Source organism: Pedobacter sp. B4-66 (assembly GCF_018492665.1).
Lineage (GTDB): Bacteria > Bacteroidota > Bacteroidia > Sphingobacteriales > Sphingobacteriaceae > Pedobacter.
Genome location: NZ_JAFVME010000006.1, coordinates 288,358 through 403,700 on the forward strand (window position 1 = coordinate 288,358; position 115,343 = coordinate 403,700).

Below are 115,343 nucleotides of genomic sequence, written 5' to 3' on the forward strand. Positions count from 1 at the left end.
AAAGCCACAGTCCACGAACAGAGAGTGCGATGAGCGCATCACACGGATCGGTGTCGACAAATTGATACCGATCAGGGTCGTTACGTGTATGCTCACGTGCCTCAGCCTCAGTATGCGTTTCCCAAAAGTTGGAATTTCCCTCCGTATAAAACTGAAATCGCAGCTGCTCTAGAGTTGTAACAATTGGTCCACTAAACAATACCATAAAGTTCACATTACGATTATTTTTAGCAGCCAAAGGAATTATCCAGCCGGCCTGACTAAACCCCATTAAGCCCAACGGCCCATGCTTGGCCGGCAGATGAGCTAACAGGGCATTAACCGCAGCGCTTGCATCTAAGCCTAATAAGTTGAGATTTAAAGAATCAATATTGTTTGTTCCAACTTCCGGGCCAGCATAAACCCCACCCGATTTTCCCACTCCACGTTTGTCATAGGTTAATACCGCTATGCCGTTTCTCGCCAAAAGTGAAGCCACACCCGCCATCCTTTTTTCCTGACCAGAGCCATGCACCAAGACTAGCGCTGCATAGGTGACCTTAGGTTTAAAGATTGTGCCTGCTAGAGTAACTCCCACACTCTTGAAGCTAACATCTTCCATTGTGAAGTCAGATCGATAAGTAGAATCAGGTGCAGTTTGTGCAAACGAGCTAACACTAAGGCACCAGAAAAGAAGAAGCAAATAGGGTTTCATTATTGTTAATTTAGGGTCTTATTCTTTGATTATTTAATAAATTAAACAATAGTACCCTAGCCAAAGCTTTGATTTAGATAAATGTGACGGAGTGGGCGAAAAATGTGACGAAAGACGTTCATTGAACGCAAAATTTTATACTATCTTAGTTAACCGAATATAAGCATGAAACCAAACTGTACTAACTCATCCTGTCCATTATGATAATAAACGGGCAAACTAGGATCATATTTTTTCGCATTACAATCATGGTGGCTATATTGTTTAGCCTAAATGTAGTGGACTCAAAATCCCAGGTCCAGCCATCCGCGAAAATTAATAAAATATTGAAGAATATATACGATCGTCCCACGCCGGAAAAATTTGCACTAGATGCTTACAAATTTGATGGTTATGGTAAAAAGATTAGTGTATTTGGTACAAACCATGGACTCAGGAATCCTGCGGATACGATGTTTACTCAGATAGAACTGGAATTCGACAGAATTTCACCACAAGTTGTTTTCGTGGAGGCTATAACATCTTATTTGCACCCAACAAGTGAAGAAAACATTTCGATGGGGGCTGATAGTGGCTTTCTCCGCTATCTGGCATATAAAAATGGAGTTGAAGCTTATGTATGGGACTTGGATTTGGGAGAAATGTATAATCTCTTACGCAGGGAATTTTCCAGAGAAGATCTTTATCTATTTTTCCATTGTCTGAAGCTGCGTAATTTGGTGTCATCGCTTAATTCTGCCCTAGATATTTTAATAAGTAGTAAATCAAGGGAGTTGTCGGTCATGGGAATACCTTTATCTCAGGAGGAATGGAATCCAGAACACTTCAAATCAATCTTTAAAAGGCGCTTTAATTTGGGGTATAGTACGAATCTTAGCCAGCAAGACTGGGCGCCAGTGGATAATTACTTCGAAAATGGTGCACTTGCCAAACTTAAGTCAAAACTTTTCCAGCTTAGAGATCAACGTTTGCTAAAGACCATTGGGGATTTTGCTAAAAACAATGATAGAATTTTCATACAAACAGGAGCTCAGCATAAGGAGGTGATGAAACAAGTTCTTCCACTGTACATGGAATCCTTCAATGAGTTTAAACCGAAAAAACAAATTACACAAATTGAATCCCTTGAAGAGGATTCTTTGGAGCACCCCTACTATCGCAAGATAAAGGTTGGAAATAAAGAACTATTACTATGGTCATCTTCAACCCCAGAGATCTCTCAGAATGATCAATTATCTAGAGACTTATTAGCTTTCAAGCCATCCATTATCCTTATTGAAGACTTTCCTGAACATTATGCTAAAAAACAGGAAAATATAAAATTAGCAGGCGAACCCGGCCTGATTAGATATCTAGGGGCTAAGAATGATCTGCCTGTATACAACTGGGCTACGCAGACAAGTAATAGCCTTTACTCGCTGTTGCCGAAATATAAACGAGAAGATGTCTGCTCGGCGGTAACATTTCATTATGTGTTAAAATATGAACAGATGTTCAAGAATTTTACAAACTATAATGATTTCTGGAATGTAATGAGTGCCAGGCTTCTATGCTCAAATACAATGTTTACTTATTATGAAGCATCCATAGGCCGTTTTAGTGAAAACGCTACAGGCTATGGAATAATTTCAGCAACAAAATCTCATCAAGTCGACATGGATTTTGAGAAGTTGAGGACAGCATTAAAAAGCCCGAACTTAATATCTATAAACAACGATCTTGAGCTCCTCAAGGCTAATGAACTGTTAAATAGCGTTACTAGAAGTCTGGAAGACAACGATCGTATTTTCGTACATGCACCCTATAAGTACATAAAATCACTGGAGAATTCAATTCCTTCTATTGTGAATTACCTTAAATTATAATTTCTCAGGAAAACCATCATTCAAGTAATAAAACAATCCAACAATCGCTTTATATTCCCTGAACTCCTGACTGTCGCGCTCTTCAATCAAACTGGTACTCTGAAAACGATAGCCCCTGATCTGGTCATTCGATTTAACCAAAATGACATAAGGGATTATAGTATGCGGCCTACGGGTTTGAGACTGGTCTGGCAAGATGAAAACATTGTGTTTTACTAACCCAAAAAATACGGAATCCAGCTTCTTGTGCTTTATCTCACTAATGTTGACAGGGAATACGGCATCAACCGGGTCATTGATGGCCCTATATTTTCGAGAATAATAGGTAGCAGTCAATTGGTTGTCTTTATAAATGAGACTTGTCATTGATCTCAAATTCGAATGCTTTCCACTGGCGTATAGCCTGATCTCAATATCGGCTTTTGAATGATTGAGATCAGGGACAGAAAGAGAGCTATCCAATCCCTTAAAAGAAATCAAATTTAAATTATCAGGCAAAGCCCATTTGGTGGTGGTTGGCTGGGCATAGGTTGTGAGATAATACATCCCCATCAAAAAACTTAAAAATAATCTCTTCATATATATTATTCACTTATTGGTGCAATTAACTCCGATTTTCTGGGAGTTTTAAAAACCTTAAGTTGTAAATTCTTGTCAAGCTATTGTTCACCACCAACGGGTCCATAAAAAAACACCCATGTACTAAAGTCGTCAGAAAAATTTTCAAATCTATGATGCTCACCGGCAGGAACAAACAAAAAGTCTCCTGGTTGAAATTTCCACTTTTTTCTCCATTAATAAAAGTCCCTGTTCCAGAAGCAACAACATAGATCTCGTCTCTATCATGAGGCTTTTGCATATCCACCTTTTCTGGCTTATAAAATTCCACCAAAAGTGTCCCATGTTTAAACACTTCCGTAAAAAGACCTCCTTTTGTTTTCAACAACTCAGTTGCATCTAGAATTGAAGATTCTCGTTTAGCCATTCCTGTTTAAGATTTAAGACAATTCTTTTCACCTAATATATGGCATTTCAAACAATTACAGTATTTTAAACCCTTAGTACAGGGCAAACGCATTAAAATAGTTGCTTAAACTAATAACTTCTTAATGCATTTAGGCTAAGCTGACTATCATTTGGAGAATATATAAAGGTTCAAAAAACGACAAATGCGACTTAAAACGACATAAAATCGAAATTGCGACACGGTCCATTTTTATTTTAACCACATTTCATCTATGAAAAAAGCAACAAAAACAATAGCAACTCTGTGCTGGCTGGTATGTGGCTTTGACCCAGCTAGTATTAGAAAACACCTGATATACGGGTATTGAAGGTCACTTAAAGGACTGTTATAGGACTATTAGTCCTATAACAGTCCTTTAAGTGACAATTGTCCGTCGACCTTTTGACTTAAACTGATTAGGGCAGCTGCAAGCAAGCTCGAAGAAATGGTGATAATACTAGCTGAAATTTTAATGTGTTTGCCCTGCATGGATAGTAGATGATTATGAATGTCTGCTCAAAAATCCCTATTTTGCTTTCTAAACGCAGATCAACATCATGATGACCAGTAAACATATTGAACGGGACGAACAAACAGGCACAAAGATATTTGACAATAGAACGTTAAAGGCCGACTACCGCAATCTCGAATCGATCATAAAAAAAGGAATGACAGTTTTGGATGTAGGATGTGGGACAGGTGCGATTTCCAAAGACATAGCGCAATTAATTGGTCAAACGGGGAAAGTAACCGGAATAGACAATACCTCCAAATTTATCGAAAGTGGCAAGTTAACCTATCACAACATAACAAACCTTGAATTAATCCATATTGACCTGTTTGACTTTCAGCCTATTGAAAAATTTGACCTGATTGTTGCTGCAAGAGTACTTCAATGGTTGTCTAATCCTAAACAGGCGTTATTAAAAATGAAGTCACTTTTAAAACCAGGAGGTCAAATTTCCATCCTGGATTATAATCACAACAACTTAAAATGGGTTCCAGAACCACCTGAAAGCATGCGTATTTTTTATAATGCTTTTTTGAAATGGAGATCAGATGCTGGAATGAACAATGGCATAGCAGATGACCTAACCACATTGTTAGAGGAAATAGGTTTGAATTCAATTGATAAAATCAATTCAGACGAGCATTATGAAAGAGGTCATCAAAACTTTATTTCTAAGGTTGGGATTTGGTCTCAGGTTGCGGCATCAAGGCAAATGGTCGATGATGGTTATTTAGATAATGAAATAAGGCTACAAGCGATTGAAGAATACAATGTATGGGTAGAAAATAGTGCTGTTTCCATGACAATGAAGTTAAATGAAGTAAGAGGAATTCTTTGATGTTTTTAAAAAACCTTTCACCCAAAAGTGACCTATTTAATTGGCGAAAATGGGATGGGTAAGTCAACCTTGTTAGAAGCAATAGCAGTTAATTTAGGATTTAATGCAGAAGGTGGTAGTAGAAATTTTAACTTCGACACACAGGCTACACACTCTAACTTACATAACTATTTAAAAATCTCTAAGGGTGTACAGAGGATGCGAGATGGTTTCTTTTTAAGGAGCGAGAGCCTTTATAACCTGGCATCTGAGATAGATTCGAGAGATTCAGAACCAGGGCTAGGGGGACGCATCATCAATTCTTATGGGGGCAAGTCTTTACATGAGCAATCTCATGGAGAGTCGTTCTGGGCACTATTCATGAATCGGTTTGGAGGCTCAGGGCTTTATATTTTAGATGAACCGGAGTCTGCATTGTCTATCACTCGCCAGATGGCGATGCTAGCGCAAATGGACAAATTAGTTAACAAACGTTCTCAATTCATTATCACCACACATTCACCGATTATATTAGCCTATCCCGACGCTATAATTTATCAGATGACACCCGAAGGAATTAATAAAGTGAAATATAAAGAGACCGATACTTATCAATTATACAAGGGATTTCTAGATAATCCTGAGCAAATGACATCGATCTTATTGGATGATCAGTAAATTTTAACTTCATCCTTAATTTATTTATATATTCTTGTATTGACAATTTCCTGCACACCTCTGTGTTCTCATGGGTATCCTGTAGGGCTTTTTTTACCTTGTCATGGAGTCTTTTTTACTTCGGTAAAGTAATCTTCTCCACTTTTATAAACCCTGAAAGTAAATGCAGAATTTTTAAGAATATAACTACTCTTATCAGAAGATTCTGTAACACTACAGTCAGGATATACTTTCAGAAGGTCATCTTTAATTAGAGTAACATTAATGAAAGATTCAATTCGATTTGTTCCATTATAAACATAAATAGCTTGTATTTTTTTGTCATTATCGAATAATGCGAAAACCTCGCCGTAAAGACCGTCAATTAGAGACAAACTAGGTTGTTTTTTATGGTATGAGGTTGACGCACTACCCTTAACTTCTGATATGCTCTTGATTGGAGTTACCATCTTTCCAAGCACATGAAGTGTATCCAGATAGGTATAACTGATTTTATCCCACCAAGTACCAATCTTTTTATCCTTTATAGCATAAACATTGAAGCTACCCTTTTGCAGAAAACCGTCCTCATATTGCAAGGTGTAGGCGAAGGAATTGATTCCTTCCTTAAGTGAGGTTGTATGGAAAAGATACGTATAGAACGTGCTAAGGCTTTCGGAAGTCAGTTCCAAGTTGGCTATTTTATCAATTTGATTATTTGCAGAGAATAATTCAATCCCAGTTACTTTGGCTTGTTTGGCCTCCCGATTGGCAGCGAACTTGATTTCGATAATCACGCTTGCCTTTTCCTCAACGGCGTAAACGGTTATCTGCTGTCTCAATTCTGTAGTTGCCCGATTATATTGATAAACCGAATCTGGCTTAGAATGCTTTTTGGAGCAAGAAGACAAAACGATAAAAAAAGAGAGAAGGTAAAGTAGATTTTTCATTTCAGTTAGGCTCTTTAGTTAGAATATGATATCCTTAGATTACGTCGCTTGTTCATTGATTTTTTGCCTTAAAAAAGCGTGTTAGCGTTTTTGATCCAATAAAGAATAAAGAGATCTAAAAGCCTTTTCCTCATCACTTCAGTAGTTACATACTATATTCGTTCATTACATACATATTTTGTTTCGACTAATATATAAGTTTGACGCAAACGAACAAGCTAGAAAAATAGATATCTCTCTTATTGCTCATACTTAAGCGCCTCCGCAGGATTGGCCTTAGCAGCCTTGTACGCCTGAAAACTGACCGTCAGAAAAGCAATCACAGCAGTGCCCACTATTGATATCAGTACAATGGATAAAGGTATGCTTGTCCGGAATTCAAAATTAGTGAGCCATTTGTTCATCAGGTAATAAGCCAATGGTACGCCAATGCAAGCCGCAAAAAATACCATTTTCAAGAATGAAACCGACAGCAATCTCATAATATTGCTCACTGAGGCGCCCAGTACACGACGCACACCAAATTCCTTCGTGCGCTGTTCCGCACTGTAAGCCACCAAACCATAAAGCCCCATACAGGAAATAAATATAGCGATGCCGCCAAACAGGTTGGCCAGTATGCCCAGGATCTTTTCAGACTGCATTTTTTGGGCGTACAGATTGTTTACAAACTTGATTTCGACCGGATAAGCCGGATTGAGCCTTTTTGCAACGGCTGAGATCAATTCCACATTCCGGCTCAAACTGTTGGCCGGGTTCAGGCGCATGTTGATCCTATAACCATTATACTTATTAAAATTGATAACCATCGGTTTCTCAGCCTCATATGGCGAATCCCAAATGATATCTTTAAATACCCCAATCACATGCAAATCATTACCATTCAATTTCACCCTTGTGCCCACCGGGTTTTGAAGGTTCATCACCTTCACCGCAGAGCTGCTCAGCAGAACCCCTGCTGTATCAGAGGCAAAGTCTTTAGAAAAATCACGCCCTGCAACCAGCTCCACACCGCTGGTCTTCACAAAATCATAATTGGTTTCCAAACGGTTAAAACGAATATCCTCGGCTCCTGGAGGCCTGTTGGGCCATTCGAAACCCGTAAACCAGTTACTCACGCCCGAGAGACTGCCAGCCGCCTGGTTAACGGCGGTGACGGCACCTGTTTTCAGAACTTCCGATTTGAATACCTCAAATTTGCCGGAGAGCTCGCCCTCCTGCGGCATTTCTGCCAGTAGATTTGCGCTGTAGCCAATAGGCCTGTTCTTAATGAAATCGATCTGTTTGTAGATCACTAGGGTAGCTATGATTAGCATAATGGCGAAGCAAAACTGCCCCACAACCAATACCTGTCTCAAATTCAAAGGGATTGCCTTTTCCCTTGCGGCCTTTCTTTTTAAAGTTTGAACAGGGTTGAAAGCAGAGAGGAACAGCGCAGGGTATAAGCCTGATAGTAACCCGGTTAGTACTACCATACCAGAAATAACCAGCCAATACCAGACATTACCATAGTCTATTACAAGCTCTATACCCAGCAAATTATTAAACATGGGCAAAGTCAGCTCTACAACGGTTATAGCCAGCAATACACTTCCAAAGGTCAGTACCATCGCTTCGGTAAGGAACTGCATTACCAGTGAAGCCCTTGTGGCTCCAATGGTTTTCTTTATGCCCACTTCCTTTGCCCTGCGCTCGGATTTGGCAGTAGCCATATTCATAAAATTGATGCAGGCGATCAATAAGATGCCAAAGGCCAAACCGATAAACAGATAAATTTTTTCTATGTCACCACCAACACTTTTTCCATTAACGAATTTACTGTAGAGGTGTATTTTAGCTAATGGAAATATGAAATTCTCCCCTTTGGTATCGGGACTTTGCTCGTTAAACAGACCTTTGATCTTGCTGTTGATCAAATCCACTTTTTGGGGGTCGCTTACCTTTACCACCACCGGCCAGCTGAAGCTGCCCCAATTCCAATTTCTAGCATTTTCATTGATCAATTCTAAAAAAGACCAGGGCAATACATAATCGAACTTAAGGGCAGTATTACTCGGAACGTCTTTGATCACCCCAGTGATTGTCAGATCCCTTTCGTTTTCATATTTGATGCTTTTGTTCAGCACATTGACACCACCAAACAACAGCTTTGCAGTCCGTTCTGTTACCACAACAGAATTGGGTACATCAAGCGCTGTAGCGGGATTACCGGCTATAAATTCGAAATTGAAGATCTTCAATAGCTCAGGATCTCCAAATAATACCACCTTTTTGAAGCTTGTTCTGCCATTGGCAATAAGCGTTTCCCCGCCTCCGGCCAGGCGTGCTACCGCATCAACCTCCGGCACACGATTTTTGATAGCGCTGTGGATGCCATTCCCTGGAGCACTATAGGTACTGGTAACCTTTCCTGATGCGTCCTGGAAATTGATCATTACCTGATAAACCTTGTCGGCATCTTTAAATCCCTTATTGTAATTCCATTCGTAGTTCACGTACAAGAGCAGTAAAAGGCAGGATGCCAGACCAATTGCCAAACCAACAATATTAATCACTGAAGAAGTCGTGTTTCTCCAGAGGTTTCGCAAAGCGATTTTTAAATTGAGTCTGAACATGGCGGCAAAGGTTTATTGGTTAAAGATAAGATTGAACTGCAATTCACCAAGTTAGTGCCAAGATCAGCAAATGCTTTAAATCACTGTTGCACCCTGCTTTCTTTCCAAATCTACGGCGGAAACCGTTCATTATTGAACAGCGGCCGTACGCTGCCGAACACCTACCCCCTATTTAGCCTTAAAGTCATTAAAAGTAACTCCATCATAACGATGAACTCCGTTCACCGTACCAAACCAAATACTTCCATCTTTTGCTTCTATAATACCGAAAATCATTGGTTCTCCAGACTTTACTTCAGTTACAATAGGCTTATTATCAGACAATGTCTTTCCATCATATCGTAAAAGTGACCAACCCTTGCCCGAAGTGCTTTCTGAACTAGTCCAAATATTACCTTTTCTATCTTCGTAGATATTCCCAACAAACTTCTGGGCAAAATTGGTAAATGTAATACCGTCATAGCGCCAAAGGCCATCATAACCTCCCAGCCAAATATTGCCTTTTTTATCTTTAATTATCGAACGAACATTCGCAAAAGATTTACCCTCTTTATTGGTTACAGTGGTAAATGTCTTTCCATCATAAACGGAAACATATCCCCTAGTACCGAACCAAAATTTTCCTGTTTTGTCCTCAATGATAGAATTAACATCATTATGCATCCAACTACCTTCTGGAATCGGATGTTGGTAAACTGATACATGGATAGAATCAGCACCAGTAGGAACTGGCCCTTCTTTCATTTTAAAATTTCGAAAGGATTTCCCATCGTAACGGCTTGCTCCAACTTCAGTACCGAACCAAACATTCCCGGTTTTATCTTCATAAATATTAGTGACGCGGTCGCTGGCAAGCCCATCCTTTGTTGTATAATTTTGAAAGGATTTCCCATTGTAGTAATAAACCCCTGAACCAACAGAAGCGAACCAAAAATTTCCTTTTTTATCTTCTAAAACAGAAAAAAAGCGAGCCTGCATTGCTTTACTTGTAATATTAGTAAACAATTTTCCATCGTATCTAATAATACCTTCAGTAGAAGCAAGCCAAATGTTCCCCTTTCTATCTTGCTTGATGGTACGAACCATTCTATTAGGCCCCTGAGAAGTGGACACGTCTTTGGTTTCAACTGCATCCTGAGCAACATTTTTTTGCTGAGCCTGTACCGGAAAATAGATTACTCCAGCCAGCATGATAATCAGGCTATACAAAACATTTCTTTTATTTTTCATATCTTTTCTAATTGGTTCAACGAAACTACTTTGATATTTTTCTTCGCAGAGAATTTGGATTGTAAATAAAAATGTAAACTTTGTAAATAAAAACTTGACACTATGCTTAATAGCCGAAATCTTCTGTCCGGAAAAGGTAAGTACCTCTTTGGATTCATGCTGCTTTTGTTTATTACTGTAATCTGCGCAGCTTCTAGTGTAACTGATGGTAACGACTTTGATATTGCCAGAAAGGAAGTTTTGCTCCGTCGGATCGGACATGAAATACTTTTACAGTCGGGAGACAGTACATCCAGGGTTCTTCCTGTAAAAAAGATCGCTGAAAATGAGTACCAAATCAGGTTTGAGAATGATCTAACTTTTCAACCCGAATCCCTGGTAAATACTACCAGGCGTTTGTTGGCTCAAGACCCCCTAGCAGGTGATTATATTGTTAACGTTCTAAACTCTGGCAACTCTAGTGTAGCTTATGGATACGCTATATCCAAAAATAAAAAAGATGATATTATGGCTTGTCTAGGCAGAGTGCAACCCAGAGCACATTACATGATCAACATTAAATTTAAGTCGACGGGCATAAATACAACAAAGAATAAATATCTATTGGGCAGCCTGCCATTTTTAGCATTTGTTGGTTTTATTTTTCTGAGATCTGTTAAGCCGCGAAGAGCTTTAACTCACGGTGAGAATACTGGCATGTACACTTTGGGCTCAGTGTTGTTCGATGCGAAGAACAGGAAGCTCACCATAAATGGAAAGGCAATAGATTTAACCGGAACGGAAACCCGAGTATTGCTCATTTTTGCATTGTCGCCCAACGAAACCATAGAGCGAAGCCGACTGCAAAAAGAGATATGGGAAGATGAAGGTGTTATTGTAGGGCGCAGTCTGGATATGTTCATATCAAAACTTAGAAAAAAACTAGAATTTGATCCGAATATAAAAATTGCAGTTATACGCGGAAAAGGATATAAGCTTGAAATTAGGGCTTAAGAAGAATCTTCCTGTTCCGAACTGGCCATATTAGAATTAAATTTATGCTATTCCATACCTTGTGAAACACTAATAAAACAGCGACAAAAAAACAGCGACATGAGGATGCATTAAAAACTAAAACAATTATATTTACTTATCAATCTCAACCCTATGAAAAAGCTTTATGTATTGCTTGTTTTAAGTCTGATTTCAGTTCATCTTTTTGCACAAACAAAAAACACGACAAAGCAAGACATTATCCAAAAACTAAACGGTGAAGAAATGAAAGGAAAGGTTGTCAGAATCACTGATAGCGATATTACCTTCATATACAACGGTGAAACAGCTGAATACATCATCAAAAAATCTGATATCGCTAAGATTGTGTACTCCAGTGGCAGAATAGAAGTCATCAGCCAACAGAACCTTCCAGCTCAGGAACGTCAAAAAGATGATGTGAGCATGTCAGCTACTCCTGTCGATCATCATAATAAAATAGCGATTCTGCCATTCACTTATCTGATGGACAATCAACCCGGAGCAGAGGTAATTGGTCTTAAAGCACAGGAGGACACTTATGGATTCCTCTCTCAGCATTCTGCAGGATATACAATTCTCGATCCAAGAACAACCAATGCTACTTTGGCCAAAGCAGGGATCACTAAAGACAAAATGATGAACTTTACCATGAAAGAAATCTGCGACATCCTTGGTGTTGAATATGTTGTTGATGGCGTGGTTACCCAAAACAAAGGTTACCAGACCAGTTCTTCAAGTGAAAATTCAAATACTAAAGTGAAACGTGATGGCGACAAAGATGTAAAAGGAGTTTCTTCTTATGGTTCAACTTCAAGCAATGCTGTTCAAAGATATGATGTAGCGGTAAGCCTGCATATCTATATGGACAATAACGCCAGCATTTATAACCAAACCCATAAAGCCTTTTTAAGCAATACCGATGGTTCATATAGTAGCCCTTTGGAGTATTTATTAAAAAGATGTCCTCTATACAGAAAATAATAGTCAATACGACTGTCAATTCAAATTTTGACCTGACAGTTAAAATTATTAGATCTTCCTATAGTTCGAATATTCAGAAATCGTCTCCATTGGTGCCAGCTGCCCTAAAAATTTCACGATCAGATTGAGATCCTCACCTTCAGTGAAGTAACGCTTTTCCTGCTCATTATAAGTATACTTAACCAATGAAGCCAATTGAGCCAGTAGAATTTGGTAAAACCAGTACTACTTTAACTTTTTGCAAACCATTTTCCTATCGGTATTCAAAAAAGACAACGAAATCACCTTGCCATCAGTATCCCTTTCAAAGCTAATTGTTAGCTGTTCTTTGCCATTATCAAGCACAAATATATCTTTCTCCTGTGCATACATCTCCTGCTTGATGTTAGTCGTGGACATTAATCTGCCATGATCTACTTTCAATCCGATCAACTGTCCTGGTCTGAGCTGATAGTCCCCCTCATAACCTGCTAAAGTTGCACTATCCAAATGAACCTTGTTCTCTGCCGGAAATTGGTATGGCTCCTCATACAAGATTGCCAGAATTTTCAGCGAGATCACATGCAAGTCTACATCCTCAATATTATTTAGCATCACAATGCATATGTCATCTGTTGGGACACGAGCAAATTCCGATTTAAAACCCCATAAGTCTCCGCTATGGTGGACCATCTTCCGCCTGAAAACAGAATCGATGAGCCAGCCGTACCCATAGTTTCCACGAATAGGTGTATATGCGCTTTAGCTAACAAACTATCATCCACAATTTCCCCATGCTGTAAGCCTACATGGAACTTATAAAGATCCCCCACTGTCGAATAGATCGACCCCGCAGCCCTTGGCCCTTCAAAACCAATCAGTTTTGCCTTATCAATGTTCCTATCTAACGGAAAGTCCCAGTACCCTGTCGCCTTATTCCTATCATTCAATTTGATAAAATCAAAAGCACTTTGATGCATTCTCAAAGGTGTAAACACATATTTACGTACCGCATCGTAATAACTCAAGCCTGTTACCTTCTCAATAATATATCCCAACAATATATATCCATCGTTGCTATATCTCCAGTCTGTTCCCGGCTTGAAGTTGAAGTTCCGTCTCTTTAAGGCTTCAATAAATATTTTCTCTTTAGTTCCCTCTATAACATTCGTGCTTGTATCTGAAATTCCTGAGGTATGCGACAACAAATGTCTGATCGTTACACTGTCACCTTTAGGAAAACCAGGATAAAACTTACTAAGGGAATCAGACAAGTGCAACTTTCCTAATTCCACCAACTTTAGCACCACCGCCGAAGTAAAGGGCTTAGTTACCGAAGCAATCTGGTAAATCGTATTTTGGTCATTCATCGTTCCTTTAAGGATATTCTTAAAGCCATAACCCCGCTCCAATAGTACCTTTCCCTGTTCCGCCACAAGAATAGTTCCGTTAAACTTACCCAGTTTATGATAAGTGGCAATGAGGTGCTCAATCTCCTTTTGTTTATCCTGCGCATTACCTGAAAACCCAACAACGAGCAATAAGAGCATCGAACAGATCGCCGTCCATTGATTTTTTTTATTCTCATAATCGAATTTCCTCAACAAGATTAGCAACTAAAACATATAAATCACTATACATCAGACATATATTTCATAAAAAAATTACATACTCCTACATGTTTTTTTTCTTAGCTGATTTGGCTAGTGGATTGAATGCAAGGCAGAGGTCTACCCAATATTTTAGTTTCTTTTGGTTGTTAATGGCGATATCCTCCACGTAAACATAGTCTTTCATTAGTCGGCCGTTGTTCATCATGTTCCGACAATTGCCATTTTCCAATTCCTCTGTTACTTTTTCTTTGCCTATACGACAGAGCAGCTCCTCTCCCGAAACGCAGACGCACATTTTATGATCTACCATGAAGCAGATTCCACTAAACATTTCTTTTTCTATTACATCCTCTCTGTCAATGAGTAGTTCTCTTACCCGATTGGCCAATTGCTCATTATAAGCCATATGGTATCTATTTATAGTGTTTTAGTCTAAATGTATTGAATATTGTTTGCGTCTATTTTGCGAAAAATTTATCTAAATTCGCCGCACTAACTGAAAATATAAAAAACTGAACAAAAAAGAATAAGGAATGGACAAAATCAATTTATTAATTATTGTTACCACAATCTCTTTATTCATTTCAGTATTTCTTGCATTTTTTCTGCTTACAGTTAAAACAAAACAGAAGACAAGTAATGTGCTATTTGCTGTTTTTCTATTAGTAACTGCAATAGATACTAGTCACCCCTTATTTAATTTGGTAGCTGATGGCCCTTCAAATCTGGGAATGCTAAGAAATACACTTTCTTTCTTTCAAATACCTGTTTTTTACCTGTATGTTTTATCTGTTTGTTATACTGATTTCAAGCTTAAGCCTAAATACCTACTTCATCTGCTTCCATTTTTAATTGCCAATTTAATTTTATTACCTCGTTTTTATAGCGTAGATACTGCTGCTAAAATTAATTTTATTATGAACCGGAAAGATATGTTTGAACTACAGTTCTTTCATATTCTTATTCATCTTCAAATAGTTATCTATTTTACTGCCGTTTTTATGCTATTGAGAAAAGCAAAAAAGCTATATCTTGAAAATTATGCAGGCACCAGTATTAACGCTTATAATTGGTTGTTTCAGTTTACCAGCGTACTAACTGTTTTATATTTAATTGTTATTCTAAAAAATGTCTTTAAATTTTCTGATTATCCGTACGTCTCTGAATGGATAAGAATTGGAATCCTGGTGCTTCAACCGTTTATTATTTGTTGGTATTTATATAAAGCATTAAATAATCCCGGTTTATTTAGAAATATTGATTCGAAATTAAAACTTGTTTCGGACCTTATTTTAGAAGAAAAAAATAATGACCAAGTAACTGTAGACGAAAAAGAATACAATCAAGAATTATTGAAACTGCAGCAGTATATGGTCGAAGAAAAACCATTTCTTAATCCCTCTTTAACAATTCAAGATGTTGCCAAGGGTATTAAAGTTCCTGTTCGCGACTTATCTCTTTTAATTAACCATAAGTTAGAACAGCATTTTTATGATTTCGTTAATGCCTATCGTATAGAACGCGCTATGGATATTTTAAAAGATGTTACAAAAAGTAAGGTTACTGTTTTAGAAATTCTATACGAGGTAGGTTTTAATTCAAAATCGTCATTTAATACGGCTTTTAAAAAGCATACTGGCAACACCCCTACCTCCTACCGTAAAGGACTGTAAAACAGAATCTTGTAATTACTCGTACTTCTCGTTTTAATTACCCGTACTCTTTTTTTGAAACAAATGAGTACGACTACTTTTACTCGGTCGCGTAGCGCCGCTTTCTTCCTCATGTTTGTATCGAAATAATTTTTAACATAAAATTCGGTACAATGAAAACTTCATTAAAACTTTTAGCAGCACTATTATTACTAAGCAACTTTTGTTTTGGACAAGACATCTCAAAAAAGATTGATTCAATAATAAAGGATAGTTATAAAAAAAATCCTGAGGTAGGTATTAGCGTTGGTTTTATCAAAAACGATGAAGAATACTTTACTGCATATGGTAATTTGAGTTCAGAAAGCCAGGTTGAAATCAATAAAAAATCCATATTCGAAATCGCATCCATCACCAAAATTTTAACTTCAAATTTAATTGCACAAGCGGTTATTGATAACAAAATAAAAACTGATGATTTTATCGACCGCTTTCTTCCTAAAGGGTATGTGTTGCATGAAAATCTTAAAAACAAAATAAAGATTTCGGACCTGGCCTCTCATCAATCTGGTTTGCCCGATATAGACTTTGCAAAGTTAATAGCACTAAATCCGCAGCAGCCTGTAAGCAGTGTAACCGAAGAAACATTGACTGGTTTGATTAATAATTGTACTGAACTAACAGATTATGGTAAGTATCGTTATTCTACAATTGGATATACTTTACTAGGTCAAATTTTAGAAGGATTGTATAACAGGAGTTACGATGAAATTATCAGAAACAAAATAATACAGCCGTTAAAAATGAAAAATACGCTAACCAAGGAATTCGATGTAAAGAACAGAACAGTTGGTCACAGTCCAAAAGGTGATATTCAGGAGTTCTTTAATTGGAATGTTACGGCTCCTGCCGGATTGATAAAATCTAATGCTGCAGATATGGTTACATATTTAAAAGCAGTTTTAAATAAAGAAACCGCAGTTGGTAAAGCGGCCATCATTACAGAAAAAATCTTCTATAAAGATCAAAAAAGAGAAATGGGATTAGGTACAAACATTGTAACGGACGATAAAAATACGATTTATATAAAAACAGGAGATTCTATGGGTCAATCTTCAATCATATGCTACAATAGGGCCAAAAATTGGGGCATGATTATACTTCTAAATCAAAGGAACTCAAAAATGAGACAGAACCTGCTGAATGAGATTTATGACACGGTATTTAAATAATTTATAACATAAAACACTAGACCATGAAAAGTACTTTTTACTTACTAATTCTTCTACTAACAGTTTCGAGTTGCCAAACACGTAATAGAGCTTTGTCGAAAAAAAGAGATTATAGCTTTATAACAGACAGCTTACATATTGAACAACAATTGGAGAAATACAAGCTCCCAGGATTTAGCCTTGTTGTTTTTGAAAATTATAAGATTGTATATTCGAACCAAGTTGGGGTGAAATCAATGAATTCAAAGGAAAAACTAGATGAAAACACTGCTTTTTCTACAGCATCAATTTCAAAACCAATAACTGCGCTGCTTTGCCATATACTTGAAGAGAAAGGTTTAATTAATTTAGATGATCCAATAGATAAGTACTTAAAACGTTGGCATTTGCCAAAAAGCAAGTTTACTGAAAACAATAGTCCTACCTGGAAACATTTTTTTAATCATACCTCTGGCACAAATCAAGGTGGATTTGCAGACTATTATGAACGAGATACCATTCCAACAATAAAACAAAGTCTTTTAGGACAGATACCTAGATATGATAAGGAAATTGAATTCCTGTTTACTCCTGGAACTAGTTTTGAATACAGCGGAGGTGGTTATGTAATTATCCAAATGGCTTTGGAGGATACTTTAAATAAGTCTATTGCTGAACTTGCACAAGAATATATTTTTGCTCCTCTTGGCTTGAAAAACACAGCAATGATACAGCCTAATGAAAAAGGTTTTCTAACGAATGTTGCTCTTGTTCATGATAAAGATGCAAAAGTTATTAAAACAGGCTTACCTATTACACCACAAGTTGGCCCATCAGGAATGTGGTCTACACCTTCGGATTTAGCTAAGCTGTCTATTGAGATACAAAATGCCTTACGTAATAAAAACAACAAAGTGATTTCTCATAGTATTGCCAAAAAAGTAACAGCAGTAACTGCTTTAAAAGATGCTGTGGCTGGCTGGGGATATGGATGGCAAAAATCTTTTGGGTACAACAACTATGATTGGTTTTCGTGCAATGGTTCAAACACAGGGGTTGGTGGTAGTGTTTTTGCTACTATGGTAGACGGGAATGGCTTTGTGTTTCTTGCCAATGGCGAAAAACCAAATCGGATTCCTGTAATTACCCAAACCCAACGGAAGATTTTGACAGTAATGGACTGGAATAAAGAAAAACCTAATGAAGAAATTCAGGAAATTCCTGCAAGTGTAAAGGAAAAACTAATAGGGACGTATGATGATTTCCTTTATGGACAGGGTATGAAAACCAAAATAGTAGAAAAGAATAACCGTCTTTATGTAGAATCTGAACTTTTGGAACACTTTAAAGGGAAAAATGATCAAGAGTTGGTGTACCTGAAAAATGGATCCTTTAAGCTTGTAGATTACCCTAACTTGTTAAAATTCGATTTCAGCAATGGAAAGGTAAATTCTGTTACCTTAACAAGAGATAAGCTGGAAACTAAAGTTTTGATAATTAATAAAGGAAAATAAGGGCTGCCATCCGACTTTTGGAAATATGAACGGTTTAGTGAGGTTTATTTCTTTTCGTCGGATGGCAAACAGTTCGCTGTTGCGGCTACTTTTTTCAATAATTCCTGGGCAGAAGATTCAACAGCTTCCTGAAGGTATATTTGAGGTCCGTTTATTACAATTAAATAATTGCTTTTGTCGGCAACCACATTGATTTTTAACGGCCTTGATTTAGCATGGCTACCAATCCCGGTATTAGAGACAGAGACGGTATGCTCGCCAGCAGGAATATTATGTAACGAATACCGTTTGTTCTTTAATTTACAGACTAGTTTATCGTCGATATAAACTTTATAGTTTATTAATGACCCAACGCTGTTTGTTGAACGGATAAAATAAACCTGTCCTGTATCCTGAGGTTTAAACGCGACAAATAAACAGCTAATGCCAATGGCAATGAATAGTGTAGTTAAAATTTTAAATTTCATAACAGGAATGGTTAAATTAAATTTCTTACTAAAGTTATTGTTAATAAAAATAACTTTATAGCTGATATGAAAAAAATAATACTCCTGGTTATATTAAATTTATCTGCACTGATTTTATTTGCACAAAAATCGGTAGTGTTTGAGTCCTTTAAAAAATATGGTATTGACCCTGCTATACTGGAAATCAATTCGGGTAACCGCCCGGAAAATTATACGTTTGATTACAAGTATACGGTCATAACAGGTGATAAAGAGACTGTTACCCTGGCTCAATTTGATCCATCTAAACCAGAAGAAGAACGCTGGCAGGTGATTTCTGTAAAAGGAAAAACACCAAGCCGCTCGGAAATCAAAACATTTCGGAAAAATCATAGTAAAACACCTGTAGCGGCAAAAACAGACGATAGCAGCTATAAGATTGAAAAAGTAACTGCAGACAGTTTAGTAATCAGTTACAAACAGATTCCAGAATCTATACCTGAGGAAGCAAAATTCATGAAAGACTGTAAGCTTTACATGACGGTAAACCTGAAAACCGGCAGATTGGAAAAATTACAATCTCTAAATGAAAAACCATTAAAGATTAAAATCTTCAATGCTGAAAAACTTGATTTAGTGGTAAAATACAAATATGACGAGAAGGAAAAACGTTACTTTACTGAAAGTGAAGACCTAAACTTAATGATCAAGTTTCTAGGACAGCTGACACCAATGGAAACCCTGTCGGAATATTCTAATTACAAGAAATATTAGGATAGATATTTCTTTTTCCAATATTTTACTACTTAATGCTATTAAGTAGCGTATGAAGGTAAGCAAATTGCTTTGGCGTGAGGTGTTGTTGTTCAGCTTTTTTTAGAATTCTTTTCTCTTTTTCAGCATGTTTTTTCATCCTCTCTATTGGTATGTAGACAGACATATATTCTTCCATACTTTGCTTTAATTTCCCATTCAGACAGGATTTCGGATTTGCTAGATAATAATCGGTGAAGCTAGCCATGTGACTATAAAACAGTTCTTCAACAATTGCAGTAAAGGACTGCATCGTTAAATCATCCGAATGGGCACATATTTTTTCTAATTCTTCCACACTGGAAACATCAAACTTGCCGTGCATAAGTAGCGCCGCAATACTATCCGCCTTTCCCTTAATACTTAATTTATTCGGATTCTTATAGTCATGCTTGTACAAGCTAAATTAAACAATATGGTAATGTTCCAATTAAGCCACTACTTATTTTTTTGTTTTGCCTGCTCTAAGAACTTCGCCGCACTTTTCTGATCATTTAACTCATCATAATATCTTGCCATTTCGATATACCCGTTTGCATCGTTAGGATATAGCCGAATGTGCATTTCCAGAAACATTTTAGCACGTTTGTAGTTTTTATCCAAAACCTTACTTCGCCAGGCCAACCCACTAATATCAGTCGTTGAGGGAAGTATTGTATAACCCATTTTCTCAGACAACATTTTATAATGATTCTCTAAAACTGTTGCTGAGCTGTCTGTCAGTATCTGAAAGCCCGGTCTTTTATAAAAACTAAACAAAGTTTTCAGTGCATCGTATGTAGCTATTAAGGGAACCGAATTATGATTTTCATTAGGGTAATATTTAAATGTGTTCTGAAGGCCTGTCTCCTTATGCTTATTCAAAAGCTCATCAAAGTGCACAACTGATTTCATAGCATTAGTATAACCCGTAGTATCATTAGCTATTTTACGGGAGTTTGAGATACCTACAGGATTACTATTTGCCATAGCAAGAAAAAAGATTCTATTTTTTAAAGAATTTGGCTTTAAGAAGTTTGGTGCATTTTTGTTAATATCAGAGTTTTTCCACCATATAGCGGGATCTAAAGCAATGTAAGAATTGAAAAGAGCAGGGTATTTTACAAGTATATTTGCCACAAGAAGCCCAGCCACTGAATGACCTAAAACTAATCTAAATGGTGCTACATTGTATTTTTCTTCTATGAAAGGTATAAGTTCCTTGCCGAGAAAAGATATAAATTTTTCACCACCACCATTCGGCTTATAATTACTTGATGAATCGGATGGTAAAGTGAAATCCCTACTTCTATCCGTGTTGGTTATTCCAACAATAATCATATCAGGAATTATGCTATTGTTAGCAAGAAACGACGAAACTCCCGTATAAAAATGGAAAAATGATTCACCATCTAATACATATGCAACAGGATACTTAAATGTAGGGTTAAAGTTGTCGGGTAGATAAACTGTTATTGTTCTTTCTTCCTTTAAAATTTTGCTGTACAGACTATCAACTTTTCCAATTTCAACGGCCTTCCTGATTTGAGATTTTGCTCCGCAAAAATTGATAAGTAATAAAACAAGTAAACAACATTTTTTCATTGGAAAGTTTAAGCTCAGTTATACGATTGAACAATATCAATTATAATTCAATATAACTCATTTAACAGTGAGTAAGGCGCGTAAGTACTGAATTATTAACAGACAGTTGAAACGCCCCCGTTAAATTACTACTATTGTGTTATAATTAACGCACTCAGATGTTTAAGATAAGAGCTAGTTTTATTATTGCCACTATAATGCTTAAGGCCACCATAAGTTTCGGCCAAGATACCATTCCGCCATTAGTGATTGATCAATCCGCCTTCACACTGTTCCCGGATACCCTTGCTCAAAAAAGACTTTTAAATTCATTGAACGGCTTTCTAGAGGTCAAAAACAATGGTTCTGCTAGCAACAAATATATTGACCCGGCCTATCTTAAGAAAAACATAGAACCATTTCAACATATTCAGGACATTGAAATGAACGGAGGTAAGTCATTTTTTAATCCTACGCTACTCTGCGTGATCCCTTTAGAGGATAAAAGTTTACTACTCAAACTTGCCTTCATGGGAGTAGGAGAGGTAGATAAGACACCTTTTCTCAGAGTCATCGCCAGCTTGATTGCAAAAAAGAACGATGATGGCTATTACTTTTATAATGCATTAGATCATTATACACGCTCCTGGAACAGGCTCACATCTGGCAGCATCAATTACATCTATCCTAATCGGATCGATCTTAATAAAGCCAGGGCAATGAACAAGTTCAACAGCGCTTTTGCAAAAAAACTAAATACCCCGGTACCGAAAATTACCTATTATAAGTTTGAGGATCCTGAGCAGATGTTTAAAACCATGGGTTATGACTTTATAGAAAACATGTATGCGTCGCGGGTGGGAGGACTAGCACAATACTGGAACAATACCGTATTTGCAGGCAACGATTCTGAATTATACGAACATGAAGTGGTACATTTCTATACTTACATCGTATTTCCTAAGGGTAAAAAAAACGTGCATGAAGGCTACGCTACTTACATTGGAGGCTCTGGTGGTAAATCTCTAGACCAACTCCTACCCTTGGATAAAAGCTATATTGATCAGCATCCTGAGCAGGAGATAACCGAATTGGCTACAGATTTTTATCCACACACTCCAGATGTGCAGTTGACCTATGTGCTTTCGGCTGTTGTTTGTCGGGATATAGAAACTAGATATGGCATGTCCGGAATCAAGAAATTATTTAACCCAGCGGAAGATGATGACTATTTTGCAAATCTGAAAAAAATCACTGGGGTTGACAAAAATGACTTTCCGCAATACATCAGAAAATTGCTGACACAAAAACCTTAAAACCATCGGCAGTTAGATTAGCTACAAATGTGTTAGTTGTAAGCTACTTTAGCCTTTATAGCTAAATCAGTTCCGAAAGGGCTAAATGTATCATAAGGTATCCAATTACGGCTTGTATCCATTGCCCATATGTTTAGATTTTTATTGGAAATGGGCAGTATACCAATTGCAGGTTTATAACTTATTATTTTTTCAGCATCGCGCTTGTAATTAAATACATAAGTATAATGTGCATTGTAGTAATCGCGCATCCATTCTACTGCAACAAAAAAAGTCTTGTTAGGTATGATAATATTGTATTTTTTTAAATCTATCCGGGCTTTTTTTGAGTCAGCTATTTTTATTTCAATAATGTCTGTACATAGATCTTTGCCTGGCTTTCCTGTCGCCGGATCAATATCATAAATACGTACCTTAAACTTAGTATATTCAATATCAAGATAATCATACATTTTATCATTATTTACGATATCATGGTTTGTATTTATATTAAATGACAAGCGGTTTAACTGAATAGCATCTAACCGAGAATTTGTTTTATCTATATCAAATCGTTGCGCCAGTTGAAGATAATTAAAGCCCTCACCATTTTGATGCAAGCCTGCAAAATAAACAACATCGCTATCTTCAAAATCATTTAGCAAAGTATCTTTTAAGAAAGTTGATTTAATATAATTGTTCTTAAGAATTGCTTTGCTTAAACGTAAAGTATCCAAGCCCTCAAGTGCTTTTAGTGACATCTTTAATTGATCATAATTTTGTACGCTAAAAATAATGGTATCGGTCATTAGTTTTAGATCGCCGGGTATCATAAAAACCCCGTCGTTTTCTGTGGTAATAGCTAATTTTGCACGCACTATAGACACTGAGACCGTTAATGGCTTGTTGGTTGCAGTATCGACTAAATGAAATGTATTACGCTTTTCCTGTTGAGCGCTTGACGCCAACCACATTATACAACTTATAAAAGTTAGAAAGATTTTCATACCCTTGTTAATAACGTATTGTCGCCGATATAGCCATTGTTTTGTTGGATTGACGGGATTTCCAGTTCCCTTTTTCATCTACAGACCATAATGGACTAAGTTTGTGAGGCATATATACTGATATGACAGGTTGATAAGCTATAGAATAAGCAGCTGCATCTTCGGTTACTTGTCTGCCCTTTTTGTTTAAACCTTTGGCTTTCTTTTCTGTCACTACGCTTATCATTTCATTAAACGGGATAAATAAATACTCAATAACGATGAAAAATTTAGAGGGTAATAGAACACTATCTTTACTGAAGTCGATAGTGATTAGATGAGAATTATCCTGAACCGTAACATCTTTGGTAATAATGGTTTCACCGGGACCACCAGTACTATTACTAAGCCCCTTTATATGTAAAATGAAGCGTGCAAATTTATTTGGTTTTACAAGGTAATTCCCAAAATATTTTCGCCCTAATTGCACGCTTAATAGTATGGCATTCTCAACTGGCGCCTCAAACAGTTTGGCCGAGAATTTGGAATTTCCGATCATTATGCCTCCTGTCACCTTACTCTCTTCTCGGATATCGGCAAACCAAAACTTTTCAAGTGTTATATTTTTGATTTTCCCTGCTTTAATGTTTACCTCATTAAGACTAGCAGAGGTAGATTCTAGCTCTATAAATAGGTAATCCTTAACATCTTTTACCGATAACTGATAGGTTTTATAACCTATAAAAGTAAAAAGGAGTACATCATCTTTAATTGCGTCCTTTGCAAGTAACTTAAAATATCCTCGATCATTAGTCTTCACACTAATATTCTCCTTTTGTAAAGTTACTGTTGTTGCAGGTAAGGGCAAATTGGTTGTTTTGTCTAACACCTGGCCTTCATATATTTTTTGTGCTTCAGCAAAATACGGCAGTACTATAAATATGGATACGGTAATTAGAAAAAGTAGAAACTGATAACTTTTTTTCATACGTGAGACGTTTTAGGATGATCATAGATCATCTTAAATATAATAAATATCAGCCGTATGACTAGACTTTACAATCTATTAAATTTGCAGTGCCCGCCATTTGCAAAACGTCCTGTCCGTAAGGAGTTTGAATAACCTGCACACCTTTACCGTTGATTGTCCAACCAGACAAACTTTGAAGCTCATTCTTACCCTGTCGTTTTAAAATGACTTATCACTATTTCCAATCCTTCCAAATATTTGTACCGTACAAAACGCCAATTAACTTACGCTCTTTTTTAAATTCATTAAAAGCCGATGGCTCATCTAAATTGAGTTTAGTTCCATCGCAATAATACTGGTGCTGGTTTGTAGAGCTAAATACTGAACCTTGTATTTCAATAACTTCACTACCATTGAGTCGATACAGTACAATACCATTCATATTAGCCCCCCCCGCTAATGATTTGAATTTAGCATTTAGCCAGGAAAGGTTTTGAATAGGGTTTTTAACCCCACATACCGTCAAATCTTTATTTTCATCAACTGCTGCCTTTTTCTTACAGGAAACGGCACTAACTATTAATAGTAAACAAATTAATCTAGTAAATTTTCTCATACCTCATTTATTGTTTATGTTAACTAACATTCTTGATTTTAGATATACTATCCCTAAGTTAATAATCATTAAAGGGAGATAGTTAATCCCGACAAAACAAAATACAACAACATACAGCATATTGAAGAATAAGGAACATATTAAAATCTGCTTTCTGTACCTTTCAAGTGAAAACACAACTAAAAAATCTATTGGATTGAATAAAAAAACATTGTAATTGTAGGCAAACTCCTGCCTTAATGAAAATACCATAAGAAAGATAATTACCGCTCCCAAAGAAGCTGTAAAAAGCAGTATATATTTGCTTCTGAAAACAATAATAACCAGTAAAAAAAGTGCGGTAATTATAAAATCAGTATATGTCACTTTTAAATTATTGGTTGATTGAAACTTTACTTCCCTAGAAATTACAAGTGCTGTGTTTTGTGAACTTTCACTCAAAACTCTTGAAGATTGTAATTCGCTAATTAACGAATCGGGTAAGTAAACTTTACTTACTGAGTTAAGGTGGTTTTCGCCCATCCTACCCAACAAACAGTTTACAGGAAGTCTGAGGAAGGAATTATATTTCAATATCTCATTTAGTGACTGTCTGTAAGTGGACTTTAAATTGACTTTATGCTGTATCAACCTTTTGCTTAAAGTTTGCTGTATTACTTCGAATATCTTTGTAGAACAGTTATTTTTTAAAAACTGATAACGATAATATTTTGATTTCGAATTATAGATAGTAGCGAGTTCTGCTTCAATATTTATAATTTCCTGGCTAGTTAGAGACAATTGATGTTCAGTAATTTCTCTACCTTCTTCAATATAGGAGCTTATAAATTGATTGTAATCTTGTACGGACAGTGAATAGTCTAAATTTCCTTTGATGTATTTAGAAATAAAATGTGGTGTGGATGGATCAAAGGTTCCAAAATTATAAACTACATCGCTTGTTCCATTTGAAATTCTAATACCTGTATGTCCAAAAACAGTATAAATATCACTACCAATACCGCAGTAAATAACACTAACCTTACGTTGAGCATGTAAGGCAAATGCACTGATTAAGAAAAGTGCTGTAAAAACTATAATCCGCATAGGTTTACTTATAGCTTCGATTTGTAGACGTCATATTTAAACAAGCTTGAAACGATTTAAAGATAGTAATTCATCACCTACATTGGGCAAGTCCGACAATAGTGGTTTCGACATGGATGTTGCTCAGCTTGCATCTGATGAATTAGATGCAATGCGGTAATGTTCTACAACCGGAAATGGATCATAAAAATGATGTAGCAGTGCTTTCCACTCCTGGTATTCGGAAGAAGCTCTAAAACCAACCGTATGGGCTTCCAGCGTTTCCCACTTTACCAGTAAAATGTATTGATGGTCATTCTCAATACACTTCTGCAACTCATGACTGATGTATCCCTGCATACTAGAGATAATAACTTGCGCTTGCTTGAAAGCGTTTTCGAAATCTAATTGTCTTCCCTCTATAATATTTAATATTGCTACTTCTAAAATCATGTGATGAAAGTAATGAATAAATCTGCAATGTTTATCAAATTGATTTATTCACAACAATTATTGGATTTTATTAATGGTATCAACGAAAATCTTCTGGCTTTTCAATTTTAGTGATTTTTAATAGCTTCAGAACCTGTTTCTCTAGCAAATTGAAGATGAGTCCACCCATTATAAAAAGAGAGGCCCAGAGTTTCCATAAGGGCAAGTCTTCTCCTAAAAATAATGCCGATCCAATAAAACCCACCACAGGAATTAGTAATGTAAATGGAACAATTACTGATGTTGGATATGAGTTAACAAGAAATCCCCAGGCGCCGTAGCCAACGTGAGTAGAGATATAAACAGTATAAATAATAGCCAAAATGGTTATCCAAGATACATTTTGCAATGAACTCATAATCAAAACAGGCCCCTCGACCAGTAGTGAAACTGCAACCATAAAAGGAAAGGCAATTAGATTACCCCAAACTACAAGAGACAGTGGCGAATTGGCATCGACTTTTTTTGTAAACATATTCCCCGTTGCCCATGAAAAAGCAGCAAGTAAGGTTAATATGAGCCCTATAAATGTTGTCCCCCCGTTAACGTGAGCAGCAACAATTCCAATTCCAATAAAAGAAATTAAGGAGCCAAAAATTTTCAATAGGCTTGGGCGATCTTGAAAGAATAAAAATGCAAGACCAATGGAAAAGAAGACCTGAACCTGTAGTACAAGTGAAGCTAAACCCGGAGATAAACCAAAATGAATGGCGCTAAACAAAAACCCAAACTGCATAGCAAATGTAAACAGACCATAACCAATAATATACTTTAGTGGAGCTTTAGGTTTTGGCAGAATGAAAATCCAGGGAATTGCTGAGAGTCCAAACCTGACAGCACATAGTAAAAAGGGTGGAAATTCTTTTAGCCCAACGTATATTGCAATAAAGTTAAGACCCCATACAAGAACAACGAGTAGTGCTAAAAGCAAGTGCTTTGGAGTTAAATTGACAGTGGTCATTTTCTATTTTGGTTTCAGTTGAACCGCAAAGCTCTGAACTAAATTTCGATAAAAACCAACATAGTTTTTGATTTTTCAATGGGTACAGATTTATAGTTTATGGCATATTTTGGCATTGAAATGAAATGTAACTTTGTAGCGAAACTAAAAGAGTTAATCAATGGAACATGAGTAAAAATAACATATTGATTTTGCTGTTGATTTTGGGCACTGCCTTTTGGGGTGTATCATTTCCTGTAACCAAGATGGCCATTGGCTATAGTTCGCCTTTTATCTTCTTATTTTATAGGTTTTTGGCTGCCACATTTTTTCTGTCGCTTGTATTTTCAAAAAAACTCAAACAGATCAACTGGGCTACGGCCAGAATAGGTGGAGAACTGGCCATTCCGCTGATGCTTGGGATTTACCTGCAAACAATGGGAATAAAATACACTTCTGCTTCTCAAACTGCTTTTCTTGCAGGTATGAGCGTAATTCTCATTCCCCTACTCAAAATAGCCATGTATAGGCACCTGGCTCCGGCCAAGATTTGGGTGGCCTGTTTTTTTGCTCTTACGGGGTTAGCCATTATATCAATCAAAAATGATTTTTCAGTAAATACAGGGGATTTGTATACAGTAGCCGGAGCTTTTGCATTTGCCTATTACCTAATCCGAGTTGAAAAGTACTCGCGCAACGTTGATATTGTGACCACTATAGTGCCTATGTTTGGGACTTGTACGTTGCTGACCTTTATCATGGCGCTGATGGGTAGCAGCAATGCGTGGTTACCCGACAATAATTCGTTTTGGATAGCGGTTGGTTTCTGCGCCCTGTTCTCCACTGCTTACATGTATAGTGTTTCGAATATCGCTCAACGATACCTCTCTGCCGAACGTGTATCTATTATCTATCTCTTCGAGCCAGTATTTGGAGCCATTGCCGCAGCCTATTTATTAAATGAAGAGCTTTCGTGGCGTTTATTACTGGGAGGTTGCTTGATATTTATTGGAATGTTGGTGTCTGAATTGAACTTTAAAAAGGTTGGGGTTCTGAGTAAATTATATCAATGAGATAATGTTATGGGTTTTTAGGTTTTGTAGGCAATTGCTGCGCTTGATGGTCCTGCTAAGGGAAGCAACGCAGTTGATTTAAAGCCGACAATATTTGCCCATCTGTTAAAATCGGCAAAGGTGTAATCAAAACCTGTTCCTGTTTCTATAAGCATATTTAAACTCATCATCATCCCAAAAACGTTTTGCTTTCTTTCGTCATCTATTATGCCCTCAATTGCTACAAATGCCCCATTGGCAGGGAGTGCATCATAGGCTTTTCTCATTAAGGATATTTTATTCTCTTCGTCCCAATCGTGCAGAATATTACCCATCACAACAATATCTGCATTGGGTACTGGCATTGTAAAGAAGTCGCCACTTGCGGTTGTTACACGGTCTGATAACCCGTATTGCTGTATGGTAGCATTCGCAATGGGTTGAACCGGAGGTAAATCGAAACTTGTACAGCGCATATGAGGATTATGTTTTGCAACCATAAGTGAAAGCAGACCTGCTGAACCGCCTACATCTATTAGGGTTTTGTATTTAGTGAAATCGAACTTTTGAGCGAAGGCTATAAAATTACCCATTTGGATACCGCTCATTGCACTGGTAAATTCTTTTAATTTTTCGGGGTCTTGATATAGCAAACCGAAAAAATCCTCACTCTTTTTTGCTTCATTTTGTGGAAGTCCGGTAAGTAAACCCTCGCCCAAGTTACCCCAAAATGAATATAAGCGATTATTCATCATTTCAAGGATCCCTCCAATATATGATTGCTTCTTTTTATCTAAAAATGTTTCTGTATCTAATGTGTTAGAATAAGTAGCGGTATCCAAGATACCTTCGCGATTTAAGAAACCGAATACAGTTAGGGCATCTAAAAAATCATACACATTTCTATCTGTGCATTTGAGGTTTAAAACGTTTTTAACATCTTTTGCTTTCATGGTTTTCTTTTCAGCAAGCGTAGTGAATAATTCGAAACTCACTGCCGTTAAAAGAATTTTTGAAGCCCAAAAGCCTGTGCCAATTTTCATGATATTTTCTGGCGATGGCTGGTTAGTTTGCTGTTCCATTTTTTTATTAATTATGAGTGTAATAAATTGGTAGTTTACATATAGAACACGTTAAACTTATGCCCATCTGGGTCAGCAAATACAAAACCATAATACCCCTCGCCAAACTCCTTAGGTTTTGAAACGATTTTTCCGCCAGCGCTTTCCACTTCATTCGCCCATTTATCTACCTCATCTTTGGTTTCGGCAGAAAGGGTAAACATGACTTCGTTAGCAAGATGAGCATCGGAAATTTCAATCTCCACATTTGCTTTCATGCTATCTGCTAAAAAGAAATGCATTACAAAGTTTTTCTCACCTACAAAAAAGCTTGTGAGGTCATTTGACCTACCATTGGATTTAAATCCAAGTTCTGTATAAAATTTCGTTGTTCGGTCTAAATCACTTACTGTTAAATTTGACCAGATCATTTTTGGATTCATACCTATATCCTTTGTTATAAACTCATTACTAAAGTTAGCGATAAATGGCGAAACACTTGGGGTGTAGAAACGACATTTAAACAGGTAATGTGCGACATATTTTTTGAGAAGATATTACTAAATTTGCACCCCTATAAAAAAATGCAAAGTATGTTTCAAAAATTATTTACCTCATCAATCCTTCTACTATTCTTTCTAAATTCCTTTTCTCAGGACAAAATAAATGTCATCCTGATTGGTACATTTCACTTTAATAATCCTGGAAATGATGCAGCAAAAACAAATAACAGAGATATGTTATCGAAAGAAAACCAGCTTGGTTTAGAACAAATAACAGACTTAATAGTAAAAAAATATAAACCTGACCAGATTTTTGTAGAGAGTAATTACAATAAAAAAAGAGAGCTCAATGATAATTACCAACTATACCTTAAAGATAAGTTTTCTACATTTACAGACACGATAAAAAATGCTCGTATGAGAAAATTTTATACCGAAGGAGAGACTTTTCAACTCGCTTTCCGTTTAGCTAAAAAAGCAAAAAATGAAGTAATCTATCCTATTGATACTTTAATTGAGTTGCGATTTGACTTACTGCAAAAATTAATAAAATCAGATGCAAAACTTAGCCAAATCTTTAAAGATAAAGTAGCTAACTTAAGCAAAAAAGCTAATTATACTTTGGCAAAAAAAGACTTAAAGGAGGTTTTTAAATATCTAAATACCGACAAAGATTTAAATGAGAATAAGGGGTTTTATATTTCCTTTGCTAATAGTTTAGGTATAAATGAAAACTATTTTGGGGCAAATTTAGTTTCGGATTGGTACAAAAGAAATTTAATAATGTATTCGAACGTTCAAAATCAGTTAATTTCAAATACTAAAAACATTGTTATTTTAGTTGGTACCGGGCACGCTGCCATGTTTAAAGATTTTATAAAAAATGATGAAAAGTTCAATTTAATTGAATTAAAAACCGTTTTATAAATCGATTTTAATTCAATTAAATTGGCACTATATAAGGAGGTAAAAATATCATTACCTCCTTAAATAACTATAACCTTCGACAAATCGACAACCCATAGGCCTTTAAGTCCGGCATAGGTTAGCTTATCCATTATAGCTCCGTCAAAGCAGACCGTTTTGAAGGCGCGATAAGATTTGTTTGTCACGGAAAAAGGCAAGCGGAATGACACGTTTTTAAGCGTTGCTCCTGTAAATGAAACATCATTAAGTGCAGATTTATCAAATTGAACTCCTATAAAGCTTTGCCCATTAAAATGCATTCCCCGCAGGTCGGAATATTTAAAATCTACACCATTAAAAACACAGTTCTCAAAGATTGTTTTTCTAAGGTCGACCATGGTAAGTTTCACGTCGGTTAATTTTACATCTGTAAATTTTGTTCCGGCTAGTGTGGATTTGTTAAAGTCGGTTCGTACAAGGATGGATTTACGGAAGCTCGCATCTGCAAGGTCGGTGATGGAAAAGGTACAGTCTGTGAGATTTGCATCATCAAAATTGGCTTGATGTGCATCACTAACCTCAAACAAACTACCAGTTAAATCTGCATTAGAAAAGTCGGCTCCGCTTAACGGGCTCGCTTTGAATTTTCCTTTGTGCAAAGTAACACCTGCAAAGTCGCTTTCTTCCAGATTGACTGCAGTGAGGTTTATCTGTACCTGGCGTTCCGTGGTACTGGATTGCTTGGCAGCCTCTTGTTCAATTCCATCGTTGGTGGATTGATAGTTCTCTGAAAAATAGTTTAGGTCGACCCCTAGAATTTCAGAGAGGCGGTTAAAGGTAACGATATCGGGGCTTGATTCTCCCCGCTCCCATTTCCCTACTGCTTGCGGACTGATAAATAGAAATTGAGCAAGCTGGGCTTGCGAAATGTTTGCTTTCTTTCGTGCTTGGGCAATCTTATTGCCGATCATTTTAGTATTTAACATAGATACATTATTTATTTTTTTGATACGACAAAGGTATCTGGGCCCATTTCCAGAATCAAAAAAATGCAAACACTTATAGTTGTATTTACGCTACTTATAGTTGTTATTAACAAATATAAGTAGCGTATGGAGTTAGTTGTTGTTTTTCTTTTTTGCAACTATGGAGTAAACCATTGGAATTTTGTTTCCCAAATGCTCTATTCTATACTTTTTAGATTCAAATTCGATTGTTTTGCTGAAACAGTTGTAAGGTGAATAGTCGAACTCGTTAAAGGATGCGACTTCTAGTTTGTTTTTTATCAAACTGGTTATTACTTCACTTAAATCATGATTCCACATTACATACTCTTGGGATATATCTGCAGTTTTATCTGCATATGTTCCGGTTTCGGATTCCACAATTGCACCTGAATTAAAATAGTTATATCCGATTTTTTCGAAATTATCGTCAAACATCCAAACTACGGGATGAAACTCTACAAACACAAATTGGCCATTTGGCTTTAGGTATTTAGAAACTATACTGGCCCATTTATCTAAGTCGGGCAACCAGCCAATTGTTCCATAGCTGGTAAAAACGAGATCAAATTGTTCGTCTAAATGATCTGGTAAATCGTAAATATTACAGCAAATAAATTTTGTGTCTGAATTTATTTCTTTTGCAATTTGTTTGGCCCTCTCAATTGCCTTGTCTGATAAATCTACACCTGTAACTTCAGCTCCAAGTCTGCTCAGGGAAATGGTATCTTGTCCGAAATGGCATTGTAAATGTAAAATTGATTTTCCTTTTACATCGCCAAGTAAGTTCAACTCAATGCTATTTAAGGAAGTTTTACCCTTCATAAAACCATCTAAATCGTAAAACTCCGATTTCAAATGCGTATCGGTTCTATTGTTCCAGGACTGTCTGTTTATTTCTAAATAATTTAGTTCTGCACTCATTTTCTTAGGTTCTTTGAGGTGTTTTAGAATAGCCTCTAAAATAAGACAACTAATATGCAGTTTTTGTAACTAATTAAGAAGACATACGGCCAATACTTAATTGTATCTTTTGTCTTTTGTGCCCATCTAAAACACTTATCCATCCTGTCGTTATTCTTTAAGAGTTAAAAAAGGTTAAACTTGGAGGCAAAGTATATTAGCAAATTCTCAATTCTGTAAATTGCTTCTATGAAAAAAATCAAACGCTCTCTTTTCACCATACTATTGTTATGCAGCGCCTTAGCTCAGGCACAAAACAAGTTTAACGGCGATTTTGAAGTACTAGATAGCAAAGGTTCTCTACAAGGTTGGAACTTGAGATTAAAAGCAACAGATGCATACATCGTAAAACTAGATAGCATCATTAAGCTGCAAGGAAAATATGCGGTTTCCATTACCGACAACAAGGGTGCTGATTATGGAGGGGTAAGCTTTCGCATCGACAAAAGATTTCGGGGAAGCCGCCTACTACTAGCTGGCTATTTAAAAACCAAAAATGTAACCAGTGGTTTTGCAGGTCTTTGGATGCGTACAGACGATATCAATGGAAAGCGTATTGGTTATGAATATTCGGAGAAGCCGCCTTTAACGGGTACAAACGACTGGAAACAGTTCGTGATACATCTGCCTTACGATGGCAGGGAAATAGTAACCATTAGTGCTGGTGTAGTAATGGCAGGTAAAGGAACGGTATGGGCAGATAGCTTGCGATTGTATCTTGATGAAAAACCAATAGACGAAGCAATAGAGTTACAAACTCCTGTTTACCAAGCACTAAAAGACACCCTATTAAACAAAAGTTCTGGAATAGATACTATCCCTTTAACACCATCGAGTCAAAAGTACCTAACCCTCCTGGGCGAATTATGGGGCTTTCTAAAATACCATCATCCGGCAATTGCCAATGGCGATTATAACTGGGATGCTGAACTATTCAGGGTATTACCTCAGGTTTTTAGCTGTACCAGCGACATGCAGGTATCGGAGCTGATGGAAAAATGGGTTGATAAATTGGGTAAAGTTGCGGCCTGTGCAGACTGTCAAACACAGCCAGAACTTAATACCGTGGCTGTTAAGCCCGATTATGGAAACTTATTTAAGAACAAGACATTTGGCAAATCGCTTACTGCAAAATTGAACTATATTTTAAAGAACTCAAACAATGCTACCAACTATTACGTAGGTGGCCTGATTGATGCAAGAACCAGTTCATTTTTGCATGAGACCAGTTACAGTGACAAAAAGTATCCTGATGCAGGTTTACGTTTATTAGCGCTTTATCGCTACTGGAGTATGATTCAATACTTTTGTCCGAATAGAGAGTTAACTACAGATAAATGGAGTACCATTCTCCCCGCTTTTATTCCTCAGGTAATTAACGCAAATAATGAGCATACCTACGTAAAAGCGATAGTTAAACTAATTGCAAGCATCCATGATTCTCATGCATTCATAGAAAGTGATGTTCGCGAACAAGAGCTAGGTGGATATAGATTACCTTTTGATGCAGAGTTTGTCGGAAATCAGTTAGTAGTAACTAGCTCGCTAAAAGAAGGAGTTGATGCTAGTAAAAATTTAACACGAGGTGATATCATTACGGCTATTAACGGAGTGAAAATAGAGTTGTTAATTAATAAATATTTGCCCCTTACACCTGCCTCTAACTACGCTACGGCATTGAGAGATATGACTAGCATATACCTAAGAAGAAGCGTTGACAGCACATTTAACTTACAAATCGTTAGAGCTAAAGCGCCTGTCAATGTGGTTCAACAAGGTTTGCAAATAGGTAAAGGCAATGAAATTTATCTACCATTCTATAAACCAGCATATAAATTAATTGACAGTGCAATTGGTTATATCTATTGCGGTGCTTATAAGAACACCATATTAGACTGTATAAAAACGCAATTTAAGCACACAAAGGGTATTATTGTCGACATGCGCGGTTATCCGATTGATGAAATGGATCCTACTTTTGTCGCTTATTTCAAATCAGCTCCAAGTGCTTTTGTGAAATTTACGGGCCGATCTATCAGCAATCCTGGTATGTTTACATTTCGTGAATCAAGTAAAACCGGAACCAAAACAACGGATTATTACCCTGGCAAGTTAATAGTACTTGTAAATGAGACTACGCAAAGCAATGCTGAATTCGTTACAATGGCCTTGCAAAGTGGACAAAACACTACTGTTATAGGCAGTTCATCTGCCGGTGCTGATGGCAACATTACTCCTATTTTCTTACCGGGAGGTATTACAACCTGGTTTTCGGGCTTAGGTGTATATTATCCGGATGGGACAAATGCACAGCGGGTTGGAGTAAAAATTGATAAAGTGGTAAAACCAACGGTTAATGGTATAAAATCTAGTAAAGATGAAGTTTTGGAAGAGGCTAAGAAATATATTAAAACAAAGTAAGATATCAATGTCAGGTCCTGAAAATGGTTAACCTATTTTTAGGACCTGAAATTGAGTTTTGTATACACTATTGCAAATATTACCTATTATAGCTATCTACGGCAGCTTCTAGCTTCTGTTTAGAAGAAAAAGTCTTTAGATAACCTCCTGTAATCAATCCTGCGCCTAAGGCTGATAAACTAAATCCTATTATGAAATTAGAATCTGAGTAGGCATTTTTACCATCACTCGCTAAAATAGCTACCCCGGCCAACATTGACGCAGCTCCAGCAATATAAAGCGATGTGGTTGTATTCACACTTCTTCGGTAAGCGCGAAGCATATCCATGCTCTGAGGATCGTCCGCTAAATCCCTTTTCAGATTGCTGCAATTTAACCTCTTCAAATCAGCATAGCCTTTATTGTAGTACATGTTGCTATTTATTGATGCCGCAGGAGCAGGCACGTAATGTGTTTCATAAGCATAGTTTGGATTGTAAATAAAAGGAGCATACGATAACGATCTTTCTTGAAAAACATTGATCCGACCTTCTATAATTCGCTCTGCAAACTCCTCTGCACGTATACCTCCTATTTTTCTGGTATTGGCAAAAAAACCATCTCTACTATTTAAAAATTTGACTTGTCCAATTGGAACATTTCTAGAGTCGACTCTAACTCTTAGAGTTCCTGAAAAATCGGGTCGGAACTTAATATTATTGGCGTAGATAATGGAATCAGAATAGAGGTACAAAAAGTCTCTGGATTCCCGCATTTGGGCACGAGCGCTCAGGCCATAGCAAGCCATTGCGATAATAAGTAATTTTTTCATATCGGTTAAATTTGTGTGTACCTAATACTACACAAAACTCGACCCAAAAATGAATTGTAAATAACAAAATACATTCTTCCTAAAAGCCCACCCTTTTTTCTTCCTGGGCTTCTTATAACTAACTATCAAATAGATTTAAATTAATCCGGGAGCTTTTTTCTGATTTATCACCTTCCAATCTTTATCCGACGGGTGGTTTTCATTTGGTATAAAAAAGTGCAGGAGCCGATGCTGGCTCAATGAGTAGTGGACCGTTGAGGTTTGTTTGAGCACAAGATTACAATTTCGGCTTTTACATGACGCTACATAAAGATAATCTAGCCGATGCCTATATATTTTATATGTTTGGAAATAAAAAGCAAATGCTTGATACAATGTTGGAAATAACTTCGAATAATGCGCTAAAGTTCAAATAACACTTAAAAGTTACTGGGGAAATATATCAATTGAGTATAAAGCGCTCTTCATGCTGAAATAGATTCGCGATGAAGAGCGCTTTAGTTAAACATTAAAGCTTACTCCCTTATCTCTGGTTCTACTAGCTTAATCAGTTTTTCAAGCGATTCCTGCCAACCCAGATAACACATTTCTACAGGTATTACAGCAGGTATACCTTCCTGTAATACTTTTAGTTCTGTGCCTACAGATGTTTTTTGAAACCAAATAGAAGTAATCATTACACCTGGTAGGTTTGGGTCGTCAAATTTATCGGTATACTTTAAAAACTCACCGGGCTTTACTTCTAGATATTCACCACCAAATGAATGACCATTGCCGGTTGTAAAATTGTGAAACGACATTTTAAATGTGCCTCTTACCTTTACATCCATACTATGTACAGTGCAAAGAAAACCATAAGGTGGCAACCATGAAGCAATAGCTGTCGCTTCGGTGAAGGCACGAAATATTTTTTCTGGCGATGCCTTAATAACTCTGTGCAATGAAACTTTATTCTCTGACATAACAATAATTTTTAGGATAGATTTATATTAATTTGCTTTATCAAATATGCAAGTAAAACAAGCTATTTAACAGGGGCATATACGACAATTTCACAACCAATTTGCGACAGGTTATTTAGGTTTTCATGGATTATAAGGTTTTCTTAATGAAACGAGAAATGTATATTGGTAGTAAATATGATAGATCCTTAAAGTTGTTCAAGCTGATGAAAGCGCTATATAACCAAACAATAATGAAAATTATTAATTATTTCTTTTTGAGTATGTTTCTTTTAACTCTTGGGTGTTCTAATCATCCAAAAATTGAGAGAATCGAATTAGATTCAAAACTTGAAAAAGTTGCAACCGAGGCACAAGAGGATACTTTAGAAATATCCAGATTCACTTTTTGTGAACTAATACAACGAAACGATTGGGATGAAGTAGCCATATTATCTCCTTACATAGTGGCAAAACAACTAGAAAATGGAGGAATTAAAGATTATAATCAAATCTTTGATGATCTGGAGACCATGAATGACAGCAAATGTTCATTTTTGTTTTTGCAAAAAAAGAGGGTTATTGCATATAGTATAATTAACAGAGGACCTATTAATTTCTCTAAGCCCCTTGTAAGCATATTTTACTTAAATAAAGTAGATTGTAGTAGATTGAAATTAAAAAAAATGGCGTCAGGGTTCGATTTACTTGTCGATAAATAGAGTTGGATTTAATATGTAGAAAATGAATAATACCAGAGTATATAAGATGTCTTTTGCAGGCGTTTATCCGCATTACATTTTAAAGGCAGAGAAAAAAGGACGTACAAAAGATGAGTTAGATGAAATCATATTTTGGCTAACAGGATACAATAAACAATCATTGCAACAGATCATCGACAACAAGATTGATTTTGAAACCTTTTTTGCTCAGGCACCTCAAATAAATCCAAATGCATCAAAAATTACTGGTGTAATCTGCGGTTACCGTGTTGAAGAAATTGAAGATCCCCTAATGCAAAAGATTCGCTATTTGGATAAGTTGGTTGATGAATTAGCAAAAGGAAAAACTATGGATAAGATCTTAAGGAAGTAAGTTATGCGCCATCGGTAATTTCATAGTAAGTTAAATATTGCTATTTCTGCTCTTGCCCCAAATCGCGCGGGTAATATGCTTGTTCCAATACCTTTAGAAACATAAAACCTGGAGTTGTTTTGGGTATACCAACCTTTAACATATTTACCACTTCCTGGTGGCAGAAATGGAGCATAACCAAATAAATTTATCTGGCCACCGTGTGTATGTCCCGAAAGGATAAAATCAACATCTGTATCAATTTGCGTTGAAATATAGTCATTGTATTGAGGACAATGATTCAGAACTATATGGTAGTCGCTTTTTTTATAGTCCTTTATTGCAGCATTATAATCAGCATTGCCCCCCACAAAATCATCCACGCCGGTTATCGATATAGACTTGTCGCCAAACAAATACTGTGTAGTTTGGTTAACGAGTAAAGTGCAATTATTCTCTGAATAAACCTTATTCAATTCGTTTAAATCAATATTCCCCCAGTATTCCCAATTCCCTAAAATGGCTACCTTTTTTATTTGTTTGTCTATTAGTTTTAAAAAGTCATTAAGTAGTGAAACATTTTGCGCTTTATCTATAGCGTCTCCTGTAATTAAAATCAGTTCAGGTTTTAATTTATTAAGCTTACTTGCGAGCCGTGATAATTGACTATTTATAGACTGAAGGTGTAAATCAGAGATTTGAACAACTTTGATATTCTTTGTTTCTTTGGTTGCTTTACCAATGTAAAACTCATTAGTTTCAATAAAGAATTTCTCAAACCAAAACATGTCTACCAAAACAGCCCCTAAAGTAACAAGCAACCCTGTTCTTATGAATTTCCTTCGTGTTACTTTCATGTGCTACTTCAGCTTTATTTTTCTTATAAAAGACTAGTAATAGCAATTTTAAGCCAAAATCATTTTCTTGTTATTCCTACTCCACTCGCTCCAGCTGCCCACGTACAATTTGGGAATCTCTAAACCTGCATAATCAAGAGCCAACAACGTATGACAAGCCGTTACACCAGAGCCACAATGTACAATCACATTTTCTGCTTTATAATCTGCTAACGCTTTAGAATATTTCTCCTTTAGTACTTCAGGAGCTAAGAAAGCACCGCTACCATCAAGATTTTCTGTAAAAGGGATATTTATAGCTCCCGGGATATGCCCTGCAATTAAATCGATAGGTTCGGTTAATCCTGCATAGCGATTGGCATCACGAACATCAATAACTGCATGATCATCACTGTTACCAGCAATCTCTACTTCATCCATTTCTGCAAGTGGCAACTGCCATTCAGTGATTTGATATGGAGTTGTTACTTTGACAACCGGAACCTCAGAACTTACAGCAAAACCCGCTTTAATTGCAGCAGTATAGCCGCCATTTAATACCTGAACCTTATCGTGCCCTATTGATTTTAACATCCACCATAATCTTGCTGCAGCATTAGACCCATTTTTATCATCGTAAACAATTACATGAGTATCTTTTGAAATTCCGTATCTACCTAAAACCTCGGCAAAATGCTCAAAATTAGGTAGTGGATGTCTGCCACCAACAGCAAAATCTTTAATATCGGCCAAATCAGTATTTAAATCCAGATAATAGGCACCATCTAAATGTTGCTCATCATATCTGGGTTTAGATCCGGCACTTACATCAAATAAAATGAAATCGTTTTTATTTAGTAAGATTAATTCCTCTGGTTGTATAATAGGTGATAATTTCATTGTCTTTTAAAATTCTAATATATCAAACGAAATATAATGTTTTTTTCAGTGATCCTATTCATAAATGGAATCAAAAAATAGTTACTGGTTGAGTGTAAATAGTAGCACGCTTTCCGCTACCTCCTACACCAACATTCCCTTAGGAAAAGTAATGGCAAAAATGGATCCCTGCTTAACCACAGAAACAACTTTAATTTCAATATTATGATACACGGCAATACTTTTCACAATGGAAAGTCCAAGTCCATAACCTACATTCTCTGATAAATTAGCTTTTCTAAAACGATCAAAAATAAAACCGATATCTTCTGGGGCAATACCAATTCCCGTATCTTTAATGATAATCATGTAATCGCCTTGCTTGTTAAAAGCATCGGTAATTACCACACTTCCTTGCTCAACGTTGTATTTAATTGCGTTGTTTATCAGGTTGTAAAACAATTGAAAAAGCAAATCATGGTTCACATTTTTCAGTATAACCTTATCCGTAACGTCAACTGTAAGCGAAAGATCCTTATCCTCTAACCGATGACTAATCTCTTCTTTTATATCCTCCAGTAAATCAGCAGGCTTAACAGAAGCCAATTTTACAAACTGATCATTCTCTATCCTCGAAATAAACAGTAGTGAGGATGAGATTTTCTTTAACCGATCTAACGTTTTCATCATCCCTACAATGCGCATAGCTACATCTTCAGTAATCTGATCATCAGCAAGCAGGTTTTCCATTTTGTTTTGGAGGATACTTATCGGAGTCATCAACTCGTGCGAAGCATTTGCGGTAAACTCACGCTCTTTCTCAAAGTCGATGTTGATCTGATCCATTAAACTAATCAGCGACTCATCAAGGTATTTAAAATCCTGAGTACTGGTTTTAACTGGTACACTTTCATCCTTAAAAGGGAACTTTCTGTTTATCAGTTTACTTTGTATAATCTTACCGAGAGGTCTTATCAGTATTCGGGTAAAAATAAGGTCAATAACAATAGTTAAAGCAATTAGGCCCATTAACACATATAAAGCTATGCGTTGCAAAGGTTTATTATATTGATTGATACTGCCTACAGTTTTCCCAATCTCGAGCAAGTAGTTTTTGTCTTTAATCTTAAAAGTATGGCTAAGCACCCTGTAATTCAAGGTATCCTGTTCTACTTTACGTATGGCTGTTTTTATGGTATCCAGTTGCAGCATGGTAGCAGCAGGTTGAAGAGAAATATACTCCTCTTTAAGCATAGTGTAACTACCAAAACTATCGTCGCCCTGCAAGTAATAGTCTATTCCATTTCTGTGTACATCTCTGATTACCTTTGCTTGCTGATCTCTTAAGGAATAATTGGTGTATTCTGAGGCAATACGAGCTACCAAAAAAGGCATAGAAAGTATAAACAACAGCACTACTGCCAGTTTAGACCCGGTGATGAAGTATATGAGCTTGGCAGATAATTTCACGTTTATTTCTTTATTCTATAACCCACACCACGAACTGTTTCGAGCCACTCAGTAGGTGCCCATATATTTAATTTTTTCCTGATGTTTTTTATATGAGCATCAATATAATTGGAATCATAGTCATCGTCAGCAAAGGTGCCCCAAATATGTTCGCTCAATTGCATTCTAGTTAAAACACGGTTTTTATGTAGAAAAAGATAACTCAACACATCAAACTCCTTACGCGACAGTTCTATTTGCTGCTCTTTGAAATGTATAAACCGTTTTTGAAGGTCGAGGCTAAACTCTCCAAGTGGAAGTGCCTCTTCCTTAACGTTAAATTTACGACGGGCAATGGCTTGCATTCTCGATTGAAGCTCTAACAACGAAAAAGGCTTGGCCAGATAATCATCCGCTCCAAGATCCAGTCCGGTTATTCTATCTTCCAGATTACCACGAGCTGTTAAAATAATATATGCAGCTTCGGGATTGTGCTTTTTTGCTTTTGGCAATAACGTTAATCCATCACCATCGGGTAAACCGAGATCGAGCAAAATAAAATCGTAACTGTTTATTTCAATTTTTTCTAAACCTTGTGCTACAGTATGTGCAAGATCGCACAGGTAAAATGCCTTCTTTAAAAAGGTCTCCATTTCGTAGGCAAGTGTTTTTTCATCTTCAACTATGAGTACTTTCATTTTTGCAATTGAAATTAAAACTGATAATAAAACCCAAGGTTAATAAAAGATTGTTGCCTTTTAGCTTCGGTAATGGCATGTGTACCTAAAACGGAAAACTGATAGCTAATCTCGGCCATGTAATTAGCTCGGTTATAACTTAAGGGTATTTTAAAACTGCATGACAAAAGCTCAAAATTTGTTGCTGGTAAAGTAGATGTTATTGTACTATTTCCATTACCGTTATCATTCCCCTTGCCGTTACCATTATTCTTTTTATTTTTCTTTTCGGTATAAGTTTTTAGAAAGTGTTGCGTACCCGCCACTATTTCTATTGAAGGTTCTATGGATAGCAGATCACTATTATCAAACACGGACCCCAATTCTATTACTTTTGAATTTGTTAAACCTGCAAACACATCACTTTCTTGCCCAAAAGCATAATCTACTGATAAAGAGCTCCTAAACCATGGCCAATGATAATCAGCTGTTACGTTCAGGTTATTCTCGTTAGATGCTTGTAATAGCGGAGAACTTTTTGGGTAGAAAGACCTGTTATACCCCATTCCAATAGTAAATCTTTCGTTAAAATCATGATCATAACCAATACCCAAATCTGTTTCGGAAATACCTGATCCAACGTTTAAAAGTTTATATGCACCTGCAGAAAAATATACCCCTACAGGCAACCTTAGCGTTCCATTAACCAGGACATATGGTAGCTTTTCGGCTGTTGTTTGGCCATAATAACTAACATTATTGCTGTACAAAGCGGCTGCAGTTACTGTTGTTTTTTTTGCTTCTCTAGGGTTGATGTCTTTTTGAGCCTTAACTTTTATACTTAGCAAGCAAATAATTACACTAAGGGATAGTAATCTCATACAGGCTAGTGTTTTTTAATTTTGGGGCGGCTCACTTTGATGGGTTTAACATCCGGCTTCCCCCTAGGCTTAACAACCTCTGGTTTTGGTTGCTTTCTTGATTTTGGCACTTCTTTAACATCTTGCTTTTGCCTATCCCCTCGGGAACGATCTGCTTGTTCTGACTTACCCTTTTTTTTCTGATAATACGATTTCAGAGATGAGGTTCCCAAAGTATTTGATACTGCAGGTGAAACAAGCAAACACATGGCTATTGTTACTGTTAATAAGCGTCTGACCATTGTTTGTAAATATATTGAAATGCTCATCATGTAAATATAAAGAAAGTTTACCTCTTTCGAGGCAAACTTTCGCCCCTCCTAAAACATATTCATGTTCATCTGCGTCACTCAATATCTATAACAAAGATTGTTAGTGAACATGAAATTAAGATGAAATTTGAAAAAATAAATTATTTCTTAAATTTCATGTTGATTTCATGTTCGGTATTGAACTTTGAGTTATTAATTGAAGATTTAAAACTCTATTCCTATGAAAAACAAAACAATTTACGCAACCCTGATGGTATTGATCATTGCAATAGCATCTTTTATAGGTTGTAAAAAGGACACTCAGGCTTCGGGTACTACTAAGGTAGAAATAAGGATGACTGATGCGCCCGGAGATTTTGACGCTATCAATTTAAATGTAAAACAGGTAATTCTGCTTTCGCATGGTAAACCTTACACCTTTGATGTTGATCACGGAATATTCAACATCCTTGATTTCCGCATTGGAACAAGTAACCCGGATATTTTAGTAGCATCTGGCGATATGCCTTCGGGTGAGATCACCGAAATCAGACTTGTATTATATGATAACAACACCATCGTTGTTAATGGTCAGGTTCAGGATTTAAAAACGCCTAGTGCACAAAGTTCTGGATGGAAAGTAAAGCTTACTGAAAATCCGATATTGGTACCTGGTGTTACTTATTCTCTGCTTCTCGATTTTGACGCTGCAAAATCTATTGTTGCCACAGGAAACGGCAAGTACATACTTAAACCCGTTGTTAGGGGAATTACTGCTGCAACATCTGGTTTAATTTCGGGTACCGTCCTACCACTTGGAAGTCACCCTGAAGTTCTTGTTATTGTCGGCACTGATACTGTTGGAACCGTAACCGATATGATTACAGGAAGGTTTACTGTTGGAGGGTTAGCCACAGGAAACTACACTGTAAAAATATTACCTGTAGACGGTTTTGCAGAAGCTACTATTCCTAATGTCGCTGTTACCGTTGGTCAAAATACCAGTATAGGTATCGTTACGCTACAGTAAATATTATTACCATTTTTTAACACACACAAAAAACATACAGTCATGAAAAAGCTAATATTTTTAACATTACTTGGGGCAATTGGGTTATTGCCTAACAAGTTAAAAGCGCAAGTTAGCCTTAGCGTAAACATCGGTTCTCAACCTGCATGGGGTCCTTCAGGTTACGACCGTGCAGATTATTATTATATGCCCGATATTGAAAGTTACTATTATGTACCTACCAGGCAGTTCATTTACCTAAGCAATGGAAACTGGACTTTCTCTGCAGGCCTGCCTCCAAGATATAGGGACTACGATTTGTACAATGGATATAAGGTAGTAATCAATTCGCCTAGACCATATGATCATTACAGAGACCATAGGGTTAGATATGCGAGATATAGGTCATATCATTCTCAACCAATCCGTTACAGCCGTCCAGTACGTTACGTAGAAAGAGATTATGACAGACACGACAGACACGACAAACATGATTACAAAAGATACAAAGAACGGGGCAACGGTCGCGGCAATGGTCATGGGCACGGTCATGGGCACGGAAAACATTAGAGTTCCATTTTTTAGTTCAAAGGCTTTAAACCGGATGGTTTAAAGCCTTTTTTGTTATCACATATGTGTCAACCATTATGTTGTACTCATTGCTTTCCTTACTATTGGCGCTACCTTAGTACCAAATATTTCAATTGATTTCATCATTTCCTCATGCGAAGGATCGCCTACATCCATGTGGCCAATAAATCTGGTAATGCCAAATAATTCATGCATATACAGAATCTTATCTACTACTGCATTGGCCTCTCCAATAAATAAAGCGCCTTCTTTAGAACGTCCTCCATTATACTGCTGCTTGGTATATGGTGCCCAGCCTCTTGTAGCACCTATCCTATCCATCTGTGCTGCATAATTCTCATAATAACCATCTGCATTTGCTTCATTGTCACTCAAAAATGCATGTGAATGGATACCAATCTGCATTTTGCTCACATCATGACCATGTTTTACATACTGCTCTTTATAGTATTCAATTAAAGGCTGAAACTGCTTAGGCATACCTCCTATAATAGCAACCACCAGTGGCAAACCTAATACTGCGGCACGCAACACAGACTGTGGGGTCCCCCCAACAGCAATCCAAATTGGTAATTTCCCATCATTACTTGCCCTTGGTAATACCATTTGGTTGATGAGCGGCGCACGAAGATCACCTTTCCAATTTACAACCTCATTGTTATTGATGTTAAGCAACAGATCCAGTTTTTCTTCAAACAACTTATCATAATTTTTAAGGTCGTAGCCAAACAAAGGAAAAGATTCTATAAAACTCCCCCTACCTACACCTATTTCAGCACGACCATTGGAAATCAGATCAATTGTTGAAAAATCCTGATATACTTTTACCGGCTCAGCAGAACTCAATACTGTTACCGTGCTGGTCAGTTTAATATTTTTGGTGATGCTTGCTGCTGCTGCCAGTACAATTTCCGGAGATGAAACAGCATAATCCGGACGATGGTGCTCGCCCAAACCAAAAACATCCAAACCTACCTCATCGGCCAGTTTAATCTGTTCCAGAATCTCGTGCAGTTTTAATTGCGCAGATCTTGGTTTCCCTGTTTTCTGATCAACCGACAAATCGCCGAACATACCTATACCTAATTCCATAATCTTATATTTTTATAAAGCAAAGTTACCATGCCCGATAAATATAAGTATTGACCTAGGATAAGTAATAACGAAAAATGTTTATCACCTCGACAAAACCTCATCAACCATACCAAATTCTTTGGCCTCAACCGCTGTCATCCAATAATCGCGACTAGCAGCTTCATTGATCCGATCATAGGCTTGCCCACTATGTTTGGCTATAATCTGGTAAAGTTCCTTTTGCACCTGAAGCACTTGTTTAATGGAGATATCCATATCAGTGGCAGTACCTTGCGTACCTCCTGAAGTTTGATGAATCATTACACGAGAATGCTGCAAAGCAGATCGCTTTCCGGCAGCACCCGCACAAAGCAATACTGAGCCCATAGAAAGAGCTATACCAGTACAAATAGTTGCTACATCCGGTGCTATGAATTGCATGGTATCGTAAATACCTAAACCAGCATAAACCGATCCGCCTGGTGAATTAACATACAACTGGATGTCCTTTTTAGCATCGGCCGATTGCAGAAAGAGCAACTGGGCCTGAATTACATTGGCATTCCTTTCATCAACAGCTTCTCCCAGAAAAATAATACGATCCATCATCAGACGTGAAAATACATCCATCTGAGCAACGTTTAATTGCCGCTCTTCTGTAATATAGGGCGTCATGGCAACCGGACCGGCCATAGCCGACGTTCTTGAGATATATTTATCTACATAAATACTGTTAATACGGTGATGCTTTACCGCATAGCTGCGAAATTCGTTGTTTTTCATGTTGAGTTATTTTTGGTAAAAAAAAGACATAGCAATACCCCTACCCGCATTGGGGCACATTAGCATTTAATTAAATTAAGTTGGTTTACTTACTAAAAAGACGCATAATCCTTTGCCTGAATGAAAGGTGCTCAGGCGAGGCAAACAACTTTTGGTGTACTTGACTGATTTCTTTACGTAACTGCTCCCTGCCGTAGGTTTCTACCAGCTGATACGTTTTTTGCTGCCAATGGATACTTTCCTGCAACTCTGGCTGGAGCAATAGCCGCGCCTGCATTAAAACCTTTTCTTCCCCACCAGGACTAGTCAAAAGAAAATCTTCAATCAGCAGCAGCTCATTCAAGGATGTCTTCATAGCTTAATGATTTTTCTTTTACAGTTTCCTTTATTTTTTCCAGGCATTTGAACTTCTGAACAGTTGCTGATCGTGGCCCTGAAAAGTCAAATCGTTCTGCAACTTTTTCCATATTCAGCTTTTCATAATAAAAAGCACTAAGCAACTCCATACATTTCTGACCTGCAGTTTGTAACAGCTTAAACAATCGAGAAGAAGATATTTCTTCCTGCTCAGCAACATCAATCAGACCAACCTCTTCATCAAAATCAGCATTTAACTGATCAATAGACAATTGTTTTGTGCTTTCTTTGTATCGTTTGTTCCAAAGGTAACGGGCAATACCAAACAGATAGGCCTTATCGCTGTGTTTCAGAGTCAGTTCCCGCGGCTGTGTCGATTTCTCATAATAAATAACCAGAGCATCCTGAAAAACATCCCTGGCATCATCAAATGAACCACCCATTCTAGAAACATGACTTGCCACAAGGGGAAAAGCTTTTTTATACAATGCTGTAAGCCATACTTCACGATCATTGCAGCGCACATCAGTATTTAATTTTGCATCCATAGTTACTATGTTTAATAGTATGTGGGCATTTTAAACCAAATATCACCAAAACCTGGCAATTATTTTTGTGTAGCCTTTAAAACACTTCCTTTCTATTAATTGAGCCTTAACCTCTGTTTTTGTTTCAGCAATTGCGTTTCCAATTTTTCGTAAGATACCTGCTGAACATTTACCTGATCATCAATAGCGATGGCTGCTGCTGTTGCTGCAGATTCGCCAAGGATCATAAAAACAGGCTCCATCCTTACCGAACCATAGGCAATATGAGAGCTGGAAACACAAACCGGCACCAATAAATTACTGCACTCTCCAATTTTAGGGACTATAGATCCGTATGATATGCTGTAAGGTTTGGGTGCATGCACACCTATGTCTCCTTCATTCTGCACAAACCCTCGGCTATTCACGTAGCGTTGTGTATTATGCGAATCCAAAGCATAAGAACCCATACCTATTGGTTTTGGCACTTCTTTTCGCCCCAGTGTCTCATTTTCCGTTAATACACAATCACTCACCATCCTTCGGGCTTCTCTTACATAAATTTGGTGAGGCCAGTTTCCATTATCTTTAAATTCATCTTTAGACAAGCCCCATGTTTGCAATCTTTTTTGCAGATCAGCAGGAACACGCGAATCTGTAATCATGAAATACATCAGTCCCTTTTGATAATCTTCATGTTGTTTGACAATCTCTTTGCGTTTCTGATAACTAGTTTCAGGATAATCGTAGTTCATACCAATAAAATCTGTACTAAATGGACCGTGATTATTTGTATCTGTTTTACGATTAGGTATGTCGTCAAATTTATCAAACAACTCTTTCCAACCACTTTGAAATACCCTTGCCAGCAACTCGTAATTTGCAGCATTATAATTGTCGGGTTTTGGAAACGTTATCCTATTTTCTTCCTTATTGGTGAGGCACATTCTAAAACAATAGGCTTGTAATTTATTATCACCCTCTCCTTTTACTCCCGGATTTTCTCCTGAAATACCTGCAAGCAGACCGCTGTTTTTATCTCCCGGAATTTTGTAAGGGTCTATATCTGTTTTAAAATGATGTCCATGTTGAAATACCTCTGTCTGAACGCCATTCCAGATTTCACCATACACACTATTTGCTTCGCGGCCAACATGATAACTTACCTTTGCACTAGCCATCAAATCGCCCTCGTAAGTAGCATCTATAAACATTTTACCTGTAAACTGCTTACCACTTAATGTAATGATGGATGTAATTTTACCATCTTTCATTTTTACCCCATCTTTGCGATTTAGCCATTCATTTCGGTAAATCTCAATGTTGTTTTCTTTGATATAATCTTCCATGATCTTTTCGGCAACATGAGGTTCAAATATCCACATAGTCCTATCTTTACCATCAATTGCAGGTGTTCCTTGCCCTTTATTACCATATTCTTCCTTTTTTTGCCACTTCCATGCTGTATCCTGTTGGTAATGAAGATAAACCCTATGGTAAAAATCACGCGATAAGCCTCCTATAACCTCCTTATTCCCTGTATCAGTAAAACCTAAACCACTTGATGACAGTCCGCCCAAATGAATATCAGGAGAAACCACAATCACAGTTTTACCCAGTTTTTTGGCGGCAACAGCAGCAGTAATGGCAGCTGATGTACCTCCATATATGATCAGATCAGCCTGATAAGGTTTGTTAGCTCCCGCCAACAAACCTGAAACAGAAAACAGAAGGATTAGAAAAAAACTTATTGTTTTACGCATTATACAATTGTTTTGAAAATTAAAATTTTACACCAACACCTACAGAGCCAGTAAGCATTCGGGTATCTAAATTACTTCCATTATCCGACACCGTACGACTAAAAACAGGAAGCAAGGTGTAGCTTAGCCTAAAATCCGCATAAAAATTAATCTTTCGGGGACTGTTATCACCAAGCTTAACCCCGGCAAGTAAACTATTGTTAAAATGTTTTACATTTTTCAATGGCAATATTTCATTCTTAGCCTCTCTTCCATTACCATCAACACCTTCATCGTAGTGTAATTTTGTCTTAGAATTAACTGCTATACCGGGAGCTAAACCTGCATAGGCGGCTAAAAAGATCCGAAACGAACTTGGCTTAAAGTTATAATTAATAACAATTGGTAATTCTACGTAATCAATATTGAAATTAAAATTGTTATAGGCTTGTTGCTCCTCGCCTTCTTCATCAATAATAGTTACGCTGTTGTTTTTTTCCTTATAAACCATCCCTCTTGAATTAAAGAGCAATTCGGTAGTGAGACTAATGCGTTCCGTTAGTCGTCCGTCGGCAGTTAGTCCGGCATTTATGGAACTTCTTACAAAGGAATTGAAATTACTGAAATCGCTTCGTTCTGCTGTGGATGTGGGCATTACTTTGCGTGTAAAGATAGAGGCGTTAATGCCGGTTTTGATTCCGAACCTTACCTTTTTTTCAAAATCAGGGCGTTCTTGGGCCTGAACATACAGCCCATAGAAGAGCAGTATGAAAAAACATAATTTAGATTTCATAGCGAGTTTTATTTGTGTGTACTCTAATTTATGAAATTTAATTGGTTACTCATCGTAACATTTTGAGCGAGAAATATTTACTATTGAAGCTCCTGAAGCTCTTCAGGTCGGATCTTGCGTTCTGGTCGGTAACCGATCAGCGCAAGGTTGATTTCATCCTGTTTATTAGGGTTTATTAAGCGCGAGCAATAAGAATCTCCGTTTTCGTAGCAAAAGCTTATAACTACACGTTCTTTAGGGTGATTTATCTCTGGTAAGGTACCTAAAACGGCATATAGATTATTAAGTACTTTGGTTACATCATCAGTTTCAGGTAAAACGAATAGAATTTCATCTCTTTTAGCATCGAAATAGGTAATTGAACGCCAACCGCGATCATGATAATGCGCTTTAAGATTTACTAAAAGTTCTGACTTATAAGGATGATTCATGTGAAAGTTTACTTACTTCGGCTAAGATAACAGTTTCGGCATAATACAATAGTTATTTCGTAGGTAAAATTACTGATAACGTGATCATTGTTATTAACACAGCCGTTGTTATTAACACAATCGTCGTTCTAAAATAAATTCAGAACGACGATCGGGATAACTTCAAACCCTACTTCACTAAAATAACATCATCAAAGTAAAACGCTTCATCTTGTTTCTCCGGCCCTTCTATCCAGAAGCCTAGTTGCTTCATTGGGCCTTTTTTCCAAAGCTCAAGTGTAGTCATTGGAATTTTAAAATAAGTCCACACATTAGCCGGCACAGCAATAGGCACACTTCTGTCTGAATTCCCATATCCTCCTGCCCTTGCATCACCCGTTACATAAAGTGTATAATCGACCGAAGCCCCTTTTACCCAGAACGACAAATAATTGTACTCTGGCATACTTGCTACCCCATTCCAGTTGGCAAAGCCATCTGCACTCCAATTACCTTTATTATACCCGGCTTTAAATGATTTAATCCCGCTTTTAGCAAAAGTTGAAGATATTGATGCCGGGCCCCATGATCCATTTTCGAAACCATTACCATAATCATCAGTAAAGATTTTATAAGCTTTATCCAAATTTACAAAAACCTGACTAGTAGTAATTGGTCCTGTAGAATTGGTAAGTACAAGTTTTGCACTATTTACCGTAGTTGCAGGCATTTTTATAACCAGTTCTTTTTTAGATTGAGTAACAATACTTGCCGCAGCAGCAGTTCCATCAATAGTTATGCTGGTTACATCTTGCAAATTATTACCCACTAAAGTAATCTCCGTACCCTCAACAAAATTGTAGTTCGAAGCCGTATTTACCAATGGTAAGGCTACCACATTAAAAGGCACTTTTAGCTGAGCACCAAGTCTGTTGGTTAATATGATGTTCTGAGTGCCACCATTTGCAGTATCCGGAACCCTAAATATCAGTGCCCTGTCGGTGTTCAGCGTAGGATTAAAAGGAGCAGGAACATTACCCTTTTCAAACACAACGCTGGTTATACCACCGAGACCGCTACCCGTTAAAGTAAGCACAGTGTTTCCACTTGCTTTCTCCGGATCAAGCTTGTCAGCAACAGGGTTCTTTGAGGCTTTACTTTCCGACTGTTCTTCTTTTGTACAGCCGGCCAAGATTAATACACCTGCCAGCAGGAATATTTTTAGATTTTTAATAGTCTTCATGTCTATTTATAATAAGCTACTGCAGGTTGAAGCAGCAATGGATTAATAACTGTTTCTGGTTGCGGTACCGGAAGGTACAGCTGTTTTGCCGAAGAAAGCGTAGCTTTAAAGCTGGTTAACTGCCCGTTGCCACCTACTGTACCACGCTCCTGTACGGCTATCATCTGTTGTGCTTTAGCAAATCCTTGTCTTTGGATATCAAACCAGTAATCGCCTTCAAATGCAAATTCTACTTTACGCTCATGCAAAATATCATCGAGCGTGATGCTCGTTAAACTTACTAAGCCTGCACGGTTATGTACCTGGTTAAATGCCTCTAAAGCAATAGCATCACTAGTCGATGTTCCACCTGCAAGTACAGCCTCGGCATAAATCAATAATACATCGGCATAGCGCAAAATATAAGTCGAAATGCTATTGTGACTATCAGAAGTTACAACTTCCGTGCTTCTGTTTGGCCCAACAACATATTTCTGAATATTAGAACGCGTACCAGTCTGGATTTTGAAATCGCTTGTTATACCCGTAGTATCGTATGTAAACCCATTAGGGAAGTTGTCATTAATCCAATCAGCTTTATGAAAACCTTGCTGCATTACCGACCAACCTTTTCTTAAATCACCTGTTGCATAACCTGTTGATGCATTCAACATATCGAATGACGGTACCACTGCCGAATAGCCATTTCCACCTGTAGGTTTTGGTTTTAGCAACGGTTGAGGCCCTACATAAAGCATATACCTGTTTCCACCGTTCCATCCCATAGAAGCCAACCACCTTAATGAAAACAACATTTCTTTGTTGTTTTTATTGGCTATATCTGATGAAGTAAACATTCCCTGAAAGTCAGGATTTAAGCCAATCCTTTGGGTCGACAAAGCATAATCCATAACCTCTTTAGCCTTTATTCTGGCATTTTCATAGTCCTTTAAGTAAAGGTAAATTTTGGCCATCATACCCTTTGCCGAGTATTTGTTAACACGACCATCTTGTGTAGCTATCTCCGGCAGGTTCTCTTCTGCGAACTTTAAGTCTTCAAGCGCAAACTTTAACACATCTTTTTGAAGATACCTTGGAGTAAGCGGTGCACCTTCTTTAGTTAATTCAACAGGGTTTTCTACAATTGGTGCGTCACCAAAAGCACGACCGATATAAAAATAAGCGAATCCGCGTATAAACTTAGCTTCAGCAATACCCACATCAAGATATGCAGGATCAGAAATCTGTGCTTTTTTCTCCATAAAAGCATGAATCAATACCGATGCTTGTCCAGCTGCCTTATAGCACGATTTCCAGGTGTCCATCACCAAACCATCAGTACTTTGGATGTTAAAATTATAAAATGAATTGTATTGCGCATTGCCCTGAACACCTGTTACAGTACCCCCAAGAACATCGCCTACAGATATAAACGCCTTGTCCGACCAGTCGTTCCATACTGAATTGTATAACAGACCGGTAGCCCCGTTTACTTCAGATGCTGTGGTATAATAATTTTCTGTTGTTGGCCCCGTTTCTGAGGGGTTATCCAGAAAGCTCTTTTTACAGGAAACCCCAACTAAAGCGGCTGCAAAAAGTATGATGATAATATTAGTTTTCATTACTTTAATTTTTAGAGGTTAGAATTCAATGTTAGTTCCAATTGTAAATGTTCTTGGAACCGGATAATGACCATTGTCAATATTCATGAACCTGATGCTGTTGTTAAGTGCACCCAGCTCCGGGTCGTAACCAGAGTAGTTGGTAAATGTGTATAGGTTCTGTACCGACACATAAAACCTTGCGTTGTTCACTTTTATCTTGTTAATTAAAGATTTAGGCAGGTTATAACCCAATGCTACATTTTGTATCCTCAGGTAAGATCCATCCTCAATATACCTGTCGGATATTCTGGAGTTGTTGTTATGCCATTGGTTGTACCTTGGTAAATCACCATTTGGATTGCTTGAGGTATATCTGTTTAAAACCGAAGTAAGCTGATTTGCATATGGCGAACTTAATGCCTCTGTTTGGCGACGACTATAATTAAAAATATCGCCACCCTGGCTACCATAAATAAATATAGATAGGTCTATTCCCTTATAGCTAAAGGTATTGGTAAAACCGTAAGTAAAATCAGGGTTAGGATTTCCAATTACGGTAACATCCTTATCATCAACCACCTTATCGCCATTAAGATCTTTAAATCTTACATCACCCAACCATAAGCTACCCGGTGCTCTGGCTAAACCATAATCGATTCCGTTATTCAGTTCCTCTTGCGATCTAAATAACCCATCTGTAACATAGCCATAAAACGCACCAAGCGGACGGCCTTGCTGAGATAATGTTACCAAAGATTTTGTTCCATACTCATCAAACATACCCGGTATGGTAGCATCGGGCTGATTCATTTTGTTTAAGATATTTTTATACCTGCTAAATATGATATTGGTTTTCCATGAGAAATTATCGTTTTGAATATTGTAAGATGTTAATCCGATATCAAAACCTGTATTTGTCATTCTACCTGCATTTGTAATTGGAGTTTTTATGTCATTCCAGGCAGTACCCAAGCCAGAATAAGCGCCCAACTGAGTAGGCAAAATCATATTAGACGTTATTTTCTTATACACATCTACACTAACCTCCAGTTTTTTATTCCATGTGCTAAGGTCTAAACCTCCATTGTAAGTATTAACCGACTGCCATGTAATTAGCGGATTGGCTACATTGGCAGGTAATCCACCCGGGCCAAAAGGGGCGGTACCAAAAAGAGTAATATTTGATGAGTACAAGTTTCCTCCTCCGGCATCCTGCCCTCCTACCTCACCATAGCCAAATCTAAATTTCAAGTAGTTTATGTATTTATTCTCTTTCAAGAAAGATTCATTACTTGCAGTCCACGAAGCAGAAACCGCAGGAAATGTTCCCCATTTATTACCTGCACCAAAATTTGATGAACCATCTCTTCTAATTGTTCCGCTGATAGAATAACGGTTATCATAAGTATAATTTAACCTTGCAAATACAGATTCCATACTCCATGTTGATGCATCGGCCTGTATATCCTGAGTATCGCCTCCATCACCTGCATTCAGGTTCGGAATATTCAGTTTCAAATTATCTCTTTTACCGCCGATCATATCATAAGTTGAACGCTGCGCCTCATGGCCTAACGTTGCTCCCAAACTATGCTTACCAAAGGTTTTGTTGTAATTAGCATAGTTTTTTAAAGCCCAGTAAAGAGAGTTCCGTCTTTGATCCCTTAATCTGGCGGGAGAAATGATTACACTTTTAGTAACCTCGTTGTAAACGTAAGGCTGAAATGCTTTATCAGCCGACAGGCTAAAATCGAAGTTACCTTCTGATCTGATAACAAGGCCATCTATAATATTCAGATCAGCATATAACGCACCAAAAGCTCTGGAAGTTTTATTGGTTACATCGCGCAGATTAGCCAAGGCCACCGGATTATTAGGGTTTCCGAATGTGCTTCCTCCAATTACATTGGTAGAGATGTAATTACCGTTAATATCTTTAACAGGCGTTGCAGGGCTATTGTAAAGCACTGTACTGGTTACCGCATCAAAACCATCCGACAATCCAATTTGCTGTTTTGTTCTGGATAAATTCGCTGTAATACCTGTTTTTAACCATTTGGTAGCCTGATGGTCAATATTTGCTCTTAAGGTTACTCTGTTAAATCCTGTTTTAATCAATGTACCTTCCTGATCAAGAAATCCACTTGAAAAATAGAATTGGGTTTTCTCTGATCCGCCTGAAAAAGCAAGCTGATGACTTTGCGTAAAACCTCTTCTATAAATTTCATCCTGCCAATCAGTTCCTTTACCCAATAGGGATGGATTCTTAAACTCGCCAATACTATCCATACCACTTCCCGGAACAGCCCTTACTTCCTGTACTAAAGAATTCATGTATTCTGCATTTTGACGCAAGTTCATTACCGAAAGTTTTTTAGGAATCTCGGCCATACCTACATAAGAATCGTAGGTAATTTTACCTTGGTTAGCTTTCCCCCTTTTGGTATTAATTAATACCACACCATTTGCACCTCTGGCTCCATAAATAGCCTGAGCAGAGGCATCCTTTAAAATGTCTATAGTTTCTATATCGGCAGGGTTTAACGTAGCCATAACACTTTGACCAACTTGTCCTGAGCCACCGCCCAGTACATTTTGTTCCAGCGAACTACTTTTACCGTCCATGGCAACTCCATCTATTACATATAAAGGTTCGTTGTTATCGCCTGTCGAAGTAAGCCCTCTAATCCTCACAGAAACACCTCCACCTGGTTGTCCACCATTGTTGTTGATGGTAACACCGGCTACTTTACCTTGTAATGCCTGATCTACGCCGGCTACAGGTAAGTTTTTAATGTCTTTCTGTGATACAGATGAAATAGCTGAGGTTACTTCCGATTTACGTAATGTACCGTAACCAATTACAACCACATCTGCTAAGGTTGATGTAGAAGATTTCAAATTAACGTTGAGGGTTGAATTTGAACCTACTGTAAATTCTTGCGTGGTCATACCCACATAAGAAAATACGAGTATGCTGGAATTGGATGTAACCATAATGGAGTACTTACCCTCATTATTGGTTAACGCGGTAACTTTGGTTCCCTTTACTATTATTGATGCACCGGGCAAGGTTGTTCCGCTATCATCAGAAACAACACCTGTAATTAATTTCCCTGTGTTACTTTGGGAGTAACTGGACTTAGTGATACCAGTTAGTGTAAAGACTATGAACAGAATATAAATCCATTCATTACAACTCGTTCTTGTCGTTTTCATTTTTGGTCGTCATATTTGGTTTAGTTGATCCACCCATAGGATGGGTTTCCATTTGTTAAAACTAGAGACAACTGAATCCTGTATTGCTAAAAAAGGGGGACTCAAATGTTAACCTTTAACAAAAAAGGCTATTATGCATTAATATCTTTGTTTTCAGTATATTTTGATGGCAGTACATCAAATTCTTCTTTAAAAGATTTAACGAAGTTCTTTGTAGTTTTAAAACCTACCTTATAACAGATCTGCGAAACAGTTAATTTGCCCTGTTCCAGTAACTGAGCTGCGCGTTTTAAACGATATGATTTGATAAACTCCAACGGAGTTTTACCTGTAAGCGCTACAATTCTTTTGTATAAGGTTACCCGGCTTACCAACATCAGGCTGCTCAGTATGTCTACAGAGAAATTACTGTTATCTATATTCTTCTCTATTTCCTGCAATACCTGCTGTAAAAACTGTTCATCCGGACTTTCCATTTCAACTGTCGCTGGCTGCACCTCTACCTGTTTCTGGTATAGCTTCCTGAAAGATTCTTGCTGAACAAGTATGTTACGGATTTTAGAGTTCAGGATTTCAAAGCTGAAAGGTTTGGTCATATAATCATTAGCCCCTGTTTCTAAGCCCATTAGTTCTTGTTCCTCTCCTGTTAGTGCAGTAAGCAGCACCACAGGTATTTGGGTTGTTCTGGAATCACCTTTAATCTTTTTACAAAGCTCTATACCTGACATTTCGGGCATAGATATATCGCTGACAATAATATTTGGATGATAAAACAGCGCCTTTTGCCAACCATCCTTACCGTTTCCGGCTTCTATTACATTAAAGTCTTCCTTTAAATTGTCTTTAAGGTAAAAGCGCAGATCAGCATCATCTTCTACAAGTAATACGGTAGCCTTTTTGGAAGAAATAGTAACATTTGCCTGCTGACCATTAAGTGCATCCTCATCAACAATTACATTATCTACAAAACTATCTGTAGTATTACTTTGGTTTCTAAGTTCTTCAAAAGGCAGTAAAATGGTAAAGCAACTGCCTACGTTTTCATCGCTTTCCAGAAATATCTCACCACCATGCAGTTTCACAAACTCTTTTGTGATGGCTAAACCTATCCCACTACCCTGATTGATGATAGATTCAGGAATGTCATTCTGGAAGAAACTTTCAAATATCTTATCCTGTTTTTCCTTGGGGATGCCTATTCCTGTATCGCGCACTTTAATCTCAACCATATACTGATCAACCATAATACAGTCTACAGAAACATTAACCTTTCCGTTATCCAATGTAAATTTAAAACTGTTAGACAGCAGGTTAAACAGAATACGTTCTATTTTATCATGATCAAAGTTTACATCCAGCTTTTCATAAGTAGCATTAAAGGTGAGCAGGATGTTTTTTTGTTCTGCAAGGTCTTTAAAAGAATAAGTAATGTCTCTAATAAACGAAATGATATCACCCGGTCTTTTTTGTAGCTTAATTTCTTTAAGCTCCATCTTTCTAAAATCGAGCAGCTGATTTACCAGATTCAGTAAGCGTTTAGCATTTTTCTGTATCAGAGCAACCTGTTCTTTAATCAGATTATCTGATGTGCCTTTCAATATTTTATCTATTGGCGCCAAAATTAACGACAAAGGTGTTCTAAATTCATGACTCACATTGGTTAAGAACTTGATTTTCATGGCATCAAGATCTCTGTACCTCATGGCTTCCAAACGCTCATTATCCAGCAAACGCTGAGATTCTATCTTCTCTTGTTCAATCAGCCTTTGAACCTCTAGTTTTTCCTGTTCCGCAGCAAACTGTTGTTTTAGTTTTTGAATACCACGATATCTTAAATAATACAAGGCACCCCCTATGGCTAAAAAATAAAGAATATAAGCCACTGTAGAAGTATACCAGGGGTTCAGGATTCTTATTTTTAAAGTTACCGGTACAGCATCAGCTATGTTTTCCGTACTTGATGCTCGTACCTTAAAAACATAGTCTCCCGGGTCGAGATTTGTATAGGTAGCCCTGCGTAAAGTATTATCAGCCGAAATCCATGTTTTATCAAAACCCTCCAACATATACTGGTGCTTCACCTTATGCGGTCCAATGTAGTTTAAGGATGCAAACTCGATGGTAAATACATTCTGATCGTGATCTAAAGTAATCTCTTTGGTATCAAAAATAGATTTCTTAAGGATTATCCTACCATCAAAAGCAGTGTTAGCTGTTACACTTTTATTAAACAATTGAAAGTCGGTAATAAAGAGCTTAAAGGTTTGATTATAAGATTTAATTAATGATGGTTGGAATATGTTAATCCCATCCGGCCCACCAAAAGCCAGCTCTCCGGTTTTTAGTTTTACCGAAGCTATCCTGTTAAATTCTTTCCCCTGCAAACCATCATTCTCGTCAAAGTTCTTAAAAACGAGATTAAGCTTATTCCCATATTTAACCGATATTTTTGATAAGCCATTAGAAGTACTAACCCAAAAATCGCCTTGATTATCTTCCTGAATATCCATGATATTATTATCAGGCAATCCATTTTCGATGGTATAATTAAAAAAGGTTTTGGTTTTTAGGTTATAGATGCTCAATCCATCTCTGGTTCCTATCCACAAATACCCTTTACTATCCTCAATAAAGCTATTGATATTATTATTGATCAAACTATTATCATCCTTCGGGTCGTTTATAATGCGGATAAACTTTGTACCACCTTTAGGCAATACATTCATCCCATAAGAAGTACCCGTCCATATGTTTTGATGAGAATCTTCTAAAACCTTAAACACATAATCCGAACTAATGAGGTTCAGATTCTGCGTATATCTTTTAAACTTCTTCGTAGTTCTATCGAATAAATTAAGCCCGCCGCCCATGGTTCCTATCCAAAACCTGTGCGAAGAATCTTCAAGAAAATCGGCTACTTTATTGTCGCTTAAACTTTCGGGATCAGAAGCATTGTATTTATAGTGTGTAAACTTGCCATTATCCAGATAATCAAAGCCCCCGGTGTAAGTTCCTATCCATAGTTTTTCAAAACGATCTATATAAATGGCAACAATGGCATCATGCGATAAGCTATTGTTGTCTGCAGGATCGTGCCTGTACGAAGTGAATTTATGGGTACTTCGGTTGTAATAAACCAGTCCTTTTCCATTGGTACCAATCCAGATATTTCCTGCTTTATCTTCAACCATCCGGTTCACATCACTATGTATTAAACTATTGGGATCGGAAGAGTGCTTAATGAGGTTAAACTTAATGATATTGGGGTGGTAAAAATTAATTCCCTTTCTAAAAGTACCTATCCAAACCATACCTAGGTCATCGTAATAAATACTCGAAATACTGTTCTGACTTAAGCTCTTACTATCATTCTCGTTATTAAGGATATACCTGATACTGAAGTTCTTCTTATCAATTAGATTAATCCCCCCATGATCCGTACCTATCCAAATGTTATCACTATTGTCCTGAATAATGCCTGTTACAATATCAGAGTTTAGCTTAACTACAGGCGAGTTTTTACTGATCTTATTCAGCTCATTTTTTACTGGATCAAAGTAATAAACCCCTGTAGAGGTTGATATATCGTAAATCCATATTAGCCCCTGTTTGTCTATAAAAATCTTATAGGTATCACTTTCCTTATTAGAGAATTTACTCGATAAATCTATTCTTTGAGCAACAACATCTGAGTTCTTTTTAAGCATCTCCAACTTTCCGTCAGAATGGATAAGCCATGCGTTTCCTTCTTTATCTTCTGCTAAGTCTATAATCGGGCTGGCCGACAAGCTGCTTTCTTTTCTAACTTTATGAGCAACGTACGTCGTTTTCTTTGATACCGTATCATACTTATACAATCCAGACGAGGGAGAGATAAACCAAAATCTTCCTGAATTACCTTTTTTCAGTGCTCTTATCGTCATTCCCGGAACACCGTATTTTGAAAGTTGGGGTTGTATATTGTGATCAAATAATTCGGTTACAGGATCATATAGATCCATACCGGCCCTTGTTTCTATAAAAAACTTACGATCTGGACCTTGAACAATAGATCGTACATCACTATCACTTATGGTCGACTTGTTTTTTGTTCTGTTCTTGTATACTTTAAAACTATACCCATCAAATCTGGCAAGGCCAGAAAGTGTACCTAACCACAGAAACCCCTTATCATCTTTATAAAAACAGTTAACATCGTTATGTGGAAGCCCATTATTAATATCCAGATGAGAAAACTGATACTGATTATACTGCGCAAAAGTAGACACACTTGCAAACAAGCATAGCCCTAATAATATCAGTATTTTCAGTTTTTTCCCCATTCGTGCCGATTGTCAATATACATTATTTATAAATCGCTTTAAGATCCTTTTCAAAAAGGGTGTACGGATCATCGTAAAACTTCTGAAAATCAGGAATATTAGGATGCCCCGGATAAGGTGCGTAAAAATGTGTGGCACTCTTGGTATCATTACGCCAAACCAGCACATAGCTCATCCTTATCTTATCGCTTTTCATCACCTTAAGCAACACGTCATTCCACCAGTTTGGATTACTTAACGATTCCAATCCGGTTTCTGTAAAAGCGGCCAGCTTACCGTTCTTTTGGGCATAAGCCGAAACTATACGAAGTTTATTTATAGCAGCATCCAGATTGTATTTACCATAACGCCCCATATCACCATAATTATCCGTTCCGAGCATATCTACCCATTCATTTCCAGGGAAACGCGCCAAATACTCTTGTTCAGAATTGAATTGGTTATCCGGAGAAAATGCATAAATAAAGTTGTGTACCCCTGCCGTATCACGCAAATAAGAAACAGTAAACTTCCATAAAGCTTTAAACTCATCAACTGTGCAATGCGATTTACCCCACCAAAACCAGTCGCCATCAAACTCATGATAAGGTCTAAAAATTACAGGAACAAGTTTACCATCAGCCGCTTTCAGGCTCTTTGCCCAATCAGCAACATCATTAAGTATCTTAACATACTTAGCGTGTTCCTTGCCTCCAGGAATAATATATTTTACAGCAGGCAATGAAACCGAATCTACCCAGTAAAAGCCACCTGGCGAAACAGGATTAGAAAAATGCCAGGCCACAGTAGTAACCCCACCCCTGTTATAAGTATCGATTACATTTTTGCGCAAATGTTCTTTTGTTTTCTCAATCTGTGCTTCCGGTAGCCCCGACATTTCCGACAAATCAATACCAATTACTGCCGGATGCGAACCTACAACAGACTTAACATCCGATCGATTGGCCTCGCCAGACCAACCATGACCATATTCTGTAGCGTGTTGATGCCCAAACAAAGTATGTTTTTCAGATAACTTATACAGGTTTTTAAAAAGCGCTTTGGTTTCCTTCGTTGCCAAAGGATCTATAAGGTTACGTTGTTGAGCTGTTGCTGCATTTACAAACAGCCCCGTAAGGGTAATTAACAAATACTTCAGGTTCATGAAATTGTAATTTACTGATTTTTTAAAGAAGGCATTTCGTCTAATGTGATTACATAGTTGCTGGCAAACATTTTTTTCCATAAATCTAAAGAATTGTTTGTCCCGGATCTTACAAAGTCCCCATACCAAGGCATAAACCACGACCACGCAGCAGCATCTTTAGTCAGATTATCTACATCTGGCATAGAACCACATTCGCTTATGGTAACCATCTTTTTATTACCATAAAGACTAGTTAATGCATTAAATTCTGCCAATTGCGAAGTGTGGTCGCCTTGCTTATAAATATCTCTGCCAACAATATCCACATACTCATCTCCAGGATACCAGGCATCATCATTGGGTTCTCTGGTCCAAACCCAAATCAGGTTATTTAGTTTATGGTAATTCACCATCCTATCATACATCAACTGGTAAAGTTTTTTGCATGGCGCCGCTCCTTTTGCACCCCACCAAAACCAGGTTCCAGCGGCTTCATGTAAAGGCCTCCATATCACTGGTACATTGTCCTTTTGTAGTTCTTTTAGCAAACCGGCAACGTAATCGATGTCGTTTAACATGGCTTTATATTCAGCCGATTGGGGATCATTAATCTTGGAAACATCAAAGGTTGTCTTGTTAGAATAAAATTCTTCAGTTGTTCTTAAGGGGTCTCTCCAATGCCAAACCATTACGGGGATACCATTTCTAAGCCAGTAAGATTTGGCATCTTTAATTGGTGTTTTATCATCGTACCAGGTGTAGCCACGATTGCAATGCATAAAATCAAGACCAATAATGGCAGGTTCTTTTCCCGTATTTGCTTTAAGCCAGTTGGTTTCGTCAAAGCTATTAAGCGTCATCACTCCTGAAAGGATTTTCTTGCCATAATTCTCACGAAGAAACTGGTAAAGTTTATTGGCTTCAGGGCTTGGATTAGGTGTAACAAGTTTAGCGTTGATATCAAACCGTTCAACCGCCACAGGTGGCTGTGATATATCTTCAACACTCCCAGCCTTTTTACAGGCGAATATTAAAAAGCAAAAAATGCAAGCGCCAAATGCTTTTTGCAGCACATTCAAATTCATGTTTACATTGGTTAGTTTACTATGAATTTGTAAAAGTATTGCGCTGAATATTCCTTAATGCTAAAAAATGGGGTTCCAAATGTTAAAGACAGAAACAAAAGATGCTTGTTTTAAGCAAACTGCTGCATTTGTTCTTCTTTTATGGTATTGATACTTGAAATTGCTTCTGCAGGTTTATGCTTCCATCTGCGATGACTCCATAGCCAATATGCAGGTTCGTTTTTAATGATCCCTTCAAGAAATTCAGTATGTAATCTGGTAATTTCATAATCCTGAGTATCTTTAGGGTTTAAACAAAGTGGCACACAATCTACTTCATAATGCCCCCTTTTGATCACACTAATTCTGAAATAGAAAATAGGCCGATTGGTTCTTTTGGCGATTTTCTCTATACCCAACTGAATGTAAGCTGGTTGGTTTAAGAAGGTCTGCCAATGGTGTAATTCATTTTTAGATGGTGACTGATCATTCCCAAAACTAAAAATACTTGGGATGTCTTTACTAGCTTGTATAGCCCTTAAGGTTTGACGCATAGGAATCAGTTTATTACCAAACTTGCTACGGATTCTTCTAAACCACTTATCAAAAATCAGATTACTTAATGGTTTATAAATCGGATAATGATCAGCGGTCGCGAAGTTTAATCCTATTCCCATGGTACCCCACTCCCAATTGCCATAATGGGCTGAACAAACCAGTACACTTTCTCCGTTTTTTAGATACTCGTTTACCTGCTCCTTGTTTTTAAAAACAAAGCGTTTATTTATTTCCTCTGCCGAAATATTGCTCATCTTGATCACTTCAAAAATCAATGCAGATAAGTATCTGTAGTACTTTTTCTCTATGCGGATAATTTCATCTAAGGTTTTCTCGGGAAAAACATTTACCAGATTCTCTCTAACAACCTTTCTACGGTAGCCAAAAACATAATAAATCAAGAGGTAAGCTGTGTCTGCCATGATGTACAGAATAGACAAAGGCAGTAGGGATAATACAGCTAAAAAAAACGTCCCTGTATGAGAAAGGCTCTTTTTAAACATACTACAATAGTTTTCTACAAAATTCAGGAGAGCTTAACACAAAATTAAAACCTTTTAAAAAAGGTTTTGCCATGAAAATGTTAGATTATTATTTTTGAAGGGTGGTGCGATAGGAGACTATATAGTGAACCCTATAAATACGACCTACTGATGCAATCCCCCATTTTTAAATAAATCGTATGCGGTTTGATAATTAGCCATTGCCTGGTTAATTACCGTTTTAGACAATTTATTAGGCACTTGTTCATTAGTCGATTTGCGATACAGAAAGGTTTCTGTTTTTTTCTGAGGCCCCAATATCACCAAGCTATCCTTCTTTAAATAAGCCAGTTTTTGATAGGTACCCAAAACGGCGCGAGGCTGATAGGTTGAATTTAAAACATTCTGTCCATACAGATTACTTTCGTAATTCCATCCCAAAAGACTAAACAGGGTTGGATAAAGGTCAATTTGTGAGCAAAGTTTATCTATCACCTTTTTGCCTTTTACAGGTAGGTTTAAAACGATACAAGGAATGTGATACTTGTCGATATCAATTTCATTCTTACCCGCACTAGCCGCACAATGATCGGCAACTATAATTACGACCGTATTATTGTACCAAGCTTTTTTTTCTATCTTTTTGAGGAATTCAGAAATGGCATAGTCAGTGTAACGAACAGCTCCTTCCCGATTACCTTGTTTTATACCAATTTTTCCTTCCGGGAAAGTAAATGGCCTATGATTAGAGGTAGTCATTACAAAGCTATAGAAGGGCTTTCCCGAATTAACATCGGCATCTGAACCTTGTATCACAGCATCAAACAAATCGCCGTCACAAATTCCCCAGGCATTTTCAAAATGAACCTGACTATCTTCAATGATTGTTCTTTTAGTTAAATAGGAGTCTCCAATTTTGATGTTTCTTCCCCTATCGGTAATATCAAACCCGTTGCTACCAAAATATTCATTCATGTTATCGAAATAGCCGTCTCCACCATAATAAAACGTTCGGGTGTACCCTTTCTTTTCGAAAATATGGCCAATTGTGGTAAGGTTTTCATTCCCTTGTCTTCGCACAATACTGCTTCCTGGAGTCGGAGGTATAGATAGCGTTAAAGCCTCCATTCCTCTTACTGTACGAGTTCCGGTTGCATACATATTGGTAAACATCAAGTTCTTATCTGCCAATGAATCCAATGCAGGTGTAAGGTTTTGTGTATTACCAAAATGCTTTAAAAAACTGGCGCTTAAGCTCTCTACAGTAATCATGATTACATTTGGCTTGTAAAGCTGTCCACCATTTTGTATGTTCCTTTTAATGGAGCCCCCACTGCTTAAAAATGTAGTTTGCTGATCTTTCAACTCATTCCTTATTAGGCTATAGGCTTTTTCTTCTGGAAGTAAAGAATAAAAATCGTTGTAGTTTAGCTCGTTATTTTTAAAAGCAGAGAAAATAGAATAAATACCTGCTTTTGAGAGCTCGTTTTCGTAACGGTTGGTACTTGATTCGGCAAAGGAGTTGCTCAATAAAAATCCGTACAATAAAGGAATAAGCACCAGAGTACCTGATATGATAATTCTTTTTTTAAATGGTATAGTAGATTGAAAAGCACCTAGAAAAACTCTTCTTTTTGCAAAGATCCATATAATGAGTAAAACCATCACCAATACGCCACCAATTAAAAGCGGCAATGGGTAGGATTCGTTGATGTTATTGACTACTTCGTAGGTATAAATGAGGTAATCGACTGCGATAAAATTGAATCTGCTCTCAAACTCCTGCCAGAAGGTGAGTTCTGCAAAAAATGAAAAGAAAGAAATAAGTAATGCCAGAAATAAGCCGGAATAGGTTATGATTTTGTTTACTACTGAATTAGACCATCTATCGGGTAGAAAGAGTAAGTACAAGCTATAAAAGGCCGTTAAAAAGAGACCGACGCCAATATCGTAAACAAAACCAAGCAGGTAAATTCTTATTACACCAAAAAAAGAGAAATCTGTTTTACCGATAGAATCTATGAATAAAATTGTTCGGATCAAAAAAGAGATAAAAACAAAAACGGTTAAAAAAGAAAATAAGACGCTGTACCTGCCCTTAAATAGTTTATTAAGCATACAAAATTATTTCAAAAGGCAAAGGTATTTGTCAATTCTGTATCAATTCTGTTTTAACGTTGAATTTCGTTAAGATAATCTAATTCACTCATTTGAGCCATTTTAGCCATAACACTCTCTACATTATAGTTCAATTTGTGATAAATAAGACTCTCTCCTTGTTCCTTGTGTGTAAGAAATCTGATCAGATCCTTAAAATGGATAATTCCAATTCGTTTTTCATTATAAAAAACGGGCATGGTATAGAGTTCCAGATTAAGCATTACTTCTATTACGTCGATTACCAATTGCTCAGAATGCAATCTTATTTGCTTAGTAGCCTGATGGCTATAAGAAGGTGCTTTTTCATTCTGAATAATGGTTCCCATGACTTGAATAATTTTGATATTATTATCAAAATTATTTTACAAAAATACCGTAAGTACCAGTAAATGAGAGCCAAGATAAGGTTTAAAAATACCGAATCAGGACATTTTTCATCACATTTAAAATTATTATATAGTGCTTCGTATTAGAGAATTACCGATATTTAATAGCAGATGAAAGAGGTTATATATCGCTTTGCTGTTGAAACTGACTGGGTAGAAGAACTGGCACGTAGTCATGGAGGATATATGCGTGGCAATTTCACCATTGCACCAGAAGATGTATTTACAGGCACGCATTATGTACTCCAAGTAAGTGAAAATGTTACTGTTATGTTAGTAGATGCAACTTATCATCAAGATGTATTGTATAAGCCTCAAAACTCCACAGCTGATTTTGCCGGCATATATTTTAACCTTACAGAAGGTGAATCTGTTCATATTATGGACAACGTTTCGAAATCTGTAGGACGATGGAATTATAATCTGGCAATTGTGGATGGTGAGTTCAATACCGATTATATGATAAAATCGGGAAGTAAATGTTACAGCATTTCCCTTTTTGTAAAAAAGAGTATTTTAAGAGAATATCTCTCCAAAACAGGTGTACTTAACGAGGTGGTTAATCGTGTTTTTGATGAGGAACAAAATACATTGATACATTATGCTCATATGAGCAGTGCCAGCTGGCACCTCATTAATGAATTTAGAAAAAACATACCAGGGAGTATATCTTTTAATTTGCTGCTCGGCGGACTGGTTTACAACCTTTTAGCTAACTGCCTTGAGGGCATCATGAAACGGGAAATTATGATTAGTAAAGTACTGCCTTCGGACCTTACAATGATATTAACCTCTCAATCGAATTTGATTAAAAAACAGGAGGGCGTTTTTCCGGGTATAGCCGCACTTGCAGCAGAGGCTAATATGTCGGAAACTAAGTACAAAAACCTGTATAAAAAAATTACAGGATATACGCCAAACGCCTTTTTCTTAAACAACAAGCTGGAACTGGCAAGAGATCTACTTTCAAGGGGGCAATATACGGTTGGAGAATTGGCAGAAAAATTGAGCTTTACTAGTGCTTCTCATCTATCAGAGCAATTTAAAAACTATTTTAAAATGTCACCTAAAGAATACACGGCCTCGTTGTAATGGAAGAAGGAAAAAAGATTTCCGGCATTGATGATAAAAATCAATTGGTTTTACCTAATGATATTGCTAAAGGTTGTTCGTATTTTATGGAGGTAATGCCCGGATTGATGTGTCTTATTGTAGATCATAGTTTACAAAGGAGCATTGAATTGACCAAAACTGTTAATGCCGAGGATTTTTATATTGCTTATTTTGACTTAAGTGATGAAATTGATATCCTTCAGACCAAGGGAGGAGCAAAAATAGATTATCAATCGAAACTGGGGATGGTTGTTGTTGATGGCAGTTTAAAAAGTAGCTACACCTCATCTCCTAAAATATATTCTTTCTGGTTAATTATATCTAGACCTCTGCTTAGAAAGTACCTATTTGGGAATATAGACAGTTCGGACAGTATTGTTTTTTCGAGCCATATTGATAGTCGTACGCGCTTATGTCTTCTTAAGCTTAAAATGAAAAACTATAATGATCCCTCATTTGAGTTATCTGTACGAGGAACTACATTACAGGTTTTAGGGTATCTGGTAGAACGCATCAATGAAATCGGGCCAATATTGGGGAAGCTTTCTGAATTAGACACTACACAGGTTATCAAAACTCAAGCCCATATGATGGAGCAACTTTTAGGGGCATTTCCCGGAATTGATTTTTTGGCTGCAGAGGCGGGTATGTCTATCTCAAAATACAAAAAGCTGTTTAAGAGGATCTTTAAAGAAAGTCCTAATAGTTATTTTCTTAGGGAAAAACTAAATCTTGCACAAGTGCTTTTAAAAAGTGGCAATTTCAAGTCTATTAATGAGGTTGCCAATGAACTTGGCCATGCAAAGCCCGGATATTTTGCTGCTGTCTATAAAAAACAATTTGGCCAATTACCGGGAGAAGTTTTCAATAAAAGCACTTCATAAAACTAAAAATCGGCTAACTTTGCGGGCATGACAGCAGAAGATTTTGAGGCAGCGTTTCACGGAATAGAATTACCTTCGGAAATTGAATTGGCACCCGGAGCGATAATAAGGGATGTTCCACTGTTTTTAGAAAAAGAGTTAACGATTTTGAGAACAAGTAATCATCCGAGAGTAACCGATCCGGTAGTTTACAGGCTAAACCTGGTACTTGAACTTATTAAAGCACAAACTCTATAATACAAGTCCTTTTAATTCAACAATAGAGTAGTCTCCATGGGTACTTGTTGCTTTTAAGATTTCTTCTTTTAGTTGTTTATTGTTGATCTCCTTTCCCGTTTTTGGTGGAACAAGGGTTTTCTTATCTATACTCGTATTGGTTACTTTGGTAGCAAACCAGGTTACGTTTTCGTGTGGTACAGCTACACCAAGTATCATACCTGGCAAGCCATTAGATGATTCCGTTCAATTCCGTTTTGCTTCGCGTCATATTCTTAAACCCAATAGTTATGAAAGGATGAAACCACACCAGCACCGTCAATTTCATTCCATTAAGCCGAAAAATTTTGGCCCTTTTTGGGCACTCCAAATCCGTCTGCTTTTGTACGGCTCTTGTTCGTACCTCGTTCGACCAGGGTCGAACGAGGTACGAACAAGAGCCGTTTCAGGATAGCCGCAGAGACGACTATATTTTTACCCGTATTATCGTTCTTTTTCGGATTCAAAACCTCCCTATAGGATTTAACACCGCTCAAAATTTTCATGCCTGCATTTTTCATAGTTTAATTATTAAAACAATTCTGGAGGGATTTTACCCCCCTTTCCTAATTGCTTAAACCAATGTAAAAAGGAAAAATCTGGTGGCGATTCGAATTGGTACAATTTCTCGTATTGCTACGCAATTACTCGCAATTAGACCATTTATGTCCGATTGAACGGTTTTGGTAGCTTTTCTCGTTTTGTGCCTTCGGGCGAACTACGGCCTTGTAGGTTCCGTGCGCACTATGCCCTTCACTATAACCTCGGGGTCTGCTGTAATAAAATGGCCTTGTCCTTCTTTTACAATAAGCTTTAATTTACCGCCAAGCTTCTTGTATTGTTGGTCTATCACCATAGTATGCTCTTTGAACCAGGGATCCTGGCTTCCTGAAACGATTAGCAAGGGTACTCCTGCCTTCCCTATTGGAATGAGGCCCTCGAATAGATTTTTCTTAGTCATTAAACTACGCATCACTGGATTTACAGCATATATGGCTGAAACTTTTTCAGGATTTTCCATTGTCCAGGCAATACATTCACCCGCGTTTACTCCTGATCCTTCTAACACTGGTTTCTTAGAAAATCCATGATCAGTTAACATTTTATAAATCTCATTCCACTGTTCCATTACGGCACCGGATTGTGTGGTAATTGGGGTAATAACAATATGATATCCTTTAGCCAGTAAAGCCTGATCTACAAGGGCATTCCTATCCATGCGATCGCTTCGAAAAACCCATGGCTTGCCTGGGGCCGGTTTATTTGGAACTATAATAACCATTGAAGATACACCATAACGACTCTTGCTTTTCACCTTGTACTGCTCATAGTAAGGCGTATAACCGGGACCTCTGGCGGTCATCCATGTATTTTCTTCTTTCAAATACAAGTAGCTGTTTTGGGGATTGTAGTAATATGACTTGGTGAAGCTATCATCTATAAAACCTGGCAACGGCGAAGGTTTCGAAGCACTTGCAACATTTGTGACAACCCAATCGACAATAGGAGTTGGATTTTGCAAGCTGTGTGGATGATGGGCTGTACCCTCTTTGACCAGAATAGTCATTCTGCCACCCATTTGTAAATAAATATTTTCAATTGGCAATGTGTTTTTTTCATACAGAAAATCTTCTGAGCCACAGATACTTAATAATGGAACATCATACCGTGCAAGTTCTGCTATTTTTGCCAGACTTTCAGGCATGATTGCAGCGTTATCTGCGTAAATGCATGATACTTGATCAGGGTGATTTACAGACCATGCATAGGCATTTATAGCACCTCTGCTCATTCCTCCAAAGGCCGGCTTTTTTGAGAATCCGTGTTCCTTGGTTAAAAAAGCATACCATGCATCCCACTGTCTTCCGGCATCGCAATTAATGTATCCAATAAAAAAACCCTTTTTTAATAGCTCAACTTCCGACTGAGGTTCGTGATCCCAATAAAATCCTCTCCATGACCATGGATTTCCTACGGCTGCAGTTTTCGGTACAACAACAAGGCACCGTACCTTTCCTTTTACTTCGGCATTAATGCCGAAACCCTCACCTTCAACAGCCTTAAATGGTGTTATTTCCAAACTAAGGGTATCCATTAGAAAATCATAGCGATCAAATCCTCTCCATGTAGTTTTATCGCCTGAAAAGCTCACTGTAGTCGATTGAGCATATACCGTATTAAAAATTGATGTAGTGATAAGCAATACAGCAACAAGTGCAATAATTTTTCGCATTCGTGGTTTTATTTGGTTATGGTTTGGCAATCAAATAAAATAAATCTGGTTAATTTTTACTTAATAAACTATTAATCAAAAAAATCTTTACCTATTCAAATGGGGATAAAAATTAGCATATATTTGAAAGTACCCATTATATGAAGAGACTTTTAGAAATTATATGCTTAATTATCTTTTTTGCGATGTATGGCTGTTCAGGCGAAAGCGTAGACCGGAATTACACCAAAACAATATACCGCGCTATAAGTAAAGGTGATACTGCTACTTTTAAAATAAATCTTACAGATAAAGAGTTCTTTGGACAGCTTGAAATAAATTACAATGGTCTCTATAAAGATTCTGGTGATGTAACCGGAATTGTAAAAGGAAACGAACTAAAAGGAACTTATCGCTTTCAGCATTATGGAGTTGAGGCATGGCACAAAACCCCAATAGCTTTATTAAAAAAGGATGGCAAGCTTATTATGGGTGAAGGCTCAATGGAAGTTTACATGAACATCCACTATTTCAAAAAAAACAAGCCAATTAATTATCAAAATGTAAAGTTTGTATTTGAAAAGATGCCTTAAATAATTAGCCGTGAATGGCCTCTTTATTACCGAAACTTTGGATAAGTTCACCTTCAAATTCAAGCCATTCTTTCCATCGTTTATCTACATCAATATCGATGGTATATTTACGGGCAAAGTTCAGGAAAACAGTATAATGTCCCGCTTCAGATACCATCAGCTCATGATAGAATTTTGCAAGTTCCTGATCTTTTATATTTTGCGACAATACCCTGAAGCGCTCACAACTGCGAGCTTCAATCATTGCCGCAAATAAAAGACGATCGATAAAAGCACAGTTCCTACTGCCATCTCTACGACTAAACTTAACTAACCGGCCCACATAATCGTCTTTACGTTCACGACCAAGGGTGTAACCGCGCTTCTCAATTATATCAACTACCATTTGAAAATGCTGCATTTCTTCGATAGCAATAGCTGTTAGCTCTTGCACCAAGTCCATGTGCTCGGAATTATTGGCAATTAGCGTAATGGCATTTGTTGCTGCTTTTTGTTCGCACCAGGCATGATCGGTTAAAATCTCTTCTAAATTTGATTCAGCAATATTTGCCCAACGCGGGTCTGTCAATAATTTTAATCCAAGCATGGTAATGAATATCTTATGTGGGCCAAAATTAGCAAAGATTTGCTTAGTCTTCGGTACGCTTTTCCAGATCTTTAATACTTACTGTAATCATTTTACCTATTGGCTTGTTGTTGAGGTAGGTTAACACCAGAATATGATCTGCTCCTTTAGGTATAGAAAGTGTGTCGGTATACTTTGGAGAGAAATTATCGGGGAAAGTGTTATCAAAGGTATAATAAATGTCTAGTTTTTTTATCTCGGTACTCAATGCAATGCGAAACGTTTTATTAACGGAGTCTTTTAAAGGGGTAATTGCGGCATCATACACGCTTCTTGCATAGTTGATATTTGCCACATCATACCTTTGAAGATGACTTTCCATTCTTGAAATAAAGTTGTTCCAGTTTTTAGATTCTTTTGGTGACCAAAATACTTCTGACAAAGCAAATGCGCGAGGCCAGGTCATGTATTCTGCGTGTCTATAGGTTGGTACAGATTCAGCCCATAAGTTTCCCTGGCCTCCCAAAACGAAAGATGGATCAGGTATTTCTGCAGGAATTGGATCAAAATTATAGCAGCTTGACAAGGTAAGCATCGAATAAGTTGGTGGCTCCGCAGCAGGGTCACCTTGATAAAGATCAAGGTAGCAATTATCGGCAGGGGTCATAATTACGTGGTGATTCATTTTTGCAGCTTCTATACCACCTTTCATTCCTCTCCAGCTCATTACAGTAGCTTCTGGTGCCAATCCACCTTCAAGAATCTCATCCCATCCCATCATTTTTTTACCTTTAGATTTAACAATGGTCTCCATACGTTTGATGAAATAACTTTGCAGTTCTTCAGGAGTTTTCAGGTTTTCATCTGCCATTCTTTTCTGGCATTTTTTACATGTTTTCCAGAAACCTTTGAAGCACTCATCTCCACCGATGTGGATATATTGACCAGGGAAAAGTGCGGCTACCTCGCCCAGTACTTTTTCCATAAATACGAAACTTTGCTCATTGCCTGGGCATAGAGCATTGTCATCTACTCCATAAAAAGTATTACCTACGTTTACTTTAAATGGTCCACCGGTACAAGATAGATCAGGATACGCAGCAAGCGCGGCAAGGCTATGTCCGGGAACATCTATTTCCGGTAGAACAGTTACAAAACGCTCTTTGGCATATTTAACAACTTCCTTAACATCATCCTGAGTATAATAACCTCCATAATCGGCAGCTTCATTTGCTCCTTGGGGATCGCGTTTCCACCATAAGCCCATTCTTGATGCACGCCAGGCTCCTACTTCTGTTAGTTTTGGTAGGCTTTTGATTTCTATCCTCCAGCCCTGATCGTCGGTTAAGTGCCAGTGAAATACGTTCATTTTGTATTTAGCAAGTTGGTCGATGTATTTCTTAACCACTTCTTTTGGGAAATAATGTCTGCTTACATCTAACATTAAACCTCTCCAGCCAAATCTTGGATAATCTGTTATTTTAACGCAGGGTATAGACCATACTTTGTTTTTAATGATTTCTGCACTTTCTATTTCTTTTGGCAGTAGCTGCATTACAGTTTGCATACCATAAAAAAGACCTACAGGCTTGTTTGCCATAACCGTAATTTTGGTTGGCTTAACATCTAGGGTATACCCCTCATCTCCTATCTGCTTATTGTATGCTTTGTTGATAACCAATTGGATTGTAGAAGTTCCACCAGCTGTATGACCTAGATTAAAGCCAGTTGGTGTTTCAATCATATCGGCAAACAATTCTGCAATTTCTTTATTTGCAGGGGCCGCAATAAGCTTGGTGGTTTTATTTAATTTGAAGCTACCAACAAGCTTTTCGAGCTTTACCGGTTCGGGTATAAGAGCAGGAATAGTTTCTACAGCAAACGATTTTTGAGAGAATAGTAAGCAGAGGGTTAGTGCAGCTATTCTGAAGGGGGTAAAATTCATGTGTTGGTGGTTTTTTAATTAGGTTTTTGATTATTTGGTTGAATTTTTAAGTATTTCTTTTGCTTTTTCGAGCAGTTCATCCCTGCCCTCAATAGTACCTTTTATAGTTGGTTTTAAAAATGATCAATTTTCACACCTACCCTTTGTGTTGGAGTGCCATCAGGATATTTTAGTAGTGATATCCAGTTTCTCAGCATCAATATTATAAGTTGGCTTTTGGGCACAAGAAAAAAGTGCACAACATAGGAAACAGAGCGCTAAATTTGCCTTCATAATTTATATAAGGTTTTGAAAACTAAGATAGATTATTTATACTAGATTTACTTTATTGATAGGCAAATTCGCATGAAAAGACTAGCAACTACTTTACTTCTGTTATTGAGCTTCTCCGTTGTTTTTGGACAAAGTTTGGAAGTTAAATATCATCAGTTGGTTTTAGATTTTATTGATTGTATCAAAAGTAAAAAGAAGGAGAAACTGGCTGATAAAGTTCAGTTTCCACTAATGCGTAAATATCCATTACCTGAAATAAAGAACAAGCAAGAGTTTTTAAAACGATATAATGAGGTTTTTGATGAACATTTGGTTAAACTAATAGTAAATTCTAAACCTAATATCGATTGGTCTGCAGTTGGTTGGCGTGGTATTATGCTTGGAAGTGGTGATTTATGGTTGAATTATGATGGTCGCCTATTGGCAGTAAATTACGAGTCGAAAGCCGAGAAAAAACAAAGGCTGCAATTAATTAAAATGGAAAAGAATAGTCTCCATCCGTCAATCAAGACATTTAAGGAGCCTATACAAATATTGGAAACGCCTCAATATAGAATCAGAATTGACGATATGGGAGCATATAATTATCGTTATACTTCGTGGCCCCTGAAAAGCAAAATGAGTGATAAACCTTCTTTAATAATAGAAAAAGGCATAATAATTCCTGAAGGTAGTGGAGGAAGTGTTCGTTTTGAGTTCAAAAATGGAGAGTTTACTTACGATTGTGCAATCTTAGTTGATCCAGAACCGGGAGGCGCTCCTGCCTTGCTTACAATTAGTAAGGGCGATAAAAAGATATTGTTTCAAAAGGCTAAAATTACAAGGTTACGTCTTCTAAAGTTATAAAATTTATAAGAACATATGGCGTGACTACTTATCCATAGTTTATAATAAAAATAATCCTATTTCAGGAAGATAAAACCAGCGGATAATTTCTATATTGGCGGCTTCAAAGAAACCTTCTGGAATAACTAATACCTAAATAAATTGATGCCTCTCCATAGAAGATGTCAGAGAAAATTTATTAAATAAATTATGATGAAAACATTTTGGAGTTCTAAACCTCAAAACACAGCTTTGTTTGCCTTAGCTTTTCCATTACTGATCTCCCAATTACCTGCCGGAGCAGTACAAAAAACAACCACCTTTCAACAGGTAGTACAACAGAACCAAAAAGTTATTAGCGCAAAAAAGATTAGCCCAACTGTAATTGAGGTACTATTCTCCAACAATCAAAAACTGACGTTAGACTTTTATGGTGACAATATTTTCAGGCTTTTCCAGGACAATTCGGGTGGAGTTATCAGAGATCCACAAGCTAAGCCAGAAGCAAAGATTTTGGTTGATAACCCTCGTAAATCGGTTGCAAAACTAAATCTGACTGACGAGAATAATCAAATCACAATATCAACAGATAAGATTGCCGTTCAGATAGACAAGAATACCACATTATTAAAGATTACTAATCTGGCTACTAAGGCTGTCATTTTAGAAGAAACAGCACCAATTCGTTTTGAAAAGGGAGAAGTAATGCTGTCTTTAAAAGAAAATCCTCAGGAGTATTTTTATGGTGGCGGTGTACAGAATGGACGTTTCTCACACAAGGGGAAAGCGATTTCTATCGAAAATCAGAATAGCTGGACCGATGGTGGTGTTGCATCTCCTACCCCTTATTACTGGTCGTCTAATGGTTATGGCTTCATGTGGTATACCTTCAAAAAAGGTAAATATGATTTTGGGGCTAAAGAAAAAGGTTTGGTTAAACTATCGCATGAAACAGACTATCTTGACGTCTTTTTTATGGCTGGAGACGGTGCTGCTGCACTTTTAAACAACTTTTATCAGTTGACAGGAAATCCTGTGCTATTACCGAAGTTTGGTTTTTACCAAGGACATTTAAATGCTTACAATAGGGATTTTTGGAAGGAAGATGAAAAAGGGATTTTGTTTGAAGATGGCAAACGCTATCAAGAAAGTCAGAAAGATAATGGAGGGATAAAAGAATCTCTTAATGGTGAGAAAAACAATTATCAGTTTTCCGCTCGCGCCGTTATCGACAGGTATAAAAGGAATGATATGCCGTTTGGTTGGATCCTACCTAATGATGGTTATGGCGCCGGATACGGACAAACAGAATCTTTAGATGGGAATGTTCAAAACCTAAAAAGCTTGGGTGATTACGCACATAAAAACGGGGTTGAAATTGGATTGTGGACTCAGTCGGATCTTCATCCTAAACCTGAGGTTAGTGCTTTACTACAAAGGGATATTATTAAAGAGGTAAAAGACGCAGGTGTACGCGTATTAAAAACTGACGTGGCATGGGTTGGTGAAGGATATTCATTTGGGCTTAATGGCGTTAGTGATGTAGCTCAAATCCAATCTAAATATGGCAACAACAGCAGACCTTTCATTATATCATTAGATGGTTGGGCTGGTACGCAACGCTATGCTGGTATCTGGTCAGGTGATCAAACTGGTGGTGTTTGGGAATACATTCGTTTTCATATCCCTACTTATTTAGGCTCAGGTTTATCGGGTCAGCCTAATATTACTTCTGATATGGACGGTATTTTTGGCGGTAAAAATACTGCAATCAATACCAGAGATTTCCAATGGAAAACCTTTACGCCGATGCAATTGAATATGGATGGCTGGGGTTCTAACGAAAAGTATCCGCAGGCACTTGGTGAACCGACTACATCTATTAACCGTAATTATTTAAAACTTAAATCGGAACTAACGCCTTATACTTATAGCATTGCCAGAGAAGCGGTAACAGGATTACCAATGATCAGAGCTATGTTCCTGGAGTTTCCAAATGCATATACGTATGGGATTGCGACTCAGTATCAATTCTTGTATGGGCCTAATTTCTTAGTGGCGCCAATTTATCAGGCAACAAAATCTGATGACAAGGGCAATGATATCCGCAATGGCATTTACTTACCGGAAGGAATTTGGATTGACTATTTTACGGGTGAAAAATATGCTGGAAATAGTATCCTGAACAATTTTGATGCTCCAATATGGAAACTGCCTTTATTTGTTAAAAATGGAGCAATTATTCCGTTAACAAATCCTAACAATAATGTAATGGGGATTAACAAAGGAATCCGCATCTATGAAGTTTATCCATCAGGTAAAAGCTCGTTTACAGAGTATGATGATGATGGAACTACTGAACAGTACAAATTAGGTAAAGGTGTTTCTAACTTAATTGAATCTGAAGTAGATAAAAAGAACCGTGCAATTGTAACTATCCATCCTACAACGGGTGATTTTAATGGTTTTGTAAAGGAAAAGGCAACTCAGTTTATCGTCAATGTAACTGAAAAGCCTAAAAAACTATCTGTTAAGGTTGGAAAAGATAAAGTTAAATTGACTGAGGTAAATTCGATGAACGACTTCCTGAGTAAAGAGAATGTGTTTTTCTATGATGCAACTCCGAACTTAAATAGGTTTTCTACCAAAGGAAGTGAATTTGAGAAAGTTGTGATTGCTAAAAACCCTCAGCTTCTGATAAAAATAAATGCTACTGACATTACAGCTAACACTGTAATTGCTACTATTGAAGATTTCAAATTTGAACCTGCAAATACGCAACGTGTTTCGTCGGGAAAATTAACTGCTCCGCTTAATGCAGTTGTTTCAGATAAAAACATTGAGGCTTATACATTGAAACCAACATGGGCAAAGGTAGACCATGCAGATTTCTATGAAATAGATTTCAATGGCATGCATTACACCACAATCAAAGACACTACTTTGTTGTTTGATGGATTGACAGCAGAAACACCATATTCATTTAAGCTACGTGCGGTAAATAAAGACGGCTATTCTGACTGGACAGAGTTTAAGGCAACTACTAAATCTAACCCGCTAGAATTTGCAATTCCAGGAATTGTTGCAGAGACAACTTGTGCAAATGAAGAAGGATCGGAAATAGATAAGTTGTTTGATTACGATGAAGGTAATATGTGGCATACGAAATGGAGCGCAAAAGCTGTTCCTTTTGATATGATTATGAACCTAAAAACAGTGAATCAGCTAGATAAATTCCAATATCTACCACGCACAGGAAGAGGAAATGGAATAATATTAAAAGGTAAAGTTTTTTATAGTAACAACAAAGAAAACTGGACACAGGCTGGTACTTTTGAATGGGCAAACAATGATCAGGTTAAAGTATTTAATTTTGATACCCATCCATCGGCCCGTTACATTAAAATCTCGGTTACAGAAGGTGTTGGTAATTTTGGTTCTGGTAGAGAATTGTATGTTTTCAAAGTTCCTGGAACGGAAAGTTATCTTCCTGGTGACATCAACAATGACCGTTTGGTTGATATGAACGATTTAACGTCTTATACTAACTATACCGGATTGAGAAAAGGTGATGCTGATTTTGAAGGTTACATCAGTAATGGTGATATCAACAAAAATAACTTGATTGATGCGTACGATATTTCACTTGTAGCTACCCAGCTTGATGGTGGAGTAAATGATAGTAAGATTGACAAAGTAGCTGGTAAGCTTGAAATAAGCACAGCAAAACAGAACTATAACAAGGATGAAATCGTTGAGGTTAAAGTGAAAGGTATAAACCTTAAGTCGGTGAACGCGTTTAGTTTTGCATTGCCTTACAATCCTCAGGATTATGAATTTGTAGGTGTACAAACATTGAACACAAAGCAAATGGAGAACCTGACTTATGACAGGCTACACTCAAATGGAACTAAAGCTTTGTATGCAACCTTTGTAAACTTAGGTAACAAAGAAGCTTCAACAGGCAATTCGGATCTGTTTGTATTGAAACTGAAAGCAAAACGCAAGGTTAAATTCGACCTTAAAGCTCTTGATGGAGTTTTGGTTGATAAGAACCTAAATACTGTTGGTTTTTAATACAATTTCATAAAACAACTTTTCGCAAAAGCCTTTAGATCATAGGTCTAAAGGCTTTTGTAGTTATCGCAACTTTTGCCTCCATTAATTGTTAATCTATTTAACGGGCAATCAAATTAATGGAGGCAATTAAAAATAAGTATACAAGGAAGCAAGAACTCATCCATGGATTGATTCATGGCGTTGGGGTTATATTTGGTGTTAGTGGTTTGCCTGTACTAATAGGAATTGCCACGGCCCACAATAATATATCTGCAATTGTTGGGGCCGGGATATACGGTTTTTGTTTCATGCTGCTATTCACTTGCTCTATGATCTACCATCTGGCGATAGAACCCGCAGTAAAAAGACTATTCGAAATCTTTGATCACATTAGCATTTACTTCCTGATTGCCGGAACCTACACCCCATTCTTACTGGTTTACATGAACAATAGCTTCGGGATTACACTACTTTCAGTGTTATGGAGCTTAACACTTTTGGGCATCCTCTTTAAAATATGGTTTACAGGAAAGTTCAATATGGTATCCACAATCATTTACCTGCTTATGGGCTGGATGATGTTAATCGGGGGAAATACGTTTTTTGCAGTACTTCCTCAATCAGTAATCATCATGCTGTTTATTGGTGCCGGTTTGTACTCAGCGGGAACTGCTTTCTATTTGTTTGGAAAACGATCTTATACCCATGCAATATGGCATACTTTGGTACTGGCAGCAGCCATTTGTCATTATGTAGCGGTACTGCTTTCTATGTAAATATTAGCTTTTAAAAAATTCACCAAAGTGCCAAAGGATTCCGGAGGGGTCATGTAAAAAGCACTCCTTACCCCAATAATCTGTACGGATAGGTGTGAGTTTTGCATCTCTATATTTAGCTGTTAGGTTCAAGGCCAAAAGCTCTTGCCAGTACCGATCTACATCATCAACCTCTAAAAAGATCATGGTGTTATCTACCCAATCCTTCACATAAGCATCCTGCAGGTAAAACGCCATACCTTCTGTTGTAAAAACAGACATATCAGGTGTAATTACATTTTCGTGAAACCCAAGATCTCTGTAAAAACTCCTTGAAAGCTCAAAATCTTTGGCTCCAATAAACGGTCTGATGGATCTTACTTTATGTTCCATAGGATTAGCCTTTTTATTACTTTCTATCTAGTACGTCCTTGATTTTGTTCGCATTTTCCATTAACTCGGTGAGATAAGCCCAGTTCTCTTTTTCAATGCAGGATTTAAATTTCCTAAGTTGGGTAATATGTTCGTTTAATACATCAAGCACATTTTCCTTGTTTTGCTTAAAGATCGGCATCCACATGGCAGGGCTACTTTTGGCTAGTCTTACTGTACTTTCGAAACCAGCACTGGCCAATTCGAATATCGCATTTTCTTCCTTCTCCTTTTCAAGAACCGTGTTGGCTAAAGCAAAAGAGGTGATATGAGAAATATGACTGACATAGGCTACGTGTACATCGTGATCCTTTCCATTCATATACACATTATACATACCAAGCAAAGTATATACCTTTTCTACTGTTTCAAGTGCATCTTTATCACTATCTGCGGCATCACATATTACGTTTGCCCGACCATCAAAAGAATCTAATGTTGCAGCTTCGGGTCCGCTAAATTCTGTACCCCACATTGGGTGAGTAGCTATATATCTACCTCTATTAACATGCCCCTTAACTGCATTAAGCAAAGACATTTTGGTAGATCCCGTATCAAATACAATCTGATGCTTTACCTGATCTAATATCTCAGGTAATAATGCAGCACAAACACTTACCGGAGCACTAAGTATAACAAGATCACTGCCTGCTATTGCACTAGCCAGATCGGTTATTTCATCAACAATACCAAGTTCTAGTGCTTTCTGTGCATGTACTTCCTGATTGTCTACTCCCAGTACTTTTGAGGCAAAGCCTTTTTGCTTTAACACCAAAGCCATGGAACCACCAATAAGTCCGAGGCCCACTACTGCTATTTTCATTATCTAAACTTGATTATAGTGTATCTTCAATTATATTATTTACTAATGCGGGCTATAGCCTCTTCAAATCTGGAAAGGTCGCCACAAAGACTGATTCTAATGTATCGATTACCTTGGTTTCCAAATATGCCTCCCGGAGTAAGAAAAACGTTTGCTTCATAAAGGATTTCATCGCTAAGTGCATAAGCATCCGCATAATGGTCCGGGATTTTTGCCCATACAAATAAACCTACTTGTGTAAGCTCATAACTGCAACCTAAAATATCGAGTATCTCATATACTTTACCTCTTCTTTCCGAATATATGCTATTGATATGATTATACCAATCTTGACCCAGGCTTAAAGCTTTTGCAGCAGCCAATTGTAATGGCATAAACATACCGCTATCCATATTACTCTTAAACCTCAATACCTCTTCAATTCGCTCCTTAGCCCCACAAAGCATACCAATACGCCAGCCAGCCATATTGTGTGATTTGCTTAAAGAGTTTAACTCTAGTGCTACGTCTTTAGCTCCCGGTATCGACAAAAGACTTGCAGGATTATCATTTAGGATGAAACTATAAGGGTTATCGTTTACTAACAGGATACTGTTTTCCTTTGCAAAACGGACTAAGTTTTCGAACAATTTAATATCTACCTGCTGACCCGTAGGCATGTGCGGGTAGTTTACAAACATTAGTTTGACTTTGCTTAGATCCGTTGCCGCCAAAGCTTCAAGGTCAGGGTACCAGTTATTTTCTTCTGTTAATAGGTAACTTACAGATTTACCACCTGCCAGTTTAACGGCACTACCATAGGTAGGATATCCTGGGTTAGGTATTAATGCTTCGTCGCCCTCATTCAAATAGGTCATACAGATGTGCATGATACCTTCCTTTGAACCCAATAGCGGCAATACTTCGGTATCCGGGTTAAGAGTTACCTGATACCTTTGCTGGTACCAATCTGCAAAAGCTTGCCGCAATGCAGGGATGCCTTTATATCCTTGATAACCGTGTACTCCGGGCTTAGCAGCTTCTTCCTGCAATGTTTTAATCACATCTGGATGAGGCGGAAGATCGGGGCTGCCGATACCTAAGTTAATGATGTTTTTACCTTCTTTATTAAGAGATTCTATTTCCCTCAGTTTTTGGGAGAAGTAGTATTCACTAACCCCCTCCATTCTTTTTGCAATCATTAATGTTTTATTGGAGTGCTAATTTATGAGAATTATAGAATAAATTGAATTTTTAGTGCTTTAAAGTACTGTATTTGTTGCTATATTCAATTGGAGATACACCTGTAATTCTCTTAAATAGAGAACGGAATGCCTTTGAGTCTGTATAACCAGTTTCAAACATTACTTCATTCACTGACTTTTTACTAAGCTCAAAGTTCCTTTTTGCGGCTTCTATCTTTACTCTTTGTAAATATTCAACAATTGTATTTGAAGTGGCTTTTTTAAACCTTAGCTCTAAACTTCTTCTGCCAATACAATATAATTGCGCCAGTTCATCGACAGTTATTTTTTCTTGAAAATGCTCTTCAATATATTTCTGGACACTTTTCACTTTTTCATCGCTATGTTGCTTCTGTCCACTAAAAATTATAAATGCTGATTGGCTTTTATAGCTAATGTCTATTTGAAAAACCTTGGAACAATGTACCGCTACTTCACGACCGGTATATTTCTCGATAAGGTACAATATTAGATTCATATACGAATAACCTCCCCCGCTGGAATAAAGACCTCGTTCATCAACAATTACCTTATCTGTTTCAATCATTACTTTGGGAAACATCTTCTTAAAATCTTCAGCGACCATCCAATTCGTGGCGCATTTTCTCTGATCTAGTAAGCCAGTAGAAGCTAACAAAAATGCCCCAATACATAAACTTGCTATCTCCGAACCATGATGATTGTGCTGTCCCTGTATCCATTTCAGAAATTCTTTATTCTTGTCAATAGTAGTTTGCAAATCAGTTTGAAAACAGGGTGGAATTATAATTAAATCTGTTTTCTTCACTGCATCAATATGGTCATTTGGTTTAACACTAAACAATCCGCCTTTAGAAGTTATTTCCCTGGATATACCAACAAAATTCAGATGAAAATAAGGTTGCCTACCAAGACTTACCAAAAAATCATTTGCTTCAGTAAAAAGATCACATGTGCCATCAACAATACCAATATGTACGCCTATAGGAACCAAAACTGAGATGTGCTTCATAGTATCAAAAATACCTTTAAAAAACTTCGCAATCAACCCCTGATAATTACGAATACGCACCCGAAGATTTACATTCAGCCTCTCTAATTTTGGATAGACAGGTGTTTTACATATTAAATCAAAAAAAATGAGAAAGTTAATTGTATCGATGATGGTTTCTATAGATGGCTTTATAGAGGGGCCAAATAAAGAATTGGATTATTTTACTGATGATGATAGGTTGATGGATTATTTCGACGATATCATAGACGAAGTTGAGCTATTTATATACGGCAGAAAGTCTTATGAATTAATGATTCAATACTGGCCTAAAGCAGAAGGCCGCTTTGCTGAAAAGATGAACAAAAAACGTAAACTGATTTTTTCGAGGTCATTAAAACAGGTAACATGGAATTCTGAATTAATTAGTGGTGATACTTCGGGTATTATAAATGAGCTTAAGAATAAACCAGGTAAAGATCTTGTTCTTTTCGCTGGTGCGGACATCCTTTCAACATTTATAAAACTGAATTTAGTAGATGAATTTAGGCTAATTACTTATCCTGTGGTTCTTGGTAAGGGCACTCCTCTATTTAAAGATGTCAGTGGACCTTTTCTTCTAAAGAAATTAAGAACAGAAAATTTTGATAACGGTTGCGTTTTAAATGTCTATTTACCTCAATAAACAAAAAAACAGGTACTGGATATACCGGCACCTGTTTTTAAAAACCAACTAGAGTTATACTAGAATATACCTATATAATGGTTTCCTGTTTTGTTAATTAATTTGGCTCCTTTAGTTAAGGCACCTGTTCTACTGTTCATAATAAAGATGTTACCATCTTTACCAACAGGAGTAACTGCTACAAAAACCTCATCTCCATTCACTACAAATCCTTGATATTGACCAAAACTTAAATCCACATCATCAGGAATAGCAACTTTTGTTGCTGTTTTTGCATTCAAATCTATACGAGCAATATACCCACCTTTGTCTGCTATACTATAAACTACATAGCCAATTCCTTTTCCTGCATATCTCCAGGCATCTACATAGGTTCCGGTTACACCCAATGCAGCATCCAGGCTAAATACATAAGAGTTGTCGTATTCATTGTTCTGGTTGATCTTTAGGATATGTGAACCATTAAGACCATTTTGAGTCGCTTGATAGATATTTCCATCCTCACTTAAGAAAGCATTGAAACTACGGTACCCATTGGTGTTACCTTGACTAACAGTAGAAGATATCAATTTAGGGTTTTTCAAAGAAGGATAATCAACTACTAAAGATTTCGAAGATATTTTAACTTTACCAGTGTTGTCAGATTGTCCTGTTGCAGGATCGTATTTACTTCTTGAAGCACCGATGATCAGTTTATCTCCGGCCTTGTTTAACACCGGCCCATCTAAACGACCAATGTAAAATCCTTTAGCTTCTTCTTCAGCTGAAAGTGGAATTTCATACTGCTCATAGGTTTTAATACCTGCAGCCTGTAAATTTAAAGATAAAACAGTCGAAGTTCCTCTAGCATATTTATAAGTTTTGCCATCTGCTTCAGTAGTAATTTTAACACCGGAAACATTAACCGCAACACCTGTTTGATCATTATCAAAAAGCTTAACCCATCTTGGAGAGGCAGTTGCATAATTTGCGATATTTACCTTGTCACTCAATTCAGTATAGCTACTACCGCCATTTACCTTATATTTTGAAAACTCACCTCCATTTGGACCTGTGTAGGCAATATTAAAAAGTACGCTACCATCAATAGATGACTGTAAACGAGCAGTACGTTGCGATCTTACAGGAAAACCATTTGTATAAACATCGATAGATTTATCAGGATTTTTTGCATCATTTACACTTACAGAATACACCATGGTACCACCGTTACCATCACCTGCAGTTGTTCCCATTAAAGCACCAGAAACTGTAACCCAACGATCAGCATCGCCCAGATTTTCTTCCGGTGCAGGGTTTTCTTTATCTTTTGAACAACTTGTTATAGTCATCGCTGTTGCGACCGCTCCAAACATCAGGAGTTTTAAAAATTGTCTTTTCATCTTGATTATAAATTGATTTTAAAAGTTATTAATGGTATAGTTTAATTTTAAGTAAAAGGCTCTTCCCGGTCTTTGAGAGGCGAAATTATCATAAGCTTCTTTGTTGAATATGTTTTTTGCATCAAAGCTGACAACCACCTTTTTGTTCGGGAACAGATAGCTGGCTCCTACATCCTGAATAAATTGGTTAGGTGTGCGATAATAATTATCACGTGTTGGCATCCAGGTGGTTTCAAATGGATTCACAAAGCCAAAATTGTAGTACAGATTCAGTGTAGATTTTTTCTGTAGTACATTGTCCATTCTATATTGGGCGTTCCCGTTTACGGTAAAAAAAGGCTCATTAGGAATTTGCTTATTGTGATATGGTGAGACTTCATCTTTAATAAGGGTGTTGAATTTTGAGGTATTCAACATCACATTCAGATTGCGGTATACATAGTTAAGCTCAGCTTCAAAACCTATAGATCTTGTTCCGGGAAGATTGACACTTTCTGAAGTAGGCATCACAGTTACTGGCCTGTCGTTAGACCTGATCACAATTTTATCCTGCGTATTCCTAAGAAACCCTGATACAGACAAAGAAACTTTATGCTCTCCAAGACCATATGATCCAGCTCTGAATCCTAGGTTAAAGTTGTTACTGGTTTCTGGTTTGATATTAGGATTAGGCAATAGATTTGAACTTTGATTGCCAAATACTTCACCTTCTCCTGGCATTCTTAAAGCTCTTTCGGCCGATGCGATCAGAACCAGGTTAGATTTTAGCGCATAAGAGCCCGCAAATCCATAACCTGTAGAATTCCTATTACTTTTAGTGATCTTTTCTATCCTGGTAGTTTGTCCGTTTACAGTTTGTGCCTGAGGCTCTACTCTCTCTATGTTCTGTTGGTAATATTTGACAAACACATTAGTTTTTAACCGATTCTCCAGCGCATCCATTTCATAAGTAAATGTGCTTACATTGGTAGTTAAATCACTAGTGATGTCATACATCTGTTCCAGGATTGTTTTAAGCTGATCAGCATCTTGCCTATCCACAGTATAGAATCCATGATTAAATACCAACTTGTGGCCATCCGCAATATTGTAGCTCAAACCAGCCCTCAATGATCCAATTTGTCGGTTAATATCAGCCATACTAGCAGGCCCTTGCTGGGCTCCTTCTCTGGATTTGAATGGCTTACCATGGATATCAATAATTGGCTTACCATCCCAGTTGTACCTGTAGCTCACTGTATCCTGAAGATATTCCTTCCTGTCGCTATATACACCATTAAAGGTCAGTTTCAATCCCTTTAGCAAAAAGTCTTTTTTAACATAATCTAACCCAATGATATGGGCTTTGGATTCTGAAAATCTACCCATATATGGCACTGACATGTATTGACCGTGCTGTATTTCTTTGTAAGTATAAGAACCATTGTAGTTCAGCATGAAGTTATCAGCCCATTTTACATCAGTAAAACCAGCTTCTAAGCGTCCACCATAAGTTTTAAAACCATCGTTGAAGCGTTTGCCTCTGGTTTGCGACTCTACTCCGTTGGCATTTTGATTTTTAACCCATTTCCCCCATACCTCGTAATCATTATCGGAATAACCATAAAACCCTGATCCCCTTAAAGTAAGACCGGTTCTAGTATCGCGATACATTCCACTCAAGTCCGTCTGCTGGGTATTAAATGAACCATATGAGGCCGATGCAGTGAGGTTATTGCGTTGCGCTCCCTTTTTCAATACGACATTAATACCTCCACCCAGGTAATCGCCAGACAAGTGTGCCGGCAATACTCCTTTATATACTTCTATCCTTTCAATCATAGATGGCGGGATATTATTCAGGTTAAAAGAGGAACCATAAGTGGAAATCTCGATACCATCAATAAAGATTCCGATAGCTCTGCCCGACATGCCATTTAGGTTATAATCAGAATTAGAGCCAAAACCGCCTGTTTGTCGTACCCTAACTCCCACTGTCCTATTCAACAACTCGTTGGTTTGTAAATTTCGTAATGATGCTGCTTTAGTATCAACCACATTCACCGCAAAGCCCGAAGTTTCAATTTCTCTTTTCTTCGACTTTCCCTCTACCATTACTTGCTTTAGTTCTCTATCTGCTATCCCTTTCACATGAACATTCACTACAGTTGTTTCCTCATCAACCTTGATTGCTATGCTTTTAAGTTCCGTAATAACAGAGCTGATCATCAAAGTGTACTTACCATAAGTAACCGATGTTATTTCATACTTTCCTTGATCATCTGTTGCAGTTGTTCTCTTGAGCTCTTTTAGTGTAATTGCAGCACCGGCAACAGGTTTTCCGTGATGGTCAGTTACAATACCTGATATGTTTCCGGTTTGTGCAAATGCTATTGTTGTAAAGAACGATAGAAGAACAATTAATAGACAATGTCTCATGGTGTGTGTAACTTTTTTAATGTTTTCTTTAGAAGCAGTCTTAATAACAATAACTTCGCCGCAAAGATAGGCGCTGTATATGACGCAAACGGGAGTAGAATTAACGCTAAAGGGAGAATTTGGACAGAACACCAGAAATGAATTTTTGCCAACATTCCAAATGATTTTTGTGCTCAGGGGAAAGTTAGTATTTTCAAATATAGACGAGCACACAAGCTATGGACAGATTGAAAGTCAGCAACATAACCTATTCTGCATTCCTCCAAAAGCTAGTAGAATACTGGCCGATGCAAATGACGAAATCATTTGCATTAACTTCAGCACTTCTTTTCTAGACAGGTATTTACCTAACAACCATCTTGCTTATCAAAAATTAACCAGTGGTCTGATCACTGAAGAGATCTCAAGATTATCTCTGTTAAACATGTACATCACCCCGGAGATTAGTGCAATATTACAACGCCTTGAAAATTCACCATTTAAGGGTTTCTGTGATCAACTTTTGCTAGAGTCGAAAGTAATTGAATTGTTGGCATTACAAATCGCTCAGTTTGAACAGCCTCAAACAGCTGTACAGCCATTGCAATTAAAAGAAGAAGAATTGGAAAGAATGAATGAGGCAAGAGAAGTTTTGCTCAATCATACCGGAGAAAAGCTTTCCCTACGTACACTAGCCCATATGGTAGGTACTAACGAATTTAACCTTAAACGCAATTTTAAAATTGCATTCGGAGAAACGGTATTCGGCTACCTGAACCACTATAAAATGGAACAGGCTAAGACTATGCTGATCGAGAAAGATATTACCATCGCGGAGCTTTCTTTAAAAATGGGATATAAACACGCCACGCATTTCACAAGTGCCTTTAAAAAGTATTTTGGCTATTTGCCCAATAAAATAAAATCTTGTAAGCTATCTCTTTTGATCTTCTTTGAAGATTTGTCTGTAGTGCTTGAGAACTTTGGGCTCTTAATGGGGTAATTAGAATAAAGCCATCGTTATTCTTAGTCATCGTCATTCTGAGAGCCTAGCTTCAGAATAACGATGGGAGCTCCTACAACAGCACTCCGCTTAAAATAAAACCTACAATAATTGTTACCGTTATTGCAACCATACCCGGTAGCATAAAACTATGGTTCACTACAAACCTCCCAATTTTTGTACTTCCCGTTCGGTCAAAATCTATTGCAGCAACAAGAGTTGGGTAGCCCGGCAACAAGAAATCGCCATTTACAGCCGGAAACATGGCCAACAAATGAGGATTGGTGATTCCAAGCATAACACCCATTGGCATAAGCGTTCTGGTTGTTGCAGCCTGACTAAAAGTTAAAGCTCCCATCAGGAATAAAGCAATTGCAAAAGTCCACGGCTGATTTGTAACAATATCCCTAAAGGTATTCTCAATTACAGTTTCGTTGGCTAACATAAAAGTAGCACTCATCCACACCACACCAAGCACGGAAACTACAGCAGTAGCCATTGAAGTAAACAAACTCATCTTAGCTACTTTTGCGGCTGAGGTTTTAGTAATAAGCATGATACATGCCGAAGCAGAAAGCGTAACCATAATAATCAAAGTAGTCAGATTAATAGTTCCATCAGCATTTACGCTAAAACTCTTTCCACCTCCAACGTATGGAACATAGTTTGGAAATGCGCCAAAAAAGATGATGAGTAAGATTGCAACACCAAATATTGCTACAGCAGTTTTAGCTCCCGGTGCAGGTGTATAGCTTGATACACCATTCTCTACACTACCTGTGGTCATTGAACGTGCAAACTCAGGGTCTTTCATTTTCTCTATAAAAATCGGATCCTGATCTAGCTCCAATCCTTTTTTGCGTACCGCCAAAATACTTGCAAATATTCCGCAAATAGCAGCTGGGATACAAATCTTCATAATGTCTATTGAAGCAGAAGAATAGGCAAGAATAGTCACCAGTGAAGCCGTCGCTGCACTCATCGGACTTCCAGTAATGGCCAAATGGGACGCAATAACGGAAACAGACAGCGGCCTTTCCGGACGTATACGCTGCTTAGCCGAAACCTCCGCTATAATCGGCAAAAGGGAATACACAATATGTGCAGTCCCGGCAAATAAACACAAAAAGTAAGTTGTAAAAGGTGCAATAAAAGTAATGTGGCTTGGGTTTTTTCTAATGATACGTTCGGCAATGCTAACCAGATAATCTAAACCACCTGCTGCCTGTAAAGTAGCAGCGGTGGTTACGATAGCCAGAATAATTAGTAGTACGGGTATAGGTGGTTCTGCAGGTGTCATTTTAAACACCAGCACAAAAATCAGTAAACCTACCATTCCCATTACTCCCAGACCAATGCCTTTCATTCTGGATCCAATAAGGATCATGGCCAGCAAAATGCCTAATTGCACGAATATCATTGTGCAATGAATTTAGGGTGGATTAAATTCTCAATGGAATAAACTTCATCCCATTTGGCTTGGGTAATCAATTTTCTTTCGGTCACTACAATCTCGTAAACCGACTTACCTGTTTTAAGAGCCTCTTTGGCTATAGATGCGCATTCCTCATAACCCAAAATTGGATTTAACTGCGTTACTATTCCTATACTTTGCATCACCAGATTTTTGCTGTGCTCCACATTGGCAGTAATACCGACAACACATTTCTTCCTAAGCGTGTTGCAGGCTTTAGTTAAATATTGTAATGAAGTAAACAATGCCATACCAATTACCGGCTCCATTACATTAAGCTGTAACTGTCCGGCTTCGGCTGCCATAGTCACTGTTAGATCTGCACCAATCACGTAAAAGCAGGTCTGATTCATCAATTCAGGTATTACCGGATTTACTTTCCCAGGCATAATAGATGACCCCGGTTGCATCGCCGGAAGGTTAATTTCATTCAAACCGCAACGAGGGCCACTACTTAACAGCCTTAAATCATTACATATCTTGCTTAATTTTATTGCATTACGTTTTAACGTACCGCTCAATTGTACCAAAGCCCCCGTATCATAAGTTGCTTCAATCAGATCGGCCGAAAGTACTACAGGAACCTTGCTGATATCTGCCAGATATTTTACACACAACGCAGAATATCCCTCTGGGGCATTTACACCTGTGCCGATGGCTGTTGCTCCCATATTTACTTCTGTAATGAGCAGAGAGGCTTCTCTAATGCGCATTACATCTTCGCCTAAGGTGGTTGCAAAAGCATTAAACTCCTGGCCTAAGGTCATAGGTACCGCATCCTGAAGTTGAGTCCTTCCCATTTTTAAAACATCCTCAAACTCTTTTCCTTTATCATAAAAGGCCTTTTGCAATTTTTCGAGTGCCATAGAAAACGCTGCTATTTTAAGGTAAACTGCAATTCTAAATGCTGTAGGATATGCATCGTTGGTACTTTGCGAAAGGTTTACGTCATTATTTGGGTGTAAATGAATGTACTCCCCTTTTTTATGACCCAAATATTCGAGTCCTAAATTGGCAATAACCTCATTTGCATTCATATTGGTCGAAGTTCCTGCACCACCTTGTATTAAATCACTCACAAACTGATCTGTAAACTCACCATCTATCAATCTATCGCAAGCATAAGCAATGGCTTCAGCCTTTTTAGGATCTAAAATACCCAAATCTCTGTTGGCTAATGCAGCAGCCTTTTTAACATGACCAAAGGCCTTTATAAAAAGAGGTTCACTACCAATTGGGATACCGGTAATATCGAAATTTTCTTTAGCGCGCATGGTTTGAACGCCATAGTAACAGTCATTGCTAATTTCTTTTTCACCTAAGAAATCATGCTCAATTCGAAAAGATGCCATAATAATTTGGTTTAGATAGTATAAATGGTGTTAGTTTAAAATCTTTTAATAGCGTAAAAAATATTGCTGAAGTTCAGCGGTATTGTGCGTTTTCAACAAGCCCAGCATGATCAGTATCCGGGCTTTTTGTGGGTTTAAGTCATCCGTTACAATCGTTCCTAATTCTTTATCATCAACCTCACCATCCTCTACAACTCTTCCGGATACGCACCTGCTTGCCCTGCAAACTACAATTCCTGCAGCCACCGCTTTTTTAACTGAGCTGGTAAATGCTTTTGAAAAATTCCCATTACCCACTCCGGCAATAACAATACCTGCAGCCTTTTCTTTAATTAGAAGATCGAGATATGCCGGAGAGGCATCGGCATAAGTATAAACGATTTCTACTTTTGGAAAAACAGTATTGTCATCTACCTTGAACTGAGGCAAGGGAGAAACCTGGCGATCTGAACTTTTATAAAACTCAACCTTTCCATCAAATACCTGCCCAATAGCTCCACTATTAGGTGCACCAAACGCGTTTACTTTAGTGGTACTTAGTTTAGTAACATCTCTTGAATTAAAGATGGATTCATTAAAGGAAACCAAAACTCCCCTTCCCTTGCTTTTAGGATCTGCAGCAAGTGTAATTGCATCAAATAGATTTTTAGGCCCATCCGCACTAATCGCTGTTGATGCCCGCATAGCGCCCGTTAATACCACCGGGTTATCGTATGCCACTACCAAATCCAGAAAATAGGCAGTTTCTTCTTGTGTATCTGTACCATGGGTAATCACAATTCCATCAGCTTCTTTTTTGCTAAAAATCTCATTGATTCTTACTGCGAGTTTTTTCCAGATTTCCAAACTCATATCCTGACTACCTACAGCTGAAATCTGTTCGCCACTTACCTCTGCAACATTTTTTATGGATGGTATTGTGCCTATTAAATCGGCTACCGGAATTTTACCTGCTGTATAACCGGCACGATCTGCCGAAGCCCCCTGACCTGCAATAGTTCCGCCTGTGGCAAGAATTATAATTCTTGGTTTCTGGCCGTAAGCTACCTGTAGCAACAGCACCATCATTAAAAACATCAGTATTCTTTTCATCATCGTTTATTTTTAAGCGTTTAAAAATTATACAACATTCCGAAGTTTATACGTACAGCATCTTTCCCTTTGGTGGTGTTTTGATCGATTTTAAGTTCTTTATAACCTATTTGGGGTTCAAAACCAATCATCAGGTTATCCAATAAATTATAGGAGAGATTTAAAGTGAAGTGGTAATTGGTCATTTCGTTCCAAGTGTCAACAGTTCCCTCTCCGCCCGAAAAGTGGTTGTAAGAAGCAATTACCATGGTATGGAACTTGGCCGTCCAAAACCGCTGATAAGAAACAAAACCGGAATGGACATCTAACAGATTTAATATACCCTGTCCATTTTCATTAGCAAAGCCATCCAGACCGGATCCACCAACAGCTAAAAAATAATCTGAAATGCCTTTTCCAATATTCCATTGCGCCTGTAGGTTGTTTACGAGGCCAGATTTTTTATTAAAAAATATACTAGCCATACCTGTTAGGCCCCAACCATTTGCAGTTTTATACTTAAAATCAGTGGTAGTTGTCTGTATGTTTTTAGAATCGTAACCAATATTTCGGTATATCCCGGCAACTTTTAAAAAGCCCCCATTATCGTAATCATATCTTAAAGCACCTATCACGTCAGGAATCCTCCTGGGTGCATAATCGACACCAAAATCTACGTTAGTAGTATAATCAAATAGCCTTCTGGGTTCCATTTGCTCGATAGCAAGTTCATAACCAGTCCTACTTTTTTTGCTAAATTTATTTCTATAATTAAGTTGAATTCTTCTGCTCAACACCATTCCGGTAGGTCCATCCCAGTCAAGCAAACTAGCAGGCCATAAATCAGGATCACCAAAAGTAGACCAGTTTTGCCCCAATGTAAAGTGGGCATATTTAATCCAGGCATGGCGAAGTCTGAACAAGGAAGTACGATTGGGCCCTCCTTCAAAATCACCTTCCAGCATTGATTTTATCTCATTGCCATTACGAAGTTGTGTGGTTGATGAAAAACGAAGCTGGCTTTGCCTCATGTCTACCCAAAAGGCAGGTTTATTTCGGCCGTATACATCATTTTCATGAATCAGAAAGGAGCTGTTTCCGTGTAGATTTCCACTAATGTCATAAATACCGTTCAATTTTAAACGGCCAATCAGAAAAGAACTGATTTTAGGTTTTCCATTTAGAGAGTCTTTACTCTCGTATTTAATCAATTGTGCTTGTGTTTCACTAACAAAGAGAAAACAACCAATAAACAGCAGACCAAGTAGGTTATATGCATTAGTAGTTGTTTTCTTCATAAGCGCGTTAATATTATGAAAATCTGGTTAGTACAATGAAACTCTTGCACTTATATAACCATTTCACCCTTCATAATGTTTTTGGATTCTAAAAAAATAACTTTTGGCTTTAAATCGGGGTTGAAGAGGCGTTTTGCATCATACAAACCTAAAAAGTACCATACCATTTCCGTTCAAACCCCTATCTTTTTAAACAGGTTTAATTTAAAAACACTACTTTTGCTCCCAATGAGGAAACCAATTGAGTATAAATTAAACAGAATAAACCTTAGAGGCTACAGGCTTTTGAGTGCTTGCCTGTTGATTATGCTTGTGGTACTTTCGTCATGCGTGGTTAGAAAAGGTATCCAATATTTCCTTTCAAGCGACACTGTGTCAACCATGCAAAGTGGAAAAATGACTAAAATCGCTTGTCAAAAACTCTCTGATACCAAAAACGATCTACTATCATTTGCCAGTCAGCACAATTCTGGAAACGCATTATTTATGGCGCTTTACTGCCTGTTACCTGCTTTCCTTATTTCGCTGTTCACTGTCTTTAAAGATAATTTACGATTACCAGTTCCGTATTCGCTACTGCATTGGTCTCAACTTCCCCTGTTCCTGCAGAACAGACTTCTCTTAATATAGAATTATCGAATTGCGGTTTTACCGCCCATTTAGTACTGGATTAAATTCCGGTACCGGTTTACTATTGCCCAATTCTATAATTTAATTTTTAAAGAGAATGAAGTACACTCTTCAATTATCCTGTTTGGTGCTAATGGCATTTGCCACGCAAGTAAAAGCCCAGCAGAAAAATACATTAACACTTAAAGAAGCTTTTGCAGAAGCTGACAGAACTTATCCGGGTTTGGCCGAGCGCATTGCTGCTGTTGGTGAATATAAAATCCGTAAAAAGGAGGTTCAAAGCAAATCCATCCCTCAGGTACAACTGCAGGCACAAAACTCTTATGGAACTTTTCAGGGGAGTAGCGGGGCTTTTTTCCCGGTTCCCGGGGTTTTTAATGTTACAGGTAACAATTCGCCTTTAGGTAGTGAAGTTCAGACAACGGGGAACACTTTTGGATCGGCAGTTGTAGACTGGAAGGTTTTTGAATTTGGTAAACAGCGTAAAGCAATTGATGCAGCCGAATACCAGGCTCAGGGTGCTCAAAGTAGTTACGATGCCGCGCAATTGGCCTTACATGCTAAAGTTAGCAGGCTGTATCTTGATATTTATTACAGTAATGCCAATTTGAAATGGGCAGAAAAAAACGTAAAACGAGTTAACCAAATCCTTGATTTATCGGTTAGCTTATCATTAGCAGGACTAAAGCCCGGAGCTGATACCGCACTTGCCTCTTCTGCTTATTCGCAAGCTTTAGCGGTAAGGCACGAATGGCTTGGTAAATATGAAGCAAGTAAAGCCAGTTTTTATGAGGTTGTTCCATTACAGGATTGGTCTTTGCAAGAGCAAGTATTAGATAAGCACGAAAATACACCCACTGATAGCGTAAAAAAAGACCATCCTTACCTCCAGGTTATTGATAAGCAATTGCGCTACGAAAAAGCCAGGGAGCAGGTAGTCTCCCGTAAAATATTTCCATCGTTATCCATTCTGGGAGGAGTATCCACCAGAGGTAGCGGCATTGGAAAAAACGGAATTACAGATAATGGATTGGGCTCGGGATACCAGAATTTCGCCAACAACTACCTCGTAGGAATCGGGTTGAGCTGGAATATTAGCGGAGCTTATACCAGCTCCCTCGAAAAGAAACGATCGCAGAAAACCATTGAAGGGGTTCAGGCAAAATACAACCTTCAGAAGTTACAAATGAATACTTCTTTGCAGGCTTTATCATCAAGGATTAATCAGCAGGAGCAATTACTAAAAGAAAGTGGTAAGGCGTTTCAAAAGGCCTCAGATGCTTATGAGCTTTATTTATCCCGTTATGAGGGCGGACTGATCAATCTTATTGAACTGCTTCAAATCCAGTCATTACTACAGACTGCAGAGCGTGAAAACATTCAAGCCGGTCAGAATTACTGGAACCTGATTACCGCTCAGGCTGAAATTTCGGGCGACTTTTCTTATTTACTCAACCATTTTAATTAAGCACTATGAACATGATTAGGTTTGCCCTAAAAAAACCACTCACTATAATGGTAGCTATAATTGCTATCACTTATTTCTCTTTCACAGCAATACGAAATATAAATGTAGATATCTTCCCTAAGGTTGAACTTCCTGTAATTTATATAGCCATGCCCTATGGTGGCCTTACCCCTGCTTACATGGATGGCTTTATGGCCAATGAATTCCAAAAAGTACTGATTTTTGTTAGCGGAGTAAAAGATATTGACTTTAAAAGTGTCCAAGGTTTCACGCTAATGAAGCTCACGTTTTATCCGGGAACTGATATGGCTCAAGCCTCAGGAGAACTCTCAGCACAGGTTTCCAGAGCAATGGGCTTTCTGCCACCAGGAGCAGTTCCGCCTCAGGTAGTAAGGTTTGACGGTAGCTCAATGCCCATTGGTCAGTTAGTATTTGAAAGTTCCAAACGTTCGATTACTGAGCTTCAAACACTCGCACTGACTAAGATCAGGCCCATGTTTGTGACCATACCCGGGGTAACGGCACCTGCACCATTTGGTGGAAATGCACGTACCATGGTAGTAAAAGTAAACCCAGAATTGATGCAATCCTACGGTTTGTCGGCCCAGGAAGTAACCATGGCAATTGCTAAAAACAACTTCCCCTCTCCTGCCGGAAATATCCGAATTGGTGATCAAAACCTGATGAGCCCTTTAAACTCAATTGCCAAAGGGCCTGAGGAATTCCTGAATATTCCGGTAAAGCTTACAGCCGGCAACACCATTTTCATAAAAGACATCGCTTCAGTAGAAGACGCAGCAGATGTAACTGCGGGCTATGCCATCATTAACGGAAAAAGATCTGTTTATCTGCCTGTTATCAAAAAAGCAGATGCCTCTACTTTAAAAGTTGTAGAAAACCTAAAGGCCGCAATTCCCAAGTTAAAAGCTGCTATGCCCGAAGATGTGGACCTCAAATATGTATTTGATCAATCAGGATACATAGAACGCTCATTGGAAAATCTGATCCATGAAGGTGTACTTGGCGCAGTGCTTACCGGGATTATGGTTTTCCTGTTTCTGGGCGATTCACGAGGCGCGCTAATTGTTGTACTAACTATACCTATTGCCATACTTTCGGCCGTAATTATGCTGTATATGTTTGGCCAAACCATTAATGTGATGACGCTAAGCGGCCTGGCACTGGCCATAGGAATACTCGTAGACGAAGCCACGGTAACGATAGAAAACATTCATCAGCATTTTGAAATGGAAAAGCCCAAGCAACGGGCAATTCTGGATGCATTGTTGGAAATCTCTATTCCAAAAATCCTGATCTTGTTTTGTATCCTGGCGGTGCTAATACCTTCATTTATGATGACTGGCATACCTAAGGATATGTTTATGCCGCTTTCTATGGCGGTTGCTTTTGCCATGATTGCTTCATTTATAGCCTCACAAACCTTTGTACCTATTTTGGCCAACTGGCTAATGAAACCTGAACTACTGGTTCATCATAAGCCGAACAATGAAGTGAAAAAACTCACCAGATTTGAGAAGTTTAAACAGCGTTACCTTTCCGTTACCAAATATGGACAAGACAGAATTGCAGGTGTATTGGGAATCTATACACTGATAGTTTTAGTGCTGATCACCACAGGATCACTAATCATTGGAGCGGACATACTTCCGGCAAGTAATAGTGGCGATATCCAGTTAAGGATTGTGGCACCTGAAGGTAGTCGCTTAGAAAAATCAGAAGCCTACCTGAAAAAAGTTACCAGTATTATTCAGGAGCAATTGCCAGAAAATGCAATAAAAATCAGCTCTGCTTTTGTCGGATTACAACCGTCTTCATCAGCCATTAATCCTATCTTTTTATTTACAAGTGGCTCTCACGAATCTGTATTGCAGGTTTCTATAGATCAGCATATTTTTACCGGATCAATTGCTTCGCTAAAGGAATCTATCCGTAAAGAGATACAATTGAACATACCTGAACTTAAGATCAGTTTTGAGCCGATAGAATTGGTAGAAAAGATCATGAGTCAGGGAGCTATGACTCCCATTCAAATTAAGGTAGCTGCACCTCAGTTGAAGGGAGCAGAAAAGTTTGCCAAAAAAATTGAGGCGGAACTGTTAAAAATACCTTCACTAAGAGATATCAGGATAGCGGAACCTGTTAATTCACCAAGTATTCAAATCGATGTGAACCGTGAACTTGCAGCTCAGTTTGGTTTAACAATGGAAGACGTTGCCCGTACGCTTACTATAGCAACTTCCTCTACACGTTTTACCAATAAAAATTTATGGGTAGATCCAAAATCTGGATTGGTGTTTCAGGTACAGGTTCAGATACCTGAGGCTGATATGCAGTCACTTGATAAATTGAGATCATTACCACTAAAATCTGGGGCCTCGGGGCCAGTTCTGGAAGATGTAGCAACCTTATCAATGGTTAAACTTCCTGCCCAGGTTAACAGACAGGGGCCAAACAGATATGTCAGTGTACTTGCAAACACCCATCAGTCTGACCTTGGCGCGGCATCAAAGGCCGTAAAGGAGGCCATTAAAGCAGTTGGTGAGCCTCCAAGAGGTATTATTGTTTCTAGCGAAGGATTAATGCAATTGCTTGAAGATACACTTTCCGGACTTCAGACAGGGTTATTGGTAGCCATAGTGGTCATATTTTTAATGTTAACTGCTTATTACCAATCCTTCGCGGTATCAGGGTTGATCTTATCAGTAGTTCCGGCCGTAATAGGCGGCAGTTTAATTATGCTCATTATTTGTGGGAGCACGCTGAACTTACAGTCTTACATGGGTATTATCATGTCGGTTGGTGTTTCGGTTTCAAACGCTGTACTGATGATCAACCAGGCTGAAGTAAATCGTTTAAAGCATGGTCTTGCCTCCAAACAAGCAGCATTCCTTGCGGCTTCATCCAGACTTAGGCCAATCATCATGACTACGCTTGCCATGATTGCCGGAATGATCCCAATGTCGTTAGGCATGGGCGAAGGAGGTGAGCAGGTTGCTCCACTTGGTCAGGCGGTAATTGGCGGACTAATATTATCAACTTTAACTGCACTATTGGTATTGCCACATCTGTATACCCTGGTTATGAAAAACAAAAGCAGAAATAGCCCCTCACTAGATCCGGATGATCCTGAAAATGCTAATCTAAAAAATGTCTTAATCCCAACTACTGATCAATAATTGAATCATGAAACAAATCATTAATAAACAATACATTAAACTCTCTTACCTACTTCCTATTTTATTATTAATAGCTGCATGTGGGGGTGAAAAGCCTAAAGCTGAACAGCCAAAAACTAAGAAAACGGTATATGTAGAGGTAATTACTCCGGTTTTAGATCAACCGGAATACTCCTTGGAACTGCCGGGAGAACTTAAAGCTTTTGAGGAAGTTGTTTTATATCCAAAAGTAAAGGGTTTTGTTAAAAGCATTATGGTTGATAGGGGAAACAAGGTTAGTAAGGGCCAATTGCTGGCAATACTGGAAGCGCCGGAAATTACTCAGCAATACCTTGCAGCAAAATCAGATGAAAACAAATTCTATGAAGATTATTTGTATAGTCGGCAGTCCTATGATCGGCTTAAAAAAGCATCTGCTAAATCTGGTGCAGTAGCCGAAATTGAATTAGATAGGGCAAGAAGCAAATTCCGCAGCGATAGTGCGGCGTATGCTTCTGTAAAAGCAAAAACAGGTGTTTCTGCTCAATTGCAACAATACTTAAGAATTACTGCCCCTTTTGATGGCGTTATTACAGACAAAAAGGTTTCAGTTGGAGCTTTAGTAGGCGAAGGCTCACAAACGGCTCTGTTCTCTATAGCCCAAACCAAAAATCTAAGGTTAACTGTAGCCATTCCCGAAAAACACGGACACTCTATAAGTAAAGAAACAAAGGTTTCTTTCACGGTTGCAAATCATCCAGGCAAGGTATTTCAGTCAAAGTTATCTCGGAAAAGTGGAGTACTTGATCAACAATCCAGATCAATAACGGCTGAATTTGACGTTAACAACAGTTCCGGTGAACTTGGCGGTGGCGAGTATGCACAGGTAAAACTAAATATGCGCAGGTCTGCCCCTACCATCTGGTTGCCGGTTAGTAGCATCGCAAATGCACAATCAGGAACTTTTGTTATTAAGGTAGTAAACAATGTTGTTTCAAGAATACCTGTGTCGGTTGGTATCAGAAAAGGTGAAGTTCAGGAAGTTTTTGGAGAGTTAGAACCGGAAGATCAGATTGTAAAAACAGCCAGCGAAGAATTAACTGAAGGCTCGAAAATAGTTATTAAATAAGATATTATCCTATTTTTGCGCTTTAAGAATTTATTATGGACTCAAGCGAATTACGAATAGGCAATTATACATTAGACCACGGGCATCCGGAGCAAATACCTTATGGATCGGATATTGATTCGGCAGGTTTAATGGAGCCAATACGTTTATCGGAAGAATGGTTGGTAAAATTTGGCTTTGAGAAATTTGAGTTTGAATATGAAGAAGGTTTTGAAACCACTTATGTTCTGGAAAAGAAAAACGGACACCAATTTGTATTAAATGATGATCTGCAACCTATGGATGGTGAAATCGCGATGCTAGATTATAAGTTAGCGTATGTTCATCAACTTCAGAATCTTTTCTACTGCTTAACCGGAGCGGAATTAATAGTTAAATAAAAAGAACGACTCTTAACGAGTCGTTCTTTAATATTCAATAAGGATTTTTACTATCTCTATTATTTAGCTTTTCTGGATTTAGCTAATTGATCTACCCAATAAGCCGTACGTTTCAAATAATAATCAGGAGCCAAAGGAGAATAATCTAAATAATTAAATCCGGGATCCTTAAAAGGTACTGCAGGTTCAATCTGAGTACCCTCATGCCATTCATTAAAAGATGTGATACCTACATAGCTTGCTTTGCTACGTATAGCATCCCCAAACATATTATCATAATATTTACCATTATTTCGATCACGGATTGTCACTGCATTCCATGGGCGAACTCGGGTGTCAATATAACCAGGGCCAACACAAGGGATAAATATCTTGTCGTGTTTCGTCGCCCAATTCTGCATATAATTCCAATTTCCTGGAGATGAACCATAAGTAAAATTTGTAGCACCGAAATAAGTATAAAAACCATCGAAGCCTGATTTTTCAAAAAACTCTTCTTCTCCTTTCTTAACCCATAAACCAATCATAACTACATCTAATGGTGTATTTCTTATTGATATCTTCCCGTCAGGCTTTAATAAAGAGGTCCACTCCTCAAAACCGGTTAAATAGGAATCATAAATGAAAAACCAGGGTTTACCGTTATTTCTATAAAAAGCCGGATGCTTTCCATATAGTTTTAAGATTTCCTGAATGTCATCCCGTACAGATTTTGCACTTCTACCTCCATAAGGTTCCAAATGAAAGCTTACTTTAAGGCCCTTTTTATTGGCTTCATCTAAGATTAGTGGAATCGACTTTAATCCCAAATCCATATTTCTCCACCAGGTAAGCACAACCACTCCAATGCGGGCATCTGCCATCATTTTCATGTGCTTTGCTACAACCTGAGGGTCGTTACTGCTGTAGTTTTTTAATTGAGGAAAAAAGTTACTCGCCAAATTGTTTTTCCCGGGAATACTTCCCAGGTCCTTATCCTTAGCCGATTGTTTCATTACAGGATGAGCCCAATGCACCTCTTTACCATCCAATTTTTCATTCCCATACCAATTATAGTAGAAACAAAAAACTTTATTGTCCGGCTTCCCTACACTTGCCTTATTTGTTGTGTAAAAAAACACCAAACAGGTGATTAATAAACTCGTTTTTATAATAGATAAACCTTTCATAACAATATTTTAATTTCTAAAACTCCTAAATAGTAATTTTAACTGCCGACGCATAGTTATACCTTGCACCATTGCCATCAATTAAAGCCCCAACTCTAAAGTAATATTCTTTATTGGGTTTCAATTTACTTCCATTATTAGAATTCAAATCAATTTCTAATTTGTATTCCGTTTCATTAGCCACAATAGCATTGACATCCTGTTTTGATTCAACTAACTTAAATCTATCTCCAACAACATAGTCAACATGTGCGAATAGCCCCACTTGTCTTACCTTTTTATCCACAGTTGGTTTGATAGAAAAAGTGGCAACAATTTTATTTCCGATTCTTTCAATTTTCTTGTTTGTTATTCGAATATAAGGCTGTACAATAAAATCAAGTTTATTTTCTCTCTGCTTTAGCTCTTTTCTCTTAAGTGTATCCGGGAGAACAAAATTACTTTCGTTAAAATATAGATCATACTCCCCTGCAAACATAAGTTCGTTTCTATACGTACCATCTGTTTTCACAACCATATTTTGCTCTTCAGGATTCTTAAAACCACGTTCTACAAAAATAATTTTAGTACCACCAACAATATCCTGTTCTACAAGCTCACCTGTAACATTATCAATAAAGGAACCGTGTAGCGATACATTTGGCGCATCATAATTATCCAGCTCACATGAACTAAAAACCACTAAAGCGCATGCCAATAAACATATATTCTTAAATTTTCTCATCTTTCAAATTCGTTTAGAATTAATAATTAGGATTTTGAGTCAAAGAGTTTCCTTCTATTCCCGGGATAGGCCTGTAATATGCCTTCGTTTCAAACCATTTTGCTCCCCCAGGTTCAGGAATGGTATATCTTACAAAAATGTATTTGGCAGGAGTTTCCGTAAAATCTAACATAGGTACCAATGCGTGTCTTTGAAAATTGCCATTAAATATTTTATGAAATTCTCTTCTTCTCATTAAGTCCCAGATACGTGTATACTCTATTGCCATTTCCACACGTCTCTCTTGTTGCACATTCTTTGAGGTTAACTCTAAATCGTCTTTAAATCCGGCTCTATGTCTTGTTTTATTAAGCGCAGTTTTTGCATCAATAACATTTGGAGGGGTAGGTAATCCACTTTCCACAACTGCTTCAGCATAATTCAAAAGCACTTCAGCAAAACGCATATCCGGGAACTCGGTAGTCACCTGATTTTGAGTTTGATCATCTCCATCACTTAAATATTTTTTTAATAGAAAGCCTGTAATTGTACCGTTTGATCTGTTACCTACCCAACCTGAATAAAGTGATTCACTTCCATTTCCTTTACCATAATAGGTCTTCCCGTCAAAAGTATAAGGGTCATTAGCCAACCAGATTGATGAACCATCTGCTTTAACAATTCCTCCCTGGATGACAATATTGGTATTTTTCCAATTTGAGCCAGGCAAAATCACACTAGCCGACAACCTTGGATCCTTGCCTTTAAAAATATCAGTAGGAGTGGCATATTTGATAAAACTTGCTGCACTTCCATTTTGATAGCCGGAATAATCTTCGTTCTTATCTATTCTTGTTTTAATGTTTGCAGACGCTGCACCTGACCCAATTCCAGAACTACTAATGTATTCATAGGCATCCACAAGATCTAAAGTAATGTTCGCACGTCCGGCATATTCCTTACTCAATTGATTAGGTTGATGCCATGTTCCCATACTATGAGCCACACCAGGATAGGTATAGCCTTTAGAAAATATGATCTCCGGAGAAGCATTTTGTGCCTGATTAAAAACCATTCTATAGTTCTCTGCTGCCTCATCTAATGTTGACGGCTCTGGTTTATACAGATTAAATTTCCCTGATCGCATAATTTCAGCTGAAGCATTAATGCATTCCTGGTAAAAAAACTGAACATCCTGTGTCCCCATTCCACCAACAAACTTTTTACTAACGGCTTCACCTGTCAAGGCAGCTTCATCCCAAAACTTCCCAACCGATGCTGCATGAAGAGCTGCACGTGACTTTAATGCAAGCGCAACCCATTTTGTTGCTTTCTTACCATTATTATCCGGAAGTAAAAGCGCTGCAGAATCACATTGTGCCAAAACATACTTCCATGTTTCCACTTCTGTACTTCTCGGAAGCTTTAGCTTATCAATTTCGCCACGATACTCCTGCGAAGCTAAAACCAATGGAACCCCACCATACCTCTTTGCCAACTGATAATATGTGTAGGCCAAGAAAAAGTGGGCCTCACCTTTTAACTGATTATAACGTTTCTCATCAGTAAAATTCATTGTAGGAATCGCCGATTTCAGATCATTTACTTCTCTGATATACTTGTATCCCGCATCCCAATAATTAAGTTTATCGGTTTGTCCCAAGTGATCGCCCCATTCAGAGTGTATAACATCCTGAGTTGCATTCGCGCTTATCATTCCACCAGAATTTCCACCATAATTAAAGCCTGTTCGATAATCAAACCGAAAATCTTCGATAGGTAGTTTATTGTACAGTCCTGCCAAATATGCTTCAACACCTTCATTACTTGCAAAAAGTGCATTTCCAGAAAGCCTATCTTTAGGTTCTACATCCAAGAACTTAGTACATGCACCTAAGGAGAGCATAAATACCCCTCCTATTATAAATAATATATTATTCCTTTTCATAGTCAATCATTAAAAAGTTATGTTTACGCCTAAACTACCTGATACTGAAATCGGATAGTTAAATCCATTTCCATCTGAAATTTCCGGGTCAAATTGTTTTAAATAATCATTGCATAGGACTAATAAATTATACCCATTAGCGAATACTCTCAAGTTCTTTATTCCCTTAGATTGAAGACCTGGACCTGAAAAATTATAGCTCAACTCTACACTCTTAAGCCTCAGATATAAGGCACTAATCCTGTTTGCATCACTCTCAATTCGAGTAGAACCTGCATCATATGCATTCTTTCTAGTCGCTGGCCAATATCCTGGTATCCATTTACTGTTAGGATCGTATGGGTTTTCTAAATGCCATCGGTCGTAAAAAAATGCCGGAGAATTACTGTTATCAAAAGCCAGAACATTTCCTAAAATCTCATTATACCTCATTGAGTTCAACCCAGATCCTTGCCATAACATGGTTAAGCCAATCTTTTTGTAACTAAAGAAAGTGTTTAATCCAAAGTGTATTTTAGGTTGTCCACTCCAAAACAACGGAACCCTGTCATTACTGTTAATTAACCCATCTCCATTTACATCTTTGTGTATATAATCACCCGGTAATGTGGTTGAATTCGCGCGGTCTTCTGTTTCAATAGGAGCATTCCTTATTTCTTCGAAATTCTGGAATTGCCCGGTAACATCCCATCCCCAACCAATGTCCATCCACCTATTCTCCTGACCATTTCTATAGCGATCCATGCTGCTTCTAAATGGAGCTCTTTCCTGATAAAGGGTCTTTGATCTTGCAAAATTCATGGTAAGGTTTCCACCATATTTAAAGTCTCCAGTCTGATTACGGTGCCCGATCATCAACTCGAGCCCTTCTGTCCTATCACTGTTAAGATTTTCCTGCGGTAATGAAGCACCAAAGGTATTCGGCAAAGATTGCGCTCTGGTAGCCAAAAGTCCCGTTCTATCTCTACGATATACATCAAAAGAGAAATCCATTTTATTATCCCATAGCGAAAGATCAACCCCAATATCACTTGTTGTAGCCTTAAACCAGGTCAGGTTCTGATTCATCAACGAGGAAAGTGAATACCCATTGGTATATTGCCCATTTGAAAAAACATAACCGCCTGAGCTAACAAATCCGGGAATAAACTGGAACGGATTACCTGCATCCTGCCCTGTTTTTCCGTATGAAGCCCTTAGTTTCAAATTGGAAACAAATGACAAATTATCCTTTATAAAATTCTCTTCAGACATTCTCCAACCAAGGGAAACTACCGGGAAGAAACCCCAACGTTGTTTAGGTGCATAACGGTAAGAACCATCATATCTAAAAGCAAACTCAGCCAGATATTTTTCTTTAAAATCATAATTTAAACGACCGATATATGATAAATATGTTTTTTTCTGAGTCCAGCCTCCATTGGTTTGGCCAGTTTCTGCTGCTCTATCAATATTATCTATCGTATAAAACGAATACAATCGTCTGGCGCCCAAATACCGTTCATCCTCCTGTTTTGCTTCCATAACCATAACAGCACCCACATTATGAGCATCATTAAAACGTTTATTGTAAATAAGCTGACCTTGCAAGTCCATACGTCCGAAAATATTATTCTCTTCCTGTATAGAGGGCACCTGATTTTTATGTGCAGAATACTTACCCCCATTATCCGGAGAGTAAGAAAATGTTTCGACCGATTTTTGCACTTTTGTTGCCGTAAATACCTTTGCATCAAAAGCACCAAGTGCTTTAAATTTCAAACCAGTTATACCAGGAACCTGATAGGTTAGGCTTATTGATGATTGAAAGAATTTATTTCTCCATTCCCTGTATCCAAAATAATCTTTATCAGAAAAAGCAACAGGGTTATCATTAATCGGAAATGGTCTATTAAAATATTTTGGGTTATTATTCGCATAAACAGTCTCTGAAGGGATAACCCCAAAAGTTGCTTTTGAAAGGTAAAAGAAAGCATCATCCCAGGTACCAGGCTGATATCTCTTATCAACAAATCCTGAAAGATTCACATCCGCGGTTAAGTTTTTGGTTACCTGAGCTTTTATATTGCTTCTAAAAGAATATTTATCATAACCAATATCGCCACTTTTAAGTAAACCATTATCCGTTGTATAGCCGATACTTGTAAATGCAGAAAGCTTCTCATTACCTCCCTGCATTGTCAGGTTGTGCTGCTGTTGAAGAGTAGATTTTTTAAAAACCTCATGATACCAATCCACCATAGGCAAACTGGAACGTTGTAATAACTCTTCAGGAGTAGCATATAAAGGTGCTCTACCTGCATTTATTTCTGCCTCATTTCTGATTTCTTCATACTGGGCCACATTGAGCATCTGCGTACGTTCTGTAGGTGAAGAAACTCCAACCAATCCACTGTAGTTAATCTCCATTGGTCCTTTACGACCACTTTTTGTAGTAACTATAATTGCTCCATTACTAGAATTGATACCATAAATTGCAGCTGTTGCATCTTTTAAAACACTGATACTTTCTATATCCTCAGGGTTAATTTTCTGGAATTCCTTATCTCCATCTCTCACAACCCCATCAATTACAAAAAGAGGAGTACCAAAGCCCCTTACGTTTACCATGGTATTAAAATCACCGGGCATTCCGCTTTGCTGGCGTATTTGCAAACCCGGAACTTTCCCAGCCAAAGCCACAGCTAAAGAAGGGGTCTTGGTGGTCATAATGTCTTCCCCTTTAATGTTCGAAACTGCACCGGTTAAACTTAGTTTTTTCTGGGTACCATAACCTACTACAACTACCTCATCCAAGCCGGCTGTATCCATTTTCAATACAACATTTAATTCAGTTTGATTAGATAAGGTAAAGCTCTGAGTATGAAACCCAACGCTTGAAAATTCCAATACGATCTTTGCATCATCAGGGAGAGATAAGGTGTAGCGGCCATCTTTATCTGTAACCACTCCTATTTTACTACCCTTTATTACCACAGAAACACCCGGCAAAGGAGCGCCGGATTCATCTGTAACAATACCCTCTAAAGGTTTTACTTGTACTTCTTTAACGACTGGTGGTGCTTTTAAAGAAGGTACATTTTTTTCCTTAATGATGATCATTTTGTTTAGAATCGTGTACGTAATAGGCTGATCCTTAAAACAAAGCTCAAGTATATTCTCTAATGAGCCTTTACTTTTTACACTTACCTTCTTTCCTTTTTCAAGAAGGCTTTTTGTGTAAACAAAGGTATAACCGGTTTGCTGGTTAATTTTATTGAACACCGATTCAAGTGTAGCATTGGTTTCATTGATGTTTACGTCCTGTGAAAATCCCTTCGCACTAACGGAAACACAAACGGCTAATATAAAAACAGTTGTAATATTCATAAGCAAAAGCATCTTAAACAAGCTCTTTCGAAACTGACAATATTTGTCGCATGAGAATAAATCCATATATTTGGTTTTTGGTTTAAACAATTAATACTATACTATCTGATATTTTCTTTTTTGGAAGAACCAAATAAATTGACCGGAAATGTTGCGAGCATTTCCGGTTTTTTATTTTGATTCAGCTATTATTTTTCTACTCTATTTCATATCCCTGAGATTTTATTAATTAATTACGTTAATTTTTCTATCCTGAACTTCAAAACGAACTTTACCTGTTAGCTCTAAAGCCTTTAGTACATCTAAAAGCATGGTGTTTTTAGGGATTTTTGCATAGAATAAATCATTACTTGATTTATCCATTACAATTTCAACATCATACCACCTTGCTAACTGTCGGGTTACCGACTCAATATTATCTCCATTAAAATCGAAAAATCCATTTTTCCATGCCACCACATTATCTATATTAACATGATCAAGCACCTCTATATCGCCCATCTTTGTCAGCAAAGACTGTTGCCCGGGTTTAAGAACCACTTCCTTACCTCCATGATTTGAAAATACAACCGATCCCTCAACCAGGGTAGTTTTCAAAGCCTTTTCATCTTGATAGGCCATCACATTAAACTCAGTCCCCAAAACCTTAATTTCAGCATCATTTACGCTAACAATAAAAGGTTTTTTAGCATTCTTTGTAACCGAAAAGAATGCTTCTCCCTGGATCTCTACTCTTCTTTCATTTCCGGTAAAATCCGTTGGAAAGCGAATAGATGATGCAGCATTTAACCACACATTTGTACCGTCAGGAAGTTGAACCTGATAACTACCACTTCTTGGTGTAGTTATCATATTATACTGATTCTTTTTCTCTTTAGTTCCAGATGGGTTATACGTTATTTTCCCATCCTTCAATACAGTCTTTGACCCATCTCCTTTGGTCAATATGGCTTTATCTCCTCCTGGCAAGATATCCTTCGTTGAAGCATACCCCGTTTGCTTTACCTGATCTACATTTGCGATATCTCTGTTCGAAAAGTGGTAGATACTAAAGAAAAGCCCTCCAATAAACACAGCTGCAGCAGTAAATTTTTGCCATCTTAGTGTAACCACAAGACCATTGCTAACCGGTTTCTTTTTTTCAATTTTACTATGTATTTTATCTAAAACTCTTTTTGAATCGTCGAAACTTGGCGACTCAGCTCCCTCTATATCTGCTTCAAATTGTTTCTGCATTAAATGCTTTAGCTCTTCTGTATGTTCACTATTTCCCTCTAAGTAATCCAGGAGCCACAATCTTTCTGAGGATGACCACTTTTCCTTACTCAACAATTGAATTAGTATATCTTTTTTGCTATCCATAATATTAAAATCACCCTGACACCTTGATCCATTTATTGCATTATACCAACCAGAATGTATAGTAAATACAAGACATTGTTACAATCGGGGGGGCTATCCCGAAATAATTATCACTATTAATAGAATTGAAAAACATTATTAATGGAAGAATTGGTAAAGACAGACCAAGTAGAAAAAAGGAGTTGATGCCTGCGAGTGAAAATTCACATACTCCTTAACATTTGTCACCGCTCCAGATAAATATTCTTTCACTGTATGTTTAGAAATATTCAACTCTTTAGCGGTCTCCTCATATGTTTTGCCTTGTATTTTACAGAGATCAAATACTTTTCTTTTTTGAGGAGAAAGCTGGACAACAGCCTTTTCTATTAACTCCAATTGAACATCTCTATAGACAATTGCACTTTCACCTGAAAACTGCAGCTCCTCATTTAACTCTTCAAAAATCAATGATTCTTTCAAGGATTTCTTGAGGTAATTAATAGCTTTATTATAGCTTATAGTAAAGAGCCATCCGCCAATCTGATTATCCGGATCAACTGTAAGTCGTTTTTCCCAAAGTGTAATAAATACTTCTTGCAAAACATCCTCAGTAGCGTTCTTATCTTTAAGAAGCTTAAAGATATTTGCATACAGTTTCAATTGGTATTTCCAGTATAGTGCATTGAAAGCATCCATATCATCCACCTGAAGGCGAACAATTAAGTCTCGATCGTCAATAATTCTCAATTCTATTAATATTTAACTGTTACAACTAAAAACCATTAAATACATGAAGAATTACTCCATTGACTACGTAAAAACGCTAAACCTTTCACTGCGATATCCTCAGCCGAAGGCTCCGTATTTCTCCAGATAGAAGCGGCCTTTGCTATCACCTTAACCTCTGGTGTAAAGGATTCGATTACGATATCACCTTCATAGTTTATTTTCTTTAGGGCAGTCATTAACTTACCCCAATTGGTATGATCATTTCCCGGAGTACCTCTATCTATACCACAAGCATGAAAAAGCCCTAGCTTATCTCCTACTTTCATTATGGATGCATCAGGATGTTTCTCCTCAATGTTCATATGAAAACTATCCAAATGAATGAATAGTGAGGGGTTTCCAACTGCTGAAATTAAATTCATGGCCTGTTCGGCCGTATTAATAAAGTCGGTTTCATAGCGATTAATAGGCTCTATAGCTAATTTCACCCCAAAATCCTGAGCATGCTTGCTTAGCACTTTAAAATGATTTACAACAGTTTCCCATTGTGAACGATATGCATCTTCCTCCTCAAAAGCCGCCCGCCCCACTACCGAATATAATGGTCCACCCAGTACCGAAGCACCTAAGGCTGCTACTACCTCAATACAAGATTTAATGTATTCCATCGCTTCAGCCTGCTCCTCATTACTTCCACGAAGATCCCGACCAGGCCCCATGGCCGCACAAACAGATCCACAAACCAACCCACAATCTTCCAGTGCCCTTTTAACTAATTTAACATCTATTATTGAAGGATTGTCTAAAGCTATTTCTACAGTGTCAAAACCCCATGATTTAAAAAGAGGGAACAAGGCTATACTAGAATTAGTAAAGGCGCCAGTGAATAAAAAAGTATTAATACCAAATCTTACCATTATTTATAGAATTTATAGAACTGTTTATTTTCCTTTTGATTTCTGCTGAAAGTAATGCACCCCCTTCTTATTGGACACCACAACATCCTGAAGACCATCTCCGTTCACATCTTCCACAACAAAGCCAAGCCCAACCCCTGAGTTATCATCAATCTGATGCGCCTTCCAAAAAGGCGCTTTATTTGGCATATATTCATACCAGTATAAAACAGCAGGCTCCCTTGCTCCGGGGTCATTACCGTTATGAGCGAAGAATCGCTTTCCGGTAACAAGATCCGGACGACCATCCTTGTTCATATCTTTCAAAATCAAACTATGGGTTTGCGAAAACTTATTATCAATAACATGCTTGATCCAGCTTATTTCTCCAGAACTGCTTTTTTTCTGCTCATGCCACCAGATTCCGTAATTATGAGCTGATGAACTGATAACATCTTTTAAACCATCTCCATTCACATCCATCACGTACATTTGCGAACAATCCTCGCCAAAATTTGAAGCATGGAACAACCAGTTCTCACCACTCGGTGAAGCTGGCGCCTCCCACCAACCTTTGTTGATCAGTACATCGCGCCTGCCATCACCATTCAAATCCTCGGCACCCAATCCATGCGTAAACTGATGGGTACCCAGATCCTTATCAGAGCTAACTATAAATTTCTTCCAGGCTGTATCTCCTTTCTTTACCGGTGCCTGTAGCCAGATCACTTCCTTACCTTCTGAGTCATTGCCAATTAAATCCGGACGGCCATCACCATCCATATCTACAAAACGTGGGGTCTCATTACCAAATGAGTGGTAAATGGGGTGTTCTTTCCAATGACCTGCTGCATTTTTCGGATTTTCATGCCATACCACTGCCTTACCCGGAAAATCAACCCTGATGATATCCATCCAACCATCCAGGTTAACATCAAGGGCAAAGTTCAGAAATGCATTGCTATAACCTTTATCAAACTCGAAAGCTTGAGGTGCTGCCAATTCATGCTGTGTCCAGCGAGGTGCCTCAAACCAGTACGCACCGGCAATAATATCTTTTTTCCCATCCCTATTTATGTCTGCGACGGCAACACCCTCAGAAACAAACGTATTGTTGAGTATGTGCTTTTTAAAATTACCCCCCCCTTTTTTAGGGGGATTAACCTGTGCCATACCTCTAACCGCCATTACTGCGATTAGAGGGACAGACCATAAAAGCGTTGAAGTAATTTTCATTTTTAAAACTTTTTATGAACTTATTTTATACTTAATAAATACTCCATCAATGAACTAAACTCCTCTTCAGACAACACATGCCTGAACTGATCCGGCATTAATGTATATTGAGAAGGGGTATAAGATTTCATGTCCTTTTTCGAAATCTTGAACTCCTTGCCACCATTGTCAGCAAAAACGATCACTTCTCCTTCGGTACGTCTGTACAGGCCTGTTTCTTGTTTACCATTCTTCATTACAATGTTGTAGGTACGGAAAGACTCAGAGATGTTTCTGTTCGGATCCAAAATCTTTTCAGTCAACGCCCTTGGGCCCCAATTACCAATACCATCGAGTTGTGGACCGATCATTCCTCCTGTACCACTCACCTGATGGCAGATTGCACAATTGGTTTTAAACAGGGCACCTCCCTTTTCTTTACGCTTACCGGTATTCTCAAACTTAGCGATCCTATCTTCGATCAGTTTTTTCCGGGCAGTTCTTTCATTCTCCCCACTTGCCAATAATTTCTTGATTTGACTAAGCTGACTGGCATTTGCATTCTTTAAAAGCCCCTCCTTTATCTTAAACTCGGCAAGAAGATCAGCAGGTAACTGCTTGGCATTTACCGCATGTAACAAGTTTTCAATTCCTAATGACGAACCGGATAATACCGTAGCAGCTGCCAATTGTATTGGCCTTGTGCTCCCTGCTAAACCATCTTTCAGATACTGGAAAGCCTCTTTGCTTTGTAATTGGCCTAAGTAAACTGCCAGCTTTTCTCTTAAAAGCGCAGACTCGGATTTATTGATAAAAATAGCACCTAGCAAAGCTGCGTCTGAGGCAGATGGCATATTAGTTAATGCACCTGCAGCAGCCAAACGGGTATTAGGGTTGATCCAAGATGATTGAACCACTTTCCTTAAAGCGGGCTTAAGATTCTCTGATTTGTAATCTCCGGCAATCTCTGCAGCCTGTAAACGGTATTCATCTTTATCAGAAGGTGTATAACGAGGCATATCAACCACGGCAGGATTTAGTTTCCCGATGCCGATAGCACCGTTTTCCGAACTATCCACTACTTCAATATACCCCATCTGTCCTGCATATTTCTTTAGATCAAACGAAGTTGTTTTGATCAAATCCTTGAATTGTGCTTTATCTTTTTGGTTAACACGATATTCTCCTATTACTTTACCCCCATTTGCTAAGCGGATACGGATAGCGTTTTTAGATAATCCTATCTTTTCATCCATTCTGTCAACGTCATTATCAAATACATTCATACTAAGCTCATTAGGAAGCTTAAATGATGTAGTATACAAGGTAGCACGTGGTTTGTATCCGTTTTTCTCACTAAAATAAATTCTAAAAGCCGGAGCAACATCGGTTAAAAAGGCATCTTCCATTTTCCACGGGCTAAAATCCTCAGCTCTGTCTTCCTGAGGCTTACTCATCCAGACATCCTTAACCTGATCATTCAAGAATTTCCCTGCCAATTGGATTCCCCACGAACGCATTTTAGGCGTAACAGGAGTACCACTTTGCGCAATTCCTGCTTTTAGATTCTGGTATAAGGAAAGCTGTGTTTCCTGGTTGTCAGAGAATTTTCCGGTGATCAAGGTGATACTTTTATCCAACTCTGAAGCCGTACCATACCTTCCAACATACTCCAGGCTTTTCCGTAATTTATCAGTTGGAATTTCATGCGACAGGATATAGTTCAGCACAAACGAAGCAGCAGCTGGCGAAGGAACATCTTGCATAGCCGTTGCCAACACTGCAAGTTTATCTCCGGTCCAGGATTTTTTCACAATTTGACCTACAACTCCCTTACCTCTAAGATTGTTCCTCATTGCCAACAGCGCTGTATATTTTAAGTGAGAATCTCCCACAGGAGTTCTTTCATATAGATTCAGCAATGGCTCAACATAGTTGACATTTGGAAACTTGTTTAACACTTCTGCTGCAGTACGTTGTATAAATGGATCTTTATCTCCAAGTGCATTCAGTACTGTTCCCTCTTGTTCAGTGGTCAACCCTTTGCGCTCTGCAAGGATTCTAAGTGCATGTTGCTTAGCCAGAGGGTTACTATGATTCAACGCTTCTTTAAGCAATTGATCTGAAAGAGCTCCCAGACGGTGAAGAACCCACAAACCATGAATATAACCGGTAATAGACGATGAAGCATCCTTTACCCTTTCAAGTACAGGTTGTATTGCTTTTTCTTTTTGTACTTCCACTAAGCGGTCTGCCACCTTCATACGAATGCTTTGATGCGGGTGATCTAACCCCTTCACGAGTTCATTCAAACTTGCTTTAGCCCAGTTTGTAACGGGAACAGCTTTTTTTCGATCTTTACCTGTATAGGTGATCTTCCAGATACGTCCACTCAAACGGTCACGTCCCGGGTGGTCTAAAGAAACCTCATAGTGACCAATGATCTTGTTATAGAAATCGGCAACATACATAGATCCATCAGGTCCTGTTTTAACGTCTACCGGTCTAAACCATGGATCCTCACTGGTAAGAAACGGTTTTTCCTTTTTAGCGATTGGTGTTGCGCCCTGGTATGTAACCGTATTCCGGTCTATACGGCAGGTCACCACATCACCTGTAAAAAAGCTTTTCTGGTATTCTTCCGGAAACTGTTGATCTGTATAGTACACCAATCCCGCTAAAGCTGTCGACCCCAATTCATAGCTCATCATTTCAGGAGCATATCCAATTGCAGGATCCTTCTTTCCCCATTGAGGATAGTCGCCACCAGAGATTAACTGGAAAATCGGTTTACTATGGCAATCTACTGAATATAAATATCCACGCTCATCGTATGCAGAACCAAACGGATTAATACGGCCGTTTGTTGTTTTTTCTACCCGACTTCCATCAGGGCGGAACCTAAAGGTATTCCCCGATTCCATAG

At 37.8% G+C, this 115,343-nt stretch carries 100 protein-coding genes (2 of these 100 only partly in view); 31 read left to right on the forward strand and 69 right to left on the reverse strand.

From position 1 onward, the window contains the following. A protein-coding gene (locus J1905_RS12945) for an alpha/beta hydrolase family protein (RefSeq protein WP_214227697.1) crosses the window boundary here: on the reverse strand, positions 1 to 694 show its 5' portion. The gene continues 200 nt to the left of window position 1, outside the view; the window shows 694 of its 894 coding nt (coding positions 1-694); the start codon lies at positions 692 to 694; its stop codon lies beyond the left edge, outside the window. 326 nt (positions 695 to 1,020) lie between these two features. On the opposite strand from J1905_RS12945, the gene J1905_RS12950 reads away from it, so the two are divergent. Then, entirely contained in the window at positions 1,021 to 2,559 is a 1,539-nt protein-coding gene (locus tag J1905_RS12950) for a hypothetical protein (RefSeq protein WP_214227698.1), read from the forward strand. On the opposite strand, the gene J1905_RS12955 is transcribed toward J1905_RS12950, so the two are convergent. Further along, positions 2,554 to 3,138: a hypothetical protein gene (locus J1905_RS12955; protein ID WP_214227699.1), complete on the reverse strand. Its 585-nt coding sequence runs from the start codon at positions 3,136 to 3,138 to the stop codon at positions 2,554 to 2,556. The two genes, J1905_RS12950 and J1905_RS12955, sit on opposite strands and share 6 nt — an antisense overlap. 25 nt (positions 3,139 to 3,163) lie before the next feature. Continuing rightward, positions 3,164 to 3,544 carry a hypothetical protein gene (locus tag J1905_RS12960; protein WP_214227700.1) on the reverse strand — a complete coding sequence of 127 codons (381 nt, stop codon included), beginning with the start codon at positions 3,542 to 3,544 and terminating at the stop codon, positions 3,164 to 3,166. A gap of 578 nt (positions 3,545 to 4,122) precedes the next feature. Between J1905_RS12960 and J1905_RS12965 the strand changes: the two genes are divergently transcribed. Together J1905_RS12965 and J1905_RS23810 are read left to right on the forward strand one after the other, a co-directional pair. Continuing rightward, complete coding sequence (locus J1905_RS12965; RefSeq protein ID WP_250318091.1) at positions 4,123 to 4,914, forward strand: class I SAM-dependent methyltransferase; 792 nt, start codon at positions 4,123 to 4,125, stop codon at positions 4,912 to 4,914. Between the two features lie 27 nt (positions 4,915 to 4,941). After that, positions 4,942 to 5,571: an AAA family ATPase gene (locus J1905_RS23810; RefSeq protein WP_350027980.1), complete on the forward strand. Its 630-nt coding sequence runs from the start codon at positions 4,942 to 4,944 to the stop codon at positions 5,569 to 5,571. A gap of 101 nt (positions 5,572 to 5,672) precedes the next feature. On the opposite strand, the gene J1905_RS12975 is transcribed toward J1905_RS23810, so the two are convergent. The 3 genes from J1905_RS12975 to J1905_RS12985 form a co-directional block, all read right to left on the reverse strand. Further along, positions 5,673 to 6,500 (reverse strand): hypothetical protein, encoded by an 828-nt coding sequence (locus tag J1905_RS12975; protein ID WP_214227701.1) that lies wholly within the window; start codon positions 6,498 to 6,500, stop codon positions 5,673 to 5,675. Between the two features lie 239 nt (positions 6,501 to 6,739). Continuing rightward, entirely contained in the window at positions 6,740 to 9,115 is a 2,376-nt protein-coding gene (locus J1905_RS12980) for an ABC transporter permease (RefSeq protein ID WP_214227702.1), read from the reverse strand. 168 nt (positions 9,116 to 9,283) lie between these two features. After that, positions 9,284 to 10,345, reverse strand: a complete 1,062-nt coding sequence (locus tag J1905_RS12985) for a ligand-binding sensor domain-containing protein (RefSeq protein ID WP_214227703.1) — start codon at positions 10,343 to 10,345, stop codon at positions 9,284 to 9,286. Positions 10,346 to 10,447: 102 nt separating this feature from the next. On the opposite strand from J1905_RS12985, the gene J1905_RS12990 reads away from it, so the two are divergent. Together J1905_RS12990 and J1905_RS12995 are read left to right on the forward strand one after the other, a co-directional pair. Then, the gene (locus tag J1905_RS12990) at positions 10,448 to 11,338 is read left to right on the forward strand and encodes a winged helix-turn-helix domain-containing protein (protein WP_214227704.1); all 891 of its coding nucleotides are present in this window, start codon (positions 10,448 to 10,450) and stop codon (positions 11,336 to 11,338) included. 153 nt (positions 11,339 to 11,491) lie between these two features. Then, positions 11,492 to 12,340, forward strand: coding sequence for a hypothetical protein (locus J1905_RS12995; RefSeq protein ID WP_214227705.1), 849 nt, complete (start codon positions 11,492 to 11,494; stop codon positions 12,338 to 12,340). Between the two features lie 225 nt (positions 12,341 to 12,565). Here J1905_RS12995 and J1905_RS13000 read toward each other — a convergent pair whose 3' ends face one another. From J1905_RS13000 to J1905_RS13010, 3 genes are all read right to left on the reverse strand, one after another. Then, positions 12,566 to 12,934 carry a DUF3471 domain-containing protein gene (locus tag J1905_RS13000; RefSeq protein WP_214227706.1) on the reverse strand — a complete coding sequence of 123 codons (369 nt, stop codon included), beginning with the start codon at positions 12,932 to 12,934 and terminating at the stop codon, positions 12,566 to 12,568. Continuing rightward, on the reverse strand, positions 12,934 to 13,926 hold the full coding sequence (locus J1905_RS13005) for a serine hydrolase domain-containing protein (protein WP_214227707.1): 993 nt from the start codon (positions 13,924 to 13,926) through the stop codon (positions 12,934 to 12,936). Before J1905_RS13005 ends, J1905_RS13000 begins: the two co-directional genes overlap by 1 nt. A 67-nt stretch (positions 13,927 to 13,993) precedes the next feature. Further along, entirely contained in the window at positions 13,994 to 14,338 is a 345-nt protein-coding gene (locus J1905_RS13010; RefSeq protein ID WP_214227708.1) for a TfoX/Sxy family protein, read from the reverse strand. 127 nt (positions 14,339 to 14,465) lie between these two features. On the opposite strand from J1905_RS13010, the gene J1905_RS13015 reads away from it, so the two are divergent. The 3 genes from J1905_RS13015 (at position 14,466) to J1905_RS13025 (ending at position 18,309) form a co-directional block, all read left to right on the forward strand. Continuing rightward, positions 14,466 to 15,605 (forward strand): helix-turn-helix domain-containing protein, encoded by a 1,140-nt coding sequence (locus J1905_RS13015; protein ID WP_214227709.1) that lies wholly within the window; start codon positions 14,466 to 14,468, stop codon positions 15,603 to 15,605. Positions 15,606 to 15,757: 152 nt separating this feature from the next. Next, a complete protein-coding gene (locus tag J1905_RS13020; RefSeq protein ID WP_214227710.1) occupies positions 15,758 to 16,816 on the forward strand; it encodes a serine hydrolase domain-containing protein in 1,059 nt (352 codons plus the stop codon). 23 nt (positions 16,817 to 16,839) lie between these two features. After that, positions 16,840 to 18,309, forward strand: a complete 1,470-nt coding sequence (locus J1905_RS13025) for a serine hydrolase domain-containing protein (protein WP_214227712.1) — start codon at positions 16,840 to 16,842, stop codon at positions 18,307 to 18,309. A 44-nt stretch (positions 18,310 to 18,353) separates the two neighbouring features. Here the strand turns inward: J1905_RS13025 and J1905_RS13030 are convergent, their stop codons facing one another. Then, complete coding sequence (locus tag J1905_RS13030; protein ID WP_214227713.1) at positions 18,354 to 18,776, reverse strand: DUF2846 domain-containing protein; 423 nt, start codon at positions 18,774 to 18,776, stop codon at positions 18,354 to 18,356. 66 nt (positions 18,777 to 18,842) lie between these two features. Here J1905_RS13030 and J1905_RS13035 point away from each other — a divergent pair, with 66 nt between their 5' ends. After that, complete coding sequence (locus J1905_RS13035) at positions 18,843 to 19,529, forward strand: ubiquitin family protein (protein WP_214227714.1); 687 nt, start codon at positions 18,843 to 18,845, stop codon at positions 19,527 to 19,529. A gap of 28 nt (positions 19,530 to 19,557) precedes the next feature. Here J1905_RS13035 and J1905_RS13040 read toward each other — a convergent pair whose 3' ends face one another. Both J1905_RS13040 and J1905_RS13045 read right to left on the reverse strand, forming a co-directional pair. Next, a complete protein-coding gene (locus J1905_RS13040; RefSeq protein WP_214227715.1) occupies positions 19,558 to 19,893 on the reverse strand; it encodes a hypothetical protein in 336 nt (111 codons plus the stop codon). Between the two features lie 113 nt (positions 19,894 to 20,006). Beyond that, a complete protein-coding gene (locus J1905_RS13045) occupies positions 20,007 to 21,152 on the reverse strand; it encodes an alpha/beta hydrolase-fold protein (protein ID WP_214227716.1) in 1,146 nt (381 codons plus the stop codon). Between the two features lie 158 nt (positions 21,153 to 21,310). On the opposite strand from J1905_RS13045, the gene J1905_RS13050 reads away from it, so the two are divergent. After that, positions 21,311 to 22,447 carry a hypothetical protein gene (locus tag J1905_RS13050; protein WP_214227717.1) on the forward strand — a complete coding sequence of 379 codons (1,137 nt, stop codon included), beginning with the start codon at positions 21,311 to 21,313 and terminating at the stop codon, positions 22,445 to 22,447. A gap of 32 nt (positions 22,448 to 22,479) precedes the next feature. On the opposite strand, the gene J1905_RS13055 is transcribed toward J1905_RS13050, so the two are convergent. From J1905_RS13055 to J1905_RS13080, 6 genes are all read right to left on the reverse strand, one after another. Further along, positions 22,480 to 23,433 carry a hypothetical protein gene (locus tag J1905_RS13055; RefSeq protein ID WP_214227718.1) on the reverse strand — a complete coding sequence of 318 codons (954 nt, stop codon included), beginning with the start codon at positions 23,431 to 23,433 and terminating at the stop codon, positions 22,480 to 22,482. A 7-nt stretch (positions 23,434 to 23,440) separates the two neighbouring features. Next, entirely contained in the window at positions 23,441 to 24,400 is a 960-nt protein-coding gene (locus tag J1905_RS13060) for a carboxypeptidase-like regulatory domain-containing protein (RefSeq protein WP_214227720.1), read from the reverse strand. Between the two features lie 217 nt (positions 24,401 to 24,617). Further along, the gene (locus J1905_RS13065; RefSeq protein ID WP_173092061.1) at positions 24,618 to 24,998 is read right to left on the reverse strand and encodes a hypothetical protein; all 381 of its coding nucleotides are present in this window, start codon (positions 24,996 to 24,998) and stop codon (positions 24,618 to 24,620) included. Positions 24,999 to 25,001: 3 nt separating this feature from the next. After that, on the reverse strand, positions 25,002 to 26,084 hold the full coding sequence (locus tag J1905_RS13070; RefSeq protein WP_214227722.1) for a lipoprotein N-acyltransferase Lnb domain-containing protein: 1,083 nt from the start codon (positions 26,082 to 26,084) through the stop codon (positions 25,002 to 25,004). 123 nt (positions 26,085 to 26,207) lie between these two features. Further along, positions 26,208 to 26,516, reverse strand: a complete 309-nt coding sequence (locus tag J1905_RS13075) for an antibiotic biosynthesis monooxygenase family protein (protein ID WP_214227723.1) — start codon at positions 26,514 to 26,516, stop codon at positions 26,208 to 26,210. A gap of 79 nt (positions 26,517 to 26,595) precedes the next feature. After that, positions 26,596 to 27,516, reverse strand: a complete 921-nt coding sequence (locus J1905_RS13080; RefSeq protein ID WP_214227725.1) for an EamA family transporter — start codon at positions 27,514 to 27,516, stop codon at positions 26,596 to 26,598. A gap of 167 nt (positions 27,517 to 27,683) precedes the next feature. Here J1905_RS13080 and J1905_RS13085 point away from each other — a divergent pair, with 167 nt between their 5' ends. Further along, positions 27,684 to 28,568 carry a DMT family transporter gene (locus J1905_RS13085; RefSeq protein ID WP_214227727.1) on the forward strand — a complete coding sequence of 295 codons (885 nt, stop codon included), beginning with the start codon at positions 27,684 to 27,686 and terminating at the stop codon, positions 28,566 to 28,568. Between the two features lie 17 nt (positions 28,569 to 28,585). Here the strand turns inward: J1905_RS13085 and J1905_RS13090 are convergent, their stop codons facing one another. Both J1905_RS13090 and J1905_RS13095 read right to left on the reverse strand, forming a co-directional pair. Then, positions 28,586 to 29,629 (reverse strand): methyltransferase, encoded by a 1,044-nt coding sequence (locus J1905_RS13090; protein WP_214227729.1) that lies wholly within the window; start codon positions 29,627 to 29,629, stop codon positions 28,586 to 28,588. A 35-nt stretch (positions 29,630 to 29,664) separates the two neighbouring features. Beyond that, complete coding sequence (locus J1905_RS13095) at positions 29,665 to 30,051, reverse strand: VOC family protein (RefSeq protein WP_214227730.1); 387 nt, start codon at positions 30,049 to 30,051, stop codon at positions 29,665 to 29,667. 150 nt (positions 30,052 to 30,201) lie between these two features. On the opposite strand from J1905_RS13095, the gene J1905_RS13100 reads away from it, so the two are divergent. Further along, on the forward strand, positions 30,202 to 31,038 hold the full coding sequence (locus J1905_RS13100; RefSeq protein WP_214227731.1) for a DUF5694 domain-containing protein: 837 nt from the start codon (positions 30,202 to 30,204) through the stop codon (positions 31,036 to 31,038). A 59-nt stretch (positions 31,039 to 31,097) separates the two neighbouring features. On the opposite strand, the gene J1905_RS13105 is transcribed toward J1905_RS13100, so the two are convergent. Then, positions 31,098 to 32,003 (reverse strand): pentapeptide repeat-containing protein, encoded by a 906-nt coding sequence (locus J1905_RS13105; protein WP_214227732.1) that lies wholly within the window; start codon positions 32,001 to 32,003, stop codon positions 31,098 to 31,100. 132 nt (positions 32,004 to 32,135) lie between these two features. Continuing rightward, positions 32,136 to 32,945 (reverse strand): class I SAM-dependent methyltransferase, encoded by an 810-nt coding sequence (locus J1905_RS13110; RefSeq protein WP_214227733.1) that lies wholly within the window; start codon positions 32,943 to 32,945, stop codon positions 32,136 to 32,138. 228 nt (positions 32,946 to 33,173) lie between these two features. Between J1905_RS13110 and J1905_RS13115 the strand changes: the two genes are divergently transcribed. Then, positions 33,174 to 35,405, forward strand: a complete 2,232-nt coding sequence (locus J1905_RS13115) for a S41 family peptidase (RefSeq protein WP_214227734.1) — start codon at positions 33,174 to 33,176, stop codon at positions 35,403 to 35,405. Between the two features lie 79 nt (positions 35,406 to 35,484). Here J1905_RS13115 and J1905_RS13120 read toward each other — a convergent pair whose 3' ends face one another. After that, entirely contained in the window at positions 35,485 to 36,216 is a 732-nt protein-coding gene (locus tag J1905_RS13120) for a hypothetical protein (RefSeq protein ID WP_214227735.1), read from the reverse strand. Positions 36,217 to 36,731: 515 nt separating this feature from the next. Further along, a complete protein-coding gene (locus J1905_RS13125) occupies positions 36,732 to 37,178 on the reverse strand; it encodes an SRPBCC family protein (protein ID WP_214227736.1) in 447 nt (148 codons plus the stop codon). A 233-nt stretch (positions 37,179 to 37,411) separates the two neighbouring features. Here J1905_RS13125 and J1905_RS13130 point away from each other — a divergent pair, with 233 nt between their 5' ends. Together J1905_RS13130 and J1905_RS13135 are read left to right on the forward strand one after the other, a co-directional pair. Next, a complete protein-coding gene (locus J1905_RS13130; protein WP_214227737.1) occupies positions 37,412 to 37,879 on the forward strand; it encodes a hypothetical protein in 468 nt (155 codons plus the stop codon). A gap of 22 nt (positions 37,880 to 37,901) precedes the next feature. Then, positions 37,902 to 38,252: a DUF2200 domain-containing protein gene (locus J1905_RS13135; protein WP_214227738.1), complete on the forward strand. Its 351-nt coding sequence runs from the start codon at positions 37,902 to 37,904 to the stop codon at positions 38,250 to 38,252. Positions 38,253 to 38,272: 20 nt separating this feature from the next. On the opposite strand, the gene J1905_RS13140 is transcribed toward J1905_RS13135, so the two are convergent. From J1905_RS13140 to J1905_RS13165, 6 genes are all read right to left on the reverse strand, one after another. Beyond that, positions 38,273 to 39,088: a metallophosphoesterase gene (locus tag J1905_RS13140; protein WP_214227739.1), complete on the reverse strand. Its 816-nt coding sequence runs from the start codon at positions 39,086 to 39,088 to the stop codon at positions 38,273 to 38,275. Between the two features lie 48 nt (positions 39,089 to 39,136). Then, positions 39,137 to 39,967, reverse strand: a complete 831-nt coding sequence (locus J1905_RS13145) for a sulfurtransferase (RefSeq protein ID WP_214227740.1) — start codon at positions 39,965 to 39,967, stop codon at positions 39,137 to 39,139. Between the two features lie 123 nt (positions 39,968 to 40,090). After that, complete coding sequence (locus tag J1905_RS13150; protein WP_214227741.1) at positions 40,091 to 41,416, reverse strand: sensor histidine kinase; 1,326 nt, start codon at positions 41,414 to 41,416, stop codon at positions 40,091 to 40,093. A gap of 2 nt (positions 41,417 to 41,418) precedes the next feature. Further along, positions 41,419 to 42,093, reverse strand: coding sequence for a response regulator transcription factor (locus J1905_RS13155; RefSeq protein WP_214227742.1), 675 nt, complete (start codon positions 42,091 to 42,093; stop codon positions 41,419 to 41,421). A 14-nt stretch (positions 42,094 to 42,107) separates the two neighbouring features. Continuing rightward, a complete protein-coding gene (locus tag J1905_RS13160) occupies positions 42,108 to 42,953 on the reverse strand; it encodes a hypothetical protein (RefSeq protein WP_214227743.1) in 846 nt (281 codons plus the stop codon). Positions 42,954 to 42,958: 5 nt separating this feature from the next. Further along, positions 42,959 to 43,234, reverse strand: a complete 276-nt coding sequence (locus J1905_RS13165; protein WP_214227744.1) for a hypothetical protein — start codon at positions 43,232 to 43,234, stop codon at positions 42,959 to 42,961. Positions 43,235 to 43,484: 250 nt separating this feature from the next. On the opposite strand from J1905_RS13165, the gene J1905_RS13170 reads away from it, so the two are divergent. Together J1905_RS13170 and J1905_RS13175 are read left to right on the forward strand one after the other, a co-directional pair. Beyond that, positions 43,485 to 44,273 (forward strand): DUF4382 domain-containing protein, encoded by a 789-nt coding sequence (locus J1905_RS13170; protein WP_214227745.1) that lies wholly within the window; start codon positions 43,485 to 43,487, stop codon positions 44,271 to 44,273. 42 nt (positions 44,274 to 44,315) lie between these two features. Continuing rightward, on the forward strand, positions 44,316 to 44,822 hold the full coding sequence (locus J1905_RS13175) for a hypothetical protein (protein ID WP_214227746.1): 507 nt from the start codon (positions 44,316 to 44,318) through the stop codon (positions 44,820 to 44,822). A gap of 75 nt (positions 44,823 to 44,897) precedes the next feature. Here J1905_RS13175 and J1905_RS13180 read toward each other — a convergent pair whose 3' ends face one another. The 16 genes from J1905_RS13180 to J1905_RS13255 form a co-directional block, all read right to left on the reverse strand. Continuing rightward, positions 44,898 to 45,935 (reverse strand): Atu2307/SP_0267 family LLM class monooxygenase, encoded by a 1,038-nt coding sequence (locus tag J1905_RS13180; protein WP_214227747.1) that lies wholly within the window; start codon positions 45,933 to 45,935, stop codon positions 44,898 to 44,900. 84 nt (positions 45,936 to 46,019) lie between these two features. Further along, positions 46,020 to 46,700, reverse strand: a complete 681-nt coding sequence (locus tag J1905_RS13185) for an ATP-dependent Clp protease proteolytic subunit (protein ID WP_173092007.1) — start codon at positions 46,698 to 46,700, stop codon at positions 46,020 to 46,022. 85 nt (positions 46,701 to 46,785) lie between these two features. Next, a complete protein-coding gene (locus J1905_RS13190; RefSeq protein ID WP_173092005.1) occupies positions 46,786 to 47,055 on the reverse strand; it encodes a hypothetical protein in 270 nt (89 codons plus the stop codon). Continuing rightward, positions 47,036 to 47,605, reverse strand: coding sequence for an RNA polymerase sigma factor (locus tag J1905_RS13195; RefSeq protein ID WP_214227748.1), 570 nt, complete (start codon positions 47,603 to 47,605; stop codon positions 47,036 to 47,038). The genes J1905_RS13190 and J1905_RS13195 overlap by 20 nt, the downstream gene beginning before the upstream one ends. 95 nt (positions 47,606 to 47,700) lie before the next feature. Then, complete coding sequence (locus J1905_RS13200; protein ID WP_214227749.1) at positions 47,701 to 49,347, reverse strand: FAD-dependent oxidoreductase; 1,647 nt, start codon at positions 49,345 to 49,347, stop codon at positions 47,701 to 47,703. Positions 49,348 to 49,366: 19 nt separating this feature from the next. After that, complete coding sequence (locus J1905_RS13205) at positions 49,367 to 50,119, reverse strand: porin family protein (RefSeq protein ID WP_214227750.1); 753 nt, start codon at positions 50,117 to 50,119, stop codon at positions 49,367 to 49,369. A gap of 80 nt (positions 50,120 to 50,199) precedes the next feature. Next, positions 50,200 to 50,550, reverse strand: a complete 351-nt coding sequence (locus J1905_RS13210) for a hypothetical protein (RefSeq protein ID WP_214227751.1) — start codon at positions 50,548 to 50,550, stop codon at positions 50,200 to 50,202. Between the two features lie 169 nt (positions 50,551 to 50,719). After that, the gene (locus J1905_RS13215) at positions 50,720 to 51,772 is read right to left on the reverse strand and encodes an IPT/TIG domain-containing protein (RefSeq protein ID WP_214227752.1); all 1,053 of its coding nucleotides are present in this window, start codon (positions 51,770 to 51,772) and stop codon (positions 50,720 to 50,722) included. 2 nt (positions 51,773 to 51,774) lie between these two features. Next, a complete protein-coding gene (locus J1905_RS13220; protein WP_214227753.1) occupies positions 51,775 to 53,373 on the reverse strand; it encodes a RagB/SusD family nutrient uptake outer membrane protein in 1,599 nt (532 codons plus the stop codon). 18 nt (positions 53,374 to 53,391) lie between these two features. After that, positions 53,392 to 56,574 (reverse strand): SusC/RagA family TonB-linked outer membrane protein, encoded by a 3,183-nt coding sequence (locus J1905_RS13225; RefSeq protein ID WP_214227754.1) that lies wholly within the window; start codon positions 56,572 to 56,574, stop codon positions 53,392 to 53,394. A 131-nt stretch (positions 56,575 to 56,705) separates the two neighbouring features. Continuing rightward, positions 56,706 to 60,896, reverse strand: coding sequence for a hybrid sensor histidine kinase/response regulator transcription factor (locus J1905_RS13230; RefSeq protein ID WP_214227755.1), 4,191 nt, complete (start codon positions 60,894 to 60,896; stop codon positions 56,706 to 56,708). Between the two features lie 22 nt (positions 60,897 to 60,918). Further along, the gene (locus J1905_RS13235) at positions 60,919 to 62,040 is read right to left on the reverse strand and encodes a glycoside hydrolase family 26 protein (protein WP_214227756.1); all 1,122 of its coding nucleotides are present in this window, start codon (positions 62,038 to 62,040) and stop codon (positions 60,919 to 60,921) included. Positions 62,041 to 62,051: 11 nt separating this feature from the next. Next, complete coding sequence (locus tag J1905_RS13240; protein ID WP_214227757.1) at positions 62,052 to 63,107, reverse strand: glycosyl hydrolase; 1,056 nt, start codon at positions 63,105 to 63,107, stop codon at positions 62,052 to 62,054. A gap of 110 nt (positions 63,108 to 63,217) precedes the next feature. Next, complete coding sequence (locus J1905_RS13245; RefSeq protein ID WP_214227758.1) at positions 63,218 to 64,147, reverse strand: lysophospholipid acyltransferase family protein; 930 nt, start codon at positions 64,145 to 64,147, stop codon at positions 63,218 to 63,220. A 144-nt stretch (positions 64,148 to 64,291) separates the two neighbouring features. Further along, positions 64,292 to 66,244, reverse strand: coding sequence for an LTA synthase family protein (locus J1905_RS13250; protein WP_214227759.1), 1,953 nt, complete (start codon positions 66,242 to 66,244; stop codon positions 64,292 to 64,294). A gap of 53 nt (positions 66,245 to 66,297) precedes the next feature. Beyond that, a complete protein-coding gene (locus tag J1905_RS13255) occupies positions 66,298 to 66,612 on the reverse strand; it encodes a hypothetical protein (RefSeq protein WP_214227760.1) in 315 nt (104 codons plus the stop codon). A 171-nt stretch (positions 66,613 to 66,783) separates the two neighbouring features. Between J1905_RS13255 and J1905_RS13260 the strand changes: the two genes are divergently transcribed. The 3 genes from J1905_RS13260 to J1905_RS13270 are packed head-to-tail and all read left to right on the forward strand — an operon-like array spanning position 66,784 to position 68,906. Continuing rightward, on the forward strand, positions 66,784 to 67,764 hold the full coding sequence (locus tag J1905_RS13260; protein WP_214227761.1) for a helix-turn-helix domain-containing protein: 981 nt from the start codon (positions 66,784 to 66,786) through the stop codon (positions 67,762 to 67,764). Continuing rightward, positions 67,764 to 68,669, forward strand: coding sequence for an AraC family transcriptional regulator (locus J1905_RS13265; protein WP_214227762.1), 906 nt, complete (start codon positions 67,764 to 67,766; stop codon positions 68,667 to 68,669). Before J1905_RS13260 ends, J1905_RS13265 begins: the two co-directional genes overlap by 1 nt. 27 nt (positions 68,670 to 68,696) lie before the next feature. Then, positions 68,697 to 68,906: a DUF6965 family protein gene (locus J1905_RS13270; RefSeq protein WP_214227763.1), complete on the forward strand. Its 210-nt coding sequence runs from the start codon at positions 68,697 to 68,699 to the stop codon at positions 68,904 to 68,906. Here J1905_RS13270 and J1905_RS23610 read toward each other — a convergent pair. Then, complete coding sequence (locus tag J1905_RS23610) at positions 68,901 to 69,104, reverse strand: hypothetical protein (RefSeq protein WP_250318092.1); 204 nt, start codon at positions 69,102 to 69,104, stop codon at positions 68,901 to 68,903. The two genes, J1905_RS13270 and J1905_RS23610, sit on opposite strands and share 6 nt — an antisense overlap. 538 nt (positions 69,105 to 69,642) lie before the next feature. Further along, entirely contained in the window at positions 69,643 to 71,157 is a 1,515-nt protein-coding gene (locus J1905_RS13280) for an alpha/beta hydrolase (protein WP_214227764.1), read from the reverse strand. A 140-nt stretch (positions 71,158 to 71,297) separates the two neighbouring features. Here J1905_RS13280 and J1905_RS13285 point away from each other — a divergent pair, with 140 nt between their 5' ends. After that, on the forward strand, positions 71,298 to 71,729 hold the full coding sequence (locus J1905_RS13285) for a hypothetical protein (RefSeq protein ID WP_214227765.1): 432 nt from the start codon (positions 71,298 to 71,300) through the stop codon (positions 71,727 to 71,729). 4 nt (positions 71,730 to 71,733) lie between these two features. On the opposite strand, the gene J1905_RS13290 is transcribed toward J1905_RS13285, so the two are convergent. After that, entirely contained in the window at positions 71,734 to 72,315 is a 582-nt protein-coding gene (locus J1905_RS13290) for a MiaE family protein (protein WP_214227766.1), read from the reverse strand. A gap of 43 nt (positions 72,316 to 72,358) precedes the next feature. Beyond that, the gene (locus tag J1905_RS13295) at positions 72,359 to 74,239 is read right to left on the reverse strand and encodes a beta-N-acetylhexosaminidase (protein WP_214227767.1); all 1,881 of its coding nucleotides are present in this window, start codon (positions 74,237 to 74,239) and stop codon (positions 72,359 to 72,361) included. Positions 74,240 to 74,584: 345 nt separating this feature from the next. Here J1905_RS13295 and J1905_RS13300 point away from each other — a divergent pair, with 345 nt between their 5' ends. The 3 genes from J1905_RS13300 to trhA all read left to right on the forward strand — a co-directional run bounded on the left by J1905_RS13300 (position 74,585) and on the right by trhA (position 80,172). Beyond that, on the forward strand, positions 74,585 to 75,358 hold the full coding sequence (locus J1905_RS13300; RefSeq protein ID WP_214227768.1) for a hypothetical protein: 774 nt from the start codon (positions 74,585 to 74,587) through the stop codon (positions 75,356 to 75,358). A 189-nt stretch (positions 75,359 to 75,547) separates the two neighbouring features. Continuing rightward, positions 75,548 to 79,414, forward strand: a complete 3,867-nt coding sequence (locus J1905_RS13305) for a TIM-barrel domain-containing protein (protein ID WP_214227769.1) — start codon at positions 75,548 to 75,550, stop codon at positions 79,412 to 79,414. 119 nt (positions 79,415 to 79,533) lie between these two features. Further along, entirely contained in the window at positions 79,534 to 80,172 is a 639-nt protein-coding gene (trhA, locus tag J1905_RS13310; protein WP_214227770.1) for a PAQR family membrane homeostasis protein TrhA, read from the forward strand. Between the two features lie 3 nt (positions 80,173 to 80,175). Here the strand turns inward: trhA and J1905_RS13315 are convergent, their stop codons facing one another. From J1905_RS13315 to J1905_RS13330, 4 genes are read right to left on the reverse strand one after another with little or no spacing between them, the layout of a single operon-like run. Beyond that, positions 80,176 to 80,544, reverse strand: a complete 369-nt coding sequence (locus tag J1905_RS13315) for a VOC family protein (RefSeq protein WP_214227771.1) — start codon at positions 80,542 to 80,544, stop codon at positions 80,176 to 80,178. A gap of 16 nt (positions 80,545 to 80,560) precedes the next feature. Beyond that, positions 80,561 to 81,406, reverse strand: coding sequence for a prephenate dehydrogenase (locus J1905_RS13320; RefSeq protein ID WP_214227772.1), 846 nt, complete (start codon positions 81,404 to 81,406; stop codon positions 80,561 to 80,563). A 35-nt stretch (positions 81,407 to 81,441) separates the two neighbouring features. Next, a complete protein-coding gene (locus J1905_RS13325; protein WP_214227773.1) occupies positions 81,442 to 82,587 on the reverse strand; it encodes a pyridoxal phosphate-dependent aminotransferase in 1,146 nt (381 codons plus the stop codon). A gap of 52 nt (positions 82,588 to 82,639) precedes the next feature. Next, entirely contained in the window at positions 82,640 to 83,620 is a 981-nt protein-coding gene (locus J1905_RS13330) for a GlxA family transcriptional regulator (protein ID WP_214227774.1), read from the reverse strand. A gap of 127 nt (positions 83,621 to 83,747) precedes the next feature. On the opposite strand from J1905_RS13330, the gene J1905_RS13335 reads away from it, so the two are divergent. Beyond that, positions 83,748 to 84,284: a dihydrofolate reductase family protein gene (locus J1905_RS13335; RefSeq protein WP_214227775.1), complete on the forward strand. Its 537-nt coding sequence runs from the start codon at positions 83,748 to 83,750 to the stop codon at positions 84,282 to 84,284. 59 nt (positions 84,285 to 84,343) lie between these two features. Here the strand turns inward: J1905_RS13335 and J1905_RS13340 are convergent, their stop codons facing one another. Next, on the reverse strand, positions 84,344 to 85,666 hold the full coding sequence (locus J1905_RS13340; RefSeq protein ID WP_214227776.1) for a hypothetical protein: 1,323 nt from the start codon (positions 85,664 to 85,666) through the stop codon (positions 84,344 to 84,346). Positions 85,667 to 85,684: 18 nt separating this feature from the next. Next, positions 85,685 to 88,084, reverse strand: a complete 2,400-nt coding sequence (locus J1905_RS13345) for a TonB-dependent receptor (RefSeq protein ID WP_214227777.1) — start codon at positions 88,082 to 88,084, stop codon at positions 85,685 to 85,687. A 79-nt stretch (positions 88,085 to 88,163) separates the two neighbouring features. Between J1905_RS13345 and J1905_RS13350 the strand changes: the two genes are divergently transcribed. Then, positions 88,164 to 89,066, forward strand: a complete 903-nt coding sequence (locus J1905_RS13350; RefSeq protein ID WP_214227778.1) for a helix-turn-helix domain-containing protein — start codon at positions 88,164 to 88,166, stop codon at positions 89,064 to 89,066. Positions 89,067 to 89,139: 73 nt separating this feature from the next. On the opposite strand, the gene J1905_RS13355 is transcribed toward J1905_RS13350, so the two are convergent. Genes J1905_RS13355 through J1905_RS13370 form a run of 4 tightly spaced genes read right to left on the reverse strand, consistent with a single transcriptional unit; the run spans position 89,140 to position 94,261 of the window. Beyond that, on the reverse strand, positions 89,140 to 90,486 hold the full coding sequence (locus J1905_RS13355; protein ID WP_214227779.1) for an anaerobic C4-dicarboxylate transporter family protein: 1,347 nt from the start codon (positions 90,484 to 90,486) through the stop codon (positions 89,140 to 89,142). Further along, on the reverse strand, positions 90,483 to 91,892 hold the full coding sequence (gene aspA / locus J1905_RS13360; protein ID WP_173090805.1) for an aspartate ammonia-lyase: 1,410 nt from the start codon (positions 91,890 to 91,892) through the stop codon (positions 90,483 to 90,485). Before aspA ends, J1905_RS13355 begins: the two co-directional genes overlap by 4 nt. Before the next feature lie 45 nt (positions 91,893 to 91,937). Further along, positions 91,938 to 92,987 carry a type II asparaginase gene (locus J1905_RS13365; protein WP_250318093.1) on the reverse strand — a complete coding sequence of 350 codons (1,050 nt, stop codon included), beginning with the start codon at positions 92,985 to 92,987 and terminating at the stop codon, positions 91,938 to 91,940. Between the two features lie 17 nt (positions 92,988 to 93,004). Then, positions 93,005 to 94,261 carry a DcaP family trimeric outer membrane transporter gene (locus J1905_RS13370; protein WP_214227780.1) on the reverse strand — a complete coding sequence of 419 codons (1,257 nt, stop codon included), beginning with the start codon at positions 94,259 to 94,261 and terminating at the stop codon, positions 93,005 to 93,007. A 228-nt stretch (positions 94,262 to 94,489) separates the two neighbouring features. On the opposite strand from J1905_RS13370, the gene J1905_RS13375 reads away from it, so the two are divergent. From J1905_RS13375 to J1905_RS13395, 5 genes are all read left to right on the forward strand, one after another. Beyond that, the gene (locus J1905_RS13375) at positions 94,490 to 94,891 is read left to right on the forward strand and encodes a hypothetical protein (RefSeq protein WP_214227781.1); all 402 of its coding nucleotides are present in this window, start codon (positions 94,490 to 94,492) and stop codon (positions 94,889 to 94,891) included. Positions 94,892 to 94,988: 97 nt separating this feature from the next. Further along, a complete protein-coding gene (locus J1905_RS13380; protein ID WP_214227782.1) occupies positions 94,989 to 96,359 on the forward strand; it encodes a TolC family protein in 1,371 nt (456 codons plus the stop codon). Positions 96,360 to 96,370: 11 nt separating this feature from the next. Continuing rightward, positions 96,371 to 99,556 (forward strand): efflux RND transporter permease subunit, encoded by a 3,186-nt coding sequence (locus J1905_RS13385; RefSeq protein ID WP_284445111.1) that lies wholly within the window; start codon positions 96,371 to 96,373, stop codon positions 99,554 to 99,556. Between the two features lie 7 nt (positions 99,557 to 99,563). Next, positions 99,564 to 100,664, forward strand: a complete 1,101-nt coding sequence (locus tag J1905_RS13390; RefSeq protein WP_214227784.1) for an efflux RND transporter periplasmic adaptor subunit — start codon at positions 99,564 to 99,566, stop codon at positions 100,662 to 100,664. Positions 100,665 to 100,699: 35 nt separating this feature from the next. Next, a complete protein-coding gene (locus tag J1905_RS13395) occupies positions 100,700 to 101,044 on the forward strand; it encodes a hypothetical protein (protein WP_214227785.1) in 345 nt (114 codons plus the stop codon). A gap of 59 nt (positions 101,045 to 101,103) precedes the next feature. Here the strand turns inward: J1905_RS13395 and J1905_RS13400 are convergent, their stop codons facing one another. The 9 genes from J1905_RS13400 to J1905_RS13440 form a co-directional block, all read right to left on the reverse strand. Next, positions 101,104 to 102,213 carry a glycoside hydrolase family 71/99 protein gene (locus J1905_RS13400; protein WP_214227786.1) on the reverse strand — a complete coding sequence of 370 codons (1,110 nt, stop codon included), beginning with the start codon at positions 102,211 to 102,213 and terminating at the stop codon, positions 101,104 to 101,106. A 25-nt stretch (positions 102,214 to 102,238) separates the two neighbouring features. Next, positions 102,239 to 102,937 carry a DUF3823 domain-containing protein gene (locus J1905_RS13405; protein ID WP_214227787.1) on the reverse strand — a complete coding sequence of 233 codons (699 nt, stop codon included), beginning with the start codon at positions 102,935 to 102,937 and terminating at the stop codon, positions 102,239 to 102,241. A 19-nt stretch (positions 102,938 to 102,956) separates the two neighbouring features. Further along, the gene (locus tag J1905_RS13410) at positions 102,957 to 104,864 is read right to left on the reverse strand and encodes a RagB/SusD family nutrient uptake outer membrane protein (protein ID WP_214227788.1); all 1,908 of its coding nucleotides are present in this window, start codon (positions 104,862 to 104,864) and stop codon (positions 102,957 to 102,959) included. Positions 104,865 to 104,873: 9 nt separating this feature from the next. Continuing rightward, positions 104,874 to 108,233, reverse strand: a complete 3,360-nt coding sequence (locus J1905_RS13415; RefSeq protein WP_214227789.1) for a SusC/RagA family TonB-linked outer membrane protein — start codon at positions 108,231 to 108,233, stop codon at positions 104,874 to 104,876. Positions 108,234 to 108,458: 225 nt separating this feature from the next. Then, entirely contained in the window at positions 108,459 to 109,595 is a 1,137-nt protein-coding gene (locus J1905_RS13420; protein ID WP_214227790.1) for a FecR family protein, read from the reverse strand. 138 nt (positions 109,596 to 109,733) lie between these two features. Next, on the reverse strand, positions 109,734 to 110,324 hold the full coding sequence (locus tag J1905_RS13425; RefSeq protein WP_214227791.1) for an RNA polymerase sigma factor: 591 nt from the start codon (positions 110,322 to 110,324) through the stop codon (positions 109,734 to 109,736). 35 nt (positions 110,325 to 110,359) lie between these two features. Next, positions 110,360 to 111,223, reverse strand: coding sequence for a sugar phosphate isomerase/epimerase family protein (locus tag J1905_RS13430; RefSeq protein ID WP_214227792.1), 864 nt, complete (start codon positions 111,221 to 111,223; stop codon positions 110,360 to 110,362). Positions 111,224 to 111,247: 24 nt separating this feature from the next. After that, positions 111,248 to 112,438, reverse strand: coding sequence for an FG-GAP repeat domain-containing protein (locus tag J1905_RS13435; protein ID WP_214227793.1), 1,191 nt, complete (start codon positions 112,436 to 112,438; stop codon positions 111,248 to 111,250). A gap of 20 nt (positions 112,439 to 112,458) precedes the next feature. After that, positions 112,459 to 115,343, reverse strand: partial view of a PVC-type heme-binding CxxCH protein gene (locus J1905_RS13440; protein WP_214227794.1) — the 3' portion only. Its footprint extends 661 nt past the window's final position; the window shows 2,885 of its 3,546 coding nt (coding positions 662-3,546); the start codon falls outside the window, past its right edge; it ends in the stop codon at positions 112,459 to 112,461.

What these genes read in the sequence shown, in the direction of transcription:
- J1905_RS12955 (WP_214227699.1), bottom strand. Translation starts at nt 3,138, where the DNA reads ATGAAGAGATTATTTTTAAGTTTTTTGATGGGGATGTATTATCTCACA.
- J1905_RS12960 (WP_214227700.1), bottom strand. Translation starts at nt 3,544, where the DNA reads ATGGCTAAACGAGAATCTTCAATTCTAGATGCAACTGAGTTGTTGAAA.
- J1905_RS12965 (WP_250318091.1), top strand. Translation starts at nt 4,123, where the DNA reads ATGATGACCAGTAAACATATTGAACGGGACGAACAAACAGGCACAAAG.
- J1905_RS12975 (WP_214227701.1), bottom strand. Translation starts at nt 6,500, where the DNA reads ATGAAAAATCTACTTTACCTTCTCTCTTTTTTTATCGTTTTGTCTTCT.
- J1905_RS12980 (WP_214227702.1), bottom strand. Translation starts at nt 9,115, where the DNA reads ATGTTCAGACTCAATTTAAAAATCGCTTTGCGAAACCTCTGGAGAAAC.
- J1905_RS12985 (WP_214227703.1), bottom strand. Translation starts at nt 10,345, where the DNA reads ATGAAAAATAAAAGAAATGTTTTGTATAGCCTGATTATCATGCTGGCT.
- J1905_RS12990 (WP_214227704.1), top strand. Translation starts at nt 10,448, where the DNA reads ATGCTTAATAGCCGAAATCTTCTGTCCGGAAAAGGTAAGTACCTCTTT.
- J1905_RS12995 (WP_214227705.1), top strand. Translation starts at nt 11,492, where the DNA reads ATGAAAAAGCTTTATGTATTGCTTGTTTTAAGTCTGATTTCAGTTCAT.
- J1905_RS13000 (WP_214227706.1), bottom strand. Translation starts at nt 12,934, where the DNA reads ATGCTAAATAATATTGAGGATGTAGACTTGCATGTGATCTCGCTGAAA.
- J1905_RS13010 (WP_214227708.1), bottom strand. Translation starts at nt 14,338, where the DNA reads ATGGCTTATAATGAGCAATTGGCCAATCGGGTAAGAGAACTACTCATT.
- J1905_RS13015 (WP_214227709.1), top strand. Translation starts at nt 14,466, where the DNA reads ATGGACAAAATCAATTTATTAATTATTGTTACCACAATCTCTTTATTC.
- J1905_RS13020 (WP_214227710.1), top strand. Translation starts at nt 15,758, where the DNA reads ATGAAAACTTCATTAAAACTTTTAGCAGCACTATTATTACTAAGCAAC.
- J1905_RS13025 (WP_214227712.1), top strand. Translation starts at nt 16,840, where the DNA reads ATGAAAAGTACTTTTTACTTACTAATTCTTCTACTAACAGTTTCGAGT.
- J1905_RS13030 (WP_214227713.1), bottom strand. Translation starts at nt 18,776, where the DNA reads ATGAAATTTAAAATTTTAACTACACTATTCATTGCCATTGGCATTAGC.
- J1905_RS13035 (WP_214227714.1), top strand. Translation starts at nt 18,843, where the DNA reads ATGAAAAAAATAATACTCCTGGTTATATTAAATTTATCTGCACTGATT.
- J1905_RS13040 (WP_214227715.1), bottom strand. Translation starts at nt 19,893, where the DNA reads ATGCACGGCAAGTTTGATGTTTCCAGTGTGGAAGAATTAGAAAAAATA.
- J1905_RS13045 (WP_214227716.1), bottom strand. Translation starts at nt 21,152, where the DNA reads ATGAAAAAATGTTGTTTACTTGTTTTATTACTTATCAATTTTTGCGGA.
- J1905_RS13050 (WP_214227717.1), top strand. Translation starts at nt 21,311, where the DNA reads ATGTTTAAGATAAGAGCTAGTTTTATTATTGCCACTATAATGCTTAAG.
- J1905_RS13055 (WP_214227718.1), bottom strand. Translation starts at nt 23,433, where the DNA reads ATGAAAATCTTTCTAACTTTTATAAGTTGTATAATGTGGTTGGCGTCA.
- J1905_RS13060 (WP_214227720.1), bottom strand. Translation starts at nt 24,400, where the DNA reads ATGAAAAAAAGTTATCAGTTTCTACTTTTTCTAATTACCGTATCCATA.
- J1905_RS13065 (WP_173092061.1), bottom strand. Translation starts at nt 24,998, where the DNA reads ATGAGAAAATTTACTAGATTAATTTGTTTACTATTAATAGTTAGTGCC.
- J1905_RS13070 (WP_214227722.1), bottom strand. Translation starts at nt 26,084, where the DNA reads ATGCGGATTATAGTTTTTACAGCACTTTTCTTAATCAGTGCATTTGCC.
- J1905_RS13075 (WP_214227723.1), bottom strand. Translation starts at nt 26,516, where the DNA reads ATGATTTTAGAAGTAGCAATATTAAATATTATAGAGGGAAGACAATTA.
- J1905_RS13080 (WP_214227725.1), bottom strand. Translation starts at nt 27,516, where the DNA reads ATGACCACTGTCAATTTAACTCCAAAGCACTTGCTTTTAGCACTACTC.
- J1905_RS13085 (WP_214227727.1), top strand. Translation starts at nt 27,684, where the DNA reads ATGAGTAAAAATAACATATTGATTTTGCTGTTGATTTTGGGCACTGCC.
- J1905_RS13090 (WP_214227729.1), bottom strand. Translation starts at nt 29,629, where the DNA reads ATGGAACAGCAAACTAACCAGCCATCGCCAGAAAATATCATGAAAATT.
- J1905_RS13095 (WP_214227730.1), bottom strand. Translation starts at nt 30,051, where the DNA reads ATGAATCCAAAAATGATCTGGTCAAATTTAACAGTAAGTGATTTAGAC.
- J1905_RS13100 (WP_214227731.1), top strand. Translation starts at nt 30,202, where the DNA reads ATGTTTCAAAAATTATTTACCTCATCAATCCTTCTACTATTCTTTCTA.
- J1905_RS13105 (WP_214227732.1), bottom strand. Translation starts at nt 32,003, where the DNA reads ATGTTAAATACTAAAATGATCGGCAATAAGATTGCCCAAGCACGAAAG.
- J1905_RS13110 (WP_214227733.1), bottom strand. Translation starts at nt 32,945, where the DNA reads ATGAGTGCAGAACTAAATTATTTAGAAATAAACAGACAGTCCTGGAAC.
- J1905_RS13115 (WP_214227734.1), top strand. Translation starts at nt 33,174, where the DNA reads ATGAAAAAAATCAAACGCTCTCTTTTCACCATACTATTGTTATGCAGC.
- J1905_RS13120 (WP_214227735.1), bottom strand. Translation starts at nt 36,216, where the DNA reads ATGAAAAAATTACTTATTATCGCAATGGCTTGCTATGGCCTGAGCGCT.
- J1905_RS13125 (WP_214227736.1), bottom strand. Translation starts at nt 37,178, where the DNA reads ATGTCAGAGAATAAAGTTTCATTGCACAGAGTTATTAAGGCATCGCCA.
- J1905_RS13130 (WP_214227737.1), top strand. Translation starts at nt 37,412, where the DNA reads ATGAAAATTATTAATTATTTCTTTTTGAGTATGTTTCTTTTAACTCTT.
- J1905_RS13135 (WP_214227738.1), top strand. Translation starts at nt 37,902, where the DNA reads ATGAATAATACCAGAGTATATAAGATGTCTTTTGCAGGCGTTTATCCG.
- J1905_RS13140 (WP_214227739.1), bottom strand. Translation starts at nt 39,088, where the DNA reads ATGAAAGTAACACGAAGGAAATTCATAAGAACAGGGTTGCTTGTTACT.
- J1905_RS13145 (WP_214227740.1), bottom strand. Translation starts at nt 39,967, where the DNA reads ATGAAATTATCACCTATTATACAACCAGAGGAATTAATCTTACTAAAT.
- J1905_RS13155 (WP_214227742.1), bottom strand. Translation starts at nt 42,093, where the DNA reads ATGAAAGTACTCATAGTTGAAGATGAAAAAACACTTGCCTACGAAATG.
- J1905_RS13160 (WP_214227743.1), bottom strand. Translation starts at nt 42,953, where the DNA reads ATGAGATTACTATCCCTTAGTGTAATTATTTGCTTGCTAAGTATAAAA.
- J1905_RS13165 (WP_214227744.1), bottom strand. Translation starts at nt 43,234, where the DNA reads ATGGTCAGACGCTTATTAACAGTAACAATAGCCATGTGTTTGCTTGTT.
- J1905_RS13170 (WP_214227745.1), top strand. Translation starts at nt 43,485, where the DNA reads ATGAAAAACAAAACAATTTACGCAACCCTGATGGTATTGATCATTGCA.
- J1905_RS13175 (WP_214227746.1), top strand. Translation starts at nt 44,316, where the DNA reads ATGAAAAAGCTAATATTTTTAACATTACTTGGGGCAATTGGGTTATTG.
- J1905_RS13180 (WP_214227747.1), bottom strand. Translation starts at nt 45,935, where the DNA reads ATGGAATTAGGTATAGGTATGTTCGGCGATTTGTCGGTTGATCAGAAA.
- J1905_RS13185 (WP_173092007.1), bottom strand. Translation starts at nt 46,700, where the DNA reads ATGAAAAACAACGAATTTCGCAGCTATGCGGTAAAGCATCACCGTATT.
- J1905_RS13190 (WP_173092005.1), bottom strand. Translation starts at nt 47,055, where the DNA reads ATGAAGACATCCTTGAATGAGCTGCTGCTGATTGAAGATTTTCTTTTG.
- J1905_RS13195 (WP_214227748.1), bottom strand. Translation starts at nt 47,605, where the DNA reads ATGGATGCAAAATTAAATACTGATGTGCGCTGCAATGATCGTGAAGTA.
- J1905_RS13200 (WP_214227749.1), bottom strand. Translation starts at nt 49,347, where the DNA reads ATGCGTAAAACAATAAGTTTTTTTCTAATCCTTCTGTTTTCTGTTTCA.
- J1905_RS13205 (WP_214227750.1), bottom strand. Translation starts at nt 50,119, where the DNA reads ATGAAATCTAAATTATGTTTTTTCATACTGCTCTTCTATGGGCTGTAT.
- J1905_RS13210 (WP_214227751.1), bottom strand. Translation starts at nt 50,550, where the DNA reads ATGAATCATCCTTATAAGTCAGAACTTTTAGTAAATCTTAAAGCGCAT.
- J1905_RS13215 (WP_214227752.1), bottom strand. Translation starts at nt 51,772, where the DNA reads ATGAAGACTATTAAAAATCTAAAAATATTCCTGCTGGCAGGTGTATTA.
- J1905_RS13220 (WP_214227753.1), bottom strand. Translation starts at nt 53,373, where the DNA reads ATGAAAACTAATATTATCATCATACTTTTTGCAGCCGCTTTAGTTGGG.
- J1905_RS13225 (WP_214227754.1), bottom strand. Translation starts at nt 56,574, where the DNA reads ATGAAAACGACAAGAACGAGTTGTAATGAATGGATTTATATTCTGTTC.
- J1905_RS13230 (WP_214227755.1), bottom strand. Translation starts at nt 60,896, where the DNA reads ATGGGGAAAAAACTGAAAATACTGATATTATTAGGGCTATGCTTGTTT.
- J1905_RS13235 (WP_214227756.1), bottom strand. Translation starts at nt 62,040, where the DNA reads ATGAACCTGAAGTATTTGTTAATTACCCTTACGGGGCTGTTTGTAAAT.
- J1905_RS13240 (WP_214227757.1), bottom strand. Translation starts at nt 63,107, where the DNA reads ATGAATTTGAATGTGCTGCAAAAAGCATTTGGCGCTTGCATTTTTTGC.
- J1905_RS13245 (WP_214227758.1), bottom strand. Translation starts at nt 64,147, where the DNA reads ATGTTTAAAAAGAGCCTTTCTCATACAGGGACGTTTTTTTTAGCTGTA.
- J1905_RS13250 (WP_214227759.1), bottom strand. Translation starts at nt 66,244, where the DNA reads ATGCTTAATAAACTATTTAAGGGCAGGTACAGCGTCTTATTTTCTTTT.
- J1905_RS13255 (WP_214227760.1), bottom strand. Translation starts at nt 66,612, where the DNA reads ATGGGAACCATTATTCAGAATGAAAAAGCACCTTCTTATAGCCATCAG.
- J1905_RS13260 (WP_214227761.1), top strand. Translation starts at nt 66,784, where the DNA reads ATGAAAGAGGTTATATATCGCTTTGCTGTTGAAACTGACTGGGTAGAA.
- J1905_RS13265 (WP_214227762.1), top strand. Translation starts at nt 67,764, where the DNA reads ATGGAAGAAGGAAAAAAGATTTCCGGCATTGATGATAAAAATCAATTG.
- J1905_RS13270 (WP_214227763.1), top strand. Translation starts at nt 68,697, where the DNA reads ATGACAGCAGAAGATTTTGAGGCAGCGTTTCACGGAATAGAATTACCT.
- J1905_RS23610 (WP_250318092.1), bottom strand. Translation starts at nt 69,104, where the DNA reads ATGATACTTGGTGTAGCTGTACCACACGAAAACGTAACCTGGTTTGCT.
- J1905_RS13280 (WP_214227764.1), bottom strand. Translation starts at nt 71,157, where the DNA reads ATGCGAAAAATTATTGCACTTGTTGCTGTATTGCTTATCACTACATCA.
- J1905_RS13285 (WP_214227765.1), top strand. Translation starts at nt 71,298, where the DNA reads ATGAAGAGACTTTTAGAAATTATATGCTTAATTATCTTTTTTGCGATG.
- J1905_RS13290 (WP_214227766.1), bottom strand. Translation starts at nt 72,315, where the DNA reads ATGCTTGGATTAAAATTATTGACAGACCCGCGTTGGGCAAATATTGCT.
- J1905_RS13295 (WP_214227767.1), bottom strand. Translation starts at nt 74,239, where the DNA reads ATGAATTTTACCCCCTTCAGAATAGCTGCACTAACCCTCTGCTTACTA.
- J1905_RS13300 (WP_214227768.1), top strand. Translation starts at nt 74,585, where the DNA reads ATGAAAAGACTAGCAACTACTTTACTTCTGTTATTGAGCTTCTCCGTT.
- J1905_RS13305 (WP_214227769.1), top strand. Translation starts at nt 75,548, where the DNA reads ATGATGAAAACATTTTGGAGTTCTAAACCTCAAAACACAGCTTTGTTT.
- trhA (WP_214227770.1), top strand. Translation starts at nt 79,534, where the DNA reads ATGGAGGCAATTAAAAATAAGTATACAAGGAAGCAAGAACTCATCCAT.
- J1905_RS13315 (WP_214227771.1), bottom strand. Translation starts at nt 80,544, where the DNA reads ATGGAACATAAAGTAAGATCCATCAGACCGTTTATTGGAGCCAAAGAT.
- J1905_RS13320 (WP_214227772.1), bottom strand. Translation starts at nt 81,406, where the DNA reads ATGAAAATAGCAGTAGTGGGCCTCGGACTTATTGGTGGTTCCATGGCT.
- J1905_RS13325 (WP_214227773.1), bottom strand. Translation starts at nt 82,587, where the DNA reads ATGATTGCAAAAAGAATGGAGGGGGTTAGTGAATACTACTTCTCCCAA.
- J1905_RS13330 (WP_214227774.1), bottom strand. Translation starts at nt 83,620, where the DNA reads ATGAAGCACATCTCAGTTTTGGTTCCTATAGGCGTACATATTGGTATT.
- J1905_RS13335 (WP_214227775.1), top strand. Translation starts at nt 83,748, where the DNA reads ATGAGAAAGTTAATTGTATCGATGATGGTTTCTATAGATGGCTTTATA.
- J1905_RS13340 (WP_214227776.1), bottom strand. Translation starts at nt 85,666, where the DNA reads ATGAAAAGACAATTTTTAAAACTCCTGATGTTTGGAGCGGTCGCAACA.
- J1905_RS13345 (WP_214227777.1), bottom strand. Translation starts at nt 88,084, where the DNA reads ATGAGACATTGTCTATTAATTGTTCTTCTATCGTTCTTTACAACAATA.
- J1905_RS13350 (WP_214227778.1), top strand. Translation starts at nt 88,164, where the DNA reads ATGACGCAAACGGGAGTAGAATTAACGCTAAAGGGAGAATTTGGACAG.
- J1905_RS13355 (WP_214227779.1), bottom strand. Translation starts at nt 90,486, where the DNA reads ATGATATTCGTGCAATTAGGCATTTTGCTGGCCATGATCCTTATTGGA.
- aspA (WP_173090805.1), bottom strand. Translation starts at nt 91,892, where the DNA reads ATGGCATCTTTTCGAATTGAGCATGATTTCTTAGGTGAAAAAGAAATT.
- J1905_RS13365 (WP_250318093.1), bottom strand. Translation starts at nt 92,987, where the DNA reads ATGATGAAAAGAATACTGATGTTTTTAATGATGGTGCTGTTGCTACAG.
- J1905_RS13370 (WP_214227780.1), bottom strand. Translation starts at nt 94,261, where the DNA reads ATGAAGAAAACAACTACTAATGCATATAACCTACTTGGTCTGCTGTTT.
- J1905_RS13375 (WP_214227781.1), top strand. Translation starts at nt 94,490, where the DNA reads ATGAGGAAACCAATTGAGTATAAATTAAACAGAATAAACCTTAGAGGC.
- J1905_RS13380 (WP_214227782.1), top strand. Translation starts at nt 94,989, where the DNA reads ATGAAGTACACTCTTCAATTATCCTGTTTGGTGCTAATGGCATTTGCC.
- J1905_RS13385 (WP_284445111.1), top strand. Translation starts at nt 96,371, where the DNA reads ATGATTAGGTTTGCCCTAAAAAAACCACTCACTATAATGGTAGCTATA.
- J1905_RS13390 (WP_214227784.1), top strand. Translation starts at nt 99,564, where the DNA reads ATGAAACAAATCATTAATAAACAATACATTAAACTCTCTTACCTACTT.
- J1905_RS13395 (WP_214227785.1), top strand. Translation starts at nt 100,700, where the DNA reads ATGGACTCAAGCGAATTACGAATAGGCAATTATACATTAGACCACGGG.
- J1905_RS13400 (WP_214227786.1), bottom strand. Translation starts at nt 102,213, where the DNA reads ATGAAAGGTTTATCTATTATAAAAACGAGTTTATTAATCACCTGTTTG.
- J1905_RS13405 (WP_214227787.1), bottom strand. Translation starts at nt 102,937, where the DNA reads ATGAGAAAATTTAAGAATATATGTTTATTGGCATGCGCTTTAGTGGTT.
- J1905_RS13410 (WP_214227788.1), bottom strand. Translation starts at nt 104,864, where the DNA reads ATGAAAAGGAATAATATATTATTTATAATAGGAGGGGTATTTATGCTC.
- J1905_RS13415 (WP_214227789.1), bottom strand. Translation starts at nt 108,233, where the DNA reads ATGAATATTACAACTGTTTTTATATTAGCCGTTTGTGTTTCCGTTAGT.
- J1905_RS13420 (WP_214227790.1), bottom strand. Translation starts at nt 109,595, where the DNA reads ATGGATAGCAAAAAAGATATACTAATTCAATTGTTGAGTAAGGAAAAG.
- J1905_RS13430 (WP_214227792.1), bottom strand. Translation starts at nt 111,223, where the DNA reads ATGGTAAGATTTGGTATTAATACTTTTTTATTCACTGGCGCCTTTACT.
- J1905_RS13435 (WP_214227793.1), bottom strand. Translation starts at nt 112,438, where the DNA reads ATGAAAATTACTTCAACGCTTTTATGGTCTGTCCCTCTAATCGCAGTA.